The sequence below is a fragment of the Nocardia sp. NPDC051981 genome (assembly GCF_040680715.1).
Lineage (GTDB): Bacteria > Actinomycetota > Actinomycetes > Mycobacteriales > Mycobacteriaceae > Nocardia.
In genome coordinates, this window is the sequence record NZ_JBFAXK010000003.1 from 228,999 (window position 1) to 343,014 (window position 114,016).

Annotated in this window: 106 protein-coding genes and 4 pseudogenes (2 of these 110 only partly in view); 45 read left to right on the forward strand and 65 right to left on the reverse strand. The window is 67.9% G+C overall.

Features of this window, described 5'->3' with window-relative positions; translation table 11 throughout:
- The 4 genes from AB0L60_RS08100 to AB0L60_RS08115 all read right to left on the reverse strand — a co-directional run.
- Nucleotides 1-388, reverse strand: partial view of a carbohydrate ABC transporter permease gene (locus AB0L60_RS08100; protein WP_364609719.1) — the start only. The gene continues 404 nt to the left of window position 1, outside the view; only the first 388 of its 792 coding nucleotides appear in the window; the start codon lies at nt 386-388; its stop codon lies beyond the left edge, outside the window.
- A gap of 68 nt (nt 389-456) precedes the next feature.
- Nucleotides 457-1,386 carry a sugar ABC transporter permease gene (locus AB0L60_RS08105; protein WP_364609099.1) on the reverse strand — a complete coding sequence of 310 codons (930 nt, stop codon included), beginning with the start codon at nt 1,384-1,386 and terminating at the stop codon, nt 457-459.
- A gap of 239 nt (nt 1,387-1,625) precedes the next feature.
- Nucleotides 1,626-2,531 (reverse strand): Ig-like domain-containing protein, encoded by a 906-nt coding sequence (locus tag AB0L60_RS08110; protein WP_364609102.1) that lies wholly within the window; start codon nt 2,529-2,531, stop codon nt 1,626-1,628.
- Nucleotides 2,532-2,903: 372 nt separating this feature from the next.
- Nucleotides 2,904-4,202 carry a cytochrome P450 gene (locus tag AB0L60_RS08115; RefSeq protein ID WP_364609105.1) on the reverse strand — a complete coding sequence of 433 codons (1,299 nt, stop codon included), beginning with the start codon at nt 4,200-4,202 and terminating at the stop codon, nt 2,904-2,906.
- A 110-nt stretch (nt 4,203-4,312) separates the two neighbouring features.
- Here AB0L60_RS08115 and AB0L60_RS08120 point away from each other — a divergent pair, with 110 nt between their 5' ends.
- On the forward strand, nt 4,313-4,945 hold the full coding sequence (locus tag AB0L60_RS08120) for a hypothetical protein (RefSeq protein ID WP_364609108.1): 633 nt from the start codon (nt 4,313-4,315) through the stop codon (nt 4,943-4,945).
- A 52-nt stretch (nt 4,946-4,997) separates the two neighbouring features.
- On the opposite strand, the gene AB0L60_RS08125 is transcribed toward AB0L60_RS08120, so the two are convergent.
- The gene (locus tag AB0L60_RS08125; protein WP_364609110.1) at nt 4,998-5,663 is read right to left on the reverse strand and encodes a serine protease; all 666 of its coding nucleotides are present in this window, start codon (nt 5,661-5,663) and stop codon (nt 4,998-5,000) included.
- A 499-nt stretch (nt 5,664-6,162) separates the two neighbouring features.
- On the opposite strand from AB0L60_RS08125, the gene AB0L60_RS08130 reads away from it, so the two are divergent.
- The 9 genes from AB0L60_RS08130 to AB0L60_RS08170 all read left to right on the forward strand — a co-directional run bounded on the left by AB0L60_RS08130 (nt 6,163) and on the right by AB0L60_RS08170 (nt 15,755).
- Nucleotides 6,163-6,981, forward strand: coding sequence for an ABC transporter permease (locus AB0L60_RS08130; RefSeq protein WP_364609113.1), 819 nt, complete (start codon nt 6,163-6,165; stop codon nt 6,979-6,981).
- 48 nt (nt 6,982-7,029) lie between these two features.
- Entirely contained in the window at nt 7,030-7,848 is an 819-nt protein-coding gene (locus AB0L60_RS08135) for an ABC transporter permease (protein ID WP_364609721.1), read from the forward strand.
- Between the two features lie 12 nt (nt 7,849-7,860).
- Entirely contained in the window at nt 7,861-9,336 is a 1,476-nt protein-coding gene (locus tag AB0L60_RS08140; protein WP_364609116.1) for an MCE family protein, read from the forward strand.
- Nucleotides 9,333-10,376 carry an MCE family protein gene (locus AB0L60_RS08145; protein ID WP_364609119.1) on the forward strand — a complete coding sequence of 348 codons (1,044 nt, stop codon included), beginning with the start codon at nt 9,333-9,335 and terminating at the stop codon, nt 10,374-10,376. The genes AB0L60_RS08140 and AB0L60_RS08145 overlap by 4 nt, the downstream gene beginning before the upstream one ends.
- Nucleotides 10,373-11,371 (forward strand): MCE family protein, encoded by a 999-nt coding sequence (locus AB0L60_RS08150; RefSeq protein WP_364609122.1) that lies wholly within the window; start codon nt 10,373-10,375, stop codon nt 11,369-11,371. Before AB0L60_RS08145 ends, AB0L60_RS08150 begins: the two co-directional genes overlap by 4 nt.
- Nucleotides 11,368-12,489 carry an MCE family protein gene (locus AB0L60_RS08155; RefSeq protein ID WP_364609125.1) on the forward strand — a complete coding sequence of 374 codons (1,122 nt, stop codon included), beginning with the start codon at nt 11,368-11,370 and terminating at the stop codon, nt 12,487-12,489. The genes AB0L60_RS08150 and AB0L60_RS08155 overlap by 4 nt, the downstream gene beginning before the upstream one ends.
- The gene (locus AB0L60_RS08160) at nt 12,486-13,601 is read left to right on the forward strand and encodes an MlaD family protein (protein WP_364609128.1); all 1,116 of its coding nucleotides are present in this window, start codon (nt 12,486-12,488) and stop codon (nt 13,599-13,601) included. Before AB0L60_RS08155 ends, AB0L60_RS08160 begins: the two co-directional genes overlap by 4 nt.
- Entirely contained in the window at nt 13,598-14,770 is a 1,173-nt protein-coding gene (locus AB0L60_RS08165) for an MlaD family protein (RefSeq protein ID WP_364609131.1), read from the forward strand. The genes AB0L60_RS08160 and AB0L60_RS08165 overlap by 4 nt, the downstream gene beginning before the upstream one ends.
- A gap of 91 nt (nt 14,771-14,861) precedes the next feature.
- Nucleotides 14,862-15,755 (forward strand): hypothetical protein, encoded by an 894-nt coding sequence (locus AB0L60_RS08170; protein WP_364609134.1) that lies wholly within the window; start codon nt 14,862-14,864, stop codon nt 15,753-15,755.
- A 352-nt stretch (nt 15,756-16,107) separates the two neighbouring features.
- Here AB0L60_RS08170 and AB0L60_RS08175 read toward each other — a convergent pair.
- The 6 genes and pseudogenes from AB0L60_RS08175 to AB0L60_RS08200 all read right to left on the reverse strand — a co-directional run.
- Nucleotides 16,108-16,536: pseudogene (locus AB0L60_RS08175) on the reverse strand (ribonuclease H); the annotation flags it as partial.
- Between the two features lie 10 nt (nt 16,537-16,546).
- Nucleotides 16,547-17,047 (reverse strand): SRPBCC family protein, encoded by a 501-nt coding sequence (locus AB0L60_RS08180; RefSeq protein ID WP_364609136.1) that lies wholly within the window; start codon nt 17,045-17,047, stop codon nt 16,547-16,549.
- A 50-nt stretch (nt 17,048-17,097) separates the two neighbouring features.
- Nucleotides 17,098-18,291 carry an L-2-hydroxyglutarate oxidase gene (gene lhgO / locus AB0L60_RS08185; protein WP_364609139.1) on the reverse strand — a complete coding sequence of 398 codons (1,194 nt, stop codon included), beginning with the start codon at nt 18,289-18,291 and terminating at the stop codon, nt 17,098-17,100.
- A gap of 10 nt (nt 18,292-18,301) precedes the next feature.
- A complete protein-coding gene (locus AB0L60_RS08190) occupies nt 18,302-19,054 on the reverse strand; it encodes a hypothetical protein (RefSeq protein ID WP_364609142.1) in 753 nt (250 codons plus the stop codon).
- Between the two features lie 430 nt (nt 19,055-19,484).
- Entirely contained in the window at nt 19,485-20,276 is a 792-nt protein-coding gene (locus tag AB0L60_RS08195; RefSeq protein WP_364609145.1) for a TIGR03084 family metal-binding protein, read from the reverse strand.
- 87 nt (nt 20,277-20,363) lie between these two features.
- Entirely contained in the window at nt 20,364-21,719 is a 1,356-nt protein-coding gene (locus AB0L60_RS08200) for a hypothetical protein (protein WP_364609148.1), read from the reverse strand.
- A gap of 206 nt (nt 21,720-21,925) precedes the next feature.
- Here AB0L60_RS08200 and AB0L60_RS08205 point away from each other — a divergent pair, with 206 nt between their 5' ends.
- The gene (locus AB0L60_RS08205; protein WP_364609151.1) at nt 21,926-22,999 is read left to right on the forward strand and encodes a metallophosphoesterase; all 1,074 of its coding nucleotides are present in this window, start codon (nt 21,926-21,928) and stop codon (nt 22,997-22,999) included.
- Nucleotides 23,000-23,029: 30 nt separating this feature from the next.
- On the opposite strand, the gene AB0L60_RS08210 is transcribed toward AB0L60_RS08205, so the two are convergent.
- From AB0L60_RS08210 to AB0L60_RS08230, 5 genes are all read right to left on the reverse strand, one after another.
- Nucleotides 23,030-24,037, reverse strand: a complete 1,008-nt coding sequence (locus AB0L60_RS08210) for a zinc-binding dehydrogenase (RefSeq protein WP_364609154.1) — start codon at nt 24,035-24,037, stop codon at nt 23,030-23,032.
- A gap of 109 nt (nt 24,038-24,146) precedes the next feature.
- Nucleotides 24,147-24,986, reverse strand: coding sequence for an alpha/beta hydrolase (locus AB0L60_RS08215; protein ID WP_364609157.1), 840 nt, complete (start codon nt 24,984-24,986; stop codon nt 24,147-24,149).
- A 53-nt stretch (nt 24,987-25,039) separates the two neighbouring features.
- Nucleotides 25,040-25,603, reverse strand: coding sequence for a WHG domain-containing protein (locus tag AB0L60_RS08220; protein ID WP_364609160.1), 564 nt, complete (start codon nt 25,601-25,603; stop codon nt 25,040-25,042).
- Nucleotide 25,604: 1 nt separating this feature from the next.
- Nucleotides 25,605-26,456, reverse strand: coding sequence for an alpha/beta hydrolase (locus AB0L60_RS08225; RefSeq protein ID WP_364609163.1), 852 nt, complete (start codon nt 26,454-26,456; stop codon nt 25,605-25,607).
- A gap of 53 nt (nt 26,457-26,509) precedes the next feature.
- Complete coding sequence (locus AB0L60_RS08230; RefSeq protein ID WP_364609166.1) at nt 26,510-26,806, reverse strand: hypothetical protein; 297 nt, start codon at nt 26,804-26,806, stop codon at nt 26,510-26,512.
- A gap of 29 nt (nt 26,807-26,835) precedes the next feature.
- Between AB0L60_RS08230 and AB0L60_RS08235 the strand changes: the two genes are divergently transcribed.
- From AB0L60_RS08235 to AB0L60_RS08255, 5 genes are all read left to right on the forward strand, one after another.
- The gene (locus AB0L60_RS08235; protein WP_364609724.1) at nt 26,836-27,066 is read left to right on the forward strand and encodes a TetR-like C-terminal domain-containing protein; all 231 of its coding nucleotides are present in this window, start codon (nt 26,836-26,838) and stop codon (nt 27,064-27,066) included.
- Nucleotides 27,067-27,202: 136 nt separating this feature from the next.
- A complete protein-coding gene (lon, locus tag AB0L60_RS08240) occupies nt 27,203-29,656 on the forward strand; it encodes an endopeptidase La (RefSeq protein WP_364609169.1) in 2,454 nt (817 codons plus the stop codon).
- Between the two features lie 131 nt (nt 29,657-29,787).
- A complete protein-coding gene (locus tag AB0L60_RS08245) occupies nt 29,788-30,603 on the forward strand; it encodes a heavy metal-binding domain-containing protein (protein WP_354840840.1) in 816 nt (271 codons plus the stop codon).
- Entirely contained in the window at nt 30,600-30,971 is a 372-nt protein-coding gene (locus AB0L60_RS08250; RefSeq protein ID WP_364609173.1) for a DUF5073 family protein, read from the forward strand. The genes AB0L60_RS08245 and AB0L60_RS08250 overlap by 4 nt, the downstream gene beginning before the upstream one ends.
- 126 nt (nt 30,972-31,097) lie before the next feature.
- Complete coding sequence (locus tag AB0L60_RS08255) at nt 31,098-31,799, forward strand: endonuclease/exonuclease/phosphatase family protein (RefSeq protein ID WP_364609176.1); 702 nt, start codon at nt 31,098-31,100, stop codon at nt 31,797-31,799.
- Here AB0L60_RS08255 and AB0L60_RS08260 read toward each other — a convergent pair.
- Nucleotides 31,796-32,788: an oxidoreductase gene (locus AB0L60_RS08260; protein ID WP_364609727.1), complete on the reverse strand. Its 993-nt coding sequence runs from the start codon at nt 32,786-32,788 to the stop codon at nt 31,796-31,798. The genes AB0L60_RS08255 and AB0L60_RS08260 overlap by 4 nt on opposite strands.
- A gap of 185 nt (nt 32,789-32,973) precedes the next feature.
- Here AB0L60_RS08260 and AB0L60_RS08265 point away from each other — a divergent pair.
- Nucleotides 32,974-33,078: pseudogene (locus AB0L60_RS08265) on the forward strand (alpha/beta hydrolase); the annotation flags it as partial.
- Nucleotides 33,079-33,149: 71 nt separating this feature from the next.
- On the opposite strand, the gene AB0L60_RS08270 reads toward AB0L60_RS08265, so the two are convergent.
- The 5 genes from AB0L60_RS08270 to AB0L60_RS08290 form a co-directional block, all read right to left on the reverse strand.
- Nucleotides 33,150-33,986 carry an enoyl-CoA hydratase-related protein gene (locus AB0L60_RS08270; RefSeq protein ID WP_364609179.1) on the reverse strand — a complete coding sequence of 279 codons (837 nt, stop codon included), beginning with the start codon at nt 33,984-33,986 and terminating at the stop codon, nt 33,150-33,152.
- Nucleotides 33,987-34,015: 29 nt separating this feature from the next.
- Nucleotides 34,016-35,089, reverse strand: a complete 1,074-nt coding sequence (locus AB0L60_RS08275; RefSeq protein WP_364609730.1) for a DNA polymerase IV — start codon at nt 35,087-35,089, stop codon at nt 34,016-34,018.
- A gap of 51 nt (nt 35,090-35,140) precedes the next feature.
- Complete coding sequence (locus AB0L60_RS08280) at nt 35,141-35,611, reverse strand: hypothetical protein (protein WP_364609182.1); 471 nt, start codon at nt 35,609-35,611, stop codon at nt 35,141-35,143.
- 191 nt (nt 35,612-35,802) lie between these two features.
- Nucleotides 35,803-36,792 carry a class I SAM-dependent methyltransferase gene (locus tag AB0L60_RS08285; protein WP_364609185.1) on the reverse strand — a complete coding sequence of 330 codons (990 nt, stop codon included), beginning with the start codon at nt 36,790-36,792 and terminating at the stop codon, nt 35,803-35,805.
- Nucleotides 36,793-36,888: 96 nt separating this feature from the next.
- Nucleotides 36,889-38,769 (reverse strand): ABC transporter ATP-binding protein, encoded by a 1,881-nt coding sequence (locus tag AB0L60_RS08290; RefSeq protein WP_364609187.1) that lies wholly within the window; start codon nt 38,767-38,769, stop codon nt 36,889-36,891.
- Between the two features lie 177 nt (nt 38,770-38,946).
- Here AB0L60_RS08290 and AB0L60_RS08295 point away from each other — a divergent pair, with 177 nt between their 5' ends.
- Both AB0L60_RS08295 and AB0L60_RS08300 read left to right on the forward strand, forming a co-directional pair.
- Nucleotides 38,947-41,718 carry an FAD-binding and (Fe-S)-binding domain-containing protein gene (locus tag AB0L60_RS08295; protein WP_364609190.1) on the forward strand — a complete coding sequence of 924 codons (2,772 nt, stop codon included), beginning with the start codon at nt 38,947-38,949 and terminating at the stop codon, nt 41,716-41,718.
- Between the two features lie 330 nt (nt 41,719-42,048).
- Nucleotides 42,049-42,966, forward strand: a complete 918-nt coding sequence (locus tag AB0L60_RS08300) for a DNA-3-methyladenine glycosylase 2 family protein (RefSeq protein ID WP_364609733.1) — start codon at nt 42,049-42,051, stop codon at nt 42,964-42,966.
- Between the two features lie 7 nt (nt 42,967-42,973).
- Here AB0L60_RS08300 and AB0L60_RS08305 read toward each other — a convergent pair whose 3' ends face one another.
- Genes AB0L60_RS08305 through AB0L60_RS08315 form a run of 3 tightly spaced genes read right to left on the reverse strand, consistent with a single transcriptional unit; the run spans nt 42,974 to nt 46,000 of the window.
- The gene (locus AB0L60_RS08305; protein ID WP_364609193.1) at nt 42,974-44,278 is read right to left on the reverse strand and encodes an extracellular solute-binding protein; all 1,305 of its coding nucleotides are present in this window, start codon (nt 44,276-44,278) and stop codon (nt 42,974-42,976) included.
- Nucleotides 44,275-45,105 (reverse strand): carbohydrate ABC transporter permease, encoded by an 831-nt coding sequence (locus AB0L60_RS08310; RefSeq protein ID WP_364609195.1) that lies wholly within the window; start codon nt 45,103-45,105, stop codon nt 44,275-44,277. Before AB0L60_RS08310 ends, AB0L60_RS08305 begins: the two co-directional genes overlap by 4 nt.
- Nucleotides 45,095-46,000, reverse strand: coding sequence for a sugar ABC transporter permease (locus AB0L60_RS08315; protein ID WP_364609197.1), 906 nt, complete (start codon nt 45,998-46,000; stop codon nt 45,095-45,097). The genes AB0L60_RS08310 and AB0L60_RS08315 overlap by 11 nt, the downstream gene beginning before the upstream one ends.
- Nucleotides 46,001-46,195: 195 nt before the next feature.
- Here AB0L60_RS08315 and AB0L60_RS08320 point away from each other — a divergent pair, with 195 nt between their 5' ends.
- Genes AB0L60_RS08320 through AB0L60_RS08335 form a run of 4 tightly spaced genes read left to right on the forward strand, consistent with a single transcriptional unit; the run spans nt 46,196 to nt 51,047 of the window.
- Entirely contained in the window at nt 46,196-48,076 is a 1,881-nt protein-coding gene (locus tag AB0L60_RS08320) for an SCO2524 family protein (RefSeq protein ID WP_364609200.1), read from the forward strand.
- Nucleotides 48,073-49,005 (forward strand): SCO2523 family variant P-loop protein, encoded by a 933-nt coding sequence (locus AB0L60_RS08325; protein ID WP_364609203.1) that lies wholly within the window; start codon nt 48,073-48,075, stop codon nt 49,003-49,005. Before AB0L60_RS08320 ends, AB0L60_RS08325 begins: the two co-directional genes overlap by 4 nt.
- On the forward strand, nt 49,002-50,051 hold the full coding sequence (locus tag AB0L60_RS08330; protein ID WP_364609205.1) for an SCO2522 family protein: 1,050 nt from the start codon (nt 49,002-49,004) through the stop codon (nt 50,049-50,051). Before AB0L60_RS08325 ends, AB0L60_RS08330 begins: the two co-directional genes overlap by 4 nt.
- 12 nt (nt 50,052-50,063) lie before the next feature.
- Complete coding sequence (locus tag AB0L60_RS08335; RefSeq protein WP_364609208.1) at nt 50,064-51,047, forward strand: SCO2521 family protein; 984 nt, start codon at nt 50,064-50,066, stop codon at nt 51,045-51,047.
- A 30-nt stretch (nt 51,048-51,077) separates the two neighbouring features.
- On the opposite strand, the gene AB0L60_RS08340 is transcribed toward AB0L60_RS08335, so the two are convergent.
- The 4 genes from AB0L60_RS08340 to AB0L60_RS08355 form a co-directional block, all read right to left on the reverse strand.
- Nucleotides 51,078-51,938 (reverse strand): hypothetical protein, encoded by an 861-nt coding sequence (locus AB0L60_RS08340; RefSeq protein WP_364609211.1) that lies wholly within the window; start codon nt 51,936-51,938, stop codon nt 51,078-51,080.
- Nucleotides 51,939-51,940: 2 nt separating this feature from the next.
- Nucleotides 51,941-52,411 (reverse strand): GNAT family N-acetyltransferase, encoded by a 471-nt coding sequence (locus tag AB0L60_RS08345; RefSeq protein WP_354840889.1) that lies wholly within the window; start codon nt 52,409-52,411, stop codon nt 51,941-51,943.
- Between the two features lie 155 nt (nt 52,412-52,566).
- Nucleotides 52,567-52,791 carry a hypothetical protein gene (locus tag AB0L60_RS08350; protein ID WP_364609215.1) on the reverse strand — a complete coding sequence of 75 codons (225 nt, stop codon included), beginning with the start codon at nt 52,789-52,791 and terminating at the stop codon, nt 52,567-52,569.
- Nucleotides 52,788-52,991: a hypothetical protein gene (locus AB0L60_RS08355; protein ID WP_040862491.1), complete on the reverse strand. Its 204-nt coding sequence runs from the start codon at nt 52,989-52,991 to the stop codon at nt 52,788-52,790. The genes AB0L60_RS08350 and AB0L60_RS08355 overlap by 4 nt, the downstream gene beginning before the upstream one ends.
- A gap of 251 nt (nt 52,992-53,242) precedes the next feature.
- On the opposite strand from AB0L60_RS08355, the gene AB0L60_RS08360 reads away from it, so the two are divergent.
- A complete protein-coding gene (locus AB0L60_RS08360) occupies nt 53,243-54,142 on the forward strand; it encodes a helix-turn-helix transcriptional regulator (protein ID WP_364609219.1) in 900 nt (299 codons plus the stop codon).
- Nucleotides 54,139-54,342, forward strand: a complete 204-nt coding sequence (locus AB0L60_RS08365) for a DUF397 domain-containing protein (RefSeq protein ID WP_364609223.1) — start codon at nt 54,139-54,141, stop codon at nt 54,340-54,342. The genes AB0L60_RS08360 and AB0L60_RS08365 overlap by 4 nt, the downstream gene beginning before the upstream one ends.
- Nucleotides 54,343-54,388: 46 nt before the next feature.
- On the opposite strand, the gene AB0L60_RS08370 is transcribed toward AB0L60_RS08365, so the two are convergent.
- The 4 genes from AB0L60_RS08370 to AB0L60_RS08385 all read right to left on the reverse strand — a co-directional run bounded on the left by AB0L60_RS08370 (nt 54,389) and on the right by AB0L60_RS08385 (nt 58,229).
- Entirely contained in the window at nt 54,389-54,544 is a 156-nt protein-coding gene (locus AB0L60_RS08370) for a hypothetical protein (protein WP_354840902.1), read from the reverse strand.
- Nucleotides 54,545-54,674: 130 nt separating this feature from the next.
- Nucleotides 54,675-55,421 (reverse strand): succinate dehydrogenase/fumarate reductase iron-sulfur subunit, encoded by a 747-nt coding sequence (locus tag AB0L60_RS08375; protein ID WP_364609227.1) that lies wholly within the window; start codon nt 55,419-55,421, stop codon nt 54,675-54,677.
- A gap of 2 nt (nt 55,422-55,423) precedes the next feature.
- Nucleotides 55,424-57,355, reverse strand: a complete 1,932-nt coding sequence (locus AB0L60_RS08380; RefSeq protein WP_364609230.1) for a fumarate reductase/succinate dehydrogenase flavoprotein subunit — start codon at nt 57,353-57,355, stop codon at nt 55,424-55,426.
- Nucleotides 57,356-57,395: 40 nt separating this feature from the next.
- On the reverse strand, nt 57,396-58,229 hold the full coding sequence (locus AB0L60_RS08385) for a hypothetical protein (RefSeq protein ID WP_364609233.1): 834 nt from the start codon (nt 58,227-58,229) through the stop codon (nt 57,396-57,398).
- Nucleotides 58,230-58,565: 336 nt separating this feature from the next.
- Here AB0L60_RS08385 and AB0L60_RS08390 point away from each other — a divergent pair, with 336 nt between their 5' ends.
- Nucleotides 58,566-59,867: an acetyl-CoA acetyltransferase gene (locus AB0L60_RS08390; RefSeq protein ID WP_364609236.1), complete on the forward strand. Its 1,302-nt coding sequence runs from the start codon at nt 58,566-58,568 to the stop codon at nt 59,865-59,867.
- A 24-nt stretch (nt 59,868-59,891) separates the two neighbouring features.
- Here AB0L60_RS08390 and AB0L60_RS08395 read toward each other — a convergent pair whose 3' ends face one another.
- On the reverse strand, nt 59,892-60,365 hold the full coding sequence (locus tag AB0L60_RS08395; protein ID WP_364609239.1) for a nitroreductase/quinone reductase family protein: 474 nt from the start codon (nt 60,363-60,365) through the stop codon (nt 59,892-59,894).
- A gap of 115 nt (nt 60,366-60,480) precedes the next feature.
- Here AB0L60_RS08395 and AB0L60_RS08400 point away from each other — a divergent pair, with 115 nt between their 5' ends.
- Nucleotides 60,481-61,074, forward strand: coding sequence for a TetR/AcrR family transcriptional regulator (locus AB0L60_RS08400; RefSeq protein WP_364609241.1), 594 nt, complete (start codon nt 60,481-60,483; stop codon nt 61,072-61,074).
- On the opposite strand, the gene AB0L60_RS08405 is transcribed toward AB0L60_RS08400, so the two are convergent.
- The 4 genes from AB0L60_RS08405 to AB0L60_RS08420 form a co-directional block, all read right to left on the reverse strand.
- Nucleotides 61,075-61,362 carry a hypothetical protein gene (locus AB0L60_RS08405; RefSeq protein ID WP_356996046.1) on the reverse strand — a complete coding sequence of 96 codons (288 nt, stop codon included), beginning with the start codon at nt 61,360-61,362 and terminating at the stop codon, nt 61,075-61,077.
- A gap of 182 nt (nt 61,363-61,544) precedes the next feature.
- Nucleotides 61,545-62,531 (reverse strand): alpha/beta hydrolase, encoded by a 987-nt coding sequence (locus AB0L60_RS08410; RefSeq protein WP_364609244.1) that lies wholly within the window; start codon nt 62,529-62,531, stop codon nt 61,545-61,547.
- 361 nt (nt 62,532-62,892) lie between these two features.
- Nucleotides 62,893-64,848: an acyl-CoA dehydrogenase family protein gene (locus tag AB0L60_RS08415; RefSeq protein WP_364609247.1), complete on the reverse strand. Its 1,956-nt coding sequence runs from the start codon at nt 64,846-64,848 to the stop codon at nt 62,893-62,895.
- Nucleotides 64,849-64,974: 126 nt separating this feature from the next.
- Nucleotides 64,975-66,159 carry an ATP-binding protein gene (locus AB0L60_RS08420; protein WP_364609250.1) on the reverse strand — a complete coding sequence of 395 codons (1,185 nt, stop codon included), beginning with the start codon at nt 66,157-66,159 and terminating at the stop codon, nt 64,975-64,977.
- Nucleotides 66,160-66,347: 188 nt separating this feature from the next.
- Between AB0L60_RS08420 and AB0L60_RS08425 the strand changes: the two genes are divergently transcribed.
- The 3 genes from AB0L60_RS08425 (at nt 66,348) to AB0L60_RS08435 (ending at nt 67,980) form a co-directional block, all read left to right on the forward strand.
- Entirely contained in the window at nt 66,348-66,605 is a 258-nt protein-coding gene (locus AB0L60_RS08425; RefSeq protein WP_354840935.1) for a hypothetical protein, read from the forward strand.
- Nucleotides 66,606-66,825: 220 nt separating this feature from the next.
- Nucleotides 66,826-67,497 (forward strand): NlpC/P60 family protein, encoded by a 672-nt coding sequence (locus tag AB0L60_RS08430; protein ID WP_364609254.1) that lies wholly within the window; start codon nt 66,826-66,828, stop codon nt 67,495-67,497.
- Between the two features lie 42 nt (nt 67,498-67,539).
- Entirely contained in the window at nt 67,540-67,980 is a 441-nt protein-coding gene (locus tag AB0L60_RS08435; protein ID WP_364609257.1) for an RNA-binding S4 domain-containing protein, read from the forward strand.
- A gap of 91 nt (nt 67,981-68,071) precedes the next feature.
- On the opposite strand, the gene AB0L60_RS08440 is transcribed toward AB0L60_RS08435, so the two are convergent.
- The 5 genes from AB0L60_RS08440 to AB0L60_RS08460 form a co-directional block, all read right to left on the reverse strand.
- Nucleotides 68,072-69,235, reverse strand: coding sequence for a cation:proton antiporter (locus AB0L60_RS08440; protein WP_364609260.1), 1,164 nt, complete (start codon nt 69,233-69,235; stop codon nt 68,072-68,074).
- A 27-nt stretch (nt 69,236-69,262) separates the two neighbouring features.
- Nucleotides 69,263-69,652, reverse strand: a complete 390-nt coding sequence (locus AB0L60_RS08445; protein ID WP_364609263.1) for a hypothetical protein — start codon at nt 69,650-69,652, stop codon at nt 69,263-69,265.
- Nucleotides 69,653-69,731: 79 nt separating this feature from the next.
- Nucleotides 69,732-72,416 carry an acyltransferase domain-containing protein gene (locus AB0L60_RS08450; protein WP_364609266.1) on the reverse strand — a complete coding sequence of 895 codons (2,685 nt, stop codon included), beginning with the start codon at nt 72,414-72,416 and terminating at the stop codon, nt 69,732-69,734.
- A gap of 174 nt (nt 72,417-72,590) precedes the next feature.
- The gene (locus tag AB0L60_RS08455) at nt 72,591-72,764 is read right to left on the reverse strand and encodes a type II toxin-antitoxin system VapB family antitoxin (RefSeq protein WP_364609269.1); all 174 of its coding nucleotides are present in this window, start codon (nt 72,762-72,764) and stop codon (nt 72,591-72,593) included.
- Nucleotides 72,765-72,907: 143 nt separating this feature from the next.
- Nucleotides 72,908-73,882 (reverse strand): nitronate monooxygenase family protein, encoded by a 975-nt coding sequence (locus tag AB0L60_RS08460; RefSeq protein WP_364609272.1) that lies wholly within the window; start codon nt 73,880-73,882, stop codon nt 72,908-72,910.
- Nucleotides 73,883-74,166: 284 nt separating this feature from the next.
- Between AB0L60_RS08460 and fadD5 the strand changes: the two genes are divergently transcribed.
- On the forward strand, nt 74,167-75,732 hold the full coding sequence (gene fadD5 / locus AB0L60_RS08465; RefSeq protein WP_364609275.1) for a fatty-acid--CoA ligase FadD5: 1,566 nt from the start codon (nt 74,167-74,169) through the stop codon (nt 75,730-75,732).
- Here fadD5 and AB0L60_RS08470 read toward each other — a convergent pair.
- Nucleotides 75,729-78,173, reverse strand: coding sequence for a lysylphosphatidylglycerol synthase transmembrane domain-containing protein (locus AB0L60_RS08470; RefSeq protein WP_364609278.1), 2,445 nt, complete (start codon nt 78,171-78,173; stop codon nt 75,729-75,731). The genes fadD5 and AB0L60_RS08470 overlap by 4 nt on opposite strands.
- Nucleotides 78,174-78,494: 321 nt before the next feature.
- Here AB0L60_RS08470 and AB0L60_RS08475 point away from each other — a divergent pair, with 321 nt between their 5' ends.
- On the forward strand, nt 78,495-79,121 hold the full coding sequence (locus AB0L60_RS08475; RefSeq protein WP_364609281.1) for a GDSL-type esterase/lipase family protein: 627 nt from the start codon (nt 78,495-78,497) through the stop codon (nt 79,119-79,121).
- Here AB0L60_RS08475 and AB0L60_RS08480 read toward each other — a convergent pair.
- Nucleotides 79,067-80,566 (reverse strand): threonine/serine exporter family protein, encoded by a 1,500-nt coding sequence (locus tag AB0L60_RS08480; RefSeq protein ID WP_364609284.1) that lies wholly within the window; start codon nt 80,564-80,566, stop codon nt 79,067-79,069. The genes AB0L60_RS08475 and AB0L60_RS08480 overlap by 55 nt on opposite strands.
- A gap of 182 nt (nt 80,567-80,748) precedes the next feature.
- On the opposite strand from AB0L60_RS08480, the gene AB0L60_RS08485 reads away from it, so the two are divergent.
- Both AB0L60_RS08485 and AB0L60_RS08490 read left to right on the forward strand, forming a co-directional pair.
- On the forward strand, nt 80,749-81,666 hold the full coding sequence (locus tag AB0L60_RS08485; protein ID WP_364609287.1) for a LysR family transcriptional regulator: 918 nt from the start codon (nt 80,749-80,751) through the stop codon (nt 81,664-81,666).
- Nucleotides 81,667-81,694: 28 nt separating this feature from the next.
- Nucleotides 81,695-82,339 carry a class I SAM-dependent methyltransferase gene (locus tag AB0L60_RS08490; protein ID WP_364609290.1) on the forward strand — a complete coding sequence of 215 codons (645 nt, stop codon included), beginning with the start codon at nt 81,695-81,697 and terminating at the stop codon, nt 82,337-82,339.
- Here AB0L60_RS08490 and AB0L60_RS08495 read toward each other — a convergent pair.
- Nucleotides 82,314-83,213, reverse strand: coding sequence for an NmrA family NAD(P)-binding protein (locus AB0L60_RS08495; protein ID WP_364609293.1), 900 nt, complete (start codon nt 83,211-83,213; stop codon nt 82,314-82,316). The genes AB0L60_RS08490 and AB0L60_RS08495 overlap by 26 nt on opposite strands.
- 87 nt (nt 83,214-83,300) lie before the next feature.
- Here AB0L60_RS08495 and AB0L60_RS08500 point away from each other — a divergent pair, with 87 nt between their 5' ends.
- Nucleotides 83,301-83,717: a helix-turn-helix domain-containing protein gene (locus AB0L60_RS08500; protein ID WP_364609296.1), complete on the forward strand. Its 417-nt coding sequence runs from the start codon at nt 83,301-83,303 to the stop codon at nt 83,715-83,717.
- 39 nt (nt 83,718-83,756) lie between these two features.
- Here the strand turns inward: AB0L60_RS08500 and AB0L60_RS08505 are convergent, their stop codons facing one another.
- The 3 genes from AB0L60_RS08505 to AB0L60_RS08515 form a co-directional block, all read right to left on the reverse strand.
- Nucleotides 83,757-85,310 (reverse strand): NAD(P)/FAD-dependent oxidoreductase, encoded by a 1,554-nt coding sequence (locus AB0L60_RS08505; RefSeq protein ID WP_364609299.1) that lies wholly within the window; start codon nt 85,308-85,310, stop codon nt 83,757-83,759.
- A gap of 152 nt (nt 85,311-85,462) precedes the next feature.
- Nucleotides 85,463-86,998: an FAD-binding protein gene (locus AB0L60_RS08510; RefSeq protein ID WP_364609302.1), complete on the reverse strand. Its 1,536-nt coding sequence runs from the start codon at nt 86,996-86,998 to the stop codon at nt 85,463-85,465.
- Nucleotides 86,999-87,087: 89 nt separating this feature from the next.
- Nucleotides 87,088-87,990 (reverse strand): NADP-dependent oxidoreductase, encoded by a 903-nt coding sequence (locus AB0L60_RS08515; RefSeq protein ID WP_364609305.1) that lies wholly within the window; start codon nt 87,988-87,990, stop codon nt 87,088-87,090.
- 66 nt (nt 87,991-88,056) lie between these two features.
- On the opposite strand from AB0L60_RS08515, the gene AB0L60_RS08520 reads away from it, so the two are divergent.
- Nucleotides 88,057-88,479 carry a helix-turn-helix domain-containing protein gene (locus AB0L60_RS08520; protein WP_364609308.1) on the forward strand — a complete coding sequence of 141 codons (423 nt, stop codon included), beginning with the start codon at nt 88,057-88,059 and terminating at the stop codon, nt 88,477-88,479.
- 12 nt (nt 88,480-88,491) lie between these two features.
- Here AB0L60_RS08520 and AB0L60_RS08525 read toward each other — a convergent pair whose 3' ends face one another.
- The 6 genes from AB0L60_RS08525 to AB0L60_RS08550 form a co-directional block, all read right to left on the reverse strand.
- Nucleotides 88,492-89,130 carry a methyltransferase domain-containing protein gene (locus AB0L60_RS08525; RefSeq protein WP_364609311.1) on the reverse strand — a complete coding sequence of 213 codons (639 nt, stop codon included), beginning with the start codon at nt 89,128-89,130 and terminating at the stop codon, nt 88,492-88,494.
- Nucleotides 89,131-89,139: 9 nt separating this feature from the next.
- Nucleotides 89,140-91,083, reverse strand: coding sequence for a DUF6301 family protein (locus AB0L60_RS08530; protein ID WP_364609314.1), 1,944 nt, complete (start codon nt 91,081-91,083; stop codon nt 89,140-89,142).
- Between the two features lie 134 nt (nt 91,084-91,217).
- Complete coding sequence (locus tag AB0L60_RS08535) at nt 91,218-93,149, reverse strand: CocE/NonD family hydrolase (protein WP_364609317.1); 1,932 nt, start codon at nt 93,147-93,149, stop codon at nt 91,218-91,220.
- Complete coding sequence (locus AB0L60_RS08540; protein ID WP_364609320.1) at nt 93,146-93,709, reverse strand: LAGLIDADG family homing endonuclease; 564 nt, start codon at nt 93,707-93,709, stop codon at nt 93,146-93,148. Before AB0L60_RS08540 ends, AB0L60_RS08535 begins: the two co-directional genes overlap by 4 nt.
- Before the next feature lie 412 nt (nt 93,710-94,121).
- Nucleotides 94,122-94,574: a hypothetical protein gene (locus tag AB0L60_RS08545; RefSeq protein WP_364609323.1), complete on the reverse strand. Its 453-nt coding sequence runs from the start codon at nt 94,572-94,574 to the stop codon at nt 94,122-94,124.
- Nucleotides 94,562-94,846: a hypothetical protein gene (locus AB0L60_RS08550; protein WP_364609736.1), complete on the reverse strand. Its 285-nt coding sequence runs from the start codon at nt 94,844-94,846 to the stop codon at nt 94,562-94,564. Before AB0L60_RS08550 ends, AB0L60_RS08545 begins: the two co-directional genes overlap by 13 nt.
- Here AB0L60_RS08550 and AB0L60_RS08555 point away from each other — a divergent pair.
- The gene (locus AB0L60_RS08555; RefSeq protein ID WP_364609792.1) at nt 94,817-95,173 is read left to right on the forward strand and encodes a hypothetical protein; all 357 of its coding nucleotides are present in this window, start codon (nt 94,817-94,819) and stop codon (nt 95,171-95,173) included. The two genes, AB0L60_RS08550 and AB0L60_RS08555, sit on opposite strands and share 30 nt — an antisense overlap.
- 357 nt (nt 95,174-95,530) lie before the next feature.
- On the opposite strand, the pseudogene AB0L60_RS08560 reads toward AB0L60_RS08555, so the two are convergent.
- The 4 genes and pseudogenes from AB0L60_RS08560 to cysD form a co-directional block, all read right to left on the reverse strand.
- Nucleotides 95,531-95,812, reverse strand: a pseudogene (locus tag AB0L60_RS08560) (SDR family NAD(P)-dependent oxidoreductase); the annotation flags it as partial.
- 80 nt (nt 95,813-95,892) lie between these two features.
- Nucleotides 95,893-96,615, reverse strand: a pseudogene (locus AB0L60_RS08565) (3'(2'),5'-bisphosphate nucleotidase CysQ); the annotation flags it as partial.
- Nucleotides 96,612-98,444: an adenylyl-sulfate kinase gene (gene cysC, locus AB0L60_RS08570; RefSeq protein ID WP_364609326.1), complete on the reverse strand. Its 1,833-nt coding sequence runs from the start codon at nt 98,442-98,444 to the stop codon at nt 96,612-96,614. The gene cysC and the pseudogene AB0L60_RS08565, both read right to left, overlap by 4 nt.
- On the reverse strand, nt 98,444-99,358 hold the full coding sequence (gene cysD, locus AB0L60_RS08575) for a sulfate adenylyltransferase subunit CysD (RefSeq protein ID WP_364609329.1): 915 nt from the start codon (nt 99,356-99,358) through the stop codon (nt 98,444-98,446). Before cysD ends, cysC begins: the two co-directional genes overlap by 1 nt.
- 201 nt (nt 99,359-99,559) lie before the next feature.
- Between cysD and AB0L60_RS08580 the strand changes: the two genes are divergently transcribed.
- Genes AB0L60_RS08580 through AB0L60_RS08590 form a run of 3 tightly spaced genes read left to right on the forward strand, consistent with a single transcriptional unit; the run spans nt 99,560 to nt 102,500 of the window.
- Nucleotides 99,560-100,666, forward strand: coding sequence for a DUF1214 domain-containing protein (locus AB0L60_RS08580; protein ID WP_364609332.1), 1,107 nt, complete (start codon nt 99,560-99,562; stop codon nt 100,664-100,666).
- On the forward strand, nt 100,663-101,853 hold the full coding sequence (locus AB0L60_RS08585; RefSeq protein ID WP_364609335.1) for a sulfotransferase: 1,191 nt from the start codon (nt 100,663-100,665) through the stop codon (nt 101,851-101,853). Before AB0L60_RS08580 ends, AB0L60_RS08585 begins: the two co-directional genes overlap by 4 nt.
- A gap of 20 nt (nt 101,854-101,873) precedes the next feature.
- Complete coding sequence (locus tag AB0L60_RS08590; RefSeq protein WP_364609338.1) at nt 101,874-102,500, forward strand: TetR/AcrR family transcriptional regulator; 627 nt, start codon at nt 101,874-101,876, stop codon at nt 102,498-102,500.
- 105 nt (nt 102,501-102,605) lie between these two features.
- Here AB0L60_RS08590 and AB0L60_RS08595 read toward each other — a convergent pair whose 3' ends face one another.
- Nucleotides 102,606-102,848: a hypothetical protein gene (locus AB0L60_RS08595; protein ID WP_364609341.1), complete on the reverse strand. Its 243-nt coding sequence runs from the start codon at nt 102,846-102,848 to the stop codon at nt 102,606-102,608.
- A gap of 15 nt (nt 102,849-102,863) precedes the next feature.
- On the opposite strand from AB0L60_RS08595, the gene AB0L60_RS08600 reads away from it, so the two are divergent.
- Nucleotides 102,864-103,244 (forward strand): Ca2+-dependent phosphoinositide-specific phospholipase C, encoded by a 381-nt coding sequence (locus AB0L60_RS08600; RefSeq protein WP_364609739.1) that lies wholly within the window; start codon nt 102,864-102,866, stop codon nt 103,242-103,244.
- A 208-nt stretch (nt 103,245-103,452) separates the two neighbouring features.
- Here the strand turns inward: AB0L60_RS08600 and AB0L60_RS08605 are convergent, their stop codons facing one another.
- Nucleotides 103,453-104,667: a hypothetical protein gene (locus AB0L60_RS08605; RefSeq protein ID WP_364609344.1), complete on the reverse strand. Its 1,215-nt coding sequence runs from the start codon at nt 104,665-104,667 to the stop codon at nt 103,453-103,455.
- A 491-nt stretch (nt 104,668-105,158) separates the two neighbouring features.
- Here AB0L60_RS08605 and AB0L60_RS08610 point away from each other — a divergent pair, with 491 nt between their 5' ends.
- From AB0L60_RS08610 to AB0L60_RS08625, 4 genes are all read left to right on the forward strand, one after another.
- Complete coding sequence (locus tag AB0L60_RS08610; RefSeq protein WP_364609347.1) at nt 105,159-105,929, forward strand: GntR family transcriptional regulator; 771 nt, start codon at nt 105,159-105,161, stop codon at nt 105,927-105,929.
- A 188-nt stretch (nt 105,930-106,117) separates the two neighbouring features.
- Nucleotides 106,118-107,260, forward strand: a complete 1,143-nt coding sequence (locus AB0L60_RS08615; protein WP_364609350.1) for a 12-oxophytodienoate reductase — start codon at nt 106,118-106,120, stop codon at nt 107,258-107,260.
- Nucleotides 107,261-107,398: 138 nt separating this feature from the next.
- Complete coding sequence (locus AB0L60_RS08620; protein ID WP_364609353.1) at nt 107,399-108,562, forward strand: Rieske 2Fe-2S domain-containing protein; 1,164 nt, start codon at nt 107,399-107,401, stop codon at nt 108,560-108,562.
- Nucleotides 108,559-108,834, forward strand: a complete 276-nt coding sequence (locus AB0L60_RS08625; RefSeq protein ID WP_364609356.1) for a hypothetical protein — start codon at nt 108,559-108,561, stop codon at nt 108,832-108,834. The genes AB0L60_RS08620 and AB0L60_RS08625 overlap by 4 nt, the downstream gene beginning before the upstream one ends.
- A 516-nt stretch (nt 108,835-109,350) precedes the next feature.
- Here AB0L60_RS08625 and dnaB read toward each other — a convergent pair.
- The 4 genes from dnaB to AB0L60_RS08645 form a co-directional block, all read right to left on the reverse strand.
- Nucleotides 109,351-112,218, reverse strand: coding sequence for a replicative DNA helicase (gene dnaB / locus AB0L60_RS08630; protein WP_364609359.1), 2,868 nt, complete (start codon nt 112,216-112,218; stop codon nt 109,351-109,353).
- 628 nt (nt 112,219-112,846) lie between these two features.
- A complete protein-coding gene (gene rplI, locus AB0L60_RS08635) occupies nt 112,847-113,302 on the reverse strand; it encodes a 50S ribosomal protein L9 (RefSeq protein ID WP_354841000.1) in 456 nt (151 codons plus the stop codon).
- A gap of 17 nt (nt 113,303-113,319) precedes the next feature.
- Complete coding sequence (rpsR, locus tag AB0L60_RS08640; RefSeq protein WP_040814320.1) at nt 113,320-113,589, reverse strand: 30S ribosomal protein S18; 270 nt, start codon at nt 113,587-113,589, stop codon at nt 113,320-113,322.
- Between the two features lie 64 nt (nt 113,590-113,653).
- A protein-coding gene (locus tag AB0L60_RS08645) for a single-stranded DNA-binding protein (protein ID WP_364609364.1) crosses the window boundary here: on the reverse strand, nt 113,654-114,016 show its 3' portion. It continues 189 nt past the right edge of the window; the window shows 363 of its 552 coding nt (coding positions 190-552); its start codon lies beyond the right edge, outside the window; it ends in the stop codon at nt 113,654-113,656.

The window sequence follows — 114,016 nt, forward strand, 5'->3', positions numbered from 1 at the left end:
GAACGATGATGCCCTGGAAGGTGTTTCGCCAGCCCAGCTGGGCGATGAGCGCGTAGTTGGAGATGATGGTGATCTGGTTGGGCACCATGAGCGCCGCGATGATCACCAGGAACACGATGTTCTTGCCGGGGAAGCGCAGGAACACCAGGCCGTAGGCGCTGAGCACGCCCAGCACGAACTTCACCGCCGCGACGATGCCGGTCACGATGATCGAGTTCCGCAGGAACTGCCAGAACGGCAGCGTGGTGGTGGCGTCGTGGTAGTTCGACGCCAGCCAGCGTTCGGGCCAGTAGCTGACCGGCTGCGAGTAGACCTCCGTGTGCGCCATGAAGGAGCGGGTGAGGATGTAGTACAGCGGGACGCCGACGATGATCAGCACGCACACCATGGCGGCGTAGCCGAACAGCTCGGCCCACAGTTCCCGGTCGCGGAAAGCGCTCAACGCGTTGAGCCGGTTCACTTCTCGTCCCCTCGGTCCATGATGCGCACCTGCACCAGCGTCACGGTGAGCAGCACCAGGAACATGATGGTGGCGACGGCCGCCCCGTATCCGGCGCGCTGGTTCACCCAGGATTCGCGATAGACCTGATAGATCATGGTGGTGGTGCCGGTGCCGATGGGCCCGCCGCGGGTCATCACATTGATGAGGTCGAAGACCTGAAGTGAGTTGAGCAGCACCGTGATCGACAGGAAGTAGGTGGTGGGTCGCAGCTGCGGCAGCAACACCCGGGTGAAGGTGGTCCAGCGGCTCGCGCCGTCGATCTCGGCGGCCTCCATGAGGTCGGCCCGAACCCCTTGCAGCGCTGCCAGATAGATGACGAAGCTGTAGCCCAGGTTCTTCCAGATGTAGGTGACCGTGATCATGAACAGCGCCCAGTGCGGGTTCTGCGCGAAGTCGGGTGAGTGAATCCCCATTCGCTCCAGCAGATCCGGGACCAGGCCGAAGCCGGGGTCGAAGATGAACTGGAAGCCCACGCCGATGGCCGCGCCGGAGATGACGTAGGGCGCGAAGATGGCGGAGCGGACCACATTGCGCCCGAACAGTTTGCGATCCAGCAGCAGGGCCAGCGCCAGGCCCAGCAGCATGCTGCCGAGGACCGCGGCAACGGTGAAGATCACCGTATTGCCGACGATCTGCCAGGAGTCGTCGCGGCCGAACCACTCGGTGTAGTTGTCGAAACCGACCCAGTTCAGGCTGGTCGCCGAGATGTTCCAGTCGGTGAACGACAGGCGGATATTGTCGACCAGCGGCCGATAGACGAACAGCCCCAGCAGAATCAGGTTCGGCGCGACCAGGGCCACGAAGAGCGCATAGTCCTGCCAGGGTCTGCTTCGCCACCCGCGCCCCGGGGGCGTCGGGAGTACTCGTTCGGGCCAAGATCGCACCCGGGCAGCCTTGCGGCTTGGGGCTACTGGCTGGTTAATTCCGGATGGAAGATCGCTGAACTGTCGATCGGCGCGCGCCACCGACTGTTCACCGGTCACACCCTCGAGCGGCGCGGACATGGGCCGAATAGTACGACCGCCCAACTTGTTTCGAGACCGGAATCATATGAACGGTTGGCCAACAGCAAGAACGAGTCAGCGCCCCGCCCAATTGGGCGGGGCGCTGACTCGTGGAGGTTTCAGTTCCAGTCGCCCCAGCCGTCGGAGGTGCTGAAGGTGCCGCCGTTGGTGTTCTTGACGATCACCGGGTCACCCTTCTTCACGTTCTCCTGGAACCACTTGGCGTCCTCGGTGGAGACGTTCAGGCAGCCGTGCGAGGTGTCCGAAACGCCCTGCTGCGCAACGCTCCACGGGGCGGCGTGCACGAAGATGCCGCTGTTGGACATGCGGGTGGCGTACTCGACCTCGAGCTTGTAGCCCTGCGGATCGGTCACCGGCACACCGTAGGTGGAGGAATCCATGATCATCTTGCGGTTCTTCTCGCTGATGATGTAGGTGCCGTTCGGGGTCTCGTGATCCTTCTTGCCCATGGAGGTCGGCATGGTCTTCACGACCTCGCCGTTGTGGGTCACGGTGATCTCGTGGGTGGTGTCGTCGGCGGTGGTGATGAACTCGTCGCCGATCTGGTAGGCGACGTCGGTGCCGCCCGCCTGGACGGTCACCTTGGAGCCGGCCGGCCAGAAGTCCTCGGGCCGCCAGCGCACCTGCTTGTCGCCCATCCAGTAGAAGTGGCCGCTCACCTTGTTGGTGGAGGTGATGCGAATCGACTTCTCGGCGGCCGCGTGATCGCCGACCGGGTCCTTGAAGTTGATGATGATCGGCATGGCCACGCCGACCACATCCCCGTCACCGGGGCTGATGTTCGGGGCCGCGAAGTTGGCGGGCGGAATCGGAGCCTTGGCGTTCGGGTCGGTGGGCAGCGAGCCCGGCTCGGGCTGCGGCATGACCGCGGAGGGCACGCCCGGTACATCCGGTCCGCCCGGCCATAGCGGAGTCGCTGAGGCGGGTGCTGCCACCACTGCTCCGGTCGCCGCGACGGCGGCGAGGGCGATCAGTCCCGTTTTCCGATACCGGGTATGGCGCACAGCTCGGTCCTCTCAATGCCGCCTCCCCGAGACTTCAGCGCACGGCTGAGAGCCGTTGACAGTCGGGGACGCGTGCCGGCGGTTGGGGAGCAACCCGATTTTGGACGTACCCGACGAGTTACCCCGATGCTCACGAAATCAGTTGTCGCGATCCCATTACTACATGGCGCTGCGCGGCAGGCCAATTGCCTTCTGTCAGTTATGTATAACGACTAATCGATGTGTGCTGTGTCATAGGACTGCGGGTTGGTTGCTCGACTGGCGCGAATGCGCCGATGACATCGGCGATTCCCCGAAAGTGACACCGGCGCGGCCGCTTTCGGAGTGCTCACTTCCCGAAACCTGCTTGTGATCGAAATCACTGAGGTCCCTTCAGAACCCGGCGACATCGAACGTGATGGCGCTGCGCGGCCCGACCGTGATGGTGTGCGGCACCGACATCGGCGCGGGCCCGTGTGCGAACCGCGGCGACAACCGTAGCCGCACATCGGTCAATACAGTAGCCAGCACAATGCGAAGTTCGTAATCGGCCAGCGCCGCACCGACGCAACGCCGGTGCCCGCCGCCGAACGGGGCGAACTCGAACGGGCTGTAGCGGCGCTCCAGAAACCGCTCGGGCCGGAACCGCCGCGGCTGCGGCCACACCGCGGGATCGGTGTGCAGCAGGTGCATCGAGATCCCCATGGTGTCCCCCGCCGACAGCGGCACCCCGCGCAGCGTGAGATCACCGGTGAGCCTGCGCAATACGATCGGCACCGGCGGATGCAAACGCAGCGTCTCCTGGCAGACCGCGTCCAGGTAGGGCAGCGCCATCAGTTCGGCCGGGCCGGGATCGCTTCCGGCGGCGGCCACTTCGGCGCGCAGCCGGGCCAGCGCCTCCGGTTCCCGGTGCAGCCGGTACAACGCCCACACCAGCGCGGTCGCCGTGGTCTCGTGCCCCGCCACCAGCAGGGTGCGCAATTGCTCGCGCAGATCGGTGTCGGTGATGGCGCTGCCGTCCTCGTAGCGGGTGTCCAGCATGAGCGCCAGCAGATCCGCCCCGCCGCCCCCGTCCGCGCGCCGCCGCGCCACCTCGGCGTCGATGAGTTCGTCGAGCCGATCCCGTGCCGTGCTGAACCGCTCCCAGCCGGACAGCCCGAACAGCTTGCGCCGCAATGCCGGAACCATGAACAGCGTGCTGCCGAAGGACTCCAGGAATTCCTGTGTGACGGTGGTGTATTCGGCTCGGCGCGCCGCATCGTCGATGCCGAACACCGCCGCCAGGATCACCCGCAGCGTCAGTGCCCGCGCCGCCGCCCGGGCATCGATGCGGGTGCCGGGCCGCCATGGGTCCCCGGTCCGCTCCCCGCTCAGCTCGGCCCGGGCCGCCTCGCGAATGGCGTTGCCGTAGGCGCTGATTCGATTGCGGTGCAATGCCGGCGCGAGCAGCGCCCGCTCGCGCCGGTGCCGGCCGTCGCGGGCCAGGATGAGCGAGGCCGCGCCCACCATGGGCTCGATGGGATTGGGCAGCGGCGGTTCCAGCAGGTCCACCGGGGCCCGGAAGAACTCGCGCGCGCCCTCGGGAGTGCCGGTGAAGAGCACCGGTCCCAGGGCCGGCATCCGCACCCGGAAGGGGTCACCGTCGCGGCCGCGCCGCCAGGAGAGATAGCGCTCCAGGATGTCGGTGCTCATGGCTTCCCATACGAAATGCCGGACCGTCTCGGTTCGATCTTCCCGGTGCCCGTGGTGTATGCATGGGCACAGAAGTCAAATCTGTTTGTTTCGAAATATAGGACTCGCCCGTGTTGCGTCAGCAGCTTTCCGCCCGGATCGCCCTGCCCGCGATCTCCGCCGCCACCCTGCTGCTCGCCGGCTGCGGGACCACCGTTTCCGGCCACCCCCAGGCCGCCCCCGGCGACATCGTGCTCCCCACCAAGACCCCCGGCGCCACTCCCGGGAAACCCTCCGGCAAGCCCGGTTCGGGTGCGCCCACCACCACCCCGCGCGCCGACCGAGGCGGCAACACCGACTTCCAGGCCGCGATCGGCGACTGCGTGAAGCTCGGTGGCACCACCGACAACGCCAGCATCCAGAAGGCGAGCTGCGGCAGCCAGGACTCCAACTACAAGGTGACCGGCAAGGCTCCGCGCAATGCCCAGTGCGGCAAGGATTCCGACCAGGTCTACTACGAAACCCTCAATGGCGTGGAGACCGGCGCCCTCTGCCTGACCATCGACTGGGTCGTCGGCGACTGCATGGACGTCGGCAATGACGCGGCCCACCGCATCCCCTGCACCGCCACCACGGCCACCGAGGGTGTGAAGGTGGTGTCGATCGTGCAGCACAGCAGCAGCGTCGACGACTGTCCCGACGGCGACCAGGGCTACGTCTACGACGAACGCAATTTCGTCGTCTGCGTCAACACCCTCAAATAGCAACCGGGGCGGTGATTCCCGAATCACCGCCCCGGTCAGCATTGTTCGGGGATCAGATCACCGCGTAGCCGGAACCGATGCCGCCCCGGCCGTTGAGGTCGGCCATGATCGAACTCATGTTGGTGCCGACCTCGGGGCCGAAGCAGGCCACCGCCAGGTAGGCGTTGACCATGCCGACGAGGGTGGTGCCGACGACGACCGGCGCGCCGGAATCGCCCTCCACCACACACATCTGACTCCAGGTCTCGACATTGGTGTCGAAGACGTCGCCCCACGAGATGCCGCAGGTATTGCCGGTGGTGCGGCCCTCCTTGCAGACGATCATGGGGAATCCGGGCGGGCCGCCGATCCCGGTAATGGTGACATTGCCGATGTGGTTGACCGGGACGACGCGGTCCGGATCGAACTGGATGACGGCGTAGTCGAGATCGTGGTTGGAGTAGACGAACTGACCGATCTGTCCTGCGGCGCGATCCTTTTCGGCCCAGACCCGGGACCCGGCGTCGCCGCAGTGCCCGGCGGTCAGGCCGACCAGCCGTCCGGCGCCGTCGTGGCCGATGGTGGTCACGGTGCACTCGTACTGATCATCGATGATGATCCCGGAGCCGCCACCGATGACGGCGGGCGCTGCATCGGCGTGAGCGGCTCCGATTCCGAAGAGCGCGGTACTCAGGGCGATGGCGAATGCGCCGGTAGCCCCGGCGAGTTTCTTGATCATGTCCCTCCAGACGTCGGAAGCCGCACGAATCTCAACCTGCGGTTACTCATCCTGTCAGTATTCGAGCCCGGTTGCCCGTTGTACTGCCACATGTTGCGTAGCCGTGTCCTGCCGGGGTTAGCGGCCGATACCTAGTTGGATGTGGATTACGGGACAATACGCAAAAGCTATCGAATTCCGATAAATTTGTTCCTACAAATTGTTACCCGGTCGATGTCCACATACGCCGGTGGATAGTTCAAAACTAGAACAAGTTCTAGATCTCTTCCAGGTTTTTTGCCCCGTAAACCGACCCTGATGTGGCTGTTCACAGCAATACAACGAAAGTGATCCGTCTCTATGACCGGAACCACAATCGGTGGTGTGTTTTTCCTAACTCCGTAGTAGGGTGCGTCCAGCAACAGTCGCCGGAGACGGGTAACTCCGGCGTCGAGAGGGGTAGTCAGTGCAGTTGACCAAGAGCCCGGGGGACGAGGGAAGCCCACCGTCATCATCACGGATGAATGTGGCCGTGGATTGGGCCAAGGCGTACTGGCAGGATCATCCGAAACGGTCGCTGGAAACCGGTGGCCGGATGATGTCGATGGGTGTCGCCGCGGTCGCCGAGCTTTTCATCGCGATCTTCCGCCGCCGCTTCCCCTACCGTGAGTTCATCCGGCAGTGCGCGTTCATGGCGAATGTCGCCGCGGCGCCCACCCTGCTGGTCGCCATTCCGATCGCCGTCATCGTCTCGATTCAGGTCGGATCGGTGGCCGGGCAGGTCGGGGCGACGTCCTTCATCGGCGCGGCCAACGGCCTGGGCATCATTCAGCAGGGCGCGCCGCTGGTCACCGCGCTCATGATCTCCGGCGCCGTCGGCTCCGCCATCTGTGCCGACCTCGGCTCCCGCACCATCCGCGAGGAGATCGACGCCATGAAGGTCATGGGCGTCGATCCCATGCGGCGCCTGGTCGCTCCGCGTCTCGGCGCGGCCATGCTGGTTTCGGTATTGCTCTGCGGTTTCGTGGTTTTCGTCGGCTTCCTGACCGGCTACATGTTCAACATCTTCGTCCAGAACGGCACCCCGGGCTCCTACATCAGTACGTTCTCGTCGTTCGCGATCACGGCGGATCTGGCTGTGGCCCTGCTGAAGTCGCTCATCTACGGCCTGTTCGCCGCCGTCATCGCCTGTGACTCGGGGCTCAACGCCAAGGGCGGTCCCGGCGGCGTGGCCAACGCGGTGAACACCGCCGTGGTCATGTCCGCGGTCATGCTCTTCGGCGTCAACCTGATGATGACGCAGCTGTACAACACCCTTTTCCCCCCGCAGGTGGTCTGAGCCGTGTCAGCTACGTACGTACCGCCGCTGCTGCGGCCGTTCCAACGGATGAAAGGCGCGGCCAGCTCGCCGCGTGACTGGCTGGCGCGCATCGGCCACCAGGTGTTCTTCTTCCTGCGCTCGGTCGGCTCCATGCCGCTCGCGTTCAAGCAGTACCCCAAAGAGGTATGGCGGCTGCTGTCCGACGTCACCTGGGGCAACGGCAATCTCATCGTCGGTGGCGGCACCATCGGCGTGGTGCTGATCCTGTCGGCGTTCGGCGGCATGACCGTCGCCATCCAGGGCTACACCTCGCTGAACCTGCTCGGCCTGAGCCCGCTCACCGGCGCCATCTCGGCCTTCGCCACCACGCGCGAGCTCGGGCCCATGCTGGCCACGGTCGCCTTCGCGGCGCAGGCGGGCTGCCGGTTCACCGCGCAGCTGGGCGCCATGCGCATCTCCGAGGAGATCGACGCGCTGGAATCGGTTGCCATCCGGCCCCTTCCGTATCTGGTCAGCACCCGCATGATCGCGGCCATGATCGCCATCGTGCCGCTGTACTGCGTGGCGCTGCCGCTGGCCTACATCTCCTGCTCGCTGACCGTGTCCCTGGTGGGCGGCACCGCGACGGGCACCTTCCAGCACTACTTCTATCAATTCCTGGTGCCGCACGATGTGCTGTACTCACTGCTCAAGGCGATCCTCTTCGTCGCGATCACCACGTTCATCCAGTGCTACTACGGGTTTTTCGCCTCCGGCGGCCCGGAGGGCGTGGGTGTGGCGGCCGGTCGCGCGATCAAGCTGTGCATCATCGCGGTCGTCTTCGCCGACCTGTTCATGACATTGGCGATCTGGGGCGTGAACCCTGGCATCCGGATCTCGGGATAGGGGGCGCACACGATGATCATCGATCCGAGCGGGCGCGGACCGACGATGCGGCAGTTGCTCATCGCCGGTGCCTGCGGCCTCACCGTCATCGCGGTCGTGCTGGGCTTCCTGTTCGCCCGGTACCGCGGCTATTTCGTCGAAAAGGTCAATGTCACAGCAAATCTGACCACCACCGGTGACGGCCTGCCGGCCAATGCCGACGTGAAGTTCCGCGGCGTGCTGGTCGGCGCCGTCAAGGACGTGTCGGTCGCGGCCAAGGGGACCAAGCAGGAGGTGCACATCGAGATGAAGCCGGAGTACGCCGGCGGCGTCCCGGCCAATGTCACCGCGCGCGTGGTGCCCTCCAACCTGTTCGCCGTCACCTCGGTCGAACTCGTTTACAACGGACCGGATTCCACGCATCTGAAGGAGGGTTCGCAGATCGCGGAGGACACCTCCAAGGGCACCATCGCCCTGCAGGACACCCTCACCACGGTCCGCAATATCCTGAGCAAGATCGATCCGGTACAGCTGGGCCGCGTGCTGGGCACGTTGTCCTACGCGCTGGACGGCAGCGGCCGCATGCCCGGCTCCACCATCGAGCGCGTCGACCGCTGGCTCGAGGGCGTGCGCGGGGCGGTGCCGAATGTCGGCGGCTTCCTCGACGACTTCTCCTCCTCCTTCCACGCGCTCAACCAGTCCGCGCCGGAACTGATGGGCGTGCTGTCGGATTCGGTGAAGACCGCGCAGACCATCTCCGACCGCCGGGCCGAGCTCACCGCGCTCCTCTCCGGCAGTGAGAACACCATCGACAAGGTGAACGGGCTCTTCGCCCGCAACCCCAATGTCGGCAAGGATCTGACCACGGGGACCAGCGCCATGTTCGGTGCGCTGTCGGACAACCCGGACGCCATTCCGCAGGCCATCGCGAACCTGAACGATTCGGTGCGCAAGCTGGGTTCGACGTTCCACTGGGGTCCGCAGAACCAGATGATCTGGAACATGGGCATCACCTTCACGCCCTACAAGCCCTACACCCGCGACGACTGCCCGCACTACGGCGACCTGGCCGCCCCGAGCTGTGGCACCGCGCCGCTCACCTCGGATCCGGGCACGCTGCCGGAAGCCATGCGCCCCAGGGCCATCGACGCCGCCAAGGACCTGCCGGTCACCGCGCCGCCGCCGGGCTTCCCGCTGATCCCGGGTCTCACCGCCACCGGCACACCCACCGACGCGCCGAGCGACGGTGCTGCGAAGCCGGGTACCGACCCGCTCGCGGGCACGCCGCTGCAGGGGCTGTTCCCGAATCTGGCGCCGGCCGCTCCGGCTCCGGCTGCCCCGGCGAGCCAGCCGGGTTCGGTGCCCACCGGTGGGAACATCGCCCTGGCCGGTGACGACGCCATCACCGCCCTGCTGGGCCGGCGTCCGACCGCGGCCGAGTACCTGCTGTTGAGCCCGATCCTGAAGGGTGCGACCTTGCAACTGAGCCAGAGCGAGGCCGGCCGATGAGCGTTCGTAAGCCGCTGATCGGTTTCGGCATCTTCGCGATCGTGTCCATCCTGGTGACCGCGGTCATCTGGAATACGCTCGCGCGCACCGTGAAAGGCGATACCAACACCTACACCGCGACCTTCAGCGATGTCCTGGGCCTGCGTGCGGGCGATGACGTCCGGATGGCCGGTGTGCGGGTCGGCAAGGTCGAGAAGATCGAGCTGGACAAGAAGAACCAGGCCGTGGTGACCTTCATCGTGCAGCGCGATCAGACGCTGTACGGGGACACCAAGGCGCTGGTCCGGTACCAGAACCTGATCGGACAACGGTATGTCGCGCTGAACCCGCCCGCCGCGGGCAAGCCGCACACCGGCGACCATGTGGTGCTGAAGAACAACGGTGCCATTCCGCTGGACCGGACCGAGCCGTCGTTCGATATCTCGGCGCTGCTCAACGGTTTCCAGCCGCTGTTCCAGGTGCTGCAGCCCGAGCAGGTGAACAACCTGTCCAACACCTTCATCCAGGCGCTGCAGGGTGACAATGTGTCGCTGAGCGCGTTCATCACCCAGGCCGCGTCGGTGGCCTCGGACTTCGAACGCCGCGACGGCATCCTCTCCGACGTGATCACCAACCTGTCCGGCGTGATGTCGGGGCTGGCCAAGCGGGGCGACGAGCTGGAGACGCTGGTCACCCAGACCCGCGCCCTGATCGGCGGCCTCTACGCGCAGGGCCAGTCGCTGCAGGCGTCGACGGTCCAGATCGCCGATGCCACAACGGCTCTGGTGGGGATGTTCGGTTCCATCCAGCCCAAGCTGGTGCTGGCGCAGAACGCCACCCACGACGCGCTGGCGCTGCTGCTGTCCAATGGCGCCAAGCTCGACCAGGCGGCGGTGGACCTGCCCGGCATCCTCTCCGACGTCGGCAAGTTCACCCAGAACGGCGCCTACGCCAATGCCTACCTGTGCGGCTTGGACGTCTCGCTGTACGGCATCCTCTTCCCGCGCGGTCTGTTCTCGCAGGTCGGCGGCAACTCCCACTCGGCGGTGTGCCGGCCATGATCGCGAAACTCCAGAACCGCTTCAGTACCAATCGCAATTTCTGGCTCGGCGTGCTCGGCGTGGCGGTCATCGTCGCGCTGCTGCTGGGCTCCACCCTCTACAAGACGGTGGGTGTCGGCACCCAGAGCATCAAGGCCGAGTTCGTGCAGACCGCCGGCGTCAAAGTCGGTGACAAGGTGGACGTCTCGGGCGTTCCCGTCGGCACCATCTCGGGCGCCGAGCTCGAGGGTGATCACGTGCTGCTGACCCTGAACGTCGACAAGGACGTGAAGCTCGGCCCTGATGCCAAGGCGTCGATCAAGATGGCGACCCTGCTGGGCGCGCGCTACGTCGACCTGATGCCCGGCGACGGCTCCGGGTTGAAGGACAACCGGATTCCCAAGTCCAACACCGTGGTTCCCTACAACCTGGCCGACGTGGTGCAGGAGGGCACGCCCAAGTTCGAGGAGCTCGACACCAAGAAGCTCGCGGATTCGCTGAATCTGATCAACCAGCAGATGGGCGACACCCCGCAGATGACGGTGCAGGCGCTCGACGCCATCGGCGCGCTGGCCAAGACCATGAACAACCGCAAGGATCAGGTCGACCAGCTGCTCAAGGATCTGGACAAGGTCACCAGGATCCTCGGCGACAACCGCAACAGCGTGCTGCTGGTCATCACCCAGGGCCAGGCCATCGCCGACCGGGTGATGCAGCGTCAGAACCTGCTGAAGACGTTGCTGGACAACATCGCAACGCTCACCGGGCAGCTGCAGCAGATCGGCGCGGACAACGACAACAAGTTCGGCCCGACCCTGCAGCAGCTCAACACCATGGCCGACGGTCTGCAGAAGAACAAGGACAACCTGGATCGGCTGCTGTCGATCATGCCGCCGGCCATCCGGCAGTTCAACAATGCCTTCGGCAACGGCAACTACGGTGAGGTCGCGCTGCCGTGGCTGTTCCCGGACAACTGGTTGTGCTTCGCGCAGGTGAACGAGGGGTGCCACCAATGACATCGACTGTTGCAGAACAAAAGAAGCGCCTGCTCGGCCGAATCGCCAAGGCGGCCATGATCGGCGCCGCGGCGTGGGCCGTGGGCTCCTGCTCCATCGTGCCGCTCGGGGTGAAGGACGCCGCGGGGCAGACCCAGCACTTCACCGCGGACTTCCTCAATATCGCGGGCATGTTCGAGGGCAACCCGATCACCGTGCTCGGGCTCGAGGTGGGCCGGGTCGACAAGATCATTCCGAAGGGTCAGTACGTCGAGGTTCACATGACCGTGGACAAGGGCGTCAAGATCCCGAAGAACGTTCAGGCGGCACTGGTTTCGCCGTCCATCGTGACCGACCGGCACATCGAGCTCACCCCGCGCTACACCGGCGGTGACACCCTGGCCGACGGCTCGCACCTGACCACCCAGCAGACCAAGACCCCGGTCGAGCTGGACACCATGATCAAGACCATCGACAGCTTCGCCGCCGCGCTCGAGCCCGAGCCGGGGCAGGAAGGCGTCGGCCCGCTCTCGGGTCGCGTGCTGTACCCGATGATGAACGGCAACGGCGAGAAGATGCGCGATGTGCTCAATGCGCTCTCCGGCGCACTCAAGACCGGCGTCGACAACAAGGACGCCATCTCCACCATCATCATCAAGCTCAACGAGCTGACCACCATGCTGTCCGAGAACGACGACTCGGTGCGCGGATTCAGCAACAGGATCACCCAGATGACCGGGCTGCTGGCCGATCAGGCGCCCGGTCTGCAGGGCACGCTGGATCAGCTGAATGCGTTCCTGGCCAACACCAGTGGCGCGTTCTCGCAGTACTCCGATCAGCTCAACGGCACCCTCACCGGGCTCACCAATGTCACCAACCAGTTGCGCGCCAACGCGGCCGGCGTGACCGAGGTGGTCGACGTGGCCCCGCTGCTCATGCAGAACCTGGACCGCTCGGTCAACCGGCAGGGCAACTTCATTCGCCTGCACGGCCTGATCGGTACCGCGCTCTCCGGGGAGATCGTGAGCCTGTTCTGCGAACGCATCCAGATGAAATCGGATGGCTGCCGCACCGGGAAAATGGAGGACTTCGGACCCGACTTCGGTCTGATGGCGGCGATGCTGGGGATGACCAAATGAGTAATCGCTTCTGGAAGGATCTGCGCGCGGGCCGCTCGGCCCGCCGGGCGGTCGTGGCCATCGCGGTCTCCGCGACCGCCGTCGTCGCCTCCGGCTGCGGCATCACGGTGGAGAGCCTGCCGCTGCCCAAACCCGGTCCGGGCGCCAACACCTACACCATTCACGCGACCTTCGACAATGCGCTGAACCTGCCCGACCAGGCCAAGGTCAAGGTCGGTGGCTCCGACGTCGGCGTGGTCACCAAGATCACGACCAAGGACTTCAAGGCCAATGTGGACCTGGCCATCCGCCAGGACATCGAGCTGCCGGCCGGCAGCACCGCGGAACTGCGCCAGGCCACCCCGCTCGGCGACGTCTTCGTGGCGGTGTCCATCCCCAAGGCCGAGCCCGGCATGCAGCTGCTGAAGAACGGTGACCGGCTCACCAACACCTCGGCCGGCGCGACCGTCGAAGAACTACTGATGTCGGTTTCGTTGCTGTTCAACGGCGGTGGCATCGCCAGCCTGTCCAAGCTGACCTCGGAGCTGGACTCCATCGTCGGCGGACGCGGCGATCAGGTGGGTCACGTCATCACTCAGCTGACCAGCGTGATGACCAGCCTCAACACCAACAGCTCGCGCATCGACAATGTGCTGGCCGGATTCAGTGCGCTGGCCAACACCATCGAGGCCAACCACCAGCAGCTGGGGCAGGTGGCCGACAGCCTGCCGGGCATGATCGGCGCCATCGCCGAGAACAACCAGGCCCTCGGCGATCTGCTCACCAAGATCTCGACAACCAGTGCGGCACTGGGCGATTACGCCAACACCACCTCGGACTCGCTCAGCAGCCTGCTCGACAATGTGAACCAGCTGATGAGCGCGCTGTCCCGGACCGATCAGACCCTCGGTCCCGCCCTGGACGCCCTGCACGACATCCGGCCCAAGGCCGACGCCTCGTTCAAGGGCGACACCTTGGCCGTGGCCGCGACCCTGTCCATGCTCGACATCGGCCTGCTCACCGATCCGGCCAACAGCAAGTTCCCGGACCTCGAGGACCTCAACGACTTCGGGGGCAGCCTGATCCAGGTGCTGCAGATCATCTACGGCCGGATCAACGGGGGACACCGATGAACTGGGTATCGCGACACAAGAACCTGGTGTCCAATTCCGCGTTGGTGCTGATCCTGCTGGTGGGCGCGTCCTACCTGCTGATCAGCGTGATGCGGGTGAATCCGCTGCGCGAAACCTACACGGTGACGGTCAATCTGGACCGATCCGGCGGGCTGCAGAGCGGCAATGACGTGACCCTGCGCGGCTACCGCGTCGGCAAGGTCCTCGACATCAAGCTCATCGACAATGGCGCCGCCATCGCGGCCACCGCCGAGATCGACAAGAAGTACTCGATCCCGGCCGACACCCAGGTGTCGGTGGGCGCGCTGTCGGGTGCGGGCGAGCAGTACATCGACTTCCGCCCGAACACCGACCAGGGCCCGTTCCTGCGCAGCGGTTCGGTGATCCAGTTCGACGCCAACAAGGTCAAGACCCCCACCCCCGTGTGGTCGGTGCTCGACAATGCCAGCGCGCTCATCGCCCAGGTGGATCCGGACAAGTTCAGCGTCATCCTGACCGAGCTGGACACCGCCCTCTCCGGCGGCCCGGACCAACTGCGCTCGCTCGTCGACGGCCTCAGCCTGGCCACCAACGGCCTGGACAACCTGCTCCCCCAGACCACCAACCTGATCAAGAACCTCCAGGTCATTTCCGGCACCACATCGCTGGCGCAGCCGGATCTGGGTACGCTGACCCGTAATTCGAGTGTGTTGTTCAATCAGTTCAACGACGCGAATGCCGAACTCCAGAAGATCCTGGAGCAGGCGCCCGGCCAGATGCAGGCCCTCGGCGCGGTGCTGGACAAGACCGCCGACCCGATGACCAGCCTGGCCACCAACTTCGCGGCCATCACCAAGGCCGCGCAGCTGCGCACCCCGGCGCTGCGGGCACTGTTCCCGTCGCTGGTGGTCGGCACCTCCGCCATGGGCGTGCCGGCGCACGACGGTGAGTTCTACACCATCGTGGACATCTGGCCGCGGTCCTTCTGCGACTACGTCACCAAGAAGGTGAACCCCGCCGTAGCGACCGAGAACTCCTTCCCGAAATGGGCGAGCTACTGCCAGAACCCACCCCAGGACCAGCAGATCCGCGGCTCGGGTAACGCGCCGCGACCGGACGTGCCCAACAATGGCGCGCTTCCGCCCGCGGGTTCGGATCCGAACGAGCGGACTCTGCCGCCGGTCAAGTGAGTGCCGCCCGCCGCTCTCAGCAGCAGCGGGCATACTCGCTGACGAAACCTAGACGGTGCGTCCGCAGCGCACCGGGAAAGTGATCGAATAGATGTCGGACGACGCTGCCCAGGACAAGAAAACCGAAGACGATTCCATCGCCGAGGCCGATGCCCAGAGCAGCGCCGAACAGGCCGCCGAGAAGCCGGAGTTGACGAAGGACGCCGAGGCGGCCCGGCCCGAGCCGGAAGCGAAGGCGGAGCCGGAAGCGAAGGCCGCCGAGCCGGAAGTGGATTCGACCGCACCGGCCGCGATGCCGGAACCGGCGGCCGCCGCGCCGCCGGCGAAGTCCGAGTCCGCGCTGGTCTCCAAGGTCGCGGTGCCGATGGTCGCGCTCATCGCGCTCGGCGTGCTGCTGGTCGCCTCGCTCGCGGGTCTGGGCGCGTTCTGGTGGCAATCGCACACCAAGAGCAACGAACTCGCCGACCGCGACTCCGCTGCCAAGGCCGCCTGCGATTTCGCGCGCGCGGTCTCGGTCTACGACCAGTCCTCGTGGAACGATTTCGCCCCGCGTGTGCAGGCGCTCATCACCGGTGAGTTCAAGCAGATGTTCGACCCGATGGCCGGCGACGTGAAGGACATCCTGTCCAGCGCGCACGCCAAGTCCTCGCTGAACGTGCTGCGCTGCGGCTGGGAGTCCGGCGATGCCAACAAGGCCTCGGTCCTGGTGAGCCTGACCCAGACCTCCACCAACGACTTCCACGCCAAGCCGATCGTGCTCACCATCCCGACCTATGTGGAGCTGGAGAAGCACGACGGCAAGTGGCTGGTGTCGAAGTTCCAGCCGGTCTACGCCGGTGACGAGAACCCGTTGTTCCCGGGCGGAACCGGTGGCGGCGACCAGCAGGGCGCCCAGCCCTCCGGTCAGCCGGCTCCCTCGGGTCAGCCCGCCCCGTCCGGTCAGCCCGCGCCCGCCACTCCCGCGGCGCCCAAGCCGGGTAACTGATCGGGATATCCCGAACACGAAAAAGGGCCCGCCTCCGTTACTTCCGGAGGCGGGCCCTTTTTCATGTCTTCGCAGGTGAAAGGGCCTGCGCAGGGGGCGCTCAGAACAACGTGAGTGCCTCGGCGGCAGCCGCTTTGGCGGCCGTCGCCCGGCGGCGCGGGGTCGCGGCCGCGGAATGCGCGGAATGCATGGTGGCGCCGACCTTCTCGGCCTGTTCCGTCTCGGCTCGTTCCAACCCACTGGGTGCGGTCACCGGGAGCGGCTCGGTCTTGGGTTCCACGACCGGGATCGGCGCGGTGGGCGGATCGAAGGGTACCGGTTCGTCGCCGTTGGGATCGGTGGCGACACCGGTGGCGGCCACCTTCCGCGCGGCCTGGCCGGCCAGCGCGTCCGCCTGCTCGTTGAAGTAGTTGCCGACGTGCCCGCGCACCCAGCGGAACCGGACCGGGCCGGGCCGGGTGGCGATGGCGCGGTCGATCTGCTGGATCAGCTCGAGATTCTTGACCGCGCCGCCGGTGGAGGTCTTCCAGCCATTGGTGCGCCAGCCATGGATCCACTCGGAGGCGCACTTGATGGCATAGAGCGAATCACTCTCGATGAGCAGGGGTTCGGCGTCCGGATGGGCCCGGACGGCCTCGAGGAGGGCGCGTAGCTCCGCGATCTGATTGGTGCCCGAGGGCGCACCGCCGCTGGCCGCGCCGCCCGCATGATTGACCCAGGCCCAGCCGATCGCGCCGCCCGGGTTGCGCAGGCATGATCCGTCGGTGCTCACGATGATCATGCGGCCTACCCTACGCGATCCGGCCGACAAGATCGGTGCCGTGGAATTCCTCTATCTCCCTACGCAATTGCGACTCGGTCCGGCGGACGGTGGCCTGCACCATCGCGGCCAGCATCTTCGAGAGCAACTTGCCGGTGAGCCCGCGCGGGGCCCAGTACTCGGTTTCCGAGGTCAGCACCGCGCGGCCGTACCCGAGGGGGTCGAAACGCAGGGTGATGACACAGAAGTTGGAGCATGCCGACGCCGGCTTCCCCTTCCGGCGTCGGCGGAGTGTGTATTCGATGACCGCGTTGCGGCGGTAGTCGGTGATCTCACACTCGATCGTGGGATGCCACAAGCCGACTCGGAGGGTCGCGGCGAAGACGGCTCCGGCACCGTGATCGGAATCTCCGATCGGTTCGAAGGCGACCACGCCGAACGCCCAGTCCGGCACGAACTGATGGTTGTCCGTATATGTGAACGCGACTTCCACCGGTGCGCCGACATCACTCGCGTACTTGAAATGGCCCATAGGCTGCTCCCTGTCCCACGGCTGCCTTAAAAGTACTACAGCAATCCTATTTATTGAGCGAACTCGTCCAATCGGTCCGCTACGAACTCGGCGATGGGCAGGGCGGAGGTGGCCGCCGGGGAGGGGGCATTGAGCACGTGAACCGAGCGTGGCGTGTGCTCGAGCAGGAAATCGTGGGCCAGCGCGCCGTCCCGCAGTACCGCCTGGGCGCGGATGCCCGCCTCCCGCGGCAACAGATCGGCGACGGTTAGCTCGGGGCAGTAGCGACGGCATTCGGCCAGGTAGCCGCGCTTGAACAGGGAGTTGCGCATTTCCCGCAGGCCGGTCCGGAGATTCGCGGCGGCCACCCGGTGAAAACCGCGGTAGCCCAGGATCTCCCGGGCGTCGCGGAGGTTCACGCTGCCCTTGCGGTAGCCCTCGCGGGCCAGGCCCAGCACCGCATTGGGCCCGACGGTCAGCGCGCCGTCGATGGTCGGGCTGAGATGGACGCCCAGGAACGGCAGTTCGGGATCGGGGATCGGATAGATCAGGGTGTTCACCAGATCGTTGCGCTCGGGCGGCAGCTGGTAGTACTCGCCGCGGAAGGGCACGATGCGCAGATCGATGTCCAGGCCCGCCAGCCGGGCCATCCGGTCCGCCTGCAGGCCCGCGCACACCACCAGACGCCGGGCCTGCCAGGTGCCGGCCGGACCGGAAACGGTTACCGCCGAGTCGGTTTCGGTAATGGCGGTGACCTCCGCGCCGAGCATGATCTCACCACCGGCGGTGCGCACCTCTTGCGCCAGCGCCCGGGTCACCCGGCCGTAGTCGATGATGCCGGTGCTCGCCACGAACAGCGCCCCGACCCCGGTGATGCGCGGCTCCCGCCGCATCAGCTCGGCGGCGTCGAGCAACTCCACCTCGACGCCATTGGCGACGGACCGCTCGTAGAGCGCGAGCATCCGCGCGTGCTCGGCGGTATCGGTGGCCACCAGCAGTTTTCCGCACACCCGGAACGGAATGTCGTGCGCCACGGCGAATTCCTTGGTGAGCTGCGCGCCGCGCACGCACAGCCGCGCCTTCAGGCTGCCGGGCTCGTAATAGATGCCCGAGTGGATGACCCCGCTGTTGTGCCCGGTCTGGTGCAGGCCCAGCTGCCCGGCCTTCTCCAGCAGCAGCAGGCTCGCCCCCGGGTGGCGTTCGAGCATGCGATGCGCGGTGGCCACCCCGACGATGCCGCCGCCGATCACGCAGTAGTCGTACACACCGGAAGTCTCACACAGCGACGGTGGCCGAGTCTTCCCCTGCCGCGCGGCCGTCCGTCTCGTGTGCGTGCGTGTCGGTGGTGTCGTGCGCGGGAGCGCCGGTCGCGGCGGCCGGGACCGGATGGCGCGCGATCTGCAGGCCGTAGTTGCCGATCGCGGGGTCCGACAGGGTCAGCGTCACGTCGCCGCGGCTGTCCACATCGGTGCGCAGCCGGGTGGTGCCGCTCGGATCGCCGTTGATGCCCAGCTGGTGCCCCAGCGGCGTGCTCAGCAGGATATCGGCGAAGGTGGCGAAGACATTGGTGTCGACGGTGAGCGTCGCCGTGTGCTGGGCCGCGGCCACCTGCGCGCCCACGTAGGCGGTGCCGAGCCGGAACTGACCGCCCAGCGGGCGGGGCGCCTCGGCCGCGGCGGCGGCGCCGGTGCCCGGGGTGCGGGCCGGAATCACCTGCACGAACGCGGGTTCCGTGCCCCGATTGGTGAAAAGTGAAGTCAGGGCGACCTTCTCGGCGATCGGCTCGGCGGACCGGACGCCCGGCTGATCGGCTCCGCGCGGGCCGAGCTCGACGAGCGCCGGATGGTTGCCCGGCGCGGCCGTGGCGAGTCTGCCCGGCTGCTGGGCCATTTCATTGGCGATGTATGAACCGGCGGCGACGGTCAGCCCGATGCTGGCCATGCTGGCGGTGACAATGGCGCTGTAGCGGAACACCTGGGCCGTACGCCGGGTCGACCGGGCGGCCTGTGTCGCGAGTTCATGCGACATGACTGGTGCGTTCCTTTCCCTCTCCCCTGGCCCCCTGCGCCCGTCCGTCCCCTTGTCCGTGGACGGCGCGACGACCCGCACCATTGAAAGTCGTACGCGCGTCCAGGTTACGGTGGCGGCGGGTAACACACGGCCCCGGTGAGAGCAGGATCACATCGGGGAAAGGTTGGGCATCAACAGGTTTTCCCCGCCGAAAGACTGGGTAAAAACCGGGTAGCGGCGAGCGCCAACTCGACTGCCATCGAAGAGACCTCCGGCCAACGGCGTCCGGTCGGCACCAGGCACGGCGCACCCAGGCTGGCGCTCGCTCGCTCCTCCTCGGGGAGCCGTGGTGATCCCAAGGGCCGGACCCTTGGAAACCCGTTCCGCCGAGAACGAAGCCCCTGTGGGAATTGGGGATTTCTGGTCGGAGGCCGGGATAGGCGGCGGGTCAGTCGAACTGACCCGCCGTTCGGCCGCTTCCGGGGGGACCAGCGAAAGCCTGTGCCAGGCCCAGCCATTCGCGGGCGTCGGCGCCCACCACGTCCAGGGCGAGATCGTCGAGATGCCGCCGCTGGGTGACGAGCTGGCAGAAGTCCAGGGCGGGACCGCTGATTCGCTGCGCGGCCTCGGCCGGGCCCCAGGTCCAGGCGCTGCCGTCGGGCGCGGTCAGTTCGATCCGGAACTCCTCGGCGGGCACGGACTTGCCATGCGTCAGGTAGGCGAAGTTGCGGGTCCGAACGCCGATGTGCGCGATATGCCGCAGGCGCGCCGTGGGTTCGCGGGTGACGCCGAGCGTGTCGGCCACGTCGTGCCCGTGCGCCCAGGTCTCCATCAGGCGGGCGGTGACCATCGAGGCCGGGCTCATGGGCGGCCCGAACCACGGCAGCTTGGTGCCCGCCGGAACCGTGCGCAGCGCCTCGACCAGGTCCGCGCGATCCTGCCGCCAAGTCGCGAGCAGTTGTGGCGCAGGGGTTTTCGCGCCCTTTTCGGCGGCCTCGTCGACGAAGGTGAGGGCCTTGGGCAGCGCCGCCTGCACCAGCTTGTCGAACTCGACCGGGTCGGTCGCGGACACCGTGGCGACCTGATCGGTCCAGTTCAGGTGGGCGATCTGATGGGCGATGGTCCAGCCGGCGGCGGGGGTGTCGCGCTGCCAGCCGTCCGGATCCAGGTCCGCGATCAGCCGATCGAGATCGGCGCATTCGGCGGTGAAGTCGGCGAGCAATGCCTCGAGGTCGGCCACCGGGTCAGCATCGCAGCCCCGCCAGAAAAATGCAAGCACGCGTGCTTGATTTCTGGCGGCTCTCGTTCCTGCCCGAAAAAGCGCCGTCTACCAGCCGAAAAGGATCAGATGCACGGCCCCGACCACCAGGCCCAGCACCGCGCCGTGCAGGTACAGCAGCCACGCGTCCTGCTCGACCGAGGCGTAGAACATCTCCATGAACTCGCCGGGCGTGAGCTGCTGCAGCTTGCGGGCCGCGAACTCGTCGATCTTCTTGGCCTGGGCGGCCGCGAATTCCGGATCGTCGGCCAGGCTCGGGGCCAGACCCACCGCGGCGGAGGTCGCGCCGACCGTCAGATTGTCGAACTGCCGCTTGCCGAAGACCGTCCGCACCACCGAGTGGGTGGGCCCGAGTTGGCGGTGGATCTCCTGCGAGATGAGCCGTTCCAGCAGCTGCCGGGTCTTGTCGCCGTTCGGGCCGTCGAGCAGTTCGCGGGCCAGGTTGGGCAGGGTCAGCACCTGGTAGGCCAGGATATTGGCGAGATCGGCGGCGGCCTCGGGCTGCCGTTTGGCCAGTAGCGCCTGCTTCCACAGGTACCGGTAGCGCGGCTGCGGGTCGCCCGGCTCGAACACCATCTTGATGGCGATGACATTGACGGCCACGCCGATGGCCGCGGCCGCGGCCAGGATGATCAGCCACGGTGGAATCCAGCCCAGCACCGGAATGCTCTGGTGCACATGCAGGTACAGCGCCAGCAGCAAACCGAAGGGCGCGCCCAGCAGGCCGATGCGGACCATGAACTTCAGTTCCGGCGCGGCGATGGTGGTGGTCAGGTCCTTGAGGATCTCCGGGTTGTCCCGCAGATACCGGATGACGAAGTCCTTGATGTCGATGAGCTGGTCGACATTGTCGCCGAGCTGTTCGAAGGCGCGCCGGGCCAGCGTCGGCAGTTCGCGTTCGATGCGCTGGTAGAGCACATTGCGTACCGACTTGGGGACCGCGCCCCACAGGTCCGGGTTCTCCTTGCTCATGATCTCGTCGACCATGTCCGGCACCTGTTTGCGGCCCACCTCGGCGATGTAGTCGGCAATGCCCTCGAGGTCGAGTTCGCGTATGAAGTCCTTGGGACTGCCGATCCGCATGATGGCCACGTCGACGCAGATGCTGGCCATCTTCTCGGCGCGCGCCGGGATGAAACCCTGGAAGCCGAGCCGCTTTCCGTCGCCGGAGAAGGTGGGCAGCACCTGCACGCGACGCGGAAGGTAAGGGTAGAGGATCTCCAGGCCGGGCACCCGGAAGCCCTGGAAGTAGACCGGCCAGAACAACATCAGCACGCCGGTCCAGTTGGTGAGCCAGCCGGCGATGGCGCTGAAGATCGGGAAGCTGATCAGATCGACGACGAGTTTGGGCTGGCCGGTCAGCTGTTCCCAGTCGAGGAACAGACCCGAGGCCAGTGTCGTCATAGCAGCGTCCCCCTGTGGCCTAGCTGATGGTGAGAAAACGGACTCCCAACACTCTCATCGGTCCGAGGCGCTGTCAAAAGGTCCTGGCCTGGAAGAACGCGTCGTGTCGCGGGGATGTTGGCAAGGTCATGCCGACGTAATCTGCGGCGGGTTCCGGAAGTGGGAATACTGGTCAATCGACCAGTAGATGCAGGCAGGAGATCAGCATGTCGCTCGACCGTCGTGGGTTTCTGACCGGCACGGCCGCCACTGCCGCCGGGGTCGCCGCGCTCGCGGCCACGGGTGCGCCCGCCCGCGCCGAGAATGCCCCGGCCACCGGCAAATTCCCGCTCCCCGACGCCGACCGCCTGCGCATTCTCGTCACCGGCGACGCGGGCACCGGCGCGCGGCCGCAGTGGCAGGTCGCCGACGCCATGCGGGAACTGCATGCGCGCGAGCCGTTCTCCTTCGCCCTCGGTCTCGGCGACAATGTCTACGAGCAGGGCCCGTGGTCCGACGACGATGCCCAGTTCGCCGCCAAGTTCGAGGACCCCAACCACGACCTCGACTTTCCCTGGCTCATGGTGCAGGGCAATCACGACAACTCCTCGATCCTGCCCGGCGACGGCGGCTGGCTGCTGCGCGGCGATCACGAGGTGGCCTATCACGCGCGCTCGGCCCGCTGGTTCATGCCGTCCCGCTATTACTCGGTGCGGATTCCGCAGGAGCAGCCGGTCGTCGAATTCTTCGTGCTGGACCTCAATCCCATCGCCGCCTACCTGCCGCCGCTCTTCCAGCCCTACTGGGCGGCCGACGGCCAGTTCATGACCGAGCAGGCAGCCTGGCTGGACCGGGCCATCGATGAGTCGCCGGCGAAGTGGAAGATCGCCTGCACCCACCACCCGTACCTCAACAACGGGCCGCACGGAAACGCCGGGGAATACGAGGGATTGAGCATCGAGCCGATCGACGGCCGCTATGTGAAGGACTTCTTCGAGGCGCACGTGCTGGGCCGGTGCCAGTTCCTGCTGTCGGGCCACGACCACTCGCTGCAGGTACTCGAACCCAACGCGGCTGCCAAGGGCACCCGGCAGATCATCTCCGGTGCGGCCGCGAAATCGGTGCACGGCGAACCGTCCACGGGTGGTAAGCACACCGCCAACGGTGCGCTGTACGAGAACTACACCGACCTCGGCTTCATGGTTTTGGACCTGACCCCCACGTCCGCCGACCTGGGGGTCTACACGGTCGATCTCTCGAACGGCGGGTCCGCCAACGTCTTCCAGCGCCGGCTCGGGTAATCCGCGGACCGTGCCGGGCGCATGAGCGGTCTAGGGCTTCAGGACGATCCGAATCGGGTTGCCTTCCTTGGATTCCAGGGAGTGCACGGCCTTGGCGGCATCGGCCAGCGGGACCACGGCACTCACGGAGCGGGAGAAGTCGACCCGGTGCAGCCCTTGCAGTTTCACCAGCTGGGTGACGTGCTCGGGCGTGGACCCGTAGTGTCCGCGCAACTGCTGCTGGAAGAAGCTGAAGGCGGTGCCGCCGGTGATGGTGATCGGCTTGTCGGTGAGGCCGACCAGCACCAGGCGGCCCTGCGGCGCCAGGCAGACCACCGCCTGCTCGCGCACCGGCGCCACGCCGGCGAAGTCGAAGGCGGCGTTCAGGCCGGTGCCGGTGGCCTCGAACACCTTGCGCCGCAGGTCCGGATCGGCCGGATCGAAGGCCAGGTCCGCGCCGAAGGACAGCGCCCGCTCCCGGGCTGCGGGCAGCGGATCCACCGCGATGATCGGTGCCGCGCCGACCATGCGCAGCAGCTGCACCCCGTGCGCGCCCAGCCCGCCGACGCCCCAGACGCCCACGGCCTCGCCGGGTTTCACCTCGGCGGTGGCGGTGATGGCCGCCCACGGCGTGGACACCGCGTCGGGAATGAAACAGGCCTGCTCGAACGGCAGGTCGTCCGGAATCGGCACCAGGGTGTCGACCCGCGCCAGGGTGTATTCGGCCCAGCCGCCGTCGTAGTCCACGCCGCGGGTGAAGGTGGCCCCATTGCGAAGCTCCCCGGCCTGCAGCAATACGCGATCCCCCACCTTCGCGGTGGTCACTCCCGGCCCGAGCGTGTGCACGGCTCCCGCGACTTCGTGCCCGAGCGTCACCGCGTCGTCGCGCAGGAACAGTGGTGTCAGCGTGCCGTCGATGAGGTGCACGTCGGAGAGGCACACTCCCGCCGCCTCCACCTTGACCAGCACATGGTCCGGTCCCGGCTCCGGAATCGGCACCTCCTCGAGCTTCAGTCGGCGGTTCGGCCCCAGGTGTAGTCGTGCGGCCAGCATGGTCATCGATGACTCCTCGCGGTATCCGATTCGGGCGGCCCCTCCCCGGCGCCATGGTAGGCCGGAGCCGCGCTGGTTCGGGCGGTTTGCCCGAACCGCCGAGTCGGTGCGGCGCTCAGTGCACGCTGTCGGCGGGCAGGTGGGCGGTGAGGAATTCGGTGATGATGGCGGTGACGTCGGGGGCGCGTTCGAGCATGGGGACGTGGCCGCAGCCGTCGAGGTATTCGGCGCGGTCGGGGCGCAGTCGCGCATTGACGGTGCGCCCGGCCGCCGCGGAGAGGACGCGGTTCTGGTTGCCCCAGATGACACAGCTCGGCGGCAGGTCGTCGCGATCGGGCCAATCGTCGAGTGTCGCAAAGGAAGACAGGTCGCGGACCAGGTAGATCAGTGCCCGCGCCGGGAAGCCGGAGGACAGGGGCGCCACGTACGGACATTCGCGGTAGGCGCGCCGGGTGGTGAACCAGGATCGGGCGGTGCGGCGGGCGACCCAGCGCGGGGTGTGCCAGCCGCTCAGCTTCCGGGCGGAGTCGTCCGGCAGCGCTCGGGCCAGGCGTGCCGCCTGCCGCCAATCACCGTGCATGGCAGTGGATTCGGTGAGCGGATTGATCGCCACCACCGCCCGGATCAGCTCGGGATGCCGCCGGGCCAGCGTCAGGCCGACCGCCGAACCGACGCAGTTGCCGACCAGTCCGACTTCGGTGAGCTCGTGGTGTTCGATGAACGCGCGGATCAGTTCGGTGTAGCACTCGAGCGTGTACCCGTCGGCGGGCCGGGAGGAGGCGCCGTAACCGGGCAGATCGACCGCGTAGACCTGGTATGCACGGGACAGCGCCGCGATCTGGGGTGTCCAGATGAGATGGGAGGACCCGGCGCTGTGCAGCATCACCACCGGCGGACCGGATTCCCCCTGCCGCACATACGCCATCCGGGTGCCGTCGAATGTGAAGTCTTCCATGACACTCCAACAACTTCGTTGCCAGTGTTCGATTCATGGTCCCGCAAACCGGTTCAGTGCGAGCCGATTTCGGTGAGCCCGCGGTCGAGGAAGCGGATCATCCACTCGAAACTGTCCTCGGAGTCGTTGCTCCACTGGAAGCCGTCCGACGCCTGCAGGGTGGCGAAGCCGTGGAAGAGGCAGCGCAGCGTGCGCTGGGCGTGCACCATCTCCTGCTCGCCGACCCCGTAGCCGCGCAACACCGCCGCCATGGAGTCCAGCACCCGCGAACCCGACTGCAGCAGTGGGTCATCCGGTCCGATGAACTTCGCGCCGACGGTCGCGGTGTACCGGCCAGGATGCTCGACCACGTAGTCGCGGAAGGCATTCGCGAAGGCGGCCAGGGCCGCACTGCCGGACAGCCCGTGCATGGCGTCGCGGACCCGCTGGTCGACTTCGGCCATGGCGAGCGCGGCGATGCCGTGCTGCAGGTCGGCCAGGCTCTCGATGTGCTTGTACAGCGAGGGGGTTCGCACCCCGAGCCGCTGCGCGAGGGCCCCGAGCGCCAGATTGCCGAAACCGACCTCGTCGGCGAGGGCGGCCCCCGCGGCGACGACGTCGGTCCGGCTCAAACCCACCCTAGGCATGATGTTCCTTCAGGAACGGCAGGATCAGCTCGGCCACCCGGTCGGCGGCCTCGAACTGCGGGTAGTGGCCGGTGCCCTCGACCAGGCCCAGGCTGCCCAGTCCGGCCGGCAGGGCGGCGACGATGCGCTGACCTTCGGCCTCGGGGCTCGGGAAGTCCGGGTCGGCGGTGCCCATGATGATGAGCGCGGGCTGGGTCACATTGGGCACCTGGGCTTCCGCGTCCGCGGGGGTCGACTGCCCGGTCTTCATGAATTCGGCGAACCGGCCCGGCTCGCGCAGCTTGGCCGCGACCTCGGCCAGGTAGTCGTCGAGGTCGGCGGGCTTGGTCGGGATGGCCACCTTCAGGTACTTCAGCCACTGGCTGAGGCTCTTGAACATCATGGTGCCCATCAGCGGGATCATGCCGCTGCGGTGGCGAGAGTTGGTGAGAAGCGCTGCGATGTCAGCCTTCTGGGTCAGCGTGAACGGGTTGATCTCGACAATGGCCCGCACCAGGTCCGGCCGCTGCGCCGCCGCGATGGTGGCCGACCCGCCCGAGAGCGAGTGGCCCACCACGATGGCCGGTCCGCCGCCCAGCTTGTCGATGACCGCCAGCAGATCATTGGCGACATCGGTGCGGCTGATGGCCTCCTTGCCGGTGACCGAGGCCCAGTCCATGCTCGACTCGCCGTGACCGCGCATATCGGTGTTGACGACCCGGTATCCGGCCGCCGCCAGCAGCGGCATCAGGTGCCGGTTGGCATTGCGATTGATCCCCATGCCGTGCGACAGCACGACCAGCGGACCCTCACCCATCTCGTCGTAAGCGATCCGGCCACCGTCGATGTCCACGTACTGCGTCATGGTCTTTCACTCTCTGGGAGTAGCTAACTGCGATAGCCATAAAGCTAATAGCTTTAGCTGACGCCGTCAACCCCTATCCGGAAAATCTGTCCGACCGGCGCGGCGCAACCGTGTTCTAGGCGTTCGGCCGCGGTCCGCAGGTTGGCCAGCCATGCCTCCAGCCCGGCGCCCAGGCATCGGGTCGAGGTCGGCACATCCGTTTCGACCTGGGTCCCGTTCCAGTTCTCCTCGGTGCGCACCAGCACCCCGCTGTCGACCAGGGTGAAGGTCCAGACGCGAATGCCGCCGTCGATGCTCATCCCGTCGCCGACCGCCGGCCCGCTCCAGCGGATGCACCGGCCGGCCTGCATCTGCTGGACCGTGGAGGTGATGGTCAGAGATCTCCGACGAGATCATGACCTTGCTGGTCGAAGCCTTCTCCGCACTGCCCCAAGCCAATTCGACGACACCGCTCGCCGCCGATCTCCCCCCGGCCGCCCGCCGCGCCCTGTCCTTCTGGACCCGCCTGCACGGCGTCCTCTCGCTCGAACTGGCCGGCCACTTCAACGGCATGGATTTCGACCCCGCCCACCTGTTCGCCGCCGAGCTCAACTCCCTGACAGCGCGCTGACCAGCTCATATACCGCTGTTCGCGATTTCGATCCTCGATTCGAGGCATGTTCGCCCCCGGCGAACATCGGTCCGGAACAATCGGTATACCCCCCGGGTTGAGTAGGTAACGCTCAACCTTGGAAGGGGTCGAAGACGTGACTACACCAACGAACCTGCCGGTCCTGTTCCTGACCGATCCGATCGTGCTCCCCGGCATGGTCGTGCCGATCGAGCTGGACGAGTCGTCGCAGGCCGCCATCGATGCCGCCCGCGCGGGCAAGGTCAACCAGGTGCTGGTCGCGCCGCGCCTCGATGAGGGGTACGCCACCTACGGCGTCGTGGCCACCATCGAACAGGTCGGCCGGATGCGCGGCGGCGCCCCCGCGGCGGTGCTGAAGGCGGAGAGCCGGGCCAAGATCGGCCACGGCGTGACCGGACCGGGCGCGGCGCTCTGGGTCGAGGCCGAACCGGTCGAGATTCCGGCCGCCGACGGACGCACCAAAGAGCTTGCGGCCGAATACAAGAAGCTGGTCGTGTCGGTCCTGCAGCGCCGTGAAGCCTGGCAGGTCATCGACGCGGTCAATCAGATGAACGATCCGTCCACCCTGGCCGACGCGGCCGGCTGGGCGTCGTACCTGAGCAATGAGCAGAAGCGCGAGATCCTGGACACCCCGGATACCACCGCGCGGCTGCGCAAGCTGATCGAGTGGACCACTCAGCACATCGCCGAGACCGAGATCACCGAGAAGATCAGCGAGGATGTCCGCGAGGGCATGGAGAAGCAGCAGCGGGAATTCCTGCTGCGCCAGCAGCTCAACGCCATTCGCAAGGAGCTGGGCGAGGACGAGCCGGACGGCGCGGAGGACTACCGCACCCGCGTCGAGAACGCCGACCTGCCCGCGGACGTGAAGGAAGCCGCCCTCCGCGAGGTCGGTCGTCTGGAGCGTTCCAGCGATCAGAGCCCGGAGACGGGCTGGATCCGCACCTGGCTGGACACCGTCCTGGAACTGCCGTGGAGCGTGAAAACCACCGACTCCACCGATGTTTCGGCCGCTCGCGCGGTGCTGGACGCCGACCACCACGGCCTGGACGAGGTCAAGGACCGCATGGTCGAGTACCTGGCCGTCCGTTCCCGGCGGGCCGCGCGCGGCCTGGAGGTCGTCGGCGGTCGCGGTTCCGGCGCGGTGCTGGTGCTGGTCGGTCCGCCCGGCGTCGGCAAGACCTCGCTGGGTGAGTCGGTGGCCCGGGCCCTGGGCCGCAAGTTCGTTCGCGTCGCCCTGGGCGGCGTGCGCGACGAGGCCGAGATCCGCGGTCACCGGCGCACCTACGTGGGCGCGCTGCCCGGCCGCATCGTGCGCGCCATGAAGGAGGCGGGATCGATGAATCCCGTTGTCCTGCTGGACGAGATCGACAAGGTCGGCTCGGACTTCCGCGGCGATCCCGCGGCGGCCCTGCTGGAGGTCCTGGACCCGGCGCAGAACCACACCTTCCGCGACCACTACCTGGACCTGGATCTGGACCTGTCGGACGTGCTGTTCATCGCGACCGCGAACGTCATGGAGACCATTCCCGGCCCGCTGCTGGACCGCATGGAACTGATCACCGTGGACGGCTACACCGAGGCCGACAAGGTGGCCATCGCCCGAGACTTCCTGATCCCGCGGCAGCTGGAGCGCAATGCCCTGACCGCCGAGGAGGTCTCGATCACGGACGAGGCGCTGCGCGAGGTCGCCGCGAACTACACCCGGGAAGCCGGGGTGCGGCAGATGGAGCGGCTGATCGCCAAGGCGCTGCGCAAGGCGGCGACCAAGCTGTCGGAGTCGGCGGACATCGCCGAGACCGAAAGCCTGGTCAGCAAGGGCGAATTCGTGCCGGAGGGCCTGGGCTACGACCGCGAGCTGGGCTACGACGCCGAATCCGGCCCGGCCGCAGGCGGTTCCGGCAAGCTGGTGATCGGACTGGGTGACCTGAAGGACTACCTGGGCCGTCCGCGCTTCACCCCCGACGGGGTCGAGCGCACCGCGGTCCCCGGTGTCGCGACGGGTCTGGCCGTGACCGGCGCGGGCGGCGACGTCCTCTACATCGAGGCCAATGCCGCCGAGGGCGACCGCTCGCTGACCCTGACCGGTCAGCTGGGTGACGTCATGAAGGAGTCCGCGCAGATCGCCCTGACCTACGTCCGCTCCCACCTGGAAGAGATCGGCATCGAGCCGAAGGTGCTGGATCGCAATATCCACATCCACTTCCCGGCGGGCGCGGTCCCGAAGGACGGTCCGTCGGCGGGCGTCACCATGGTCACCGCCCTGGTGTCGCTGGCCCTGGGCCGCCAGGTGCGCGCGGATGTCGGCATGACCGGCGAGGTCACGCTGAACGGACGGGTGCTGCCGATCGGCGGCGTGAAGCAGAAGCTGCTCGCCGCTCAGCGCGCCGGCCTGAAGACCGTGTTCATCCCGGCCCGCAACGAGCCGGATCTGGACGAGGTCCCCGCCGAGGTGCTGGCCGCCCTGGATGTCCGCCCCGTCGCCGACGTGGCCGAGATCCTGGCCTACGCCATCGAGCCGGTCGCCGAACCGGCCTACGACGGCCGTGCGCTGAGCGCCACCGCCTGAGGTCGCGAGAACGGGAGCCGTGCGTGTTCGGTAAACGCGCACGGCTCCCGGCCATTTCGGGAGGCTCCGAACCTGACCGGGTCGTACCCTCGTTGAGGGATCCATCGTGGATCCGACGGAGGGCGAACCACATGCAACCGAACCAGCCCGGTCAGCCGAATCAACCGAACCAGCTCGATCAGGTCGCGGGTGAGCGGCTTTCGCACGCGAACCGGATCTTCACCTCGGATCTGTCGGTCAACGAGTTCGCGCTACTGCACGGGGCGGGCTTCGAACCCATCGACCTGGTGATGGGCGTGTCCGTCTATCACGTCGGGTTCCAGTTCACCGGGATCCGGCAGCAGCAGGAGCTACCGGTGCTGACCGAGGCCACCTATCGGGCGCGGTGGAATGCCATGTCGCGCATGCAGGCCGAGGCGGACTCGCTCCAGGCCGACGGGGTGGTGGGGGTGCGGCTGGAGTGGCGGCAGCACGGGGAGTCGATGGAGCATCTGGAGTTCATCGCGGTGGGGACCGCGGTGCGGTTCGCGAAATCGCCGGGCAGCTATCGGCGGCCGAACGGGCAGGCCTTCACCAGTCACCTCTCGGGGCAGGACATGGTGACGCTGATGCGCACCGGCTACGCCCCGATCGCCTTCGTCATGGGCAACTGCGTCTTCCACGTGGCGGTGCAGGGCTTCCGGCAGATGCTCAGCCAGATGGGCCGCAATATGGAGATGCCGCAGTGGACCCAGGGCAACTATCAGGCCCGCGAGCTGGCCATGTCCCGTATGCAGGCCGAGGCCGAACGGGACGGCGCGAACGGCGTCACCGGCGTCAGCGTCGATATCTCCAACTACGCGTGGGGGTATCACACGGTCGAGTTCTACGCCTCCGGCACGGCCATCCGCCGCATCGGCGACGGCGACCCGATCATTCCGCAGTTCACCCTCGGCATGAACTCGTGAGCGATTTCGATACCGGGGCCGCCACCCGCGCCATCGATGCCGCGCTCGGCGGCCCGGGCGGCCTCGGACTGGTCTTCACCGTCTTCGCGAGCGTCCCCGGGGTGACCCGGACACCGCCCCGCAAATCTCTGTTCCGCTCCGAGCCGGAGCGGGTCCAGATCGGTTCGTGGCGTTACGAGGTCACCTCCGACGAGCGGATTCGCGCGGCCCACGTGGTGGGCGGCATCGTGCTGGCCGAGGAGCTGCTGCCGGCCGCCACCATCGCCCCGCACCTGGCCCGGGCGCTCGCCGAGATCGCCGCCTCGTACGGTCCGACCGCGCTGCCCCACCTCTCGGCGGCGCTGGATGTTCTCGCGGGTCCGGGCTGAGTCAATGGCGAACAAGGGCTGAATCTACGATCGAGAGAGGGCCGGTCGGCAACCAACCGGCGAATATCCTTTGTTTCACATGAAACGAAACCCGCAGGGTCAGTAGGTTTCTCGTAGGGTGCGTAGGTGATCACCATTGCCACCTGGAACGTCCTGCACCGCGTCCACGCCGACAACTGGGACAGCGAGATGGCCGCGCGCTGGCCGCAGGAGGCGAAGCGGATCGCGGTCGTGACCGCCGCCGTCGCGGCCCGCCCCGAAGCGGTCATCGCGCTCCAGGAGGTCAGCGGCGATCAGCTGGCGAGCCTGCGGGAGGCGCTGCCCGACCGGACTTTTCACGTCCTCGACTACCCGCGCATTCCGAGCCCGCGCCGGGTGCCGAACACCCTGGCGGATCGCTCCGAACATCTCGTGCTGATCGTGCGCGGGCCGAGCCGCTTCGTCACCGCGGAGCCGCACGCGGTCGATCCGGGAAAAGGGCTGTTGGCGGCCGAGATCGACGGCATTCTGATCATCGCCACCCATGTGAGCGGGGACCGGCGCCGGACCGGCCAGTTCGAGCGCCTGGCCGCGGTCGCCGGCGACGGCCCGGCAGTTCTGCTCGGTGACTTCAATGTCGGCCGGGACGATCTCGCCGCCGCGTTCGGCGCCGGCTTCACCATTCCCGGGTTTCCGCCGGATTCCGTTCCCACCCGGCCCCGGACGGCTGGTTCGAAATCCCAGTTCATCGATCATGTGGTCGCGCGCGGCGTGCCGGTGCGCGGTGTCGCGGTCGAGGATGTGGCCGGGGCGTCCGACCACAACCTCGTGCGCGCGATCGTCGGCTAGAACTCGCCCGCGACCCCGAGAACCGTTCGGCCGGAGTGGGTTCCGTCCAGGATGGCGCGCAGCACCGACTCCGCCTCGGTGATGGGTGCGAAATTCTCCAGCAGCGACAGATGCCGGGGCTTCAGGTCCTTGGCCAGCCGTGCCCACAGCTCACGGCGCTGGGCGATCGGGAAGTGCGCGGAGTCGATACCGATCAGGGACACGCCGCGCAGGATGAAGGGCATGACCGTGGTAGGCAGGTCGGAGCCGCCGGTCAGGCCCGAGACCGCCACCGCGCCACCGTATTTGACGGTGCTCAGAATGTGGGCCAGCGAGGTCCCGCCCACGCTGTCGACGGCGGCCGCCCACTGCGCCTTGCCGAGCGCGCGCAGCTTCTCGCCCTCGCCCGGCTGCCGGCCGATGACCGAGGCGGCGCCGAGCGCCGAGAGCAGTTCGCCCGCACCGAGTTTGCCGGTGGAGGCCACCACCTCGAATCCGAGCCCGGACAGGATGTCCACCGCCACACTGCCGACGCCGCCGGTCGCGCCGGTGACCAGCACCGGGCCGGAGTCGGGGGTGAGACCGCGGTCGAGCAGCGCCTGCACACTCATGGCCGCGGTGTAGCCGGCGGTGCCGATGGCCGCCGCCTCGCGCGGGGTCAGGCCGTCCAGCTTCACCACCCACCCGGCCGGGATCCGTGCGTACTCGGCGAAACCACCGTGGTGGGCGACGCCGATGTCGTAGCCGTGCGCGACGACCAGGTCGCCGGGCGCGAATTCCGGATCGGTGGAGGCCACCACCTCACCGGTGAGGTCGATGCCGGGGATGAGCGGATACTGCCGCACCACGCCGCCGCGCGGGGTGATCGCCAGCCCGTCCTTGTAGTTGGCGCTCGAGAAGTGCACCTTGATCGTCACGTCGCCCGGCATGAGGAAGTCGTCGGCGACCTCCTCCCGGATGAGGGCGATCCCACTGTCCGTTTCGTGTGCCACCATCGCCTGGAACTCCATGTCCAGAGCATAGGTCGCCACCTGCGCGGACGCGTCACCTTCGGGATCGATCGCACCCGTTACCCGGCAGGTAATCGCTTTCGTTCCCGCGCTTTGCGATTGTCGAATCAGCGATCGAATTGCGAAGGAGCGCAGCAGATATGCCGACTTTCCAGACGCGCAGGGTTACCGCTGCCGCCATGATGGACCGGCGCGGCCACGGCCGCCCGGACACCCCGGCCACCGGCTACGACGTCGATACCCGCGCCGACGATGTCGCCGCCCTGATCGAGCACCTCGACCTGCGGGATCTCACCATCGTGGGACCGAGAGTCCCGGCCTGACTCGCCCCGGCCTCGGCCGGGGGCGAAGCCCGTTGTCCTCAGGCGAACTTCGGTGCGCGCTTGCCGGTGAACGCGGCGATGCCCTCCTGCCCGTCGGCGGAATCGGCGCAGCGGGTGATGAAGGCCGCCTCGGTGTCCAGCTGCTCCTCGAGGGTGTGCCGCGAGGACACCAGCAGCAGCTTCTTCACATTGGCGTTGGATCCCTTGGGGCCGGTGGCGAATTCCTGCGCCAGGGCCTCGACGGCGCCGGTCAGCTCGGCATCGGGCACCACCCGGTGCAGCAGACCCCACTCCAGCGCCTCCGCGGCGGACAGGGTGCGGTTGGTGAGCATCAGCTCCTGGGTCTTGCGCAGGCCGATGATCCGCGGCAGGTAGTAGGACGCGCCGCCGTCGGGGCTCAGGCCGACCTTGGTGTACGCCATGGTGAAGGCGGCGGACTCGGCGGCGACGACCAGATCGCCGGCCACCGCGAGGCTCATGCCCGCACCGGCCGCGGTGCCGTTCACGCCCACGATGAGCAGCGCGTCCATGCGTGCCAGCGCCGATACCGCCCGGTGCAGGGTCCCGGCCAGCTGCTCGATGAATGCCCCGGTGTCCGCGCTGGCGGCCATGGCCCGCACGTCGCCGCCCGCCGAGAAGAACCGTCCGGCCGCGGTCAGCACCACGACCTTCACCGTGGGATCCTCCGAGCAGTAGGTGGCCGCGCGCTCCAGCTCGTCCGCGAGCGCCTGATCGATGCCATTGGCGGCACTGGGCCGGTTCAGCGTGATGCGAGCGATCGGGCCGTCGTGCTCGAACAGGATGTTCTCGTAGTCGCGCCCGCCCGTCGCCCCGCCGCCACCCCTGTGGGAATCGCTGCGCGATGCTGAGTTCATTTGAGTGCCTTCCGTCGGGTGGAACCTGATCACAGCATGGCGTACTCGACCCGGACCCCGAGCAACCGGATGGGCCGATCCAGCTCGAAGGCGTGCAGCACTTCCAGCGCCGTCTGCACGATCTCGTCCACATCGGTGGTCGGTGTGGATAGTTTTCGCTGCTTGCTCCGGGTGAAAAAGGTCTTGGTGCGCACCGTGACGCTGACCCGCCCGACGGCCCGCCCGCCCGCGACGGTCTCCTCGGCCACCTGGGTGGCCAGCCGCACCACCGCGGCATCGATCTCGGCACGTTCGGTGAGATCCTGCGGGAAGGTCTCGGATCGGCTGTGGCCCAACGGTTCTCGCGGCTCGGCGATGTCCGTGTCGCCCGCGCCGTGCCCGAGCACCCACAGATACGGCCCGGTATTGGGGCCGAATTCCGCGGCGAGCACCTTCCGGTCGGCGGCGGCCAGGTCGGCCACGGTCTCGATCCCCAAGCCGCTCAGGCGTTTCGCGATGCGCGCGCCGATGCCCCACAGCGCGGAGGTGGGCCGGTGCGCCATCAGCTCGACCCAGTTGTCCCTGGTCAGCCGGAAGATTCCGGTTCCGGTGTCCGCCGTCGGCGGTTCATCGGCCGACGGCGCCGACTTGCCGACCGCCTTGGCGAAGCCGGTGGCCAGCTTGGCCCGGGTCTTGTTGTCCCCGATGCCGACCGCGCAGGTCAGCTCCAATTCCGCGATGGCGGACCGGATCTCACGCGCCAGTTCCCCGGGATCCTCGGTGTCCACCGCCAGGAACGCCTCGTCGAAACCGAGCACCTCGACCCGGCCGGGGAAGGTGCGCAACAGAGCCATGATCTCCTCGGACGCCTCGGCGTAGCCAGCGAGGTCCTGGGGCAGGAAGACGGCGTCGGGGCAGATCCGCGCGGCCGTGCGCAGCGGCATGCCCGCTCGCACCCCGAAGGCCCGGGCGGGATAGGACGCGCAGGACACCACCTTGCGAGGTTCGGCCGGATCGCCGCTCCCGCCCACGATGATCGGCTGCCCACGTAGCTCGGGATGCCGCCGGAACTCGACCGCGGCCTGGAATTGGTCGAGGTCGACGTGCAGCAGCCAGCGCGTCACCCCTCCGTCATACCGCATGGTCTTCCGAAAAGCCGGGAACTGCGGAAACGGTCAGCGGGAGCGGCGCAACCACCTGAGCGGCGAGCGGTAGGCGTAGCGCGCCTTCACCGCACCGGTGTCCACCTCACCCGTGACCCGGATCAGCGGCGCGCCCGGGAATCGCGGCAGCTTGACCCGGTTGGCCACCGAGCCGGCGCCCGGCTGCACGCCGTCCGTGTCGACCCGCCAGCCGCGCGGCACGATCAGCAGGATCGTCCCGGCATCGGCCTCGACCCGGATGTCGATTTCCCGCCGTGAGCACCGGGCCCGGGTGAAGTCCAGCACCAGCTTGCCCGAAACACAGTCGGCCACCAGCTGTTTGGGGACGATCCAGTCGTCGTCGGTGCGTTTGGTGCCGCCCGTCACCCGTAGTTCCATGGCAGGGGTGTCGGCGGTGGGCTGATATCGGCGGGCGCCGAACATGCGCTCGATATCGTCGACACGGGTCGCGGGCGTGTGCCGCTGCTCCTTGGTACGGGTCACCGAAACTCCTCCCCCGGCATGTGAAACGATCTTGTGGGGTATGCCATGGGAGCTCGAATTATGCCCCATAGCAGGGCATTTCGGGAGGTCAGAGCGGCCGCTGCGGCCACAACACGGTGTCGGTTCGGGCACGGCCAGATCACGATCGTGCCCGAAACGCGGACCCGCTCCGCGCGCGGTGGCGGTGACGGCTAGCGGCGGCCGAGGAAGACCGTGGTGGCGCCGAGAATGTAGATGTCCTCGCGCGCACCGATGAACGTGTCGGCGGCCGGGTCCAGCAGCGCCGCCAGGGTGGCCCGATCATCATCGCCGATACGTTCGCCGACCCGCTCGCTCAACCCGCCCAGCCAGGCGACGACGCTCTCGCGCACGGCCGGCGCGGGCGGCGCGGGGTGATCGATCAGCACGCTGAAGGAGGTCGCGTCGGCCAGCCCGGCCCGGCTCAGCGCCACATTCCAGCCGTAGGGCATGGGGGTCGCGGCGGTGATGTCGGCCCGCATCTGGGCGAAGCCCGCGTCGCGCAGGGCCAGCAGCCGGTCCTGGAGTCCGGGCGCGCCGACGCCGAGTTCCCAAGGCAGGCAACGCATCGACAGCCCTCCCTCGGCCAGCGCCAGCCAGCCGCCCGGGCGCAGCAGCCCGGCCAGGCGCGCGGTGCCCGCCTGCTGATCGGGCAGGTGGTGCACCATGCGCGAGGCCCACACCAGATCCGCGGCCGGGATCCCGGCGCCGAAGTCGGCGGCCGCGGCGTCGGCGTGCACGGTCCGCACCCGCACCCGATCGTCCCCGTCCAGCGCGACCTTCACGGCCTGCTGGGCCGCCTCGAGCAGCTCCGGCACCGCGTCCACGATCACCAGACTCCCGCCGCCGCGGGCCAGCAGTTCCCGCGCGAACGCGACACTCTGGCCGCCCGCCCCCGCGCCGATGTCCAGCACGGTCGCTTCCACGCCGGCCGGGATCAGGGCGACCAGCCGCCGCGCGATCTCGGCATTGGCGTCGGCCGACATGGCGTCATCGCGCCGGAGATCATCGACCATGGCCGCCCAGTCGATCCCGTCGTGGGTGTGTCCGTGGCCGTGCCCATGTCCGTGGCCGTGCCCATGTCCGTGGCCGTGCCCATGTCCGTGACCGTGGGAATGCGGATGTCCGTGCGTGCCTGCCTGTTCGTGCGAGTGAGCGCTCATACTCCGACGCTATCGGCGCGCACCCGGACGGCTCGAATCCTTTTGCCGATCCGGCAAGGTGTCCGGTCCGATCGGACTGCCGAGCGTCGGGTTCGATCAGACTGTCGCCGTGGCACCGGAATCGGCGAACTGGGTGCGGTAGAGCTCGGTGTAGCGGCCGTCCGCGGCGAGCAGTTCGGTGTGCGTACCGCGCTCCACGATGCGGCCGTGCTCGAGTACCAGGATCTGGTCGGCATTGCGGATGGTGGACAGCCGGTGCGCGATGACCAGGGCGGTGCGGCCGTCGAGAGCCTCGGCCAGCGCCTCCTGCACCGCGGCCTCGGAGGTGGAGTCCAGCGAGGCGGTGGCCTCGTCCAGGATCACCACGCGGGGCTGCTTGAGCAGCAGCCGGGCAATGGTCAGGCGCTGGCGTTCCCCGCCGGAGAGCCGATAGCCGCGCTCACCGACCACGGTGTCCAGGCCGTCGGGCAGCGACTCGATCAGCTCGCGTAACCGGGCGCGCTGCAGCGCATCCCACAGCTCGTCCTCGGTGGCCGCGGGGCGGGCGAGCAGCAGATTGGCGCGAATGGTGTCGTGGAACAGGTGCCCGTCCTGGGTGACCAGGCCGACGGTGTCCTGAATCGACTGCCCGGTCAGCTCGCGCACATCCATGCCGCCCAGCAGCACCGCACCGGAGTCCACGTCGTAGAGCCGCGAGACCAATTGCGCGATGGTGGATTTCCCGGCCCCGGAGGAGCCGACCAGCGCCACCATCTGCCCTGGCTCGGCCCGCAGCGAGACATCGTGCAGCACCTCCTCACCGCCGCGGGTGTCGAGCGTCGCCACATCCTCCAGCGAGGCCAGCGAGACCTTGTCGGCCGACGGGTAGCCGAAGGTGACGCCGTCCAGTTCCACCGCCACCGGGCCCGCGGGCACCGGCACCGCCAGCGGCGAATCCTCGATCAGCGGCTTCAGATCCAGCACCTCGAAGACCCGCTCGAAGCTCACCAGCGCCGACATCACATCCACCCGGGCGCTGGCCAGCGCGGTGAGCGGCGAGTACAGCCGGGTCAGCAGCAGCGAAAGGGCCACCACCGCACCGGGTTCCAGCTCACCCTTCAGCGCCAGATAGCCGCCCAGCCCGTAGACCAGCGCCAGCGCCAGCGCCGAGACCAGGGTGAGCGCGGTGACGAACACCGTCTGCAGCATGGCCGTGCGCACCCCGATATCGCGCACCCGCCCGGCTCGCAGCCCGAACTCCGCGGACTCCTGCCGCGGCCGGCCGAACAGTTTGACCAGCGTCGCGCCCGGCGCGGAGAACCGCTCGGTCATCTGGGTGCTCATGGAGGCGTTCAGCCCGGCCGCCTCGCGCTGGATGCCGGCCAGCCGCTCGCCCATGCGCCGGGCGGGGACGACGAAGACCGGCAGCAACACCAGGGCGAGCAGGGTGATCTGCCACGACAGCCGCAGCATCACGGCCAGTGTGAGCACGAGGGTGACCAGGTTGGTGACGACCCCGGACAGGGTGGTGCTGAACGCGCGTTGCGCCCCGATAACATCATTGTTGAGCCGGCTCACCAGTGCGCCGGTCCGGGTGCGCGTGAAGAACGCGATCGGCATCTTCTGTACGTGATCGAACACCGCGGTGCGCAGATCGAAGATGAGCCCCTCTCCGATGCGCGCCGACAACCACCTGATCACCAACCCCAAGCCGGCATCCAGCACCGCAACCGCCGCGATGATCGCGGCCAGCGTGATCACCGTGCGCGGCGCGCCGTGCCCGACGATGGCGTCGACCACTCGCCCGGCCAGGACCGGGGTGGCCACCGCCAGCAGCGCCGACACGATGCTGAATACCAGGAACGCCACCAGTTGCCGGTGGTGTGGCCGCGCGAAGGCGAGGATCCGCCGGGCAGTGGCCAACCGCAGCGGTCGCTGCTCTGTGGGCGCGTTCATCTGCCGATACAGCTGATTCCACGCCACGGATTCGATACTCATCCCCGCTCCTCACCGGTCACGGGGTTCATCGAACCCCGCTCCACCGACACTAATACCTCAACAAAGGTTGAGATCAAGTCCATCCGCCCAGCCCAGCGGTTCGCGTTGAGCGAAATCCGCCGCCCGCCACCGGGCCGGATCGGCGAAGCCTCGCGATGGCGCGCATAGGGTTGGGGCGTGAGCGAGGCGTGGGAGCGAGCGTTGCGCGCGGTGATCACCGGTGAGGTCGACACCGGCCCCCGGCGGCGGGCCGAGTACTCCTCGGACGCCTCGAACTACCGGATCCTCCCGCGTGGCGTGGTCTTCCCGCGCGATGCGGCCGATGTGCGGGCGGCCCTGGATGTGGCGCGCGCGGAGGGGCTGACCGTCACCGCGCGCGGGGCGGGCACCTCGGTGGCGGGCAATGCCATCGGACCGGGCCTGGTCCTGGACTTCAGCCGCCATATGAACGCCATCCTCGACCTCGATCCGGAACGGCGCACCGCACGGGTGCAGCCCGGGGTGGTGCTGGCCGCGCTGCAGCGGCGCGCGGGCGCGCACGGGCTGCGCTTCGGCCCGGACCCGTCCACCCAGAACCGGTGCACGCTGGGCGGGATGATCGGCAACAACGCCTGCGGGCCGCGCGCGGTGGCCTGGGGCCGCACCTCGGATACGGTGCGCGAGTTGCGGATTCTCGACGGGATGGGCATCGAGCGCACCCTGGGCGCGGACCTGTCCGTGCTCGCGGGCCTGCCCGAATTCACCCGCACCCACCTGGCGCTCATCCGCACCGAGCTGGGCCGGTTCGAGCGGCAGGCGTCGGGATACGCGCTGGAACATCTACTGCCGGAACGCGGTTCGACGGTGGCCAAGGCATTCGTCGGCACCGAGGGCACCTGCGGGCTGCTGCTGGACGCCACCGTCGGGCTGGTTCCGGTGCCCGCGGCGACCGTGCTGGTGGCGCTCGGCTACCCGGATATGCCGGCGGCCGCGGACGATATCGCCGCGATCATGGCGGTGCGGCCCATTGCCGTGGAGGGCATGGACGCGCGCCTGGTCGACGTGGTGCGTGCCCATCGCGGCGGGGTGCCCGATCTGCCGCGCGGCGGCGGCTGGCTGTTGATCGAAATCGACGGTGAGACAGGGGAACAGGCACGGGACAAGGCGGAGCTGCTGCGCGGGAGCGCGCACGCGCTGGATTCCCGCCTGGTCACCGACCCGGCCGAGGCGCAGGCGCTGTGGGGCATCCGCGCCGACGGCGCCGGTCTGGCCGGCCGCACCCCGGACGGCCGTCCGGCCTGGCCGGGCTGGGAGGACGCCGCCGTGCCGCCCGACCGCCTCGGCGACTACCTGCGCGAATTCGAGGCGCTCCTCCGGGACCACGGCCTGGACGGCCTGCTCTACGGCCATTTCGGTGACGGCTGCATCCATGTGCGCCTGGATCTGCCGATAGCCGATGCGCCGCAACGCTTCCGGAGCTTCCTCGAGGACGCGGCCCGGCAGGTGGTGCGGTTCGGCGGCTCGCTCTCGGGCGAGCACGGCGACGGCCGGGCGCGTTCGGATCTGTTGCGGTTCATGTACTCCCGGGAGGCCCTCGACGCCTTCGCGGGCTTCAAGGCGCTGTTCGACCCCGACGCCGTGCTGAATCCCGGTGTGCTCGTGCATCCCCGCCCGATCGATGCCGACCTGCGCCTGGCCGGGCTGCGCCCGCTGCCCACGACCGGTGGTTTCACTTTTCCCGCCGACGGAGATCTGGTCACGGCCGTGCATCGCTGCGTCGGAGTCGGCAAGTGCCGGGCCGACACTCACGCCGCGGGCGGGTTCATGTGCCCGTCGTATCTGGCCACCGCCGACGAGAAGGACAGCACCCGCGGCCGCGCCCGGGTGCTGCAGGAGGTGGTCCGGGGCGCGCTGGATTGGCGGTCGGACGCGGTCGCCGAGTCGCTGGATCTCTGCCTGTCCTGCAAGGCATGCCATTCCGACTGCCCCGCCGGTGTCGACATGGCGACCTACAAGTCGGAGACCCTGTACCGCCGCTATCGGCGCAGGCCGCGCCCGATCGACCACTACACCCTGGGCCGCCTTCCGCGCTGGCTCGGACCGGCGACTCGGCTCCCCCGGCTGGTGAACGCGCTCGGTGCGGCGGGACCGCTGCGCCGCCTCGGCCTGCGGTTGTCCGGAATGGATCCGCGTCGCGAGGTGCCCACGGTGGCACACAGGAGTTTCCGGCGTTCCTGGCGGCAGCCGGTGCGCACCGGCGACTCCGCACCCGGGGTGATGCTGTGGATCGACACCTTCACCGATGCCTTCGATCCCGAGATCGCCGGTGCCGCCGTGGAATTGATCGAGTCGCTGGGCCACCGCGTGCGCATCCCCGACTCCCGGGTCTGCTGCGGTCTCACCTGGATCAGCACCGGCCAGCTGGACGGCGCGCGGAAGCGGCTGCGCGCCACCGTCGATGCCCTGGCCGCGCATGTCGGCGCGGGCGGGGTGGTGGTCGGGCTGGAACCGTCGTGCACGGCCGCTCTACGCGACGATCTCCCGCGCCTGCTGCCGGAGGATCCGCGGGCGGCAGCCGTGGCGGGCGCGGTGCGCACCCTGTCGGAATTCCTGGAGGGCGAGCCCGGCTGGCGGCCGCCGGACCGCAGGGGCCACACCGTGCTGGTGCAGCCGCACTGCCATCAGCATGCCGTGCTGGGGTTCGCGGCCGATCGCCGAATACTGCGCGGCACCGGTGCGAAAGTGATCGAGATCTCTGGTTGCTGTGGACTTGCTGGAAATTTCGGAATGCAGCGCGGCCATTACGATGTATCGGTCGCGGTCGCCGAGAACGGCCTGCTCCCGGCGCTGCGTGCGGCGCCCGTGAATTCGATCTTGATAGCCGACGGTTTCTCCTGCCGGACCCAGGCCGCACAGCTGGCCGGCCGCCCGTCCCGTCACCTGGCCCAGTTCCTGCTGGACCGGCCGTAATCTGTACGGACTGGCCATGATCGGCATGTTTCGGTCACGATCGGCGCAGACGAAGGGGCACCCGCCGTGGCGGGTGTCCCTTCCCTCATCGTCAGCTGCCGAACGGCAGCGTGCCGGGCGCAATCTGGTAACCGCTACTGCCGGCGAAGATGTTTCCCCAAACGCCGAGCAGGAAATTGATCAGGTTGGTAATCATGCCGAGTACCTCCAGTGCCGGATGTCATCAGTTTGCTGAGCAACCAAGACAATCGGAATGAACATCGCCGCCGTCGATCTTCGCGTTACCAATAGAATGGCGCGGTGACTGCAGCGCCGCCCGGAACCGATCGGATGACGGTTGAGCGCGCCCGCACCCTCCGTTCGGATCGGCCGCTGGATCTGGCTGCCACCATCTCCCCGCTGCGGCGCGGCTTCGGCGATCCCTGTCACCGCGAGACCCCCGACGGCTCGCACTGGCACGCCTCCCGGCTGCCCTCGGGGGAGGTCACCTACCGGCTGCGGCAACTCGATCGGCAGACGGTCGACGCCCGCGCGTGGGGTCCGGGCGCGGAGGAGTTCCTGGCGGGGCTCCCCGCCATGCTCTGCCTGGACGAGGATCTCAGCGATTTCGCCCCCGAGCATCCCAAGGTCGCCGAGGCGCACCGCCGCAATCCGGGTCTGCGCATGCTGCGCACCGGCCTGGTGTGGGAGGCGCTGGTCCCGGCGGTGCTGGAGCAGAAGGTGCACACCAGGACCGCCCACGACTCCTGGCGGAAACTGGTGTGGCGCTACGGAACTCCCGCCCCCGGTCCGGCCCCGCAGGGCCTGCGGATCATGCCCGACGCCGAGACCTGGCGGCACATCCCGTCCTGGGTCTACCATCGCGCCAATGTCGGCCCGCAGCGTTCGAAAACCATTGTGCTGGCGGCGCGTATCGCACCGAAGCTGGAGCAGGCCGCCGGGCTGAGCCGCGCCGACGCCGCGCAGCGGCTGCGCACCGTGCCCGGGATCGGGGTGTGGACGGCCGCCGAGATCGCCCAGCGCGCCTTCGGTGATCCGGATGCCCTCTCGGTGGGCGATTTTCATCTCGCGGCCACCGTCGGCTGGACGCTGCTCGATCGGCCGATCGACGACGACGAGATGGTCGAATACCTGGAACCCCTGCGCCCGCACCGGTATCGCGCCGTGCGGCTGCTCGGCCTGGCCGGGTTCGCGCGCAAACCGAAGTTCGGCCCGCGCACGCCCTACACCGATCACAGTCGCATCTGAGCGCCGATCACCGCTGGGCGGCCGCCGCGTCGGCCTCCCGCTGCGCCCGGGTCAGCGCGTCCGGGACGGGGATGCGGCCCAGGTACATCTCGTCGAAGATCGGCGTCATCGCGTCCAATGCGGCCGGGAATCCCGCGCCCCCGCCCGCCGCGATCTGCTTGTCGCGCAACACATCGAAGAACGGCGACACGTCGACCCCGTGCCGGGCCCAGTAGTCCCGGTACACCTGTTGTTCGGACACCACGGCCGGAATCGTCGCCCCGTCGATGCCGAGGTAGCGGTTGCCCGCCGCACTACCCAGCCAGGCCAGCACCCGCCGCACCGCCGCGGGGTGCGGGGTGGCGGCATTGCCCGCGAGTCCGATGGCATTGTCGGCGCTCACCCGCCCGGCCGGGCCCGCGGGAATGATGGCCAATCCCCAGTGGAACCCGGCATTCTGGGCAATCGTGGCCAGAGTGAAGGTGCCCGACTGGAACAGCGCCATCCGGCCCTGGAGGAAGGCGTTCTTGGCGAAGTCGCCGCTGGCGACGTCGCCTCTGGCATTGGTGTCCGCGGCCGACGGGGACAGCCGGTCGGCGACCAGCCCCACCGTGTAGCCGAAGGCGTCCCGTCCCTGTGGGGAATCGAAGGCGAACCGGCCGTCGCGCTGGAGCTGCCCACCGGCCGAGCCCAGATACGGCAGCGTGATGGATTGAAAGTCGTTGGCGGCGTTGTACGGCCACTCCGATACCGGGGCCAACCGCCGCAGCAGCGGCCGGAAGGTATCCCGCGCGGGGTCGGGGCTCCAGCGCGCCGCCGTGACCTCGTCCGGATCGACCCCGGCCTGTGCCAGCAGGTCCCGATTCACGTACACGGCGGTCCCGCCATCCACGAATTGCGGTACCGCCCACAGCTTTCCGGCGCGCGTGTACTGGGTGACGGCCAGCGGGTCCCAGGCTCGGGCCGCCTGCGATCCCAGTGCCGCACCGATATCCATCAGGTGCCCGCTATCGGCGTAGTCCTCGTAGAGGTTGGTCCAGAACAGGTCGTCGGCGATCCCGCCCGCCACATCCAGCCGTAGCTTCTGCGCGTAGGAAGCCCACGGCACCACGGTGATTCGCACCTCGACATCGGGATTGCCGCGCTGGAACTCGTCCAGCGAGGCCCGATACGCGGAGACGAAACTCTGATCCCAGATCCGCAGTTGCACCACCGTGCGCCCGCCGCTCGACACATCGCGACCCAGCCACAGGGCCGCGGCCACCAGCAGCACGGCGACCACGACCAGCCCGAGCACGGCCCGCGTCGAATCCTTGATCCGGATCCCTGTCATTTGATCCCCGTCACCGCGATGGAGGCCAGGACCTGCCGCTGGAACACCACGAACAACAGCACCAGCGGAGCGATCGCCAGCGTGGTGGCGGCCATGATCAGCGTCCACTGCGCGTTGTACTGGGTCTGCATACTTGCCGTGGCCACGGTCAGCACCTGCCATTTGGGGCCGGACGCGGCGACCAGCGGCCACATGAAGCTGTTCCACTGCGAGACCACGGTGATGACGGCGAGGGTGGCCAGGATCGGCCTGCTCATCGGCACCACGACGCTCACCAGGATGTCGAGGGTCGAGGCCCCGTCCATCCGCGCCGCGTCGATGATCTCCCCCGGAATGGCCCGGAAGTACTGGCGCAGCAGGAAGATCGCGTACGGCGAGCCGAACAGGAACGGCAGCACCAGCGCCCAGAAGCTGTTGAGCCAGCCCAGCTTCGCGAACATCAGGTACAGCGGCACCAGGGTGACCGCGCTGGGCACCATCATGGTCCCGAGATATACCCAGAACAGCACGTCACGACCGGGAAAACTGGTGCGCGCGAAGGCGTATGCCGCCATGGTCGAGGTGACCAGCTGCCCGCAGGTGATGCAGACCGTCATCAGTGCGGTGACCGCGACCGCCCGCCCCAGCCCCTGGTCCAGCACCGTGCGGAAGTTGTCCAGGGTCGCGGGATGCGGTGTGGCCAATGGTGATTCGCTCGCGAACTGCTTCGGCGTCTTGACTGCGGTCAGGGCGCTGAGCACCAGCGGAGCCACCGTCAGCAGCGCCCCGAGGATCAGCGCCGCGTACGCCGCCACGGCTCGGGCCGCCGCCCGCCGTTCAAAACTCATAACGCTCCGCCTCCCCGCGCTCGGTCCGATCCCGGAAGTATCGGTGCTGCACGACCGTGATCACGAACATGACCGCGAACACCACCACCGCCATGACCGCGGCCCGCCCTGGATGCGCGGCCTGGAACGCCTCCGAATACATCCGCATGGCAACCACATCGGTGTGATGGTCGGGCCCGCCCCGGGTGAGCGCGTACACCGCGTCGAAGGTCTGGAAGACGCTCAGCACCCCCGTGACCAGGACGAAGAACATGGTCGGGCGCAGCAGCGGCAGGATCAGCCAGCGAATGCGCCGCCAGCCGGTGGCCCCGTCCAGCGCGCCCGCGTCCAGGATCTCCCCGGGTATGGCCCTGATCCCGGCGACGAAAAACAGAGCCACATAACCGACATTCATCCACACGATCACCGCGGCCACCGCCGGCAGCGCCAGCGTCGGCGAGCTCAGCCACTCCACCCGCCGTCCCAGCAGCGCGTTCAACGCCCCGCCCGTGGGTGCGAAGATCCACTGCCACACCACCCCCACCGCCACCGGCGCACACATCCACGGCAGCGCGTACACCGCCCGCAGCACGGTCCCGCCCCGCCCGCGCCGCGCCAGCACGGCCGCCACCGCGAACCCCAGCGCCGTTTGCACCGGCACCACCAGCGCCGTCAACGCCAGCGTCACCAGCAGCGAATGCCCGAACTGCCGATCCGCGAGCACCGACCGCCAGTTGCTCGCCCCGGTGAATTCGATGGGCCCCAGCAGATTCCAGCTGTGCACACTCAGCCACAACACCACCGCGATCGGCACCAGCAGGAAACACCCGACCCCGATCAGGCTCGGCAGCAGCAGCGCATAGCCCACCGCCGCCTGTCTGCGCCGGGCCGAACCGCGGCGAACCGTCCGATCCATGATCAGCGACGCTACCGGTCCGCTCCCGGCGGCAGCGCCCTCCCACGCCCGATCTGCCCGATATTGCGCTGTGCGCGATGCGATTTCGAGATGGCGTCCCACCCGGTGCCGGGCGACGGCGCATGATAGTTTGTGCCGCGCTCGTTCATAGCTATGACGGCGAGGCTGGCCACGACAGGGCAGGGGACGGCGTCGATGAGAATCAAGCCACGGGAACAGATCCTCGGAGTCTGGCGGTCGCTGCTGACCGCGTGTTATCAGGATGGGGAGTGGGTGTGGGGCGGCCGCAACGGCTCCAACTCCATCAGCGACGCCGAACAGCTGCTGTGCCTGCTGTACCCGGCGACCGAGATCGACGGCTTCGGGCTGGAGCATCCCGACGAGATCGCCGACGACATCCGCGAGGTGCTCTCCCCCCTCGGCGACAATGGCCTGCGCATCGGCGAGCGCGTGGTCTGGCTGCTCGAGCAGTACATCGACCGCCACACCGACCGAGACCCCGACTCCGACGCCGCCCTGCCGAATTTCGCCGCGGGTAGCTACCTGTCCTCCTCCGACGGCGCCGAGCCGACCCCGGCGCAGCGCACGCTCGAGGTCGTCGACTCCTATTCCATGTCACTGACCCTGTGCCTGGCCGCGCTGAAATTCCTGCGCGGATTCAGCGGCCCGGTCGCCGAACTGGCCGTGGGCCGGCGGATCAAGCTCGCCGTGGACCTGGGCCCGCGCATCGAGGCTCTCGACGCGCTCATCAATGTCCGGCTCACCGCCGCCATGGTGGGCCTGATCCGCAGCTTCGTCGTGAATACGGTCTCGCCCAAATCCGCCGCCGGGCAGGCCATGCTGTCGATGCTCAACCAGACCGGCGGTTCCCCCGACGCGGTGGTGCACGCCGTGCAGCAGCGCCTGGACCGGGTGCGGATCCGGCTGCGCAACGACACCACCCTCAGCCAGGTGGAGGGCGTCGACCTGGACAGCGGCGACATGCTGTTCGAATGTGGTTGGAGCTGGGCCATTGTGCGCAAGGCCGCGTCGATCGACTTCGTGGACATGCCCATCGCGGATCAACCCGGTCATGCCGTCGCCCGGCCCTACCTGCACTTCACCGTGGTGGCGCTGGACGGCATCAACGACCTCACCTCGGTGCGCACCCGTGAACTCGACCTGCTCAACGGCCAGCAGCGCCGCCTGGCCGAGGCCCTGCAGCTGCGCTGGGATCTGGCCCAGCGCTACTGGGCGGCGGTGGCGCGCTTCGGCACCGGGCGCTGGCCGCTCGAGGACATTCCGTGGCGTACCTCCGACGGCGAGGAATCGGACTACTTCAGTCTCATCGTCTCCGCGGTGCTCATGCAGGATCTGCTCAACCGCGACGCCAATGACGACGATCTGGACCGCGCCGCAACGATTTTCGACGAGCTGGCCCGCCGCGGCCGCATCGTGCGCCGCTTCACCGCCGACGATCCGGCCCGCGCCATGCACACGCCGGGCGTGAGTCTGCGCCTGCTGGGCAGCGAGGCGCTGGACGGCCCGCTGCTGCTGTGGACGGTCTCCGATTACGCCACCGTCCTTTTGAAGCGCACGCTGCAGGCCGCACGGCTCTCCGGCACCATCGAGACCCGCGACCAGCTGATGACGCTGGCCCAGGCCACCATGGATCACCTCGACCTGCGCGCCTTCCGCGAAGGACCGGCCACCGGCCTGTGGGACGATCCCAGCCGCATCTTCGGCGGCCCCGAAAACCACCTGCCCTCCTGGTATCTCACCGAGCGCGTGGTCGAGTGCATGGTGACCGCCGCGCGCCTGTACCGGGAACCGCCGCTGCGGGCGCCGACCTCGGTGACCCGGGCCATGGAGCTGCTGACCGAGGCCGAGCATCTGCTCAACCGGGAGATGCTGGAGCTGAGCGAGACCGACGTGTCGGCCGGCCGCACCGCCCTGGCCCTGGCCGAGCAGCGCCTCGAACGGGCCCGCACGCTCATCGACGAGCGCCCCGGCACCGCAGTCAGTCTCGCCTCGCAGGCCCTCTTGGAACTGGACGAGCTCGCCTACGCCCGGTTCGACGCCACCAGGAGCGTGTGATCGTGCTCGTGTTCTCCTCTTCGGACAAGGGCGGCACCGGGCGCTCGGTCACCAGCTGCAATATGGCCTACTGGCTGAGCATGAAGGGGTACAAGGTCGCCTATCTGGACTTCGATTTCGGATCCCCCACCGCGGGCGGCACTTTCGAGATCAGCCGGATCGACAACGGGGTCCGGGACGGGACCGGCCTGCACGCCTATCTGCTCGACGAGAACGGGACGCCGGCGCGGCTGAGTGTGCGCTCCGAGACCGATCGGATGGAACTGAGCCGATCCCGGCATCCCTCCGGCCGGCTGGTGCTCTTCCCCGGCGATCTCGGCGGCTCCGAGTTCACCACTCTCGACGAGCGCATGATCGATCGCTGCGCCGCGCTGTTCGCCACCTGCGAGCAGGAATTCAACGTCACCTTCGTCGATCTGAGCGCGGGCCGATCCATCGCCCTGGCCCTCGCGCTCAGCGCGACCCGGCACCCGCAGCTGTCCCGCGCGGTGTGCCGCTGGCTCATCTTCCACCGCTGGACCCGCCAGCACATCGCGGCCGCCCGCGGCCTGGTGCACGACGAGCACGGTGTGCTGGCCGTCGGCGAGGCCTGGGGACACGACCGGGCCGAGCTGCTGAATTCGCTGCGCTTCGTCCGCACCGCGGTGCCCGAACTCAACCTGACCGCCGGCCTCCGCCCGGCCCAGGCCGCCTGGCTGCAGGAACAACACAACACCCTGACCCGCGCGGCCAACCGGCACGGCATGGGCGAGAGCGGGATACTGGGCAAGATTCCGGTGGAACCGATGCTGCAGTGCCGGGAACAGGTCATCCTGGATGTGGATGTGGCCGCCCACGTCGCCAATGCCGAGACCGTGGCCGCATTCCGCCTGCTCACCGAGAAACTCATGAACGACGCCGTCTGGGAACAGGTGGAGGTGCGCCGATGAGCTCCGCGACCGACTACAGCGAGGCGGGCGAACGCAATCGCGTGGCCGGCCAGCCGCTCTCGCATCTGTCCATCGAGGTCGGGCACTTCTATATGGACGAGCTGGTCGACGGCGCCGACCGGATCCACGCCCAGCTGCGCAAGGTGGCGCCCATCGTCCAGACCCAGATCGCCGCTGCCGAAGCGGAATTCGGGGCGGGTGCCCGGGTCAGCACCTGCTTCCTGGTCGACGACTACTTCTGGACCCGCACCGGCAACCGGACGCGCGATGCCCGGCGCACCGCCGACCCGCGCCACGTGCTGGAGCAGCTGCTGGCCGCCGCGGAGGAATGCGGTGTGCGCATCGACTATCTGGCGCGCGAGGCGGGCTGCGCCGAGGTGCCGTCGTTCCAGGACGGCGAACCGGTCGGCGAGCCGGTGCGGCTGGCGGAGATGATGGCCGCCCGCATCGTCGCCGAACCCGAGCGCGACAGCACCGGCCGCCGCCCGCCCACCGTCGAGTCCGGCTGGCTCTGCAATGGCCGCCGATCCTCGGAATTCGATGCGGGACAGGCCATGCGCATCTCGCGCTACCGGCCGCCGGAGGAATTCGGCGCGCGCAATCACTCCATCTTCCTGGATGTGCAGCTGTGGAGCCGCCGCCTGGAAGAAGAGGGCGATCAGCAGGTGGAGCGCACGCTCTGGTCCTGCCCCTTCCTGGCCGCCATCTGGCAGTTGCTGCGGCTGGGCCTGATTCGCAACGAGGGCGCCATGGTGGCGGCCCCGGTGCCCTGGGAGGAGCCGTGGCCCAGCGACTGGTCCCGGCTGCCCGCGGTGGTGAAACTGAATCCGAAGGCCAAACCCTTCGCGGCCTATCGGGCGCTGTCGGTGCTGCCCTACAGCTACCTGGGCATCGAGCACGCCGTGCGGGTCATCCTCGACCATCTGCAACTCGATGACGATGTGCAGGCGAAGCTCGCCGAACGCGGTGCGGGCGAACGGATTCCGGTGCAGGTGCCGCGCCGGGCCACCCACCGGTTGAACCACATCTTCCTGGGTGACGTCTGAGGTGGCCGCCCGGTGAACGAGCCGCTGGTGCTGCTGGGGGAGGTACGCACGGCACTGCTGCCCAATGCGGGGGGACTGGCGGCGCGGGAGACGACGGCGCTGCTGTCACTGCTGCCCGGGCAGCGGGTACTGATGCGGGAACGACCGCTGGCCCTGGCGATTTCGCCGGGTTCCGCCGTCGGGGTGGACTGCAGGCTGGCCACGGTGTCGGGATCGGACAGCCGCGCCATCGGGACGGTGGCGGCGCACGCGATCCTGGTGGGCGGCCGGGTGATGCAGAGTTCGGCCTCTTCCACGGTGGTGCGGACGGCCGACAAGAACCGGCGCCCCTGGTCGCACTACCTCGATCAGGTCGGGACGCTGGAGGTGTGGCACCGCATCGCCGACGACGCCGCGGCCGCCGTCGATCTCACCGAGGGATTCCTGGAGGGCTCCGGCGCCACCACCCTGGACCTGGGCTCGGTCAGCGACCGGCTGCTCACCCGCGTGCGCACCGATCCCCGCCTGGATCAGCAGCCGCCGGTGCGCTCCAGCGCCACCCGGCTGCGCTGGGCCGCGCGGGTCGCGCCGCCGGTGGGCGGCACCGTGCGCGGGCGCACCCTGTTCGCGTTCCGGCTCGAGGACGAGCACACCCGGTCGGTGCGGATCATGGTGCCGACCGCCCGGGATCTGGGTGCGGTGCAACGCTTCTGCGAGGACCTGGCCGTGCACGACTGGCTGCTGTCCACCCTGGGCGCGGCACTGTCCGAGGCGGATCGTCCCATGCCCGAACGCGATCCGTCCGCCGAGCTGGCGCCGCTGCTCGAACAGCTGGTGCACCTGTGGATGCCGGGCGCCCACACCCCGCCCCGGCTGCGCGAACTGTGGACGCGGCTGGAGTCCGATCCGGGCTTCACCCGGCAGTGGACCGCGCAGGTCGGACATCTGCGCGACCGGCTGGCGGTGGCGACCCTGGCGGCGCTGCGCAGCGCCAAGATCAGCACCGTCCAGTGGTGACCGGCGGATCCGACCGGCGGCGGGACCGGATCAGAGCCGGAACCAGCGGCGCACCAGCAGCGCGAAGAACACCGACATGGTGACCGCGCCCAGATAGCTCTCGAGCACGAACACCGCTCGCCCGCCGACCCGCAGATTGTCGGTATCGCCGACGCCCAGCGGATTCAGGTAGTTCATGAACACCTGGTACACGGTGATGGCCGGCGGCTGATCCGACCTCAGCGTGACCGCCACCACGAAGACCAGCAGCTGGAACGCCACGAACCACAGCATGCGGAAGGGCCGGTATCCGTAGCCGCAGATGAGATCCGGGACCAGGCCGCCGGCGCGCCGCCAGGCCGCCGGCTGCGCCAGCCGCCGCGCCCGGGCCAGCGCCAGGCCGCAGCGATCCTCGGCATCGGTGTCCTCGTCGATGCGGTAGAGACTCCCGGCCCGGCGGTAGGCCAGGGCGGCGTGCGCGGGCAGTCCGGCCTGCACCAGGGGGCGCCCCAGCCGCTCGTAAGCCTCGGCCAGCAGCCGATTCTGGGTGCGGCTCAGGCGCAGTGGCCCGCGGAACTCCACCTCCGCGGCGATCAGGGCCGCGAGCAGCTGGTTGACCGCCGTCGGCTGCGTCGCCGCCGTGGCGGTGTGTTCGAGGACCGGCGCGTAGAGGTGGCCGAAGACGAGACTGTCACCGGCCCTGCGGATTCCGGGCGGATCGTAGGTCGCCACCACCGCCTCGGTGTGCCGGGTGAACAGGTCCAGCAGCGGCTGTTCGGTGGCGCGGCGGCGCAGGCCGTGCGGCTGCTCCAGGAATTCGGTGACGTTGTCGGCGTAGGTGTCGGCGTGGCGCTCGATGCGCATGCTCATATCTGTCACGAACGGCGACGACGGAGCGCTTTTCTCGAGCATGATCAATGATAAATCCTGTGCACCAGCACATCTCGCGGCTCGTCCGCGCCGAAGTAGGCGGCCTCGTGATCGGCCCACACGAAGCCGACCTCCTTGTAGAGGTGGTAGGCGACCCGATTGCCCGGTTTCACCGTGACGAAGACCTGTTCGGCGCGGGCCTGACGGCATTGGGCCAGAGCGGCTTCCAGCAGTGCCCGGCCGTGGCCGCGACCCCGGCATTCGGATGCCACCGCGAAGCCGAGAAACCAGGCCGTGCGCTCTCCGTCGAGTGCGGTGAGCACGTAGCCGCAGAGCTCCCCCGCATCCTCGGCAACCGTCCAGTTTGCTCCGTGTAGCTCGAAGAGTTGCCGGAGTACGAAATACGGATACGCGAGATGCTCGAATTCGACCACCTCGAGTGCGCGGATCGCGTCCAGATCCGACAGTGACGCGATCCGGCATGCCGGATCGTCGGGCTGTTCGAAGGCCGACAACGGTGTTCCCCTCCACCCCGGGCACAAGTGCGATGGATTCCAGGGTAAGCGTCACACCGGATCTTGGGTGCGGTTCGGCCGCCCGCCGTCTGTGGAGCGGGCGGCCGAACCGCGCTGCAGCACGCGGTGGGGACTGCGCCACCGCTGCCCGGAGGTTAGGCGCGGGGCGCTCGAAAGCGCTGTGCGGCAGCGTTCATCGCGGCCGGGGGTGTTCCCCGGTAACCCGCGGGCCGCGAAATCCTGGTGCGGAGCTGTGCCTTCTTGTAGTGGAGCTGCGCTGTGCGGGCGTCGAGCAGCAGCCACAGCATCCGGTGGACGAACCGGTCGTAGCCGGTCGGTACGGGATCGGGGCCGGCCTGGGCCGGTGCATGGCCGGTCATGGCAGTGCCCGCTCGTCGAGCACGCACCGTCCCTCCTCGACCAGCGTTGCCCGTGCTCGCCGGCGTACCTTGCAGGTCTGCACCGTGCAATCGAGGTGCAATTGCATTGCGGCGTGCGCTTGTTCGACGGTCATCACACCCGGATCACGGCGGCAGCGCGACAGACCGGCAATGTGCATATTGAGGGACGTCAGTTGCATGTCCAGACCACTCCTCGTTCCCGCTGGTTCCTGAAGTGCCCGGAGGTTCAGGAAAGGAAAGGGGCCTAGCTACACCGCTCCGGGCACATCTCCAGCACACCACGAGCAGACGCCAGGCGGGCGAATTTCGAGAAGGAGAACGCAAAATTGCGCGAATTCCCAGCAGTGAATCCACTTGGGGGAGGACGATTCTCCAAAGTGGACGAAGTCCTCGCCCGCCGTCGAGCCCCGATCCATGCCCGCGAACGCGAATGGAGCGTGTTGTGTCCGAAGGTCCCGCGTCATCCACCCTGCCCCGCCGTCAGCTCGGTCGCTATCTACGGGACTGGCGCATCCAGGCAGGATTGACCATCGCCGAAGCTGCCAAGCTGATGGAGTGGGGCGCGAGCACCTTGCAGCGGCTCGAGAAGGGCAACGCGGACCGCATCCGCACCATCGACATCCAGGAGCTGTGCCGCATCTACGGGATCCCCGCCGAAATCACCGAGGGGCTCAAGGGTTTGGCGCAGCAGGCGGCGGTCAAGAGCTGGTGGCACTCCTACGGCGACCTGATTCCCGAGAACTTCGACGTCTACGTCGGCCTGGAGGCATCCGCGCAGCAGTTGTCCTGCTACCAATCGGAACTGGTGCCGGGCCTGCTGCAGACGGCCGAGTACGCAAGGGCCCTGAACCGGCTGGGATACCCGGAAGAGACCGTGGTGGAGGTGGATCGGCGCGTTCAGCTGCGTCTGCAGCGGCAGGCCATGATCACCCGCCGCATGCATCCGGCGACCATCGCCATGGTGTTGCACGAATCGGTATTGCGCCGCCTGGTGGGAGGTGCAAGGGTGATGGCGGCGCAAGTGCGACACTTGGCGGAACTGAGTACCCGGTCCAATGTCGCGCTGCGTATCCTGCCCTTCGCCGCCGGTGTCCCCCTGGGACTTTCGACCGGACCGTTCGTGATTCTGGAATTCGGATGCGACAGCAAGGGGCAACCGGTGGAGCCCCCGGTGGTCTACGTGGAGGGGTTCACCGGCGATCTGTATCTCGAGAGACAGGGCGACGTTCAGCGTTATCGCCGGGCACAAGCGGGCCTGGAACGCTGCGCGCTGGACGTTCAGGACAGCAGAAACCTGCTCCGGCAGGTGGCGAAGGAGTATTCGGCATGAGTGTGGATCTTTCCGGGGCCCGCTGGTTCAAGAGCAGCCGCAGCGGGGCCGGCAAGGAGTGCGTCGAAGTGGCGTTTCTGCCCGCCGGCCGAGTGGGCGTGCGGGACAGCAAGAATCCGCAGGGCCCGGCGCTGGTGTTCGGCGCGGCGGAATGGGGATCCTTCACCGCGGGTCTCGAAAGCGGGGTCTTCGACCGGTGATTCGCTGAACGGGGGTTCACGGGCCCCGGCCCGTGAACCCCCGGTATCAGAGGATTGCGACCACACCCATGGCGACGGCGGCGACCAGTACGCCGATCGCGACGGCGGGCATCAGTGCGCCGGTGAGTACGTATACGCCCATCGCCGATACCGCGAAGAGCATCCCTACGATCAGCCGTTCGACCCAGTCATCGGGACCCATTTTCCGGTACCGGGGACGCGCATTCTTGAGTCCTCGGTCCACGAATAGTTGGATACCCATGCTTAGCCGTCGCAAACATACTTCCGTTGCCAAACGGCAGCCGTTTCGTGATCAACAACCAGCTCGGCCGTCAGCGCCGGAAGAGCTTGTTGCCCAGCCAGACGATCGGGTCGTACTGCCTGTCCACCACGCGTTCCTTGAGCGGGATCAGCGCGTTATCGGTGATCTTGATGTGTTCCGGGCACACTTCCGTGCAGCACTTGGTGATGTTGCAGAAGCCCAGGCCCGCATCCTCTTGCGCCAGTTCCCGGCGGTCGGCCACATCCAAGGGATGCATTTCGAGTTCGGCAATACGCATCAGGTATCGCGGACCGGAGAATGCGTGCTTGTTGTCCTCGTGATCACGGACCACGTGACAGGTGTTCTGGCACAGGAAGCATTCGATGCACTTGCGGAATTCCTGCGACCGTTCCACATCGGTCTGCTGCATCCGGTATTCGCCCGGCTTCAGAGCCACCGGCGGCGTGAAAGACGGTACTTCGCGGGCCTTCTGGTAGTTGAACGACACATCCGTGACCAGGTCGCGAATAACCGGGAAGGTGCGCATGGGCGTCACCGTCACCACTTCTTCCTGGGTGAACGTCGACATGCGGGTCATGCACAGCAGCCGCGGCCGGCCGTTCACCTCGGCCGAGCACGAACCGCACTTGCCCGCCTTGCAGTTCCAGCGCACCGCCAGATCCGGCGCCTGGGTGGCCTGCAGCCGGTGGATGATGTCGAGCACCACCTCGCCCTCGTTCACCTCGACGGTGAAGTCCTGCAGGCCACCGCCCTCGGTGTCACCGCGCCACACCTTGAACTTCGCCTCGTAACCCATGGCTATTCCGCCTTTCCGGCGTCGTCCCGCAACTCTGCGAGATCGGCGGGGGTGTAGTACTTTTCGAGCTCCGCCAGGTCGAACAACCGGAGCAGGTCGGTCCGCATGGGCACCTGGGCCGCGGCCGTGACGGTCACCGACGGCACCGAGAACCCGACCTCGTCCGGGTCGATGGTGCAGACCAGCAGCTTGTTGCGCCACACCGGATCCATGCCCGGGTGGTCGTCGCGGGTGTGGCCGCCGCGGCTCTCGGTGCGCAGCAGCGCGGCCTGGGCGACGCATTCGCTGATGAGCAGCATGTTGCGCATGTCCAGGGCCAGATGCCAGCCCGGATTGAACTGCCGGTGGCCCTCCACGGTGACGTGGTCGTAGCGGTCGCGCAGCTCGGAGAGATGCTCGACGGCCTGCTTCAGTTCGTGTTCCTTGCGGATGATGCCGACCAGATCGTTCATGGTCTGCTGCAGGTCCATGTGCAGCGTGTACGGGTTCTCGCCCGGGCCGCCCTCGGCGGGCGGATCGAACGGCGTCACAGCCGATTTCGCGGCCGCCGCGATATCGGTGTCGGCGATCTTGGGCCGTGCGGCCAGCTGCTCGACGTAGGTGGCCGCACCCAGTCCGGCGCGCCGGCCGAAGACCAGCAGGTCCGACAGCGAGTTGCCGCCCAGCCGGTTGGAGCCGTGCAGGCCGCCGGCGCATTCGCCGGCCGCGAACAGGCCGGGCACCGTGGCCGCCTGGGTGTCCGGATCGACCTCGATGCCACCCATCACGTAGTGGCAGGTCGGCCCGACCTCCATCGGCTCCTTCGTAATGTCCACGTCCGCCAGCTCTTTGAACTGGTGGTGCATGGACGGCAGCCGCTTGACGATCTGGTCGGCGGGCAGGCGGGAGGCGATATCCAGGTAGACGCCGCCGTGCGGGGTGCCGCGCCCGGCCTTCACCTCTTCGTTGATGGCCCGCGCGACCTCGTCACGCGGCAGCAGATCCGGTGTGCGCCGGGCGGAATCGTTGTCCTTCAGCCACTGGTCCGCCTCCTCGATGGTTTCGGCATACTGGCCCTTGAACACCGGCGGGATGTAGTCGAACATGAACCGCTTGCCGTCGGAGTTCTTGAGCACCCCGCCATCACCGCGCACGCCCTCGGTGACCAGGATGCCCTTCACCGACGGTGGCCAGACCATGCCGGTCGGATGGAACTGCAGGAACTCCATATTGATCAGCGACGCCCCGGCCCGCAGCGCGAGCGCGTGCCCGTCGCCGGTGTACTCCCAGGAGTTCGAGGTCACCTTGTACGACTTGCCGACGCCGCCGGTGGCGATCACCACCGCGGGCGTCTCGAAAAGGATGAAGCGCCCGGACTCCCGCCAGTACCCGAAGGCCCCGGCGATCCGGTCGCCGTCCTTGAGCAGCTCGGTGATGGTGCATTCGGCGAAGATCTTGATGCGCGCCTCGTAGTCACCGGTCTGCGCGTAATCCTCCTGCTGCAGCGAGACGATCTTCTGCTGCATGGTGCGGATGATCTCGAGCCCGGTGCGGTCGCCGACATGCGCCAGCCGCGGATAGGTGTGGCCGCCGAAGTTGCGCTGGCTGATCCGGCCGTCCTTGGTCCGATCGAACAGCGCCCCATAGGTTTCCAGCTCCCACACCCGGTCGGGGGCCTCCTGGGCGTGTAGCTCGGCCATGCGCCAGTTGTTGAGGAACTTGCCCCCGCGCATGGTGTCCTTGAAATGGGTCTGCCAGTTGTCCTTCTCATTGGCATTGCCCATGGCGGCCGCGCAGCCGCCCTCGGCCATGACGGTGTGCGCCTTGCCGAACAGGGACTTGCAGACCACCGCCACGGACAGCCCGTGCTCACGGGCCTCGATGACCGCACGCAGGCCGGCACCGCCGGCACCGATCACGACGACGTCGTACTTGTGCCGCTCGACTTCAGGCATGGAACCGAATACTCCTGGGAGACAGAGGAATAGAGGACGATCAGCCGATGAGGCGAGGATCGGAGATGGTTCCGCTCGCCACCAGCATGACGTAGAAATCGGTGAGGACCAGCGTGCCCAGCGTGGTCCAGGCCAGCTGCATGTGCCGGGTGTTCAGCTTCGACACCACGGTCCAGAAGCGGTAGCGCACGGGGTGCTGCGAGAAGTGCTTGAGCCGTCCGCCCGCGATGTGGCGGCAGGAGTGGCACGACAGCGTGTACGCCCACAGCAGCAGCGCGTTGCCGGTGATGATCAGCGTCCCCAGGCCGATGCCGAAGCCGCCGCCCTTGGCGTGGAAGGAGATCACCGCGTCATAGGTGTTGATCACCGAGATGATGATCGCGATGTAGAAGAAGTAGCGGTGCGAGTTCTGGATGATCAGCGGAAGCCGCGTCTCCCCCGAGTATTTCGCGTGCGGCTCGGCCACCGCGCAGGCCGGCGGCGACATCCACACCGACCGGTAGTAGGCCTTGCGGTAGTAGTAGCAGGTGAGCCGGAACAGCAGCAGGAACGGCAGCACCAGGAAACCCAGCGGAATCCACATGGGCAGGTGGCCGATCGGCGTGCCGAAATGGCTGGAGCCCTCGACGCACGAGGCGCTCAGGCAGGGTGAATAGAACGGTGTCAGATAGTGGAAGTCCGGCACCCAATACGCGCTGCGCACAAAGGATCTGATGGTCGCGTAGATGACGAAGGCCGCGAGCCCCAGCACCGTCGCGGCCGGCGGCACCCACCACCGGTCGGTGCGGAGCGTGCGTGCCGAAATGGCAGCCCGTCCCCTACTGAAAACCCCGGTTGTGCTCGATTCAGAAGCCTTGACTGGTGCGGCGCTCACTGCTGGATGCCTCGCTGCTCTACCCCGTGGAACGTCATCGTTACCTCCGGCATCGAATGTGATGGTGAGCACCTTACGACAGGGGTGCTATCACTCGAGCTCGCAACAGCTATTTCGTGATCCCGTGATTTGCGCCACATTTCCTGTGGCCGTCAGCGATTCGTTTGCTTGGTGAACAAACGGCAATCTCGCGAACTCGCCGGGCTGTCAGAGTGTTTCGGATTCCGGCCCGCGCGCAGGTCGGGCGGCTCGTCCGCGGCGGTTACCGGCCGTCATATGACAGCAACAACGGTGTGGTGGCCTGTCGGTCTGCTGAGCGTTCGAAGGGAGCCGGTAATGAGACGCGCCGCCATCGTCATGCCGATGCGCACGCCCGTGGGTCTGCCCGGCGGAGCACTCGCCGCGGTGCCGCCGAACCGGCTGGTCGGCACTGTCATCGCGGCGGTGCTCGGCCGCTCCGGAATCGATCCCGCGCGGGTCGAACAGCTGGTCACCGCGGTCCCCGATGCCGAGGCCATCCGCTCGGCCCTGCCGCAGTGCGGACTGTCGCCGGAGCTGGGTGACTTCGCCCTGGGCGAGGGGCGTGGCAGCGGACTGCGCGCCCTGATCACCGCCGCCATGATGGTGCGCACCGGCGCGGCCGACGTGGTGCTGGCGGTGGGCGCCGAATGCTACAGCGCCGCAGGGGGATTCGACGCGCAATCCGCCAGCGTCCCGCCGCTGTCCGGCGTCCGCCCAGGGCCCGCGACCGGCGACGGACCCACCACCGACCAGCAGATCGCGATCTGGTCCGCCGAACCCGCACGCGGACACGCGGATTCGGACCGCGTCGAACAGCTGGCCCGCGACCACGAGCTGGGCCGGGCCGCGGCCGACGACTTCGCCGCGGTCAGCCACCGCCGGGCTGCCCGCGCCCATCGCCAGGGCGTGTTCGGCGCGGAGACCGCGCCGGTCGTGGTGTGCGCGCGTCCCGACGATCCCAATTCCGCGGTGGTGCGCCTGGTCGACCGCGACGAGGGGTTGCGCGACGATGTCTCACACCGCGCCTTCGCGGCGCTGTCCCCCTTCCGGCCCGACGGCGTGACCACGGCCGGAAACAGCAGCAGCCGCGGCCTGGCCGCCGCGGCCTGCCTGGTGGTGGCCGAGGACCGGCTGGTGGATCTCGGCCTGGAGCCGATGGGCTACCTGCTCGACTGGGTCAGCGCCACCGCTCCCCTCGGCGTCCCGGTGCCCGCCGCCACCTCCGCGGTCGCAAAAGCGCTGTGGCGCGCCGGTTTCGAACTGTCCGACCTGGAGCTGCTGGAGGTGGAGGAGACCTCCGCCGTCGAGGTGCTGGCGCTGGCCCGCACCCTGGGCCTCGGTGACGACACCGCGGAGCGCCTGAACGTGCACGGCGGCGCGATCGCCCTCGGTGACCCGGGCGGCGCGGCGGGTCTGCGCATGGTCACCACCATGCTGCACGAACTGACCCGCCGCGACGGCGGTCTCGGCCTGGCCGTGACCCCTGTGGGCACCGGCAGTGCCCTGGCCGCGATCTTCGAATCCCCTGATCTGGAACCGGTTTCGCAGGCCCCGCGCGGCGCCCGCTTCCGCGGCGTCGGCGGCCGGCGCTCCGGCCGGGGCCGGCACCGCCACTGAGGACCGGTCAACCGCCGCCGAAGACTAGTCCCTCGGGCGGAGCCGGACGACCGCGGTGCCCCGGGCGAAGGCCGCCGCCAGCTCCTCGCGGTTGACGCTGCCGTCCGAATTCAGGCTGATGCCAGCGTATTTCCCGTGGGTCGGGTTCTGCTCGAGGATGATCCGATACGGTTCGGCCGCCGCGTCCACGTCGGTGACGACCTCCCAGTCGGCGTCGATCTCCCGGCGCCGCAGGCCGATTCGCACCGGCTCGCCGGGGCGCAGGTTGTGCCGCCACTTGGCCGCGGTGCCGATCAGCAGCGTGCGGTCGTGTTCGGCATAGGCCACGGGGTGCTCGTACACCCGCCCGCTCTTGCGGCCGACCACGGTGACGATGAGCAGTTTCCCGCTGACCACCCGGTGCAGCGGTGAGCGCAGGACCCGGCGCATGACGGCGTTGAGCCGCTCCTGTTTGCGGGTGGCGGCCGGGTTCGGGGTTGTCATTGCTGGCTGGGACATCGGTGCGTCCTCCGGTTCCCTATTTACTGAGTGACTACTCAGAAAATACGACCAGATACGGCATACTGCAAGGGTCGTGCCGGAAAACGACAGTCGAAACGTGACAGGAGGCGATGTGGGGACCCGTTCCCGAGGGCGGCCCAGTACCGGGGTGCGCGAGGCCGTGATCGCCAACGCGCAACAGGTGCTCGCGGAATCCGGCCTCGCCCGGCTGTCCACCAAGGAGATCGCGGCCCGGGCCGGCGTCGCCGAATCCAGCATCTTCTACCACTTCGGCGATCGAATGGGCCTGCTGCAGGCCGTGATCCAGCAGCAGCTGCGCCCGCTCAAGGATCTGCTCGCCGACGCGCCCGCAGCGGATCTGCGCACGGCGCTGCGGACGCTGCTCGCGACCCTGGAGGGATTCTTCGTCTCCGCCCTGCCGGTGATGGCGGCAGTGCAATCGGATGCCGAGCTGGGTGCGGTCTACCGGGAACGCAGCCGCGATCTCGACCTGGGCCCGCATCGCGCGGTGGACGCCGTGGTCTCCTACCTGTCGGCCCGCGGCGTCGAGGCCGGAGATCTGCGCACCCCGGCTCTGCTGCTGGTCGGCGCGGCTCATCAGCGCGCGCTGCAGCGGCAGCTGAGCCCACCCGGCGCGCTCGTCGAATTGCCCAGCCTCGACGCCATTGTCGAGGTGGCCCTCCCGCTGTTCGAAACGAAGGATTAGCTACTTGGTGCGGGGGCGGGAGTGGAAGCCCAGGCCCTCGTCCTGCGCGCCCATCCAGGCCGCCTCATCGTGCTTGGCGTCGGGGACGTAGATCGTCTCCTGCTTGGCCCGCGGTGCTTCCGGCGGCGGCGCCTGTTCGAACTCGTCGGTGTCGATGACGAGCCTTTCCAGATCGTTCTCCAGCCGGCGGACAGTGCCCGCGTCTCCGTAGTGCGAACGCAGTGCGGTGACGCACTGCCGGAGCTGGCCGACCGCGTAGCGGAGTTCCGCAATCTCGCTGCGTGTCATCGAAACCCTCCTCGAGCCGTGTGACAGACCACACATCGTGATCTACAACACAGTACGTGATCGTGCGGGATTCGTCTCGTCGGCAACCGATATTCGCAGCTGGAGAGCCTGTCACCGGGTGCGGAATTGGGGCGGCGGACGTTTCAGATCTTCGGATCCGCCCGCCGCGGATGATCTTCCGGCTACCCCGCGATGGCGTACTCGGGCCCGCAGTCGGGACCGCAGTCCGGGTCCGCGCCGCGCGTCGCCGTGGTCGCCCGGGCCACCAGCGCCACCACCGCGGCGGCCACCTCCTCGGCCCGCTCCAGGATCACGCTGTGCCCGGCGCCGTCCAGCCGCACCAGCTCGGCGTCGGTGACCTGGGAGGCCAGCACCACCGAGTGCGCGAACGGAATCATGATGTCCGCGGACCCGGCCAGCACCAGCACCGGAATCGAGCCCAGCCGGTGCAGGGTCGCGGTCTCGTCGAAGCGGATCAGCGACTCCAGGAAGCTGGCCATGGTCAGCAGCGAGGTGTCGTTGAGCATGGCCGTCGCCACCGCCAGCATGCGCGGGCTCACCTTGCGGGTGCCCAGGGTGGCGTCCCGCATGATGGGCTCGAAGAGGCGGCGGCTCAGGTGTTTCGAGGCCTGCATGGCTCGCGGCGCCCGCCGCACGGCCACCCGCAGCGAGTTCACCGCCGGTGCGCTCAGCAGCCGACCCAGCCCCACCCGGGTCACCCCGTTGGCGGCGCTGGAGAGCAGGCCGACGCCGACCACCCGGGTCCCGATCGTCTCCGGATACAGCCGGGAGTAGGCCAGCACGGTCATGGCGCCCATCGAATGACCCACCAGGACAACGGGTCCGGTCGGCACCACGACCCGCAGCACCGCGTCCAGATCCCGGGCCAGCTGCTCGATGGTGTACGTGGAAGGGTCGGCATTGCCGGAATCCCCGTGTCCGCGATGGTCGTAGAACACCATGTGGGTGTCGTCGCCCCAGGTCTGCAGCAGGTGCCCGCGCATGAACGCCCACGATTCGGCGCGCAGGCAGTGCCCGTGGACGAACACGACGGTGACGGGGGCGTCGGTGGTGCCGAACTCGCGCACCGCGAGTGGCACGCCGTCATCGGCGGACACGGTGATGTGGTGGCCGTCGAAATCGGCCGCGCGGGTATCGATCGTGGACATGACGTCCTCCTGAAGAGTGCGCCTTCTTGCCCGGTTGTCGAGAGAAATAACCCCTGCGTTAACCCCCCACACCAGGCGTTATGGACAAGTTGTCCAACTGTCTCCGCTGATCTATGCACGACTGTCGGGGGATCTGTCGGAGTCTCGCCACATTGCTGGACCCGTGTAGAAATCCCTGTACGTCCGGTCGGCGTCCGCAATTTCTACTTACATCTAGAGAATGAACTAGACAAAAGTAGATTCACATCGCATCGAGAGTGACCGGCGACCCGTGCCGCATCCTCGCATTCCGGCTGGCATGACAATCTGCCGCTCTCTAGCAATCGAACTAGAGAGCGGCAGATTTCTGTGCGGACTTCGGCTACGTGACCGCCCCCGTCTTCGTGGACGGGAGGAACGGGCGCAACAGGTTCTGTTCCACCGACGGCCCGAACTGCCATTCGGCGATCCAGGGGCCGGTGCCCTCGCTCGGATCCAGTGCGCCGCCCTCGAGCCAGCGGTAGCGCCCATCGAGGATGCCGCGGGTGAGGTCGGTGTCGGCATCATCGGTGTTGGACCAGAGATCGTCGAAGAGCTTCTCGACCCGCAGGCGGGCCTGGCGGCAGAAGACCTCGGCGAGTTCCTCGGCGGCCACGCCGTCGGGATTGCCGTCGACCCGCAGGGACTGGGCGCGCACGCAGGCCGCGGCCATGGCGAACAGTTCCGCGCCGATGTCGACGATGCGGCCCAGGAAGCCCTGCTTGTACTCGAGCTTGGCCTGCCAGCGCGCCATGCCGTACATGAGGGCGCGGGCCTGCTTGCGTGACATCCGCTCGACGAAGCGCATGTGCCGGGCCAGCGGCCCGAATTCGCCGTAGCCGACCGGCGCGGTGCCGGCGCCGACGGTCAGCTGCGGGAACCATTTCGCATAGAAGCCGCTCGCCCCGACCGCCGCCTTGGCCTTGTCCTTGAGCTCGGCATTGCGATCCACCAGTGCGCCGGCCGCGGCCATGTGGGCATCGGCCATCTCGCGGGCGATGAGCAGCCGCATGATCTCGCTGGAACCCTCGAAGATGCGGTTGATGCGCAGATCGCGCACCAATTGCTCGGCGCCGACGGCTCTTTCGCCGCGGGCCCGCAGCGAGGCCGCGGTCTCGTAGCCGCGGCCGCCGCGGATCTGCACCAGTTCGTCGGCGATCCGGCACGCCATCTCCGAGGCCCACAGCTTGGCCAGCGCGGCCTCGATGCGGATGTCGTTGCGGTTCTCGTCGCACATGGTGCCCGACAGATCGAGTACCGACTCCAGCGCGAAAGTCGTTGCGGCGATGTAGGAGAGCTTCGCGCCGACCGCGCCGTGCTCGCCGACCGGGCGGCCCCACTGCACGCGGGTGGCAGACCATTCCCGCGCGATCTTGAGCGACCACTTGGCCGCGGCCGTGCACATGGCCGGGATGGCGAGGCGACCGGCGTTGAGGGTGGTGAGCGCGATCTTGAGCCCGTCGCCCTCGCGGCCCACCAGATTCCGCTTGGGTACGCGCACCTTGTCCATCCGGGTGACACCGTTCTCGATGCCGCGCAGGCCCATGAACGCATTGCGCCGCTCCACCGTGATGCCGGGGCTGTCGGCCTCCACGATGAACGCGGAGATGCCGCCGCGATGGCCCTCGCTCTTGGGCACCCGCGCCATGACCACGAGCAGTTCGGCGACAACGCCATTGGTGGTCCACAGCTTCACGCCGCTGATCTCGTAGGCCTCCCCGTCCGCGGTCGGGGTCGCGGTGGAGGCCATGCGTGCCGGGTCGGAGCCCACATCGGGTTCGGTGAGCAGGAACGCGCTCACCGCGCCCTTGGCGCAGCGCGGCAGGAACTCTCGCTTCTGTTCCGGGGTGCCGGCCAGCTTGAGCGGTTCGGGCACGCCGATGGACTGGTGCGCGGAGAGCAGCACGCCGAGGCTGGCGTGCGCGGAGCCGACCAGCATGAGGGACTTGTTGTAGCCCACCTGCGACAGCCCGACCCCGCCGTACTCCTCGGGAATCTTGAGGCCGAAGCAGCCGAGTTCGGCCAGCCCGCGCACGTATTCGTCGGGGATGCGGCCCTCGGCCTCGATGCGCTGGCCGTCGATGGTCTCGCAGAAGGCCCGCAGTCGGGTCAGATACGCCTCGGTCTTGGCGGCGTCCGCGGCGTCGGGGCGCGGGAATGGATGGATGAGGTCGAGCCGGAACCGGCCGAGGAACATCTCCTTGGCGAAGGACGGTTTGGCCCAGGTGGTTTCGCGGGATTCCTCGACCAGTGCCCGGGCTTGTTCTTCGGTGGCGTCGACTTTGGCGGCAGTCGCCATGATGTCCTCCTCGACCGTGATGAGAATCACATTCGAGTGTAGGAGTCTTTGTTACCCGTCGGTAGGGGCTGGCAAAGATCAAAAAGCCTTGTCATAAGTGATCTTGATCAGCTGGCTAACCTTTGGTTATTGAACGCCGCGCAGGTATCGGCCGAAATGCGGCACCGTGAAACCGATGGTTCCGCGCTCGGCCGAGTAGATCAGACCCTTCTTGATCAAGCCGTCGCGCGCCGGGGACAACGAGGCGGGTTTGCGTCCCAGCTCGTGCGCCACCGCGGCGGTGGCCACCGGCCCGTCGTCGCCGGACAGGTCGGCCATGGCGCGCATGTATTCGCGCTCGGCCGGCGTCGCTCGCTCGTAGCGGGAGCCAAAGAAACCGACCGCCAGCTCTTCTTCGGCCGCAGGCGACGCCACCGCCACATCCTCGGCCGAGATCGGGCTCTGCGCCGCCGCGTCCCAGGCGGCCTTGCCGTACGCCTGCACGAAATACGGGTACCCGTCGGCCTTCCGGTACAGCGCGTCCAGCGCCTCCGCGGAGTACTTCACGCTCTCCCGCTCGGCCGGCGCGATGAGCGCCTGGTCGGCCGACGCCCGATCCAGCCGATCGATGCGGTGGTAGGAGAACAGGCGCTCGGAGTAGCTCTTGGACGCGGTCAGCACCGCGGGCAGATGCGGCAGACCCGCCCCGACCACGATCAAAGGCGCGGCGTCCTGGCTCAATTCGTGGCAGGCCCCGCAGATGGCCGAGATGTCGGCCGCCCCGAGATCCTGCATCTCGTCGATGAACACCGCGATGCCGATGCCCAGATCACGCACCAGCGCCGCCGCCTCCATGAGCAGCTCCACCAGATCGATCTCGATATCGCCGGAGTCGGCCCGCCCGGTCACCGCGGGCACATCGATGCCCGGATTCCAGCGTTCCCGCATGCCCTTGCCGTCGGTGGAGCGCAGTGCGAAAGCCTTGAGAATCCCCAGGAAATCGTCCACCTGCTCCGGATTGCGGTGTGTCACAGCGATCGAGCGCACCGCCATGTGCAGCGCCGAGGCCAGCGGCCGCCGCAACTCCTGATCGGGGCGGGCCTCCAGCTTCCCGGTGCCCCAGCCACGCGAGCGGGCGGCCGAGCGAAGCTGGTTGAGCAGCACCGTCTTTCCGACGCCGCGCAAACCGGTGAGCATGACGCTGCGTTCCGGCCGTCCCCGCGCCACCCGCTCCAGCACGATGTCGAAGGCGTCGAGCTGCCGGTCCCGGCCCGCGAGTTCAGGCGGTCGCTGCCCCGCGCCGGGCGCGTAGGGATTCCTGACAGGGTCCATGCGGCCCAACCGTAGCGCTGTCATCGCGGATTATCCGGGCATCTATCGAGGACACTAGAGACAGCTATCGACCGGCATACCGGCTCGGCCGATTCGCGATCAGCGGAAGTCGATACAGCGGGTCCGCGGTGTCCCCGGGGGTCTCTACCCTTATGCCTGATTCGTTGGGATCCAGCGCAGGAGGGTTCATGTCGGAAGAAGCCGTACCCACGCCCACCGTCGCGGAGGTGGTCGAATCCTGGAATGTGCCCGCTGAGGCGATCGTGGCCGCGCGCATCCGCAACAACATCCTGGTCGCCATCGAGCGCGGGTACGACGATCCGCAACTGGTGGCCGACCTCGCGGTGGGCCCGCTGGTCATGGCGCTGGGGCAGCTGGAAGTCGATCTCGCGGACGCTCGCCGGCGGATTGCCGAGCTGGAGCGGGCGATCGAGGCAAAGGATTGATAACGGGCCTATCGACCACGTATATCGTCTCGTGATCCACGGCCCTATACACCGAATTACATGTTCAGCGGGGCGTTTTCGTAAAAATGCGACGCGCCTATCGTGTCGGGTGGACAACGTGGCGGCCTAGTCGTAATCTTCTCGTGACTTAGCGGAGTCTGTTGCTTCATCGGAGAGGCAGCCCGCGACGTTACAGCAGCAAGATCGGAGATGCGGCTCAGTGGGTAAGCACAGCTTGCAGCAGGAATCTCGGCTTCCGAATTCCGTGAAGGGCGCCATCGTCATGGGTGCGATGGCCGCGACGACTACCGGCGTGTTCCCGGCGATCACCGCCACCGCCGCCACCGTCGAGATCCCGGGCATCGGAAACTTCGACGTGCCGGACGATTTCGCGCCCCAGGTGCAGCAGTTCAACCAGACGGTCAAGGACGCCGAGACGGCGCTGCAGACCCCGGGCGGACTGGGCGGCGGCGCTCAGGTCGGCGTCCCGGCTGCTCCCGCTCCGCAGTTCCAGCTGCCCAGCATCTTCCAGAAGTCCAGCTCCGTCGGCGACATCGCGCTGCACGCCGCCGAGACCAAGGTCGGCGCCCAGTACTCCTGGGGCGCGACCGGTCCCTACAGCTTCGACTGCTCCGGCCTCGTGCAGTGGGCCTACAAGCAGGCCGGAGTCGAGCTGCCCCGCACCAGCTTCGAGCAGTCCAACGTCGGCGCCCCGGTCGCCTTCGAGGACCTGCAGCCCGGCGACATCGTCATCACCAACGGCGGCGGCCATGTCGGCATCTACGCCGGCGACGGCAAGCTGCTGAACGCCGTGCAGACCGGTACCCCGGTCTCCTACACCAACCTGCACCCCAGCCAGGTCGTCACCGCGCGCCGCATCGTCAACGCCTGACGCATATATCGTCGTCAACGCCTGACGCAGTATCGTCGACGTGTGACCACTGCTCCACTGAGCACCACGGCTCAGGCCCGAGTTGATTCTTGGACCTGGGCCGTCCGCATTTTCAAGACCCGCTCCGCGGCCGCCGCTGCCTGCCGGTCCGGGCATGTGCGGGTCAATGGCGTTCCGGTCAAACCCGCGCACCAGCTGAAGCCCGGTGACGAGATCCGCGTTCGTGTCCATGGTTCCGAACGCATCGTCATCGTCGAGCAGCTCATCACCAAGCGTGTCGGCGCGGCCGTGGCCGGGCAGTGCATGATCGACAAGAGCCCGCCCCCGCCCGACCCGCAGCTGACCGCCCTCCTGCCGCGCCGTGATCGCGGCGCGGGCCGCCCGACCAAGCGCGAGCGCCGCGAGACGGACCGGTTGCTGGGCCGTGACCTCCCCGGCCTTCCCGGGACTGCCGCTCCGCCACCCCGCGCGGCGGACGGCTAGGAGCCGTCGACCGCCTCGCACCCGTGCCGAGGGAAGTTGGGTGCCAGTCCGATTTCGGACGTGCCCGACGCGTTACCCTCGACTCGCGAAATCACTTGTCTCGCTGGGATATTGCGGCATCGCCCGGCGTGCCCGTACCGGTGGACGCCGCCCGCGCTCCCCATGCGGCGGCGGCGATGGTGACCAGCGCGCCGAGCATGAGCGCGGCCGGTTCGCCCGGCTTCAGCACGTGCAGCTGGGTGCCGACGGTGACCGCCGCGACCGGCACGCCGATCTGCGCGGAAGCGATGGCCCCGAGCGGAATCGGCTGACCCAGGAACCGCATGAGCACGTGGGCCAGTACCGCGCCCGCGCCCAGTGCCAGGCCCAGCAGGATCAGATGCGGGTGGTCGCCGAATTCGCGCAGGTTCAGCCGTGCGCCGAGCCAGACGAAGAACAGCGGCGCGAGGAAGCCGTCGCTGATGGCGAAGAGCTGCTTGGCGACTCGGCGCGGTTCCCCGATGGCCGCCACCACCAGGCCGAGTGCGAAGCCCGCCAGCATGATCGAGACGTGACTGCGGGTGGCGAGCGCGCCGAGGGCGAACAGCAGGGCGAGGCTGACCCGTAGTTCGAGCGCGAACTGCCGATCCTCGGAGATCTTGTGCAGCCGATGCCGGATGCCGGAGTCCTCGAGCCAGCGCAGGAAGAGGTACGCGACCACCGCCGCCCCGGCCATCAGGAGCGCCCCGAGGGCGGCCCGGCTCGCATTGTGCGGATCGATCACCAGCGGCAGCGCCACCACCGCGGCCGCGTCGGCGATGGCGACCTGAGCGGTCATCTCCAGCACGGGTTTTCCGCTCAGCCGCTGGGAATCGATGATGGGCAGCACGATGGCCGCCGAGGAGGAGGCGAGCAGGACGGCGTAGAGCAGTCCGTGCCCGGTGTCGAACCAGGCCGCGATGCCCTGCCCGGCGATCACCGAGAGCACGCCCACCAGCACCGCGCGCAGCGCGCCCCGCCCCAGCGCCGAGCGAATGGCCGCGTCCCGCACCGGTACGTGGGTGCCGGCCACGAACATGACCACCGCGAAGCCGACGTCGGCGATGAAGGCGAAGGTCGGGTCCTCCGGGTGCAGCAGGCCGAAGCCGGTGGTGCCGAAGACGATTCCGGCCAGTAGTTCACCCAGGATGACCGGCAGGTGCCAGGACTGCCGCCAGGCCAGCCAGGGCCCGGCCAGGCCGAGCAGGGTGATGAGGGTGAGGGTCTGGAAGGTCACGGTGTCGTCGTCTCGGCATTCACGCGGTCAGGCCAGGGAGGCGATCTTCACCGGGATCGCGATGTTCTCGTCGGTGTAGTAGATGGCGCAGACCCGGTGATAGCCGTCCACGATCTGCATGGGCACGGCCTTGCGGAAGTCCCCGCGTACCACCAGGATCGGCGAGAGCGCCAAGCCGGCCGTGATCTTGGCGAGGTCGTGGCGGACAAAGGGGTTGTAGGTCGGCAGGATCTCCAGCTGCGAGGCGCGCAGCAGGTCCTTCGCCTTCTTGTGCACCACGGGGGCATCGCGCAGCTTCTGGATGACCTTGTCGACGATGTTCGGCTCCGCCAGCATGTCGAGATAGTCCGCCGCGGCCGGATAGTCGTGCTCGTCCGGCTCCTTCTTCCATTTGACCGTGATCTCGGGGTCCGCCATGGAGTCATCATTCCCGTGCGACCGACCGGTCGCCTATGGACACGCGTATTCGGTCCCGATTGACCGTTTTGCCCGGCTGTCAGGCCGCGGGGCCGACCACCCACTCCACGCAGATGACCCGCCGATCCACCTGCGCCGCCGCCAGTTCCCGCACCGCACCCGGCTCGGCCGCACTGGGGACGCAGGTCAGCAGCACGGTGAAATCGGTGGGATCCGCCGCCGTCAACTCCAGCAGATTCGCCACCGCCACCAACCGGGTCTCCCCCGACGCGTGCACCACGCCTCGGACGGCCGACCCGCACTCACGAATGTCCTGCAGCGCCGTCGCCAGATCGGTGCGATCGGCGCAGTCGCACCGCATCACCACGATCCGCTCCTCCATCCCGGTCAACCCCGCCGGCAGCGGCCGCGGCGTCCGGGTCAGCACCACCACGTCCCGCGCCCCCGCCTCCAGCAGCCAGCGCACCGCGACCTCGCCCTGCGGACCCAGCCCGCCCGCGACCAGATACGTCCCGTCCGGCCGGATTTCGACGGCCGGAAAAGCCGGTGCCGGTGGCTGCCCGGCCGGGTACGCCGCGCCGAAGCCGCCGTCGCGCCACCGGCGCCGCGCACCGGAATCCGTTCTGCGCCATTGCCGTTGCGGTGGGGCGGCCGTCAGCGAGCCGAGGGCCGTCCAGTCCACGGCGCACCCGTCCAGAAAGCGCCGTGCGATGGTGTGCAGAAAACCCTCCGCCTCGTCGTCGCGGGACAGCACGGCCTGCGCGCCCTCCCGGAACGGGGCGCGCTCCCGCAATCCCGGGGTCAGCACCGGCTGCGGCCCGATCTCGAGAATCCTCGAAATCCCGTCGGCGGCAGCGGATTCCAGCGCCGCGGCCAAGTGGATCGGCTGCCACGCGTTGGCAGCCCAGTAGGCGGCGTCCGGGCACGGATCGTCCGCCGTGGCGGGCGGTGCCGTAGTGCGCGCGGTCTCGTCCTCGGTGTCCCGGGTGTCCGGCATCCGCGGCACCGGGCCGGGCCGGGTGGTCGAGTAGAACGGCAGCTGCGGTGGATTCGCCTCGAGATCGGCGAGTTCACCGTGCAATTCGACGGCGCGGTCGCGGATCGCGGGCAGGTGCGCGGCGGCTGGTATTGCGTCGGCCGGGAGGCGCTGGGCGAAGATGGTGCGGCGATGGGCCCGCCGCACCAGGGCGTCGATATAGCGGGGCTCGCCCGCCACGGTGATGGCGGTCGGACCGTCCACCGCGGCGACGGCGACATCGGCGCGCATGGGCTCGACCAGCCGGGTCACCTCCGCGAGTGTCGCCTCGAGCACGGCCGCGGCGCCACCCCCACCGGCCCGCTCGAGCAGCCGCGCCCGCGCCACCACCACCCGGGCCGCGTCGTCCAGCGACAGCGCGCCGCTCGCGACCGCGGCGGCCACCTCACCGACGCCGTGCCCGGCCACCGCATCCGCGTGCAGCCCCACCGACTCGAGCAATTCGGCCAGTGCGACCTGAAAGGCGAACAATGCCGAATGCTCGAATACGATGTCGCCCGCGCCGGATTCGCCCGATGTGTCGCCATCGCAGCCGGATTCGCACGCGCGGCCGGGCTCGTGGCCGCCGCCTCGACCCGCAGGGGTCGTTCGGTGGAATCCATTGCGCGGCGTCCAGACTCGTGGGCCGCCGGCCGCTGCCACGGCGTCCACGGCCGCGGTCAATGCCGCAGCGAAGACCGGGTATCGGGCCGCGAGTGCGCGTCCCATGCGCGGGTGGCCGCCGGTCCCGGGGAAGAGGAAGAGCGTGCCGCCGTCGTGATCGGTGCGGACCGGGTCGAAGATGCCGGTGGCCGCGCGTGGGAGGGGTGCGGGCGTGACCGTTCCCGTGGTGCGGGCGATCGCGGGCGTGGTGGCGATGCGGCGGGCCAGGGTGCGCAGGTGGGCAGCGGCCTCGGCGGTGTCGCGGGCGAGGACACCGGCGCGGGTGGGTTCGGGTATGAGCCGGGCAGTGGCGGAAGCGAATTCGCGCAGCGAGCGATAGGACCCGATGGCGACGGCCCAGCGCAGCGCGAGGGCGTGGATGGCGGCCGGGTCGCGTCCGGTGAGGGGCAGGAGAACCGGGGGTTCGTCGCCGCGGTCGAGGGCAGGGGTCCTGCCCGGTCGCGCGGGGTCGTCCAGGGCGATGTGTGCGTCGGGGCTGTCCGCCTCGGTGAATCCGATGGCGGGTCCGCCGATATCGGCGTAGCGGCGGGTTCGGGTCCGGAGCGCGTCGGTCGTGCGTTGCAGCACCAGGACGGTGCAGATGCCATTGCCGCCGCCGTTGCCGCGATTCCTGGGCACCGGTATCCGAAGGTCTGAAATGTCCGGTAGCAGAGCAAGATCCACACCGCCGGCGATGACGAAGGGCACGGCTTCGTCGGCCAGCAGGCGCACGCCCATGTCCACGGCGACCAGTGGCGAGGCACGCCGGCTGTCCACGGTGAGGCTGGGACCGCGCAGGTCCAGGGCGCGCGACAGGTGGTGGGCGCAATTGGTGCCGCCGACCGCGCCGAAGACCACCGCCGCATTGGACGCCGGTGCCAGACAGCCCAATCCGGAGTCGTCCAGGGCTTCCACGGCGACCTCGAGGTTGGTGCGCTGACGCGGGGTGAGCCCGGCGGCCGCGAGGCGATCCATGCCGAACCACTCGTGATCGAACTCCAGACCCGTCGACCGGCAGCCGACGCCGACGATCGACACCCGGGGGAACGGGGTGGGATCGGTCGATGCTCTCGTACTCTGCCGCACAGGAATGCCCTCCCGTGTCCACGCGCTGTCGGCCGTCGAGGTACCACCGGCGATTCTGCCAAGAATTCGCCGCGGCCAGAAGAGTTTTCGCGCAGGCGAATTCGTCACCCGGCGCTGTGCAGGTCAGCGCCTATCCGATCGCCCCGAAGGCATCGGGGTCATCGTTGCGCATGATTACGAGGCCGTGGCCGTCCGCCCCTGGAAGGGATGGTCGAAATCCTCGGCGGCGGCATGGGAACTGAAGAACCGCAGTGCTAGGTTCACCGCGTCCTGTTCGGTGTTCACACCGGAGATGGCCATGGTCCGGCGCAGCGCGTCGTCGTCGAGATAGATTCGAGTGATGGCCATTTCAGGCACCTCCGCCGCATCCGTCGTGTCCTCAAAGCATGACGGATCCGGCAGGCGCCGATAGCCGGAATGGCCAGAGCCCTTGGCAGGAAATGCCAAGGGCCCTGTCGTAATTGTCTGAGACGTACGGGCTTTCGCCGGAATTATCCGATCATGCCCGCGAGCCGCTGCTGGATCAGCGCCTCCGCCTCGGTGACCATCCGGGAGACCAGCTCACCGCAGGTCGGGATGTCGTCGATGAGGCCCTGCACCTGACCGGCCGACCAGATGCCGGCGTCCAGGTCGCCGTCCTCGAACACCCGGCGGCCGCGCGCGCCCGCCACCAGGTCCTTGACGTCCTCGAACTTGCCGCCGGCCTTCTCGATCTCGACGACCTTGCGGCTGATCTCGTTGTCCGCCACGCGGGCGGTGTTGTGCATGGTGCGGAAGATGAGCTGGGTGGCCCGCTCCGAGTTGGCGACGATCTGTTCCTTGACCGTCTGGTGGATCGCCGACTCCTGGGTGCACATGAAGCGGGTGCCCATGTTCACGCCGTCCGCGCCCAGCGCCAGCGCCGCGACCAGGCCGCGGGCGTCGGCGATGCCGCCGGAGGCGATGACCGGGATGTCGAGGGCCCGGGTGGCGGCCGGAATCAGGATCAGGCCCGGCACATCGTCCTCGCCCGGGTGCCCGGCGCATTCGAAGCCGTCGATGGACACACCGTCCACGCCGATCTTCTGCGCCTTGAGCGCATGCCGCACGCTGGTGCACTTGTGCAGCACCTTGATGCCGGCTTCCTTGTAGTACGGCAGGAAGGGCTCCGGATTCGACCCGGCGGTCTCCACGATCTTCACGCCGGACTCGATGATCGCCTGCACGTACTCCTGGTACGGCGGCGGGTTGATCGACGGCAGGATGGTGACGTTCACGCCGAAGGGCTTGTCGGTGAGCTCACGCGCGCGATCGATCTCGCGGAGCAGATCGTCGGGGGTGGGCTGGGTGAGCGCGGTGATGATGCCGAGACCACCCGCCTCGGAGACGGCGGCGGCCAGTTCGGCGCGGCCGACCCACATCATGCCGCCCTGGACGATGGGGTGCTGGACCCCGAAGGTCTCGGTGAATCTGGTCTTCAGTGCCATGGGCGCTGTCCTCTCCCTGCCTCTCGCAAACTGCCCTGATACTCGCATAGTTGCATATAGGGCGACAACCCTGATGTGAGTCAGAGTTTGCACCTGACCAGGGCTTTGACCAATGCACCCGGGAGTGGCCGCCCCCGGATGTGGGTGTCCAACAGGCCCAAATACATGCTCTGAACTGCTGAATGAAGCCGTGAGAACTTCTCTGCAAAACCTTCTCTGTAACCCTTGTCACGTCAGAAAGTTAAGCGGTATTCTCACAGTTGACCAGCGTGAAAGGACACCGCATGACCTTCCAGCCGCTAGACGAGCCGATTCGGTCGCGCCGCAACCACTGGGTGAACCAGGTCGCGACCCACGCGGCCATGCGGCCCGGTCAGGTCGCCTTCAAGTACAGGGGCGTGGACACCACCTGGAAGCAGCTGCATGAGCGGTCGGAGCGGTTCGCCGACGCGCTGTCCCGTCGAGGGGTCGGGTTCGGCGATCGTGTGCTCATCCTGGCGCTGAACTACACCGAGTACATCGAGGCCGTCATGGGCATCAATGCGCTCGGGGCCATCGCGGTGCCGGTGAACTTCCGGCTCACCCCGCCCGAGGTCGCCTATATCGTGGCCGACTCCGGCGGCAAGGCCATCGTCACCGATTCGGTGCTGCAGCCGCTGGCCGTGGGCGTCGCCGGGCAGGCCCCGGACCTGTCCACGGTCGTGGTCATCAACGGGCAGACCGGCGCGGGCGTCATCGGCTACGAGGACTTCCTGGCCGAGCCGGGCGAACCGCATGCGCCGCTGGACATTCCGGAAGAAACCCCCTGCCTGATCATGTACACCTCGGGCACCACCGGCAGTCCGAAGGGCGCGGTGCTCACCCACGCGAACATGAACGCGCAGGCGCTGACCTGTATCCGGGCCATGGAGATAACCCCGGACTCCATCGGTCTTTGCAGCTCACCGCTGTTCCACATCGCCGGATTGGGCTCGCTCACCCCGTATTTCATGCTCGGCGGCAAAACCGTGCTGCATCCGCTGGGTGCGTTCGATGCCACCGAATTCCTCGACGCGGTCGAGGCCGAGCAGGCCACCGCCGCCTTCTGCGTGCCGGTGCAGTGGCAGCTCATCTGCGAGGAGCCGACCGTCAAGCAGCGCAAGCTCGCGCTGCAGGCGCTGTGCTGGGGCGCGGCCCCCGCGTCGGACACGGTGCTGCGCGCCATGGCCGACTGCTTCCCGAACGCCTTCAACGTGGCGGTGTTCGGCCAGACCGAGATGTCACCCATCACCTGTGTGCTCGAGGGCAAGGACGCGCTGCGCAAGATCGGCTCGGTCGGCCTGCCCATCCCCACCATCCAGGCCCGCGTGGTCGATGACGAGATGAACGATGTCGCACCCGGTACGGTCGGCGAGATCGTCTATCGCGGGCCGACTCTCATGCAGGGCTACTGGAACAAGCCCGAGGCCACCGCGGAGGCCTTCCACGGCGGCTGGTTCCACTCCGGGGACCTGGTCCGCCAGGACGAGGAGGGCTTCATCTACGTGGTGGACCGCAAGAAGGACATGATCATCTCGGGCGGCGAGAACATCTACTGCGCCGAGATCGAGAACGTGCTCTTCGCGCACCCCAAGATCCACGAGGCCGCCGTCGTGGGCCGCGCGCACGAGAAGTGGGGCGAGGTGCCGGTCGCGGTGGTCGCGCTCATCGACGGCGTCGACGACCTGACCCTCGAAGAGCTGGAACCGTTCCTGAACGAGTCCCTGGCCCGCTACAAGCACCCCAAGCACCTGGTGGTCGTGCCCGAGCTGCCCCGCAATGCCAGCGGCAAGGTCGTGAAGGTCGAACTGCGCAAGGCGTATTCGGCCTAGATCATGTCCTTGGCGGTGAGCCAGCGCATGATCGGCCAGCCGCAGAACACCGGCAGCCAGCAGGTCAGCACCCGGTAGAGCAGGACGGCGGGGACCGCGATCGCCGCCGAGACACCGAAGGCGGCCAGACCACCGATGAGGGCGGCCTCCACCGCGCCCACCCCGCCGGGGGTCGGGGCGGCCGAGGCCAGGGTGCCGCCGATCATGGTGACGATGGTGACGGTCACGAAAGTCGTACTGCCGCCGAAGGCTTCGATGCTGGCCCACAGCGCCAGCGCCATGCCCAGGGTGGTGGTGGCGCAGCCGCCCACGATCATGGCCAGCCGGCCGGGCCGCCGGGCCAGATCCTTCAGCTGGCCGACCACCTCCGCCAGCTGCGGGCGCACCTCGTTGAGCAGCCACTTGCGGACCTTGGGGACGAACATGGTCACGCCCAGCAGGCCCAGCAGGGCGCCCGCCACCAGGTACAGCACGGTGGCACTGGGCACGAAATGCGACAGGTTCGTGGAGGTTCCGGCCAGCGCGCCGAAGATCAGCAGCAACACCACGTGGGTCACCACCTGCACCGTCTGCTGCAGGGCGACCACCGCGGTGGCCCGCACCGCGCCCAGGCCGCCCTTCTGCAGGAACCGCACGCTCAGCGCCAGCCCGCCCACGCCGGCCGGGGTGGTGGTCGCGGCGAAGGTGTTGGCGATCTGCATGAGCAGCAGGTTGCCGAACCTGACGGCCTCGGAGGCGCACGCCCACAACGCCATTGCCGCACCCACATAGGTGAGGGCGGACACGGTCAGTCCCAGCAGCGCCCAGCCCCAGTTCAGATTGCGCAGTTCCGAGGCGAAGGTCGGCACCGCGCTGATGTACGGGTAGGCCACGTACACCAGGCCGATGAGCAGCACCAGCTGGATGATCTGGTTGCGCGAGAAGCGGGTGATCTGCGCGGCCTCGATCTTGTCCTGCCCGGTCTGCGCGGCCACCTCCGCGCGGATGTCCTTCATCAGCTCGCCCGCGTCCGGCACCGTCTTGCGGAGGTGGGTGGGCACCGCGGTCTTGGTGAGCCGGGCCGAGGCGTCCAGCACCGCCTGCTTGTCCAGCACTTCGAGGGCGGTGCGCACGGCCGGGCCGACACCGAACAGATGCGCGGAGGAGAGCAGCAGCTGGGCCACGTCGGAGTCGAAACGCGCCTGGTACGCGCCGAATTCGGATTGTACGAACCCGCCGAACAGCACGGTGCCGTCGTCGAGGACCCGGATCTCCTCGGCGTGCAGTTCACCGTGCGAGATCTGGGCCTGGTGCATGCTGTGCAGCGCCTGCCACACCCGGGTCAGCACCGGCTCCCCGTCGGCGGCGGCCAGCGGCCGGCCCTGGGGCACGGTGTGCGCGTACACCATCCAGCCGCGGTCCAGCGCCGCCACGGTGAGCGGCTTGTTGCTGGCCAGGCCCAGATCGGCGATGGCGAATCCCATCAGGGCGCGATGCTCGACCGCGCGGCGCATGGAGGCGAACGGCGCCGGGTACTCGCCGCTGCGAATCGTGAGCCAGCGCTTGAGTTGCTGCAGCATGCCGCGGCTGCGCTGGTTCGCGCCGTACATCTCGATGATCAATTCATTGTCCGGTGAGCGGGATTCACCGGACTCGGCCGCGGCGGGCGCGCTGTCGGGTGAGGCCCCCGCTTCCGGTTGCGGCACCGTGCTCGCCGAAAGGACCAGTGGCCCACGGGCGGCCGGGCGCAGCACCTTGAAGGCGGTCACCCGGAAGCCGCGCTGGGCCAGCACCCGCACCGCCGCGTCGAGGGGCACCTCGAGCGCGGGAGTGCCGACCACCAGCACGATGACCGCGCCCACCAGCCAGCCCACCACCAGGCCCAGCGCGGCCCGGGCGGGCACCACCAGCGAGACGAACAGGTGGATCGGCACGAACGCCAGCAGCAGCGTCCACCACCAGCGTCGCGCCCGCGCGGGCAGCCACGGGCTGGCCACCGTGAGCGTTGCCGCCAGCATGGCGATCCAGCGCGGATCGTCGAGGAACTGCGACAGGAAGGTGTTGACCTGTCCGGGTTCCGACAGATGCCAGCGCGGTGCGGAGAAGCCGGTGCCGGTGATGGAGAACAGGCCCAGCGCGATCAGGCCCGCGGAGACGAAGCCCGCCAGCAGTTTCCACTGCCCGCGCAGCACCAGCCGCACCAGAATGGCGAAGGGCAGCGCGAGAATGGCGATGCCGTAGACGATGTAGACCAGGTTCGACTGTTCCGGGGTCAGGAACCCCACGATGCCGGAGACCGAGCGCTCCAGCGCCTCCCACTGCGGCCTGGTGATCAGCGATCCGGCGATGACGATGGCCACCGACAGCGCGGACAGCACGACGCGCAGAATGTCACTGGTCCGGCGGATCCGCGGCTGCAGCAGGCTGCCGGAGACGGGAATCTCCCGCCCGTCGACTCGCATGTCCTATTCGCGCTTTCGGATCGTGGGAACGGCTGTGGTCCCATGGTCGGCTCGGTGTGAGTATGCGGCAGGCGACGGCATCACCGACCACCTAACACGCTGGTAACCGTAACAGTGTCTGATTCGCCCCTCCGCTCCGCTCCAGGGCGGGTTCGCGGCCCCCGAGGTCTCGATTCTTCCCTCCTCCGCTTCGCTCCCCCGCTCCGTCGGTCCGGAATCGAGACGGGCCGCGACCGCCTCCACCTCCCTGCGGCTTCCCGGTTATTCCTTGCTTGACGCGAGTCTTCGATGGATCGCGAACGGGCGTGCGAGGATCGGGCCGTGGTGCTCGATCTCCGTGTCTGCTTCGTCGGTGAGTCCTTCGTCGCGGGAGTCGGTGATCCGAGATGCCTGGGCTGGGCGGGCCGGCTGGCGGCCCGGGCCACGGCGGCCGGACAGCCGCTGACCTACTACAACCTCGGCATCCGACGGGAGAACAGCACCGAGCTGCGGGCCCGCTGGGAGGCCGAGTGCACGCCCCGGCTACCCGCGGGTGCGGACTGCCGGGTGGTGATCTCCACCGGTGTCAACGACACCCAGCTCGAGGACGGCCGTCCCCGGGTCGATCCCGGTGAGTCGGAGCGCAATCTGGCTGACATCCTGCGCCGGGCGCGGGAAAAGGGCTGGCAGACAATGGTGGTCGCGCCGCCGCCGAATGTCGACGACGAGCACAATGCCCGGCTGCTGGCGCTGGACGCCCGCTTCGCCGACCTCTGCGACGAGGCCGCGGTGCCCTACCTGCGGGCGCACCAGCCGTTGCGCGAGAACCAGATCTGGATGCGTGATGTCGCGGCCGGCGACGGCTTCCATCCGGAGGCGACCGGCTACGACGAGTTCGCCGCCCTGCTCGCGCCTCACTGGCTGCTCTGGCTGGCCGATCCGGGCTCGGAACTGCCGGTGGTGCGCTGAGTTTCGGTTCCGGGTCCCAGCCAGTCCTCGACCATGCCCTGGAGCCGCGGCTCCCGGGTCGAGGTCACCAGGCCCGAGCCGACCAGCACGCCCAGCGCGATGGCGAGCACGGTGAGCACCGCGGTGACCAGGATGTGCAGGCCGTTGGGGTCGTTCTCGGTGACCAGCGCGGAGATCCCGCTCAGGCTCATGCCGCCGGGCACCAGCATCCAGAAGGCGGGCAGGAACACCACCTGTGTCGGCGGGGCATCCTTGAAGCGCTGCACCAGGTATGCCACCGGCACCGCCACCATGCCGCCGAGGAACGAGCCGAGCAGCCCGCCACCGAGCTGGGTACCCAGCTGCTGCCCGCAGAACGCCGCGTACAGCACGATCAGCAGCCAGCCCAGGGATCTCGGCGGGGCGCTGGCCCGCCGGCTGTGGCCCAGTCCGATCAGCAGCACCCCGAGTATCGGTGTCCACCAGCCCAATCCGTGTCCGGCCTGCGGTGACACCGTGGGCAGCGGGCCCAGCAGTTGCAGCCCCACCAGCACCCCGAAGGCCAGCAGCACCAGCTTGTTGAAGCCGTAGATGGTGCGGCTGGCGCCCGCGATCATGGATCCGGTGGCCAGCTCGATGGACCCGTTGGTGAGCATGGCCCCCGGCAGCAGGCTCGACACCGAGGGGATCAGCAGCTGGGAGGGATTGCCGCCGCCGAGCGCATTGGGAAAACCGAACGACAGCAGGGTGACCACCGCCCCTGCGAGCACCGGCAGGCTGGTGTACAGCAGCCGGAACCGGTCGGCCGCCATGATCAGCAGCTGCACCGCCAGCCCGAGCACGATGTAGCCGAGCAGGGCGGTGGAGGTGGGGTTGAGCATCAGGCCGAGCCCCACGGTGAGCACCACATTGCCGGTCAGCAAGCGCCACACCGGTGTCGGCTGTGGCGAGGCGAGGATGTCCTCGAGTGCCGCGGTGGCCTCGGCCGGCGGCGGCAGTTCGCTGGTGATCCGGTCGATGAGTTCGTAGAGCGCGGCGATCTGATCCAGGCGCAGCGTGTCGGAGTCGGCCTCCAGCAGGTCCATCGCCGATCCGCGCGAATCCTGTACGCGCACGAACACTCCCGTGGGCAGCACGAAGAAGTGCACCTCGGTGGCCTCGTAGCGGCGCGCCAGTTCGTCGAGGATGTCCTTTACCCGGCCGGTGGTCTCGCCCGAGCGGATGAGGGCTACGCCCATGTGCCGCAACAGATCCAGCAGGTCGGCGGAGATGGGTGGTTCCTCCGGCGGCGGGGCCTGCTCCGCCGGGGCGACCGCGCCGGGGCCGACCCGCCGCAGCCAGCGATCCATGGATCCGGCGGCCTTGCGGGTGGCCCCGTAGAGGCTGCGTGACAGCGCGCCCCGGCCGCGTGTCGCAGGCCGGTGCTGTGGATGATGCCGCGACAGACTCGTAGGTCTCGCCTCCATAGATGAGCAACTTCGTAGCAATCAAAATCTAGCGCGCGGCGGGCCCGGATCCCCCGGACGCGAGCCATCTCACTCCCATGCATCCCCGCTCTGAAGCGGAACTGCCGATAGCATCCCGCCCGAATCCCGGCTTCCAAGCCATCGGGTATGCCTACCGGTTGCCCTCTTCCTAACCTGGTGGCATGGATATCGATACGCGACTGCTGCGTTACTTCCTGGCAGTCGCGGACGCGGAGAACCTGCCGCGGGCGGCGCAGCGACTACATGTCGCGCAGCCCGCGCTGGCGACCCAGATCAAACAGCTGGAACAGCAGCTGGGTGTGGAGCTGTTCATTCGTTCCCGCGCGGGCTGGACCCTCACCGCGGCCGGCAAGGTGCTCGCCGAGCAGGTGCCGGCGCTGCTGGCGTCCTGGGACCGGATTCTGCGCGACACCAAGAGCGATGCCAGCCGCGCCTCCCGGGTGCTGCGGCTGGGCTGCGTGAACAGCGCTGCCGACGGCCACATTCCGGAGATCATCCGGGTCTTCCACCGGCTGCACCCGGACTGGCAGGTCGATCTGCACCAGGGCGGCTGGACCGACCCGACCGCCGGGCTGGACGAGGGCGACGTCGATGTCGCCCTGCTGCGCCTGCCCTTTCCGGGCCAGGACGAATACCACCTGCGGGAGCTGTTCGCCGAACCGCGCTGGATCGCGCTGCCCGAGGACCATCCGCTGGCCCAGCGCGACGACATCGCCTTCCGGGAGCTGTGGGACGAGCCGTATGTCGCCTCGCCCGCGGAAACCGGCTGGTGGCGCGACTATTGGATGGGCCTGGACTCGCGGCCCGCGGACACCGCCATCATCGGGGCCATCGCCCGCAATACCGAGGAATGGCTGCGCGCCATCGCCAATGGCTTCGGGGTGAGTTTCACGCCCGCCTCCACCGCCCGCACCGAGTACCCGGGCGTGGTGTTCCGGCCCGTGCACGGCATCGGCCCCACCCGGGTGGCGGTGGTGTGGCCGGACGCCTCCGAGACCGATCCGGTCATGCGGTATTTCATCCGCTGCTGCTCCGACATCATGGGCCAGCACGGTGCGGACGGCCGTCGCACCTCCTGACCGCCGCCGGTCGGACATGATTGGGGGCATGAGCGACCAGCACGAGCACTGGCAGCGCACCTACCGCACGCATCCGGAGATGTACGGCGACGAGCCGTCGGAGGCCGCCGTGTACGCGGCGCGCCTGTTCCGCGAGCGCGGGGCCCGCGACGTGCTGGAACTGGGCGCGGGCCACGGCCGGGACGCACTCCACCTGGCGCGCCAGGGTTTTCGGGTGACCGCCACCGATTTCAGTGCCGTCGCGCTGGCGCAATTACGGGAGCGGGCGGACGCCGAAGGCGCGGGCGAGCGGGTCCGCACCCTGGAACACGATGTCCGCCAGCCGATTCCGCTGCCCTACCGCAGCGTGGACGCGGTGTACGCGCACATGCTGCTGTGCATGGACCTCAGCACCCAGGAGATCCGCGACCTGGTCGCCGAGATCCGCCGCGTCCTCAAACCCGGTGGCGCCTTCGTCTACACCGTCCGCAATACCGACGATGCCCACTTCGGCAGCGGTAAATCCCTCGGCGACGACATCTACGAGCACGGCGGCTTCGCCGTGCACTTCTTCTCCGCGGAACTCGTCGAGACCCTCGCCGCCGGATGGGAGCTGCGCGACCGGCATTCCTTCGAGGAGGGCGAGCTGCCCCGGCGCCTGTGGCTCGTCACCCAGCTGCTCCCGGCCCGCTGACCGCCGCCGCGATCTCGTCCCGGATCGGGCGCGGTGCCCCGGACAGCAGGGCGGGCAGATCGCTGTGGGTGGCGTGCAGGAAGCCCGCCTTCAGGTTGGAGAACAGTGACACCGTGTGCCCGATCCGATACGGTTCGAGGCCCCCGCCGAGCAGGTCGTCGCGCAGCTCGGTGAGCGGCACGTCCCGGTATTCGACCGGGCGGCCGAGGGATTCGCTCAGCAGCCCGGCGATCTCCGCGCCGCTGACCGAGGTCACACCCTCGAGCTCGTAGGTGCGACCGGCGTGCGCGGTGGACGCTCCGGCGCGCAGGTCGCGCTCGACCTCGGCGGCCACCCGCACCGCGACCTCGGCCAGATCCTCCCGCGACACCCCGGAGATGCGGCCGGCGCCGAACGGCGCGGCGAAAACCCCGGTGGCGGCGGCGGATTCGGCCGCCCCGGCCGCCAGGCTCACCGGCACCTCGCTGTAGAACCCGTTGCGCAGCACGGTTGCCTCGAAAGGCGCCGCGGCCAGCTGCTTCTCGGTCCACAGGTGCGGGACGGCGATGGTGGTGTGCCCGGCCGACGCCGAGAGGCTGGTGTAGATGACGTGCCGCACCCCGGCGGCGGCCGCGGCGGCCACCACCGCGCCGTGGCGGGCCGTCACCACATCGTCCTCGGCGTATCCGGCGGAGATGAACACCAGCGTGTCCACGCCGTCGAAGCCGGTGGTCAGGGATGCGGGATCGTCGAAATCGATGCGCCGGGCGGTGTCGTCGCTGTGTTGCGCGGCTTTGGAGCTGGTGCCCGCCACCACCTCCAGATCCGGCCGGGCCCGCAGGCCCGCCAGTACCAGTCCGCCCAGAGCGCCGGAAACGCCGGTCACGAGAATCATTGCGCTACTCCTTGCGTTGTGAAGGTCGTGGACCACGACCTGACCGAGCTTCCGACGACGGCGGCGACCTGGGAAGAAGGCACTTCGGTGTCAGTCACGAACACCGCTGTTACCGACCAGGCCGCAGCCGCTGTTCCCGCCGGGCCGTGTGGCGATGACCACTGCGGCATCCGCGACACCCTGGACCGGATCGGCGACAAATGGACCGTGCAGGTGCTGGTAGAACTGCGCAGGGGCGTGCGCCGGTTCGGCGAGCTGCAGCGCGCGGTGCCCGGTATCTCGCAACGGATGCTGACGCTCACCACGAAAAGGCTGCTGCGCGACGGGTTCCTGGAGCGCACGGCCTACCCGACCATTCCACCGCAGGTGGAGTACCGGCTCACCGAGATGGGTGAGAGCCTGGCCGGGGTCGCCTTCTACCTGGCCGACTGGTCCCGCGCGCACATGGACGCGGTGGCCGCGGCCCGCGCCCGCTGGGACGCGGAGCACGGCGAACTGGACTGAGCACCGATGCCGGTCGCTCAGCCCCGCATGCGGATTCGCTCAGCCAGTTTCGAGGACGGCCATGGCGGCGTTGTGGCCGCCGATGCCGCTGACGCCGCCGCCGCGCACCGCGCCCGCGCCGCACAGCAGGACATTGCGGTGCCCGGTCGCGACGCCCCACCGGGCGGCGGGGCTGTCGTCGGCATCGTCGGCGCGGTAGGGAAAGGACAGGTCCGCGTGGAAGATATGGCCGCCGGGCATGCTGATCTCGCGTTCGAGTTCGACCGGGGTGCGGGCCTCCAGACACGGGTTGCCCTCGCCGTCCAGGGCGAGACAGTCACGGATCGGTTCCGCCAGCACCGAATCCAGTTGCGCCAGTGTGGCATCCACCAGCCGCTCCTTGGCGCCGCGCGGATCGTCGGCGAAAAGCCGTGCGGGCGTGTGCAACCCGAACAGGGTGAGGGTGTGGAAGCCGCGCTCGTTCAGCTCCTGCGCGAGGATCGACGGGTCGGTCAGGGTGTGGCAGTAGATCTCCGAGGGCGGGGCCGAGGGCAGTGTGCCCGCCGCCGCCTCCCGGTAGGCGCGCTCGAGCTGACCGGCCGATTCGGCGATGTGGAAGGTGCCGGCGAAGGCGGTGCGCGGATCCACCTGCGGGTCACGGAGTTTCGGTAGTCGCCGCAGCAGCATGTTGATCTTCAGTTGCGCGCCCTCGGGCTTCTCGGCCGATTCGCCCAGCAGTCCCGCCAGCACGTAGGGCGCGGCATTCACCAGCACGTGCCGTGCGCTGGCCACGTGCCCGTGATCACCGTGCAGGTAGTGCACGTCGGCGGTGTCGCCGTAGGGTTCGATGCTGGTGACGGTGCATCCGGTGCTCAGCTCGGCCCCGGCCGTGCGGGCCGCGCCGGCGAGCGCGTCGGTGAGCGCGCCCATGCCGCCGACGGGCACATTCCAGTCGCCGGTGCCGCCGCCGATCACGTGGTAGAGGAAGCAGCGGTTCTGCAGCAGCGCCGGATCGTGGGCGTGGGTGAAGGTGCCGATGAGCGCGTCGGTGAGCACCACGCCGCGCACGGTGTCGTCGGCGAAGGCGGCCTCCACCGATTCCCCCAGGGGCCGTTCGAAAATCGTCTCCCAGGCGGTGGAATCGTCCACCGTGCGCTGCAATTCGGCGCGGGTGGGCAGCGGGTGGGTCAGGGTCGGGAAGACGCGCTCGGCGAGGTGTCCCGTCATGGCGTAGAAGCGCCGCCAGGCCTCGTAATCCCGCTCCGATCCGGTGACCTGCGCGAAGCTGGCGCGGGTGGCGGCCTCGGAACCGTTGTCCACCAGTAGCCCGGTGCCACCGATCGGCGTGTACGACGAGATGCGCCGCTTGCGTGTCTCGAAGCTGAGGTCCAGGTCCCGCACGATGCGCTCGGGCAGCAGGCTCACCAGGTAGGAGTAGCGCGACAGTCGCGCGTCGAAGCCCGGGAATACCCGCTCCGATACGGCCGCGCCACCGGTGTGGGCCTGCCGTTCCAGCACCAGCACCGAACGCCCGGCCCGGGCCAGGTAGGCGGCGGCCACCAGGCCGTTGTGGCCGCCGCCGACCACGATCACGTCGTATCCCGCTCGCGTCATGCGCCCATCGCATCACACTGTGCTTGATTTGCCTCCGCTTCGCTCCGGCGGGTTCGCGGCGCTGGAGTCTCGTTCTTCCCTCCTCCGCTTCGCTCCCCCGCTCCGTCAGTCCGGAATCGAGACGCGCCCGCGAACCTGGGCGCGGGGAGCGGCTAGCGGCCGCTCATGTCGAGTGCCGCCAGGTGGCTGAACAGCACCGACGCGCCGATCGGATTGCCGCCGCCGGGGTACACCGTGCCGCTCACCGCCGCCATGGTGTTGCCCGCGGCGTAGAGTCCCGGGATCGGCTCGCCGTCGGTGTTCAGCACGCGGGCGGCGGTGTCGGTGCGAAGCCCGCCCTTGGTGCCCAGATCGGAGATGCCGAAGGCGGCCGCGTGGAACGGGCCCTTCACGATCGGGGTGAGCGGGGGCTCGCCATTGGAGAAGGCGCGGTCGTAGGCCTCGTCGCCGCGGCCGAAGTCCGGATCCACGCCCTGGGCGGCGAATTCGTTGAAGCGGGCCACGGTCGCCACCAGTGCCTCGGCGGGAACGCCGATTTCGGCAGCCAGGCCCTCGAGGGTGTCGGCGGTCCTCCACAGGCCCGCCTCGACATAGCGTTCCGCGTCGACCATCGGCACATTGCTGGCCTTGATGGGCGGCACGACGCCCTCGGTGTCGTCGTAGACCATCCAGAACGGAAGCGTCGTCGAGCCGTCGTTCAGGTGCTCGATGATGTCGCGGCCGAGCCGGTCGTAGGGCGCGGACTCGTTGACGAAGCGCTCACCGGCCTGGTTGACGAAGATGCCGCCGGTAAACCACAGCGCGAACGCCGCGCGCCCGTCCGGGTGCACCAGGCCCGGCGACCACCACGCCTGATCCATCAGGTCGGTGTCGGCGCCCACCGCGATGCCCGCCTCGTGTGCCCTGCCCTGATTTCCCCACGGCCCCATGGTGTCCCGGGCCACGCCCGGCACGCCGTAGCGCTGCCGCAGTTCGTCGTTGCCCTCGAAACCGCCGGCGGCCAGCAGCACGCCCTTGCGGGCCCGGATGGCCACCCGCTCACCGTCGCGTTCGACGATCGCCCCGACCACCGCGCCGTCCTCGGTCACCAGTTCGACCAGCGGGGAGTTCAGGTACAGCGTGGCGTTGGGGTACTTGGACAGCCCCAGCAGGAACCGGCCGACCAGGGCCCGCCCGCCGATCAGGTAGTCGGGCTGCGGGTCGCCGTGGCGGTCGGTGCCGAGCGGCCCGCGCACCGAGTCGCTCAGCTCGCCCAGCTTCGCGGCCCGCAGCGGCGCGGGGATGATGTGCCGCTTGCCGTCCAGCCGCGCCTTGGGCGCCTTGCCGAAATAGTCCGGCCACGGGAACATCTGGAACTCGAAAGCCTCGTCCTGCTCCAGGTATTCGATGACCTTGGCGCCATTGCGGACGTAGGTCTCCTGCAGTTCGGCCGGGGTACGGTCACCGACCACGGACCGGAAGTAGGTGAGCGCGTCCGCGATGGTGTCGTCCACGCCCGCCCGCTGCAGCACCGGATTGCACGGGAACCAGACCCCGCCGCCGCCCGAGAACGAGGTGGTACCGCCGAACTTGTCGGTGGCCTCCACCACCGCCACCGTCAGCCCCTCACGCGCCGCCGTATAGGCCCCGGCCAGGCCGCCGCCCGACCCTGCCACCAGGACATCGACTTCTTCGTTCCAGTCCGTCACCGTTACTCCCTGATCAACGTGGTCTCTCCGCGACGGTATGCGCCGGGAGCGGCCCGTGCATCAAGTATCCCGATGGCCGGAAAGCCGGATCAGTCGTGCCAGGTGGTCAGGACGATCTTGCCGCGCACCCGGCCGGATTCGCTGAGCTTGTGCGCCTCGGCGGCGTCGGCCAGGGACATCACCCGATCGATCTCGGCGCGCAGCCGCCCGGCCGCCACCAGGTCCGCGACCGCGCGCAGGTCCGCGCCGGACGGGGTGAACCAGAGGCGGTGATAGTGGGGATCGTCGAGCGGCTCCTCACCCTGGGCGTCGATCATCCGGCCGTGCGGGGTGAGCACCCGCAGCGAGCGGGCCGCATAGTCGCCGCCGACCAGATCGAACACGATGTCCACCGCGCTGACGGCGGTGGTGAAATCGGTTGCCGTGTAATCGATCAGCTCGTCGACGCCGAGGCCGCGCAGGAAGTCGTGATTGGCCGCACGGGCGGTGCCGATCACGTAGGCACCGCGCGCCTTGGCGATCTGCACCGCCAGATGACCCACGCCGCCCGCCGCCGCGTGCACCAGAACCCGTTGTCCCGGTTGGACATCGGTGAACGCCTGCCACGCGGTGAGCACCGCCGTCGGCAGCGCGGCGGCATGGATGTGGTCGAGCCCGGCGGGCCGGTGGGCGAGGAACCGCGCCGGGGTCACCGTGTATTCGGCGTACGCGCCGGAACGGCTGAGCACATTCCCGAAAACCTCGTCACCGGGCCGGAATTCGGTGACCTCCGCGCCGACCGCGGTGACGACACCCGACAGGTCGAAGCCCAGCGTGAACGGCGGCGGGCCCAGTTTGGTGACCGCGCCCGAGCGGAGTTTCCAATCGGCGGCATTGATCGAGGTGGCGGCCACCCGCACCAGCACCTCGCCGGTGCCGGGTCGCGGAACATCGACCTCCACCGTCTCCAGAACGTCCGGTCCACCGAGGGTGCGCTGACTGATCGCTTTCATGATCTCGATGCTGCGCCCGATAGTATCTCGGGGGAAGAAGGCACTCTTTTGATCCCGAGGTACCTCATGGATACCGTCTCCGACTGGGAGCCATCCGGAAATCTGGTCGACAGCTACCTGCGGCGCTGCCCCGCCCGCGACATCCTCGCGGTGCTGGCCGACAAGTGGGTGCTGCTGGTGCTGGGCACCCTGCGCAACGAGGGCGGGCCGATCCGATTCAACGAACTGCGCCGCCGCCTCGACGGCATCACCCAGAAGGTGCTCACCCGCACCCTGCGGGACCTGGAACGCGACGGGCTGGTCCGGCGCACGGTGTATCCGACCGTGCCGCCCCGGGTGGAGTACGCGCTCACCGACATGGGCGCCGACCTGGGCCGGATCACCCACGCCATGGGACAGTGGGCGCTGCAGCACGCCGAGGAAATCACCACCGCCCGAACCGAATTCGACGAGCGGGCGGCACGGGAACCGGAACCGATCCGGCCCTGACCACCGGCGCTCTCAGACCCTGACCGCCAGCACCGTGGCGTGCGGTGTGTACTCGTCCGGGCGGGCCTCCCGCGACAGCGTGGCGGTGGCCCGGAAACCATGGGCGGCCAGCGCTTCCGCGAAGGTGCCCGGCGCCCACCGGTAGGCGGGGGCGACCTTGTGCGCGTAATCCCGCACACCCGTGGGCTCGTCGGCGGCCTGGAAGCCGAACACGGCGTGCCCGCCGGGCCGCACCACCCGCGCGAACTCGGTCAGCACCGCCGGAACACGGTGCGGCGGAATGTGAATGATCGAGTACCAGGCCACCAGCCCGGCCAGGGCGGCGTCGTCATACCGGAGTTGCTCCATGGGACCGACCTCGAACGGAATGTCGGGGTACTGCTCCCGGGCCAGGCGGATCATCTCCGGCGACAGATCGACCCCGGAAATCTCCAGCCCCGCCGCCGCCAGATACGAGGTGACCCGGCCCGGCCCGCAGCCGATATCGGCCACCGCACCACTCCCGTTCTCCCGCACCGCTTCCGCGAAGGCGTCCAGCATCGATCGGTCGAAGACATTGGTGTGCAGCTGCCGGTGGAAGAGCTTGGCGTACAGCTCCGCCACCTCGTCGTAGGCGGCCCGGGTGACGCGCATGTCCTCACTGTCGATCATGCCTCGACTCTAGGCGTCCGGCGCGGCCGCCTGCGCGCCGATCGCGCCCGTCGACGGTGCGCGCACCGCCTGATACTCGCCGTTCAGCAGTACACGCAACCGGGCCTGCGGCGGCATCAGGGTGCGCAGCGGCAGCACCGCCAGCCGGGCCAGCCGGCGCAGGTCCCGCGGCAGGGCGGGCAGCGGAAGATCGATGTGCCACAGCGGATATCGGTGATCGGGATGCTGCCAGCCGTCGCGCAGCATGAATTTCAGGACGCGCGGGGACAATTCGCGGGCGGTCGCGCTGGCCAGCTCCAGCCGCAACAGCTCCTGGTCCTGGTCGTGGTCGAGATTGATCCGGGCGCGATGCGGTTCCCCCGCGTCCACGGTGAGCTGGCCGGACTCGGTGAGATCGGCGATCAGGGCGGCCAATTCCTCGTAGCACTGCGCCCATTCGCGATCGTGGGCGCGGAAGGCGGCGCGCTGCTGCTCGATGATGAGGCGGCGGTCGCGTTCGCCCGGCCGCACCAGGTACAGCTCCACCGTGTCCGGCTCGGTGACCAGGCCCACCGTGAGCCGGTCGCCGGGCCAGGCCGGCCCGTGCGCCTGGCCCAGCACCGCATGGCGCGGCGCACCGAACTCGGTGCGGAAGCCGTCCAGGGCGCGGGCCTGCGCGGCGGTGCGCTGCTCGCGCACCTCACCGGGTAGGCCCTCGTCGTAGAGGAACGATTCGATGCTGTCGCTGAGGGTGACGCAGACCGCTTCCAGCCGGTCACCGTCGAAGCAGAAGCGGGCGCGTGGATCGTCCACGCGTAATTCGGTGTCCGCCCACACCGTGCGCTCGCCGGTGTCGCTGTCGTGCAGCGGTTTCCAGCCCACGGCGGCCGCGAAGCCGTCCAGATCGGCGCGCGTCCAGGTCCAGTCGAAGGCCCGCGCCGCGCGCGCGATCTCGACACCGGCGGGCACGTCCACCCGCAGCGGCCCGGCATCGAAGTCGGAGACGGCGTGGCGGCGCAGGAATTCGGCGCGCTGGCTGCGGGAGGTGGGATGCGGGGGGATGCCCAGCGGTGTCACGTCCAGATCCGCGCCGCCCTCCACCCAGGCGTCGGCCACCAGCTCGGTGGGCGCGGTGACACCGACCGTGCGCAGTGTGTCGGCGGTGCGCAGCGCCAGTCCGCTCATGGCCACGGCGCCCGCGCGCCGGGACAGGGTGCGCGTCCAGTTGGCCTCGCGCGGCGGCGTCCAGCCCAGGTCGATCAGCCGCTGCTCGGTCTCCGGGCCGTAATACCAGGTGGGGTCGATGAATTCGGTGCGGGCCAGCTCGCCGGTCAACTGCTCCGGCCCGGCGTCGAACTGCACGAAGCGGCTGCCGGGCGCGGTGATCAGCAGGCGCGCGTCCACCGGCAGCGTCTCCACGAAGCCCGCCAGGTTCTCGGCGAAGCGGGTCCAGGCGCCCGCGGCGGCGCGGCGGCGGGCGGTCTCGTGCCGGCGTTCCATCCAGTACCGCTGCGCGGTCGGGTTCACCAGCAGCAGATCGACGGTGTCGACACCGATGGTGAGGCCCGCGAACACGGTCGGGAAACGCCAGGCCGGACCCTCGGCCGGGCCCGCGGCCGGACTCTCCGGATCGCCCCAGTGCTCGGTGAACACCGCCGTCGTGCGGGCCAGCGCCGCGTCCAGGAGTTCCCGGCTGCCGAACTCCGCGGGGGCCGGGCAGTCGGAGATGGTCACGCGCACATGGTCGAGGCCGCGGTCGCTGCCCCAGAACATGGCCGAGTCCCACCACACCGACAGCCCGGTCCGGGAGAAGACCGGGCCGGTACGCAGTGTGCCCACCGGCTGCGGACTACTCCATCCGACCAGCCGGGCGAACTCGGAGACATTGCCGGAGCCCCAGCGCCAGCCGAACCCCGCTGCCGCTCTCACGATCTCGACCGCACCCGCGGTATCGACACGCACCTCGAAAGCCACCCAGCGACACTAACCCGGCCCGGCCGTGCCGGGGCCTTCGCGATCGCGATTAGTCTGTAGGCGGCCGGTGCTTCCCGCACGGGGCGGACAATCCACGGGAAGCCCGGCCACGGTCATGATCGGGGGCGAATACGTCAGTGCGCCATCGGGAAACGTGAACTTCCCGCATCGCCCGCCGGAATGATCGGCAACACCAGCGCCGACGGGTGATCCTTGTCGTGATACACGGTCTGGGTCGCGACCTGCGTATTCGTGTTCTGCCCGAACGGGTCACCGGTATTCGGATTCGGTGCGAACTGCGGAAAATCGCTGCTCGACACCTCCACCCGGATCGCCGATCCGGCCTTGACCAGATAGCTGGTCGGCCACACATCGATCGTGAACCGATACGGCTGACCCGGCACGATCTGCGACGGATGATCGAGCGAATCGCGGAACGCGGCGCGCACGATCCCGTTGTTGAGATTCACCGTCGAGCCGTCCGGGGCCACCGCCACCAGCTTCGCGGTGAAATCGGTATCGGTCGCGGTCGAGGACGCCCACAGCGTCACGCGAATCGGCCCGGTGAGTTCGGTGTCGGAGGGCATCGGCGCGGTCGTGTACGTCAGCACATCCGAACGCTGCTCCACCACGAACTGATCCACCGGGCCCTGCGGTCCCGTCGACGCGCCACAGCACGAGTGCCCGCCCGCGCTGGGCACCGGATTGAGCGGGTCGTAGTCGTAGCGGTCCGGCTGCTGCGCGTCCTGCGGGGCATCGGCGGTGAGCAGCCCGGCCCGGCCCTGAATCCCATTGCCGCCATTGCCGGACAGGTAATAGGTGGTCCACCGGGTATCCGGCAGCGGCCAGGCCGAGGCCGACTTCCACCTGTTCGCACCCATCAGGAAGTAGTCGACCACCGGCTGCCCGGACACCTTGTTGTCCTTGCCCTTCAGGAAATGGTCGTACCAGGCCAGCATGAGGTCGTTGATCGGACTGTCGCCCGCCGCACCGCTCGCCGCCAGCATCGGGGTCTCCACCTTGCTGCCCGGACGACCCCAGCCGACGTGATCCCACGGGCCCAGCACCAGCCGCTGCCCCGCACGGGCCTCCGGCGTGCCGCCATCGGCGACCATACCGGAGAAATTCTGCACCCCGCCCGCGAGAAACGCGTCGTACCAACCCTCCACATCCAGCACCGGGACCTTCACGTTCGCGTACCGATCGCGAAGGCTCCACCGCTTCCAGTAGTCGTCGCGGGTGGAATGCGAGATCCAGTCGTAGAACCACGGCGCGACCACCGGATCACCCGGGTGCAGCGGCGGAAACTGTTGATATGGGCGGAAACCCAGCCAGCGCGTGTAGTCCGCGCCATCGACCCCCAGCTGCTTGGCGGTGGCGGTGTCACCCCGATTGAGGGCCGCGCTCGCGCCGATGGTCTCCATGGCCCACGGCTCCACGAACGCCAGCCGGAACGCACCGCCCTCATAGGTCCAGCCGTCGTAATAATCCGAGGCGGTATTGGCGGGCACGATGGTCGTCAGATGCGGCGGCGCGCCGACGGCCGCAAGCCATTGCGTCGCACCGACATACGACGAACCGTACATCCCGACCCTGCCATTCGAGCCCGGCAGGGTGGCGGCCCACTCCACCGAGTCGTAGCCGTCGTTGGTGTCGTTCGCGAACTCGGTGAACGTGCCGCCCGACTGCCCCTGACCCCGAATGTCCTGCACCACAACCAGATAGCAGTGCGACGCGAACCAGTCCGGGGTCCGGTAGCGGAACGGCTGGACCTGTGCGGCCGCCTTCCCGTACTGCGTCCGCATCAGAATCACCGGTACCGGATCCGCCGACTCGGGCCGATACACATCCGCTTTCAGCACCACCCCGTCGCGCATGGTCGCGGGAACATTCTCCTGCTTGTCGACCGCGCACGACCCGCGCCCGTCCGGCGGCGGCCAGCTCGCCGCCCCCTGCGGCGCCGACCCGTTCCCCCCGCTCCCACAGCCCGCGACCACCAGCGCGATCGCCCCGGCCACCGCCCCCACCCGGGCGATACGACCGTGCCCTCTCCCAATACGGCTCATTGATCGACCGTAACCCCGGTCCCACGCCCACTCACCGGCAATCGGGCAAAGCAGGCCGATCCCACCGCGGAGCATCCAGGATGTCGGCGGCTCGAGCCAGACGCAACGGCTGGGCGAGTGCTTCCACATATTTGAGCGACCGGATTTGGTTCCCATCCCGGATTGAAACTCGAGTCGATCATGCCGCGGGTTGCGAGGAGGACTCGGACAGTGTCCCAGATCTCTTCGGGAATCGTGTCCACGTTGGGTGTGGAAGTCATTGCATCGAGTTTGACCAGACACGCTTCGCCGGCGACACCCCGTGCTCCGTGGGAACCGATGTCCTGGAGAAACGTGATCTGGTTGTCGCCGCCGTCGATGGTCAGATGCCAGCAATCACGGTACCCGGGCTTTCGGGCCCGTTTGATGCGTCCGTGGACTTCCAACCGGAGTAACAGATTCGCGACATCGTGTATGAGCCGCAGGCTGGTGGACGCGTAATAGATACGCGCCTGATGGAAACGATCATCCCAGCGGATCGAACCATCGGTGGACCACAGGTGTCTGAGAAAGATCGACATTTGCTCGGTGGGTAACGCGAAAATTCGCTCTGGAACGAATTTTTCATAGCTCCGGAGACCGAACCGGCCTAGTACTCCAGCCGGACTTCGTGATCATGGTGTGAGTCGGGATCGTTGCTGGTAGTGGCTGCGGCGGGCGCGGTATTGATGTCGGCGTCGCCAGTGCGACCAGCGCATCCGGTGGCGGACAGCGTGGACGCAGAGTCGTGACTCTGGCAGCTGCGTACTCATCATCGACGTGTTGCGGGGAAGCTCCGGGGTCAGGCCCGGGCGCTGACATCCGGCCCCTTACTCTCGTGCTCGGTGGTTCGGAGGCCTCGCGGCGTGTAGGGTCTCAAAAGTCGTGGCCAGCAGTAACTCTCCGACCTGTGGGTTCTGAAGTTGTCTCACAATTTGGCCACTGCAATGTGTCTCATAAAGGTGGCCATTCTTCAGGAGTGGCGACGGCCACCTCGATCGGAGCTTGGTGACGTTCCTCCGTGTTGTGCCAGAACGTCTCTACGATAATAGATCTCACGCCGACGCGATTGTCACGTGATGTATGCGGCTGTCCTGACACCAGCTGCGATGAGCGGCGCACTGTGCGGTGCATTAGTGGTCGGTGTCCGATCTGCAGTGTGGAGTTGAGGTAGGAGTACAGGCTCAGGACGACGAACCAGGTATGCAGAAGGTCTTCCGACTCATGGTGGTCGTCGAAGAGTTCGTGGTCAGCCCCGACGCCAACTCCGTCGGCGAGGGGTGGCATGACCAGTGTGACGGCCAGCTCATGCGCCTGCGCGAAGCGGCGGGGAGGATCCAAGGTGATCTTGCTGAGCCTTCGGCTGCCGACCGCAACTTGAGGGTTCAAAAGATTCAGAAGACACACGCCTGGTCTCCACCAGGCTTGGGAGCGAACTGCACCCGCGGGACTTCCACACGAGGTGCACGCTTCACATCGACGACGATCGGACAATGCTCGGTGAGTAGCAAGTAGTCCGGCACGTGCCGCCGGAACTTGCCGTTAATCTCGGTGCGTAGCAGAAATGGTTGCGCAACAATGTGATTCACTGAGCGATCGAAATCCGCAAACATCAGAAGTGCCAACTCGAGGCGAGACTCGTAGACGACGTGTGCCTGCTGCGTCGCCGACCAGTAGATACCCGGGTAGGGCCGCTGGCCGTCGTACTAGCGAAAAGTCCTCCAGGGCACCGCTTTTTCGAGGGACTCGGTGCTGACAGCAGCCAAATGCCTAGGGTAGCCGGAAGGCAGCGGTTTCTGCGTTCGCTCATCGAAGCGGCACTCGAGCGCGGCGTCGCGGCCGGTTCGGTGCGCCCAGATATCCGCATTCCTGCGACCATCGACCTGGTGATCGCCGCAATGGATGGTTTGGAAAGCCAGTGGCTGCTCGATGCCGACGTGGACATGGTCGGATCTTTCACCCTTTTCACCGCGTGGTTGCGTACATCGGTCAAACCCGTCAGCTGACTCACCGGAACAGCCCCCTCGAGGCGTTGGCTTCCTGGCGCGCGGGCCATCCCCTTGTGGCGTCGGCATGCGGACGAGCACATACGGATCCACTCGCGGCACGCTGTAGTCGGATCCAGATCGTGCTCGCAGCTCAGCCCGGCAGGGTGGACGGGCGGTCGCCGCTGGGGCCGGCAACCCCAGCGGCTTCGCCCCGGTCGTCGGTGATTCAGCAGGTCGTGGGACGGGCCTGGGCATCGGCGCCGCCGTCGATGACGAACTGGGCGCCGTGGATGAAGCCCGCATGGGGGCCGACCAGGTAGGCGATGAGTTCGGCGATTTCGGCGGGGGTGCCGGGGCGGGGAATGGCAGGAGAGCGTCGAGCAGGTCGACCGTGCCCCGATAGTTGATCTCCACGATCCGCTGCGGGTCCGGCACCTGTGGTCCGACGCCCGCGCACAGGATCGCGGCGTCGAGCGCGCCACCGCAACGCTCGATGATCTCGGCTACGGCCGCTCTCCGCTTCGCCGCATCCGCCAGATCGGCGGCTATATCCGTGCCCTGCAGATCCACTCCGATGACCTTGTGGCCCGCTTCTCTGAATACCTGCGCCGTCGCTGCGCCGATCCCGGAGCCGGCTCCGGTTATCACAATCGTCATTCGCGTACCTCCTCGGAATTCGCTGCGGCTCTCCGCAAATCGGACGGCTTCCCATCCAGCGGCTGGGTCGTGTCGAGCGGACTCGCCGCAGCGATCGCCGCCAGCAGGGCGGCCGCGTCCTCCACCCTGCAGATCAGCAGGTCCGGCAGGTACGGGTCCGTCTGGTTGTAGCGCAGCGGGCTGCCGTCCAGCCGAGAGGCATGCAATCCCGCGGCGAGCGCGACCCCCGCCGGCGCGGCCGAATCCCATTCGTACTGGCCACCCGCGTGCAAGTAGGCATCGGCTTCGCCGCGCAGGACAGCCATCGTCTTGGCTCCGGCTGACCCCATGCCGGTCAGTTCGGCTTCGAAGGCGCTGGCGACGTGCGCTGCGCAGGACGGTGGCCGGGAGGCGCTGACCAGGATGCGTCGGTCATCCCCGGTGTGTGGTGTGGGCGCGAGATCGTCTGTGCTGTAGATGGTTCCGAGTGCCGGTAGCGCCACGGCCGCGGCGGTGATCTCACGTCCTCGCTCCCATAACGCCACGTGCACCGCCCAGTCGGAGCGCCCCGTGAGTCCGAATTCCTTCGTGCCGTCGAGCGGGTCGATGATCCAGACGCGGTCGGCGGTGAGCCGGCGCGGGTCGTCGGCGGACTCCTCGGACAGGATCGCGTCGTCCGGGCGGGCACGGGACAGTTCGCGGGTCAGGAACTCGTTGGACTGCGAGTCGCCCTGTGCCCCGGTGCCACCCGAGGCTCGCAGCTCGAGCAGCAGTTCGCCGGCACGGGTGGCCAGTTCGGCGGCCAGCCTGCTGTCGGCGGTCATCGGGCCAGCCGATCCAGGATCAGCGCCACCTGCGCGGTGGCGTCGCCGTCGTCCGGCCGCAGCACGACATCAGGCCGGTCGGGCGTCTCGTAATCGCTGTCGACACCGGTGAATCCGCTGATTTCGCCGCGCCTGGCCTTGGCGTACAGGCCCTTCGGGTCGCGGTCCGAGCACGTTTCCAGTGGGGTGTCGACGAAGACCTCCAGGAAAGGCAGTCCTGCAGCCGCGTGGATCGCCCGGGCTCGCTCCCGGTCGGCGCGGAACGGACTGATCAGCGCGACGATCGCGATCGCACCGAAGTCGGCGAACATCTTCGCGACTTCGGCTGCGCGGCGGACGCTTTCGGCACGGTCCGCGGGCTCGAAGCCCAGGCCACCGTTGAGGCCGTGGCGCAGATTGTCACCGTCCAACAGGTAGGCGGGCCGACCCGCGGCCACCAGTTGCCGTTCCAGTTCGGCACCGACCGTGGACTTTCCAGCGCCCGACAGGCCGGTGAGCCAGACAGTGGCACCGGTGCCCGCACGTTGGTCACGGCCGACCGAGGACTCGTGCCAGACGATGTTCGGCCCGCTCGTCACCGGTTCGGTGAGCATGCCTGCCGCGACCGTGTGGTCGGTGGCCTCATCGATGAGCACGAATCCGCCGGTATCGCGATTGCGGCGGTACGCGTCGAAGAACAGCGGTTGCTGCGCGTGCAGCCTAATTCGGCCGATGTCGTTGAGTCCCAGCGACGTCGCCGTGGTGTCGCGGTGCAGGCTGTTGATGTCGAGGCGGTAGTCCAGGCTCTCCACCCGCACCCGGGTCGAGCGGGTGGTGTGCTGCAACAGATAGTGGCGGCCCGGCTGGAGGGTCTCCCCTTCCTGCATCCAGCAGATCATGGCGTCGAGATCGGTGCCGGTGTGCGGGCGGTTGTGCGGCCGGCACAGCATGTCTCCGCGGCTGATGTCGATGTCATCGGCGAGTTCGACGGTGACGGCCTGCCCGGTGAACGCCTCATCCTGGATCGCGCCGCCGGGCCCCTGAATGGCCTGGATCGTCGAGCCCAGTCCCGAAGGGAGCACAGTGATCTCGTCGCCGGTTCGCAGCACGCCGCCCGCCACGGTGCCGGCGTAGCCGCGGAAACCGGTGCCGCTGTGTGCCCGGACCACATATTGAACCGGCAGACGTACATCGATCAGATTGCGGTCGGAGTCGATGTGCACCTGCTCGAGGTGGTGTAGCAGGGTCACGCCCTCGTACCACGGCATCTCGGCGCCGTGCTGGACGATGGTGTCGCCGTGCAACGCCGACACCGGGATGAACCCCACATCGTGGATATCCAATTTGGCGGCGAAGCACCGGAATTCGTCGCAGATCCGGTCGAACACGGCCTGCTCGTAGCCAACCAAGTCCATTTTGTTGACGCAGACCACCAGATGCGGCACCGCCAGCAGACTGGCCAGGAAGGCATGGCGCCGGGACTGTTCGGTGAGGCCCTTCACTGCGTCGACCAGGATCAGCGCGACATCGGCGGTGGACGCGCCGGTCACCATGTTGCGGGTGTATTGGGTGTGTCCGGGGGTGTCGGCGATGATGAAACGTCTACGCGCCGTGGCGAAGTAGCGGTAGGCGACATCGATGGTGATGCCCTGTTCGCGTTCGGCGCGCAGTCCGTCGGTGAGCAGCGACAGGTCCGGATGGTCCTGCCCCCGCTCGGCGCTGACCCGTTCCACGGCCGCGAGCTGATCGGCCAGTACGGCTTTCGAGTCGTACAGCAGCCGCCCGATCAACGTGGATTTGCCGTCGTCGACGCTGCCGGCGGTGGCGAGTCGCAACAGTTGCCCGGTCATCAGAAGTAGCCCTCTCGCTTGCGATCCTCCATGCCCGCCTCGGACATTCGGTCGTCGGCGCGGGTCGCGCCGCGCTCGGTGATCCTGGTGGCGGCCACCTCGGCGGCCACGTCGGCCCTGGTCGCCGCCTGGGATTCCACGCAGCCGGTGCAGTCGGCGTCGCCCAGCGTGCGGAAACGCACCGTCGCCGGGAACGGCTCGTCCTCCGGCCGCGGCGTCAGGTGGCGGTTGACCGCCATGAGCATGTCGCCGCGCCGCACCACCGGCCGCTCATGCGCGAAGTACAGCGACGGAAGCTCGATGCCCTCGCTGTCGATATAGGTCCAGATGTCCAGCTCGGTCCAGTTCGACAGCGGGAACACCCGCATATGCTCGCCGGGCCGGTGCCGGGCGTTATAGAGCCGCCACAGTTCGGGACGCTGATTGCGGGGATCCCACTGCCCGAACCGGTCTCGGAAACTGAAGATCCGTTCCTTCGCGCGAGCCTTCTCCTCGTCGCGCCGGGCGCCACCGAAGGCCGCATCGATGCGGTGCTCGCCGAGCGTGCGCAGCAGCGTGGTGGTCTGGAGCCGGTTGCGTCCACCCGCGGCGCGTGGGTCTTCCACCACCCGGCCGGCGTCGATGTCGTCCTGCACGAACCCGACGACCAGACGCAAGCCCTGTCGGCGGACCAACTCGTCGCGGAACTCGAGCACCTCGTCGAAGTTGCGCCCGGTGTCGATGTGCACCAACGGGAACGGCACCGGGGCCGGCCAGAAGGCCTTCACCGCCAGATGCGCCATGACGACAGAGTCCTTGCCTCCCGAAAACAGCATGGCCGGCCGGGCACACACGGCCGCCACTTCCCGCAGGATGTGCACGGCTTCGGCTTCCAGAGCTTGCTGGTGGGAGAGCTGATAGGCGGATGTGGTCAAGGAACAACCCACTTTCCCGCTGGGGAGGCGACGCCATCGTCGAGCCCGATACGCCCCGAACGGACCAACCGATTACCACACACATTGTATTGTAATGTCAACGACTCTTCGGACCCATTGACATTTTCATACACTGTGTGTCGTAATTGCCTCCTCATCGCCCCGGCCCGTCCGGCTCGGGACTGCATCGAAGGAGATGCGATGACCGAATCATCCATGCCCACAACCAGTTCCAGCGCCACCCCGGCCAGCGACGCGGCGTGGGCATTCCTGCTCACCACCCTGGAGAACCTCTCCGGCATCGTGCGATCGGATGCCCGCGACTCCCGCGAACTGCTCGAAGGGCACCGCGTCCTGACCCGGGTGCTGGCCCTGTGCAGCGAAATGGCCGTCGACGTCGACCCGGGCGCGCCGCGGTTCTTCCCGATGACCACCCCGTTGCGGCAGGTCGGCGGCCCCAATCCCGACGGCGAATACGATCTGTGCACCCTGGTGCCCGGACGCGGCTACCGGATCGTCGGCCAACGCGGCACCGCGACCTACATCGGCTTCCAGATCATGGCCGGTACCGGGCTCACGCCCCGGCGCGCCGCGGGGTACATCTCCGACCGCGATCTGCCCCTCGACACCGACGGGCGGTTCGAACTGGTGCTGGCCACCGAGGATCCCGGACTGCCCGGCACCTGGGTCCCGATCCCGTCCGACGCCTCGGCAATCGTGACCCGGCAGTACATCGCCGACTACAGCACCGAACAGCTCGCGACCTACACGATCGAGACTCTCGACGCCGCCGGTCCGATCCCCGAACTGGACGACGCGACCTTCGCAGATCAGCTCACCGCACTTACCTGGACAGCGGTCAAGCTGATGACGCTGCACCGCACGGTCGCTCCGGACCTGCTGCACCGGCCCAACGAACTGATCGTCGCCGAGCCGGAGAGCCTCGGCTCGGAGAACACCACTCCCGACAACCTGTACATGCTCGGCATGTTCGACCTCGAACCGGACCAGGCTCTGCAACTGGACATCACCCCGCCGGACACCCGGTACTGGTCGGTGGCGCTGGAGAACATCTGGCACGAATGCCTCGAACCGCACCGGCGCCATTCCTCGGTGACCAACAAGGGCGTCACTCCGCGCGCCGACGGCACGGTCCGGCTGGTGATCGCGGGTTCTGATCCCGGCGTGCCGAACTGGCTGGACACCGGGGGCCGCGGTCGCGGCTTCGTGCTCCTGCGCTGGCTAGACCACCCGGTCGCGCCCGATGTCCAGGTCCGCGTCGTGCCGATCGCCGAGGTGACGGCATGATCGTCGACGATCTGCTCCGTTACGCGACCGAAGCGACAGGTCGCACCGATTTCGGCGACGACGAAATGTTCGGCGGCGACGGCTGGCGCGAGGGACTGCGTCGCCTGGTGGGCAGCTTCAACACCGAAGCGGCGCTGCACGATCTGGGCCGCGTCGTGGTGCAGGGCGAACTGGTGACCTACCTGAGCAACCGGCTGCGCATCGTCGCCCACCACCGTGAGCATCCGGAAATGCGCGAGCGTGAGGTCACTCCGCCGGTGATCATCATCGGCCAGGCACGCACCGGCACCACCATGCTGTTCGACCTGCTCGCCCAGGATCCGGCGCACCGGGTGCCGCTGACCTGGGAAGTAGACCGACCGCTGCCGCCGCCACGCACCGAAACCTACGACACCGATCCACGCATCGCAGAGACCGAAGCCACCTTCGAACTGGTGGATTCGATCATTCCGGAGTTCCGCTCCGTACATCAGCTGGGCGCTCAGCTGGCCCAGGAGTGTCTGCGGATGACGGCGAGCGCGTTCATCAGCCCCATCTTCCCCACCCAGTACGAGATTCCGTCCTACCTGGACTGGCTGACGCACGACGCCGTCGAAGACGGACACGTCGCCGCCGCCTACACCTGGCACCGCCGGTTCCTGGAGGTCTTGCAGAGCGAGCATCCAGGACAGCGCTGGCTGTTGAAGTCGCCGTCGCACACCTGGATGCTGCCGCAGCTGCTGCGGGAGTATCCGAACGCACTGCTGGTGCAGACCCACCGCGATCCGGCCCGGGTCATGGCCTCCACCACCAGCCTGGTCGCGATGCTGCGCAGACTGGGCACCGATCGCATCGAACCCGACTCCATCGCAACGGAATTCAGCGAGTTCATCCTGGACGGCCTGGAGCGCAGCACCGAAGCCCGACTGGATGGCACCATCGCGCCGGACCGGGTGGTCGATGTGCAGTTCGACGCGATGATGCGGGAACCGATGCGCTGCGTCGAGGCCGTCTACGCGGGGTTCGGCTGGGAGCTGTCCACCGCGGCTCGCGAACGCATGGAGCTGTTCCTGCGGGGCAATTCCCGCGAGTCACACGGCGGCAGCCATCACTACACGTTCGCCGACACCGGTCTGGACCTGGCCGCGGTACGGGCCCGAACCGCTCGCTACAGCAAGCACTTCGACGTCCCACACGAACCGTGCTGACCGCCGGGTAATTTGGGCACATGCCCCAGCCACCACGTGCAGTCGGCGCCCCGGTCGCCGGCCGGTCCGCAGGCCGGCCGCGCGACACCGCCCGTCACGACGCTGTACTCGCGGCTACCCGGGAACTGCTGGCAGAAGTCGGGTATACCGGCGTCAACTACTCGGAGGTCTCGACCCGGGCCGGGGTCACCCGCCAACTGCTCTACCGGTGGTGGCCGACCCGGGCCGATCTGGTGTCGGAAGCGCTGTTCGCCAATCCGGAGGACCGCTGGCCAGTGGACTACCCAGGGTCTCTGGCCGCGGACCTGCGGGTGTTCGTCACCGCGCTCGTCGACTACGCGTTGCGGCCAGACGTACGGGCCGGCATCCTCGGCTTGATGTCGGAAGCCGACCGAATCACCGAGGTACCCGGTCTGGAGTCCGGGACCCTCGAGCCACTCGAGTCCGAGCTGCGCACCCTCGTCGACCGCGCGGTCGCCCGCGGGGAAATACCGCAGCAGGAGGCGGACAGTATCGACATAAGGCTCACATTGAACACCGTGCGCGGTGCCGTCGTGATGCACCTGATCGCCGACCGCACGCCACCAGCGATGATCGTCGATCACTTGACACAGCTGCTCCGCCGCGCCTTCGCCTGCAACTGCTGACGTTGCACACAGCGTCCAGTTCGGCCGGACTGGCGGCCAATCCGATCGGCCACCGCAGGCTGCAATCGGCTGCAGCGCTGGCGTAATCGACTGTTGGACAGGCAGTTACGCAATACCGCTGTGGTCGGTGGTGATCCGCCGCAGTAGGGCGTCGGCGGCTGTTTCGAAGACCTGCGGCAGGTCGATGAGTTCCGGCGCGAGCACCCACTGGGAGCGCAGGCCGTCGTTGAGAGCCAACAGTTCGAGAATCACCTCGCGGGGATCGACGTCGGGCCGCATCTCGCCCGTCAAGGCCGCAGTCAAGGCCAACGACTGGCCCGCCTTGCGCCAGTCGCGGGGGAAGTTCATGTTTGTCAGCTGCAACTGCCTGGTCAACGACCGCCACCGGGTCGACTATCTGCAACCCGCGGCAGCCTCCAAGGCCGTGTTACGTTCCCGACCCCGAAACCGGGCAGCTCCGACGCCGCAGTCATCCTCTCCGACGACTCCGGCAACGGCGACCGGATTCACGAGCTGGTCCAGGCCGGATACATGGTCCGCGCCCGCTCGGATGAGAACCCCGCAGAGGCGCGCCGCGGTGACACCACACGAGCCGCTACCGCCTTAGCCTCCGGCACCCAATGGGTGAGCACCGACTTCCCGCGACCCGATCCACGGATCAACCCCACTTTCGCGGTCCAGGTCCCCGGACGGTGCGGCACACGGTGGCGACGTTGGCGGTGGCGGCCAGCGGCGATCAAGTAGCGGTGAGTGTTTCGGCTTGTTGCCGGCGATGCTGCCAGCACCGCTGTTCGGCGCGCCCGAGGAACTGTTGTCTCGATCGCTGCGGCTGGCGGGGATCGCGCCGCACTTGCCTGCTGGGTACGTCGTGACGGGGCGAGAGCACTTCACGAAGTGCGCTGAGCCCCATCCGTGATCCGGGTGGGGCTCAGTCGTCAGCTGTGCGGATCGGCTATCCGGTGATGCGGTGGTCGTAGGCGGTGGCGCGGCCGGCTTGCTGATCGGCGCGCTGCTGCGGTGTCACCGCGGGGAATCCGGTTGGCAGCTTGGACGGGAGGTCGCTCAGCTTGACGATCGCCAGATCGCGCACGGCCTGGTTCGGCGAGGCGGTTTGGCCGGGGATGGACTGTTGCCATCGCAGGGAGACCAGGCCTGTGGGGTGCCCGTCGGGGTCGAGCCAGTTGGCGATCCCGGGATCGTTTTTACTGATCACGTAGGTGTAGGTGCCGTCGGGGTTGGGTGTGGCCTGGGTGGTGTTGAGGCTGCTGGTCTTGGTGCGGTATTCGTAGGCCACCGCCCAGGGGTCGGTGAGTTGGATGCCCATCGACTTGAACCCGGTCGGGTCGAGGGTGATCACCATCGCTTGGTCGTCGTCGAGGTTGAAAGACCCGTAGGTGGACTGCCCGCGCCCGCCAGGGCGTACCCGGACAGGGGCCAGCGTGTTGGTGGGCTGGGGGTAGATGTAGGTATTGAAGTACTTCAGCCAGTACGGCGCGATGGTCGACAGAATCTGGGCGGCCTGGTTGGCAAGGTCGTCGGTCGAGGGGGCCGACGGTGCCGCCTTCCCCGTTACCCTCTTGATTTCCAGGTCTACGGGGTTCTCTGTGGCCCAGTCGTTGAGCAGGTCGCGCACGATCAGCCAGGAGGGTTTGTCCTTCTGGATGAGCAGGTGGTTGGGGGTGCCGGATCGGCCATCGGAGCTGACCGTGATCGTGAAGCTGCCGTCGGCGGCGAAGGTTATGTTGTCGTCGCTGAGTGAGTCGATCTGGGTGCCGGCTTCGGGGGTGAAGGCGGTGGTGCCCGCGATGCCGTCGCGCATTTCGAAGTTGAGTTGCACTGGTCCCGGGTTGTGCCGGACGCCGTGGATCTCGTATGTCGATTGCGGATCGAAGGCCGCGTATCGATACACGTTGTCAGGATTCTCGATGCCGAAGCCCGAGTTCGGCATGGACAGTCCGCGGTAGTCGTGCGCGGCGGTGGTGGCCCATACCGGAACCGGATTGCTGGTGCGGGACCAGGGGATGGCCGACATCACCGCAGCGGCGCCGATCGAGTTGGCGGCTCGGTCGATGGTCGCCTTTCCGGTGGGCGTCGAGCCGACCGGATCGGCGGCGTAGAGCTGTTTGACCTTCTCGATCGCGGCCTGCATGGTCGGCGTCGCCAGCACCTGGCGTGCATGGGCCTCGACTTCCTTCTGAGCGCCTGTCGTCAGGGCACTTGGGTTCCCGTGTCCGCCGGGATCGGCGCCAGCGGTTGCGGTGACCTGAGTGCCCAGTCCCGCGACCAAGGAGCTGACCGCCAGCGAAGTGATCGCGGCCCTGCGGACCGCATTCTGGCTCCGACTTCGCTGTCGACTATTCATTCTGTTCCTCACGCGATGTCCTTTTCGGTCGAACGGGTCGGCAGCGTCAAGGTCAACGGTCTTGGGCGGTGATCGTGACGCGATGGTGAGTGGTGTTTGCTCACCATGAGCTGCCGCTGAACGCGACCAGAATCCACGCCCCGACAGCTAGATGTCTAGATGTCTCTGGCATCACTCCCGCTCAGCGGGACCGCTCACCCGTTTATGTGCGGCAAATGTCTCGATGGCCTGCCCCGCTGGGTAGCCGGATGCATCCGTAGGATGCGGCTGTGTCGAGAGGACGAGGCGGTGCGCCGGTGTACTTGGCGATGGCGCGCGCTCTGCAAGCACGGATCGATTCCGGAGAGCTGCGACCGGGTAGCCGGTTGCCGAGTGAGTCGGAACTGGCCGCGGAGTTCGCCGTCAACCGGCTCACCGCACGCCAGGCCGTGGCCGAGTTGGACCGGGCGGGTTCGATCGTGATTCGCCGCGGTGTTGGAACGTTCGTCCGGGAGCCCACCGTGCGAACCACGATCGGTGTGAACGCCGAGACTCAGCAGTCGATGGTCGGGCAGCGCCCGATGGCGTTGCCGGTGTCGGGATGGCCTGGTGCGGACGAGCAGGTGCTCGCGCACGTCGAGGGCTCCGGCTCGGTACTCGATCGCCATGCGGGCCAGCACCTCCGGTGTGATGTCTCCGAACTCCTCCGGATCGACAGCCTGGCCTCGATCGAGGGTCGGACCTGGTCGGTCAACAGTTACTGGCTGCCGAAATCGCTTGTGTCAGCAGACTTCCGACCGCCACGGACGCGGGGCAACGTCGCGGTATCGGTGGCCGAGATGCTGGGTTTTGAATTATGGGCCGATTGGCGCGAGTTCAGCGCGGTCGGCGCCGATCTGTATGACGCGGAACACCTCAATGTGCCCACGGGAAGTCCGCTGCTTGTGCGCGAAGGCGTGTCGAGCGGCCCGGACGGGACGCCGGTTCTCTACACCCGTCGACGAATCAAGGGTGACAGCGCGAGCTTCGTCCTGAATTTCCCGCGATCCAGCCGCAGCGGTCGATCGGGGGAGAGCGCCCAGTCATGAGCCGGTAGCGCTCTACTGTGCCTCACTGAGTGGGAAGTCGATTGACGCACCACTTGAATACCTACAGAGTTAGGTCATCTAGATGTCTAGATGACCTAACCGCTCGACCGGTGCCGAGGTCCCGCCTTCGGGGTCGACGGGTCCCGCAACGGCCTGGCTGAGTCTGTCGGTGAAAGTGAATGCGAACGATGAACCGTGCGTTGTCCCCGCTCTTCCGCCCCCTGAACATACGAGCACTACAGGTGCCGAATCGGATCGTGATGGCACCCATGACACGGGCGCACTCACCAAATGGGGTGCCCGGTGCAGATGTCGCCGACTACTACCAGCGCCGCGCCGAAGGCGGCACCGGATTGATCGTCACAGAAGGTGTGGCGATCGGCCATCAGACAGCGGTGGACTCGCCCTTGGTTCCCCGATTGCACGGTCGAGATGCTCTCGACGGGTGGCGGCGAGTGGTGGACGCGGTGCACGAGGCGGGCGGGAAGATCGTCCCCCAACTGTGGCACGTCGGCCCGTTGTGGGGTGCGATGGGACCGGTCGAGCCGGGGCTGAAACCGATGCGACCGTCGGGGGTTTGGGGCACGACGGGAACGACGTCGTATCCCGACGACTATGTCCGCCGGGCACTCGAGCCCACCGCCCCCATGAGCGAAGCCGACATCGCAGAAGTGATCGAGGCATATGCCACGGCCGCCGAGAACGCCCGCGCCCTGGGATTCGACGGCGTCGCCATCCACGGCGGCCACGGCTACCTGCTCGACTCGTTCTTGTGGCGGTCGACCAATACCCGCGATGACGCCTGGGGCGGAGACCTCGTCCGCCGGACCGCCTTCCCCGCCGCGGTGGTCGCTGCGATCCGTGAGCGGGTCGGCCCAGATCTGCCCATCATGTTCCGGTTCTCCCAGCACAAACAGCAGGACTACACCGCCCGCATCGCCGAGAACCCCGCCGAGCTCGCCATCATCCTGCGGGCACTGGTGGACGCCGGTGCCGATGTTCTGGATGCGAGTTCGCGCCGGTTCGACGTCCCCGCATTCGGCGAAAGCGATCTGTCCCTCGCGGGGTGGGCCAAGAAGCTGACCGGCGCCACCACGATGGCCGTGGGCAGTGTGGGACTCGGAAAATCGCTGCGCGAGAGCCGAATCGACGGCGAAGCCACCAGCCACGACAACATCCCGGAACTGGAGCGGCGCATGACTGCCGGGGAATTCGATCTCATCGCGATCGGCCGGCTCCACCTGGCCGACCCCCGGCTGGCCAGCACCCTACGACAGCGCACCGGACTGCCCTCCTACAACCGGGCCGTCCACGAAGCCGTCCTCACCTGAAGCGGTCTACCCGCTGTTCCGAAATCGCAGATCCGCGATGCCGATCGCGGCGGTGGCCACAATCGTCCACTGCTGCAAAGGAAATCGCCGCCCAGCGACGACAAGTCGTGTGGGCACCGACCGAGGGAGTGACAATCGATGACCGCTACCACCGAAACCACCAACGAAGTACGCGAGATCGATGCCGGTGCGGCACCGACCCGGTTCGCACGGGGCTGGCACTGCCTCGGCCTGACAGCTCAATACTGTGACGGGAAACCACATTCGGTGCACGCCTTCGGCACGAAGCTGGTCGTCTTCGCCGACACTGCCGGGAAGGTGAACGTCCTCGACGGCTATTGCCGGCACATGGGCGCAGATCTGTCGCGCGGCACCGTCAAAGGTGATGAGGTGGCCTGCTCGTTCCACGACTGGCGGTGGGCTGGTAACGGCCGCTGCACCCAGATCCCCTATGCGCGCCGGGTCCCGCCGCTGGCCCGGACACGGGCATGGCACACGATGCAGCGAAACGGGATGCTGTTCGTCTGGCACGACCCCGAAGGCAACCCTCCGATTCCCGAGCAGGAGATCCCCCACATCGAGGGACCGGGTACGCCCGAATGGACCGACTGGGCATGGTACGAGCAGATCGTGGACACCAACTGCCGTGAGGTCATCGACAACATGGTCGACATGGCGCACTTCTTCTACATCCACTACGGGTTTCCGACCTACTTCAAGAACGTTTTCGAAGGCCACACCGCGGTGCAGCTCCAAAACGGTGTCGGCCGCGACGATCTACGGCCGCAGGAGCAGGCGATCGACGCGCCGCGCCGATTGGGGAACACGTCGGTGGCGACCTACCACGGGCCGTCGTTCATGATCGACGACCTGCTCTACCACTACGAGCACGGCGACGCCAAGACCGTTCTGATCAACTGCCACTACCCGGTCGACGCGAACCGGTTCGTGCTCCAGTACGGGATCAGCATGCAGAAGCCCGCCGACATGAACGACGACCCACAGGCCGCAGCGGCGCTGGCGCAGAAGATGGTCGATACCGTGCGGCTCGGCTTCGAACAGGACATAGAGATCTGGCGGCACAAGACTCGCATCGACAACCCGCTGCTATGCGAGGAGGACGGGCCCGTCTACCAGCTGCGCCGCTGGTACCAGCAGTTCTACGTGGATGTCGCCGACATCATCCCAGAGATGGTTCACCGATTCGAATTCGAACTCGATACCAGCCGGCCCAACGAGATCTGGCGTCAGGAGGTGGCCGACAACCTCGCGCGCAAGGCCGCTCAGCAGGTGGTGTCGTGACCATCCGAGCAGACGATCGGCTCACCACCGCGCCGATGACCCCACTGCGTTGTCAGGCCTGCGATGCGGTCGTGCACGTCCGCAAAAGCAGCTGGCAGCAAACCAGCATCCAGTGGAGCGAATTCTCCCGGATCGCGTGTCTGGCCCGTGAATCCACCACCCCCAACGCGGCAACCTGCACGGAACTCAAAGCCAGCATCGCCGTAGCCGCCCTCGCCGGCACACTGCCGGTTCTAGACACCGCACCCGCCGACGAGCACAGCACACACTGATCATTGGGTCTCCCCTCCCGCTGAGCCCGACGGCCGTGTCAACGGTCCCCAAGGCCAGGAGTTTGGGTTCCTGCAGGAACACAAAGCACCGTAGCGGAGTAGCGGGGATCAAAACCCACGGTTCCTTCTGCAGCCGCTACGTAGCGACAGTGGAAGCGCTTCTCGGTCAGCAGGTTGACAAGACGGATTACGCTGCGCTCCAAGGGTTCCGCGGCACCGCCATGGCGGGCTCGTCGCCCGTCGAATTTTGCGCGCGATGGGCGACTCCCGTTACTGCGCGTCGGGTAGCCGTCGCGGTCAGCGGCCCAACCGCTGCCGCCTCTGACCGCGGCGACCGCCTTCCCTTGTGGTAGCGGCGATATCGTCATAGGCCGCGCATTCAGTGGCCGGCCGAATTGCACCGACAGGCAGGTGAATCGACTGATGCTGTACCTCAATCTTGTTGCACCGATGCAGCCTAGATGCAGGCGCCCGTGAGAAAGTGCAGCTAGAAGTGAGAACCTACAGGCCGCCAGGCTATCCTCGCGCCATATCGACGAATCGACTCAAGTGAAGCTGGTGAGCGACGGTAATGGTTGCGGTTGGCCCGTTTCGGTGCTTGCCGAGGATGAGGTCGGCTTCGCCGCCGCGGGGGTCGTCGCGTTCGAAGGCATCCGGGCGATGGAGAAGGATGACCATGTCGGCATCCTGCTCGAGACTGTTGTGCACAGAAATGCCTTGGGCCACAAAGTTATGCGTGCCCGGGACGGTTCCGTCGAAGACATCCTGTTCACCGAGGCTGGTGATTTCGACGATGCGGTCCCAGCGGACATCGTTTGTTGCGTACATATCGATTCCGGCGTCGTCCAGGACGGCGGCGACCCGGGCGAGACGTGACCGCGCCGGCGAATGCTTCCATGCGGTGGAGCCGCAGAAGCGTGAGTCCATTGCCGAACGGACGTCGCTGGGCGAGATCTCCTTGGTAGCCAGGAGAGTTCGGACCTTGTTCGTGACCCGGTCGGGAATCGTATCGACCGGTGTCCTGCGCGCCGCCGATTCCAGCTCGATAGGAGCTTCTTCGTAGAAGCCTCGCGCACCAACGGCCTTCAGGAAGGCTGTCTGGTGGTCCGCGCTGGCGATTTGGAGACGCCAGTGGTCGCGACGATCGGAAGTTTTCACTGTTTTGATGATGCTGTGCACGCCCAAGCGCAGGAGGAGTTGCGCGATGTCGTCGATCAGGCGCCGACTTGCCGACGAATAATCGATACGACCGTGGTCATGCACTGCATCCCAGCGGATGGACCCATTGCTTGCCCAAAGTTGTTTCAGGAAGTCGGCGACCTGATCGTTAGGTAGCGAAAAGACACGATCGGAAATCGCGTCCTCGCCGGCCACAGTCGCGTGTGCCAACCTGATTACCTCATCGTGCGGGATCCTTCCGGTGCGCGCAGGCTCGCGAACGACGCGTGGCACCGCGAGCTGGTCGTCAATGGCCAGCTTTTCCAAGGGAATCCACCCGTCGATGGTCAGGAAGGGGTGGTTTCCGGTCGCTTCGACTTCGCGCCCCGAAGCCAGACGGAGCCGGAAGACCTCCTTGCGGCCACTGGGGAAGACCTTCACCATCGGCCGGGCAACCATCCGCATCCGCTCATCGAGCGACCACACCAGTGGCTGCTCACCGCTTTGCAGCAGTTCACCGAGTGTGACCTCACTGCCCGTATCGGCCCGAAGAATTCGCGTAGACGCGGGGAGGCAGCCCGATTCACGGAGGTCGGAGACCATGGGGCGCTTATCGGTCCGCTGCTCGGGGCCTCGGTTCAGCTGGGAGATGGCGATGACCGGGACTTCGAGTTCCTTGGCGAGCAGTTTGAGGCTTCGGGAGAACTCCGAGACTTCCTGCTGGCGGGATTCCACCTTCTTACCTGAAGTCATCAGCTGGAGGTAGTCGACGACGACGAGCCGCAAGTCGTGCCGTTGCTTGAGCCGTCGGGCCTTCGCGCGAATCTCCATCATCGTCAGGTTCGGCGAGTCATCAACGAACAGTGGCGCTTCGCTGATCTCGCTCATGCGCCGTGCCAGTTTGGTCCAGTCATCGTCGCTCATGCGACCCGAACGCATATCGCCCAGTTTGATTTTCGCCTCGGCCGATAGCAGGCGCATGACAATTTCGGTGCGGCTCATTTCGAGCGAGAAGATGACGCTCGCCAGACCGTGTTTGATCGAGCAGCTGCGCATGAAGTCCATGCCCAGCGTCGAGTTGTGGGTCGGCACCATGGTGGGGCCGGCGAGGTAGAGGTGATCGTGGTTGTCGACCTCGACGCAGCGGACCGGGACGCTCTCGACCTTTCGGACGTCGACGATGCGACGCTTCTCCGATCGCGCGGTCTCCGGCACCCAGTGATTCAGCCTGTCGTCAGGAGTTCGCACACTGTGAGCGATTTCACCGGTAGTCCGCACCGCGGGGTGTGGTCCGTGCATGTGCGAGACGGTGCGCCATAGATGCTCTTCATCCGCGACAATGACGGAGCCATCCGAGAACTCGACCTCGTAGCAGGGGCGACCGAGCATGACTTCGGTGGCGGCCAGGATGCGCGTCGGACGGCCTTGCGCATCCAGCAATTCGTCACCGGCCTGAACCTCACCCATGGTGGTCCAGCCGTTCGGTGTGGGCAGCGGAGTATCGAGAGCAAGCGCCTTACCGACACCGGGTCGAGCCGCGACGATGATCATCTGGCCGGGGTGGAGGCCGTTGGTGATCTCGTCGAGTTCGGTGAAACCTGTTGGGACGCCGAGGGAGATGCCGCCTCGGGAGGCGATGGAGTCCAGCTCGTCCATCGTGGGCTGGAGGATGTCGGTGAGGGGGGCGAAGTCCTCGCTGGAGCGGCGTTCGGTGACGTCGTAGAGCTCGGCCTGGGCACGGTCGACGACCTCGGCGACGTCTTGGCCGTCGGCGCCGGCGTAGCCGTACTGGACGATTCGGGTGCCCGCCTCCACCAGACGGCGCAGGATCGCCTTCTCCGCAACGATTTCGGCGTAGTAGCCGGCATTGGCCGCGGTGGGGACCGTTTGGGTCAGCGTGACGAGATACGGGGCCCCGCCGATGCGCTTGAGCTCGCCGCGGCGGTCGAGGGTGGCGGCCACCGTTACCGGGTCGGCCGGTTCGCCGCGGCCGTAGAGGTCGAGGATGGCGTCGTAGACCGCCGCGTGGGCGGGGCGGTAGAAGTCGCCGGGGCGGATGACCTCCACGACATCGGCGATGGCGTCCTTGGACAGCAGCATGCCGCCCAGGACGGATTGCTCGGCGGCCATGTCGTGGGGTGGCTGACGGCCGAAATCCTCGCCGGGGGCGTCGGGATAGTCGGAGGGCCCGTGATCGTCGTGGCCGCGATCGTCGATGACTGCCATCGGTTCGACCGTCCTCTCTCCTCGCGCCCGGAACGAGTCCATGACCGTTGTACGCCTGCGCACCGACAGGTTAGGTCCGCCACGCGGCGCCGCCACGCCGAGTTGTGCAGGCGCGGTGGCAAACCCGTGGTGGTGGGCGCTGGATACACGGAGTCGTGTCGTCCCGGGCAGTGGTCACGACATCGAATGCGAACCTAGGCGACCGGACGGTGACCCGCCAAACCGAGCTGTGTACACACCTGTGGACAACGTGGGTATTGTTCACCAACTGTTGTGCACCCCCTGTGGAAAACTTGGGGACAACAGTCGATGTGGTCGATCAATACGCTGGTAGTGGCCAAATTCTCAGTGTGTGCAATTGTGGATCAATTCGGTGCGGCGTGTCGCCGGACGGTAACGTCTGGGCGTGTTGGGTGAACGAACGGCCTCACGCCTGTGATGTGTTACACAACGAGAATGGTTGGTTTGCTGAGCAATCCACAACCCGGGCGAACATCGTGAATTCTGCATGCCGACACGTCGCCCCGGTACACCCGACACGCAATTAGCGAATACCTGGCAAACAGAACAACCGAACAAAGAAAATCGGAGGCCGCCCCACAGCTGAGGCGGCCTCCGACGAACCGAATTACTCGGCGGCAGTGACCTGCAGGTCGACCTTGGCGATCACATCCGGGTGCAGATGCACCACGACACCGTGCTTACCGGTGCTCTTGATGTGGGCCTTCGGCAGCTCGATGCTGCGCTTGTCGACGACCGGGCCACCGGCGGCCTTGATGGCCGCGGCGACATCGGCGGCGGTGACCGAACCGAAGAGCTTGCCGGTGCCGGCGGTCTTGACCGCGAGCGACACGCCGGTCAGGCCCTCGATGGCCTGCTTCAGCTCGTTGGCGTGGTCCAGGTCGCGCACGCGGCGGGCATCCTGCGCCCGGCGAATGCCCTCGACCTGCTTCTGCGCGCCACGGGTGGCGACAATCGCCAGGCCGCGCGGCAGCAGGAAGTTACGGCCGTAGCCGTCCTTGACCTCCACGGTGTCGCCGGGCGCACCGAGGTTGTCGACATCAGCGGTGAGGATGAGCTTCATTGCTGTGCCTTCCTTTCTCAGCGGGCGGTGGACACGTAAGGCAGCAGAGCGACCTCACGCGAGTTCTTCACGGCGACAGCGATATCGCGCTGGTGCTGGACGCAGTTGCCGGTCACCCGGCGAGCGCGGATCTTGCCACGATCGGACACGTACTTGCGCAGCAGCGCGGTGTCCTTGTAGTCGATCTTGGCGCCGGCCGTGTTGTTCTTCTTGCCAGCCTTGTCTTCCTTGCAGAAGGTGCAAGCCTTCTTCTTCAGCACCTTTTCGCGTGCCGGTGCTTTGGCCATGGTCTTTCAACTCCGTAATTTCGGGAACCCAGCCGTCGGGGCGGATTCCGGGGAAAGCCGTTGTCTAGAACGGCGGTTCGTCGTCCATCGCGCCGCCCCCGAAGGAGCCGGCCGCGGGGGCACTGCCCCATGGGTCGTCGCCGGCGCTCTGGCCGCCGCGACCCCCACCACTGCCGGCACCGGAGAAGCCGCCGCCTTGCTGGCCGCCGCCCTGTCCGCCACCGCCGAAGCCGCCGCCACCACCGCCACGGGTGGTCTTGTTGACTTTCGCGGTCGCGTACCGCAGGGAGGGACCCACCTCGTCGACCTCGAGCTCGACGACCGTGCGCTTCTCACCCTCGCGGGTTTCGTAGGAGCGCTGCTTGAGTCGTCCGCTCACGATCACTCGCGAGCCACGGGTCAAACTCTCGGCCACATTCTCCGCAGC

Bases quoted from the DNA above. Each gene is read 5' to 3' on its own strand.
- AB0L60_RS08395 (WP_364609239.1), bottom strand. From the start codon at position 60,365: ATGTCCCAGCCAGCAATGACAACCCCGAACCCGGCCGCCACCCGCAAA.
- AB0L60_RS08490 (WP_364609290.1), top strand. From the start codon at position 81,695: ATGAGCGACCAGCACGAGCACTGGCAGCGCACCTACCGCACGCATCCG.
- AB0L60_RS08245 (WP_354840840.1), top strand. From the start codon at position 29,788: ATGCAACCGAACCAGCCCGGTCAGCCGAATCAACCGAACCAGCTCGAT.
- AB0L60_RS08360 (WP_364609219.1), top strand. From the start codon at position 53,243: ATGGAGCGTGTTGTGTCCGAAGGTCCCGCGTCATCCACCCTGCCCCGC.
- AB0L60_RS08205 (WP_364609151.1), top strand. From the start codon at position 21,926: ATGTCGCTCGACCGTCGTGGGTTTCTGACCGGCACGGCCGCCACTGCC.
- rpsR (WP_040814320.1), bottom strand. From the start codon at position 113,589: ATGGCCAAAGCACCGGCACGCGAAAAGGTGCTGAAGAAGAAGGCTTGC.
- cysC (WP_364609326.1), bottom strand. From the start codon at position 98,444: ATGACCGGGCAACTGTTGCGACTCGCCACCGCCGGCAGCGTCGACGAC.
- AB0L60_RS08170 (WP_364609134.1), top strand. From the start codon at position 14,862: ATGTCGGACGACGCTGCCCAGGACAAGAAAACCGAAGACGATTCCATC.
- AB0L60_RS08260 (WP_364609727.1), bottom strand. From the start codon at position 32,788: ATGGAGTTCCAGGCGATGGTGGCACACGAAACGGACAGTGGGATCGCC.
- AB0L60_RS08370 (WP_354840902.1), bottom strand. From the start codon at position 54,544: ATGGGTCCCGATGACTGGGTCGAACGGCTGATCGTAGGGATGCTCTTC.
- AB0L60_RS08590 (WP_364609338.1), top strand. From the start codon at position 101,874: ATGCCCCAGCCACCACGTGCAGTCGGCGCCCCGGTCGCCGGCCGGTCC.
- AB0L60_RS08620 (WP_364609353.1), top strand. From the start codon at position 107,399: ATGACCGCTACCACCGAAACCACCAACGAAGTACGCGAGATCGATGCC.
- AB0L60_RS08390 (WP_364609236.1), top strand. From the start codon at position 58,566: ATGAGACGCGCCGCCATCGTCATGCCGATGCGCACGCCCGTGGGTCTG.
- AB0L60_RS08125 (WP_364609110.1), bottom strand. From the start codon at position 5,663: ATGATCAAGAAACTCGCCGGGGCTACCGGCGCATTCGCCATCGCCCTG.
- AB0L60_RS08355 (WP_040862491.1), bottom strand. From the start codon at position 52,991: ATGCAACTGACGTCCCTCAATATGCACATTGCCGGTCTGTCGCGCTGC.
- AB0L60_RS08420 (WP_364609250.1), bottom strand. From the start codon at position 66,159: ATGGACCCTGTCAGGAATCCCTACGCGCCCGGCGCGGGGCAGCGACCG.
- AB0L60_RS08495 (WP_364609293.1), bottom strand. From the start codon at position 83,213: ATGATTCTCGTGACCGGCGTTTCCGGCGCTCTGGGCGGACTGGTACTG.
- AB0L60_RS08210 (WP_364609154.1), bottom strand. From the start codon at position 24,037: ATGACCATGCTGGCCGCACGACTACACCTGGGGCCGAACCGCCGACTG.
- AB0L60_RS08300 (WP_364609733.1), top strand. From the start codon at position 42,049: ATGACGGTTGAGCGCGCCCGCACCCTCCGTTCGGATCGGCCGCTGGAT.
- AB0L60_RS08150 (WP_364609122.1), top strand. From the start codon at position 10,373: ATGATCGCGAAACTCCAGAACCGCTTCAGTACCAATCGCAATTTCTGG.
- AB0L60_RS08375 (WP_364609227.1), bottom strand. From the start codon at position 55,421: ATGGGTTACGAGGCGAAGTTCAAGGTGTGGCGCGGTGACACCGAGGGC.
- AB0L60_RS08515 (WP_364609305.1), bottom strand. From the start codon at position 87,990: ATGAAAGCGATCAGTCAGCGCACCCTCGGTGGACCGGACGTTCTGGAG.
- AB0L60_RS08135 (WP_364609721.1), top strand. From the start codon at position 7,030: ATGAAAGGCGCGGCCAGCTCGCCGCGTGACTGGCTGGCGCGCATCGGC.
- AB0L60_RS08310 (WP_364609195.1), bottom strand. From the start codon at position 45,105: ATGAGTTTTGAACGGCGGGCGGCGGCCCGAGCCGTGGCGGCGTACGCG.
- AB0L60_RS08480 (WP_364609284.1), bottom strand. From the start codon at position 80,566: ATGGAGGCGAGACCTACGAGTCTGTCGCGGCATCATCCACAGCACCGG.
- AB0L60_RS08215 (WP_364609157.1), bottom strand. From the start codon at position 24,986: ATGGAAGACTTCACATTCGACGGCACCCGGATGGCGTATGTGCGGCAG.
- AB0L60_RS08460 (WP_364609272.1), bottom strand. From the start codon at position 73,882: ATGGCACTGAAGACCAGATTCACCGAGACCTTCGGGGTCCAGCACCCC.
- AB0L60_RS08320 (WP_364609200.1), top strand. From the start codon at position 46,196: ATGAGAATCAAGCCACGGGAACAGATCCTCGGAGTCTGGCGGTCGCTG.
- AB0L60_RS08305 (WP_364609193.1), bottom strand. From the start codon at position 44,278: ATGACAGGGATCCGGATCAAGGATTCGACGCGGGCCGTGCTCGGGCTG.
- AB0L60_RS08155 (WP_364609125.1), top strand. From the start codon at position 11,368: ATGACATCGACTGTTGCAGAACAAAAGAAGCGCCTGCTCGGCCGAATC.
- AB0L60_RS08190 (WP_364609142.1), bottom strand. From the start codon at position 19,054: ATGTCGCATGAACTCGCGACACAGGCCGCCCGGTCGACCCGGCGTACG.
- AB0L60_RS08315 (WP_364609197.1), bottom strand. From the start codon at position 46,000: ATGGATCGGACGGTTCGCCGCGGTTCGGCCCGGCGCAGACAGGCGGCG.
- AB0L60_RS08365 (WP_364609223.1), top strand. From the start codon at position 54,139: ATGAGTGTGGATCTTTCCGGGGCCCGCTGGTTCAAGAGCAGCCGCAGC.
- AB0L60_RS08290 (WP_364609187.1), bottom strand. From the start codon at position 38,769: ATGAGTATCGAATCCGTGGCGTGGAATCAGCTGTATCGGCAGATGAAC.
- AB0L60_RS08425 (WP_354840935.1), top strand. From the start codon at position 66,348: ATGTCGGAAGAAGCCGTACCCACGCCCACCGTCGCGGAGGTGGTCGAA.
- AB0L60_RS08410 (WP_364609244.1), bottom strand. From the start codon at position 62,531: ATGTCCACGATCGATACCCGCGCGGCCGATTTCGACGGCCACCACATC.
- AB0L60_RS08615 (WP_364609350.1), top strand. From the start codon at position 106,118: ATGAACCGTGCGTTGTCCCCGCTCTTCCGCCCCCTGAACATACGAGCA.
- AB0L60_RS08595 (WP_364609341.1), bottom strand. From the start codon at position 102,848: ATGAACTTCCCCCGCGACTGGCGCAAGGCGGGCCAGTCGTTGGCCTTG.
- AB0L60_RS08405 (WP_356996046.1), bottom strand. From the start codon at position 61,362: ATGACACGCAGCGAGATTGCGGAACTCCGCTACGCGGTCGGCCAGCTC.
- AB0L60_RS08230 (WP_364609166.1), bottom strand. From the start codon at position 26,806: ATGCAGGCCGGCCGGTGCATCCGCTGGAGCGGGCCGGCGGTCGGCGAC.
- AB0L60_RS08580 (WP_364609332.1), top strand. From the start codon at position 99,560: ATGACCGAATCATCCATGCCCACAACCAGTTCCAGCGCCACCCCGGCC.
- AB0L60_RS08285 (WP_364609185.1), bottom strand. From the start codon at position 36,792: ATGAGCGCTCACTCGCACGAACAGGCAGGCACGCACGGACATCCGCAT.
- AB0L60_RS08445 (WP_364609263.1), bottom strand. From the start codon at position 69,652: ATGGCGGACCCCGAGATCACGGTCAAATGGAAGAAGGAGCCGGACGAG.
- AB0L60_RS08130 (WP_364609113.1), top strand. From the start codon at position 6,163: ATGAATGTGGCCGTGGATTGGGCCAAGGCGTACTGGCAGGATCATCCG.
- rplI (WP_354841000.1), bottom strand. From the start codon at position 113,302: ATGAAGCTCATCCTCACCGCTGATGTCGACAACCTCGGTGCGCCCGGC.
- AB0L60_RS08140 (WP_364609116.1), top strand. From the start codon at position 7,861: ATGATCATCGATCCGAGCGGGCGCGGACCGACGATGCGGCAGTTGCTC.
- AB0L60_RS08180 (WP_364609136.1), bottom strand. From the start codon at position 17,047: ATGGGCCATTTCAAGTACGCGAGTGATGTCGGCGCACCGGTGGAAGTC.
- AB0L60_RS08225 (WP_364609163.1), bottom strand. From the start codon at position 26,456: ATGACGCAGTACGTGGACATCGACGGTGGCCGGATCGCTTACGACGAG.
- AB0L60_RS08350 (WP_364609215.1), bottom strand. From the start codon at position 52,791: ATGACCGGCCATGCACCGGCCCAGGCCGGCCCCGATCCCGTACCGACC.
- AB0L60_RS08340 (WP_364609211.1), bottom strand. From the start codon at position 51,938: ATGCTCGAGAAAAGCGCTCCGTCGTCGCCGTTCGTGACAGATATGAGC.
- AB0L60_RS08470 (WP_364609278.1), bottom strand. From the start codon at position 78,173: ATGCGAGTCGACGGGCGGGAGATTCCCGTCTCCGGCAGCCTGCTGCAG.
- AB0L60_RS08585 (WP_364609335.1), top strand. From the start codon at position 100,663: ATGATCGTCGACGATCTGCTCCGTTACGCGACCGAAGCGACAGGTCGC.
- AB0L60_RS08505 (WP_364609299.1), bottom strand. From the start codon at position 85,310: ATGACGCGAGCGGGATACGACGTGATCGTGGTCGGCGGCGGCCACAAC.
- AB0L60_RS08160 (WP_364609128.1), top strand. From the start codon at position 12,486: ATGAGTAATCGCTTCTGGAAGGATCTGCGCGCGGGCCGCTCGGCCCGC.
- AB0L60_RS08535 (WP_364609317.1), bottom strand. From the start codon at position 93,149: ATGAGCCGTATTGGGAGAGGGCACGGTCGTATCGCCCGGGTGGGGGCG.
- AB0L60_RS08115 (WP_364609105.1), bottom strand. From the start codon at position 4,202: ATGAGCACCGACATCCTGGAGCGCTATCTCTCCTGGCGGCGCGGCCGC.
- dnaB (WP_364609359.1), bottom strand. From the start codon at position 112,218: ATGGCAGTCATCGACGATCGCGGCCACGACGATCACGGGCCCTCCGAC.
- fadD5 (WP_364609275.1), top strand. From the start codon at position 74,167: ATGACCTTCCAGCCGCTAGACGAGCCGATTCGGTCGCGCCGCAACCAC.
- AB0L60_RS08145 (WP_364609119.1), top strand. From the start codon at position 9,333: ATGAGCGTTCGTAAGCCGCTGATCGGTTTCGGCATCTTCGCGATCGTG.
- AB0L60_RS08330 (WP_364609205.1), top strand. From the start codon at position 49,002: ATGAGCTCCGCGACCGACTACAGCGAGGCGGGCGAACGCAATCGCGTG.
- AB0L60_RS08525 (WP_364609311.1), bottom strand. From the start codon at position 89,130: ATGATCGACAGTGAGGACATGCGCGTCACCCGGGCCGCCTACGACGAG.
- AB0L60_RS08415 (WP_364609247.1), bottom strand. From the start codon at position 64,848: ATGGCGACTGCCGCCAAAGTCGACGCCACCGAAGAACAAGCCCGGGCA.
- AB0L60_RS08200 (WP_364609148.1), bottom strand. From the start codon at position 21,719: ATGACGACACTGGCCTCGGGTCTGTTCCTCGACTGGGAACAGCTGACC.
- AB0L60_RS08165 (WP_364609131.1), top strand. From the start codon at position 13,598: ATGAACTGGGTATCGCGACACAAGAACCTGGTGTCCAATTCCGCGTTG.
- AB0L60_RS08485 (WP_364609287.1), top strand. From the start codon at position 80,749: ATGGATATCGATACGCGACTGCTGCGTTACTTCCTGGCAGTCGCGGAC.
- AB0L60_RS08540 (WP_364609320.1), bottom strand. From the start codon at position 93,709: ATGTCGATCTTTCTCAGACACCTGTGGTCCACCGATGGTTCGATCCGC.
- AB0L60_RS08380 (WP_364609230.1), bottom strand. From the start codon at position 57,355: ATGCCTGAAGTCGAGCGGCACAAGTACGACGTCGTCGTGATCGGTGCC.
- AB0L60_RS08455 (WP_364609269.1), bottom strand. From the start codon at position 72,764: ATGGCCATCACTCGAATCTATCTCGACGACGACGCGCTGCGCCGGACC.
- AB0L60_RS08520 (WP_364609308.1), top strand. From the start codon at position 88,057: ATGGATACCGTCTCCGACTGGGAGCCATCCGGAAATCTGGTCGACAGC.
- AB0L60_RS08270 (WP_364609179.1), bottom strand. From the start codon at position 33,986: ATGAACTCAGCATCGCGCAGCGATTCCCACAGGGGTGGCGGCGGGGCG.